The organism is Stappia sp. WLB 29 (genome assembly GCF_023507705.1).
GTDB lineage: Bacteria > Pseudomonadota > Alphaproteobacteria > Rhizobiales > Stappiaceae > Stappia.
The window spans coordinates 280,252-368,004 of the sequence record NZ_JALBGD010000005.1; the positions used below are offsets into that span (position 1 = coordinate 280,252).

Genomic DNA, 87,753 nt, shown 5'->3' on the forward strand with positions numbered 1-87,753 from the left:
CACCTCGGCCGAGGCGCTCACCCGCTCGATCTGCCCTCCGCGCCGGAACTCGACGCCGGTGGCGCGCAACCCGTCGAACAGCACGCGGGTGACGGTGACGCCCGTGAACAGGTGGATGTTGGGCCGCTTCAGCGCCGGGCGCAGATAGGCGTTGGCAGCGGACCAGCGCCGGCCCCGCCACACGGTCATCTCCATGTCGCCGAAGCCTTCCTGCTTCAGACCGTTATAGTCGGGCGTCGTCTCGTAGCCGGCCTGACGCCCGGCCTCGACGAAGGCGGCGTAGAGCGGATTCCATTTGGTACCGCGGGTGACATGCAGGGGACCGGATGTGCCGCGCACGCCGGCCTCGCCGCCATGGCTCGTCTCCATCCGCTCGAAATAGGGAGCGACGTCGGCATAGGACCAGCCGCGCGCGCCCATCTCCTCCCAGGTGTCGAAGTCGCGCGCATGGCCGCGCACATAGACCATGCCGTTGATCGAGGAGGAGCCGCCGATGACGCGTCCGCGTGGCGTCGCCAGCCGGCGCCCGCCCAAATGCGGCTCCGGCTCGCTCCGGTAGCCCCAGTCGTAGCGGGACATGTTCATCGGATAGCTGAGCGCGGCCGGCATCTGGATGAAGGGGCCGATATCCGTTCCGCCGGCCTCCAGCACCAGCACCTTGTTGGCCGGGTCTTCCGACAGGCGATAGGCGAGGGCGGCGCCGGCCGAGCCGGAGCCGACGACGATATGGGTCGCGTCCTGCATGGGTCTATCCGTTCCCCTTGTGTCCGGTGTCCGTGGCGGCCGGGCAGGGCGCGCCGAGCTGGCGCTCGACATAGTCCTCGACCCGGCGGATGGCGGTGCGCGGTTGCGGCGGGCCGTCGGCGAAGATGCGCTGCAGCCACAGCCCGTCGATCATCGCCGCCGTGCCCTCGGCCGCATGGCGCGCCCGCTCACCGGGAATGAGCGCGGCGAAGGCATGGGCGAGGTTGGAGACGAGCCGACGGTGGTAGATGCGCAGCAGGCGGCGCGTTTCCGCGTCGGTGCGCGCCTGCAGGTAGAAGGCGAGCCAGGCCGAGATCAGCGCCGGCTGGAACTGGGTCGGCGCGAAGCTGGCCGAAATCATCGCCGAGATGCGCGCGCGGGGCCCCCCCGCCCCGGCCATCCGCTCGCGGGTCTCGCGCGACAGGTCGGTCAGCAGGAAGCGCATGGTGGCGTTGAGCAGCCCGGCCTTGGAGCCGAAATAGTGATGCGCCAGCCCGCCCGAGACGCCCGCGCGCCGGGCGATCTCCGCCATCGTCGCATCGCCGAAGCCGCGCTCGTGGATCGTCGCGACGGTCGCGTCGATCAAGGCCTTGCGGCGATGGGTTTCCATTCCGATTCGCGGCATTTCCGCTCCGTTTCCAGCCCGCCCCGTTCGTCCTGAAGGTCGCGATCCGCTCCGCCCGAAGCCGGGCGGCATGTGCGGTCCTGTCCCTGGGATGCGCCGCCGTCCGAGGGGGTAGGCCGCAGGCGGCGGCCGCTGCATTGGTCCCCGGCGGCAGCCCGTCCAGCAGCCCGTCCATAAGGGCGTGCTGGGCGGTGGATGCGCTTTCCGGTCGGTGTCGGCCGGCGCGCCTTGCTCTTCAAGGAATAATTTTGATTGGCCGTTCAATCAATGAAAAAACGAAAAACGTGCGGGGAATTGCCTATTGCGTTCAAAAATGTTTTGATGCGCATCGAAACGGGCAGGGAGGTCCGGTTCGTTCGTGCCGGGCCCAGGCTGCCCGGCCGCAGCATCCGGCGAGCGCGTGCCGCGCCCCGATTGCTGCACCCCTGGCGATCCGTCGCCTCTGGCCACCGGCCCTTGCTGCCGGTGTGCGGGACCTCCCGCCCCGCCCTTCGAACCCCTGCGCGCCGCGCTTGCCGCGGATCGCGCGTCGGGACCTCGTGCCGCCGCGACCCTTGCGGCCGGCCCACCATCGGCGCATGCGGCCGTGCCGCAGCGCTGCAACCCCGCATGCGGGCCGGCTTCCGGCCGTCCCGCCCGTCAGGAGGACACAAGCTGATGAACACCCTTGCCCTGCGCTTCGGCGCCGCAGCCCTTGCCCTGGGCCTTGCCGCCCCCGCCGCGATGGCGGCCGAAGCCGAAGCTTGCAAGACCGTCCGCTTCTCCGATGTCGGCTGGACCGACATCACCGCCACCACCGCCACCGCCTCGGTGGTGCTGGGCGCGCTGGGCTACGAGCCCGACGTCAAGATCCTCTCGGTGCCGGTGACCTATGCCTCGCTGAAGAACAAGGACATCGACGTTTTCCTCGGCAACTGGATGCCGACCATGGAGGGCGACATCAAGGCCTATCGCGAGGACGGCTCGGTGGAGACCGTGCGCGCCAACCTGGAAGGCGCCAAGTACACGCTCGCCGTGCCGCAATACACCTACGACAAGGGCCTGAAGACCTTCGCCGACATCGCCAAGTTCAAGGACGATCTCGACGGCAAGATCTACGGCATCGAGGCCGGCAACGACGGCAACCGCCTGATCATCGACATGATCGAGAAGGACATGTTCGGACTGAAGGGCTTCGACATCGTCGAGAGCTCGGAGGCCGGCATGCTGTCGCAGGTCTCGCGCGCCGTGCCGCGCAAGCAGGACGTGGTCTTCCTCGGCTGGGAGCCGCATCCGATGAACGCCAATATCGACATGGCCTATCTTGAGGGCGGCGACGAGGTGTTCGGCCCCAACCTCGGCGGTGCGACGATCTACACCAACGTGCGCGCCGGCTATCTGGAAGAGTGCCCGAATGTCGGCAAGTTCCTCCAGAACCTGGAGTTCTCGCTCCAGATGGAGAATGAGATCATGGGCGCGATCCTCAATGACGGCACCGAGCCGAACGCGGCCGCGACCGCCTGGCTGAAGGCCAATCCGGGCGTTGCCGATGCCTGGCTCGAGGGTGTGACCACCTTCGACGGCGGCGAGGCCAAGGCGGCCCTGAACGGCGCCCTCGGCCTCTGACCCAAGCCGGACGCCCGCGCGCAAGCCTTGAGGGCCTCGCGCGCGGGCGGACCGCATTCGCCTTGCGGGCAGGACGGAACACGCCCGCACCAACGACAAGAACAGGACGGCGAGGCTGCGCGTGGACTGGCTCACCCAACACAAGATCCCCATCGGCCCCTGGGCGAAGGCCCTGGTCGACTGGCTCACCGCCAATGCCTACTGGGTGTTCGACGGCATCTCGGCGGTGCTCGAAACCCTGATCGACGGCATTCTCTGGCTGCTTCAGGCTCCCGGCCCGCTTGCGATCGTGGTCATCGCGACGGTGCTGGCCTATGTCGTGCAGCGGCGCGTCTCCTTCGCCCTGTTCGTCGCCGCCAGCCTGCTGCTGATCATCAACCAGGGCTACTGGACGCAAACGACGGAGACCCTGTCGCTGGTGATTGCCGCCTCCGCCGTGTGCATGACGATCGGCGTGCCGCTCGGCGTTGCCGCCGCGCACCGGCCGAAGCTCTATGCCGCGATGCGCCCGGTCCTCGACCTGATGCAGACGATCCCGACCTTCGTCTATCTGATCCCGGCGCTGATCCTGTTCGGCCTCGGCATGGTGCCGGGCCTGATCGCCACGGTGATCTTCTCGATTCCCGCGCCCATCCGCCTGACCCAGCTCGGCGTCTCCTCCACCCCGCGGCAGCTGATCGAGGCAGGCGAGGCCTTCGGCGCCACCGGCTGGCAGCTCTTGTGGAAGGTGGAACTGCCTTACGCGCTGCCGCAGATCATGGCCGGCCTGACCCAGACCATCATGCTGTCGCTGTCGATGGTGGTGATCGCCGCCCTTGTCGGCGCCGACGGGCTCGGCGTGCCGACCTTGCGCGCGCTCAACACCGTCAACATCGCGCAGGGTTTCGAGGTCGGCATCGCCATCGTGCTGGTGGCGATCGTGCTCGACCGCTTCTTCCGCAACCGCAACGAAGGGGAGGGCAGCCGATGACCGCCGCCGTTTCGTTCCGCAATGTCGACATCGTCTTCGGCAAGCGTCCGCACTCCGCGCTGCCGCTGATCGATGCCGGCCGCAGCCGCGCCGAGATCCAAGAGGAGACGGGCCAGATCCTCGGTGTCGCCGGTGCCAGCTTCGACATCGAGGAGGGCGAGCTGATCGTGCTGATGGGCCTGTCGGGCTCCGGCAAGTCGACGCTGCTGCGCGCCGTCAACGGGCTGAACCGCATCACCCGCGGCGAGGTGCTGGTGCACAATGGCGCGGCTTCCGTGAACCCGTCCGCCTGCGCGCCGCAGGAGCTGCGCGCGCTGCGCCGCGGCCGCATCGCCATGGTGTTCCAGCAGTTCGCGCTGCTGCCCTGGCGCACGGTGCGCGAGAATGTCGGCTTCGGCCTGGAGCTCGCCGGGATGGCCGGGCGCGAGCGCCGGCAGAAGGTCGACGCGCAGCTGGAGCTGGTCGGCCTTGCCCAGTGGGGCGACAAGTATGTGCACGAGCTGTCCGGCGGCATGCAGCAGCGCGTCGGGCTGGCCCGCGCCTTTGCCACCGATGCGCCGATCCTGCTGATGGACGAGCCGTTCTCGGCGCTGGACCCGCTGATCCGCGGCCACCTGCAGGACGAGTTGCTGGCGCTGCAGGACAAGCTCAACAAGACCATCGTTTTCGTCAGCCACGATCTCGACGAGGCGGCCAAGATCGGCAACCGCATCGCCATCATGGAAGGCGGGCGGGTGATCCAGCTCGGCACGCCGCAGCAGATCGTGCGCAAGCCGGCGAACGACTATGTGGCCGACTTCGTGGCGCATATGAACCCGCTCGGGGTGCTGCGCGCCCGCGACATCATGCGGGCGCTGGACGAGGGCGAGGCGGGCGGGCTGGGTGGCGCGGCGCGCTGCGCGCCGAAGACGCCGGTGCGCGAGGTGATCGCCCTGACACGGTCTGGCGAAGGGCCGGTGCTGGTCTGCGACGGCGACACGCCGCTGGGGCTGGTCGGCGAGGGCGAGATCCTCGACTGCCTGCGGTGAGATCGGTTGCTAGGGTCAGGACCCATTAATATGACAACAATGGCGTTCGATAGACCAAGAGCTGCGAGGAGAAGCCCGCAGTAACGGGCCGCCCCCCGGTCAACGGCTTCGACGCGGCAGGTCGACGGTCTATCGGACGTCCTGCGGACCGTCCGGACTTGCACGGGCTACTTTGTCGCAAGTCCTTGAAAGACTTGAGGTCTTCCTGCGGTCTTGCTTCGCGTATCCGCAGACGTCAGGACGACCATTGCGGCCATATTAATGGGTCCTGACCCTAGGCGGGGTGCGCGGGAAAGGTCTCCCGCGCGCGCCGGCCGGTGATCGCCAGCAGCGAGAAGCCGCGCGCGGCGAGGAATATGGTGAAAGCAAGCCACAGGCCGTGATTGCCGAGCAGGGGGAAGGCAACGGCGTAGGCGGCGAAATAGAGCGCCAGCGACAGCAGCATCATGTTGCGCATGTCGCGCGACCAGGTGGCGCCGATGAACACCCCGTCCATCTGGAAAGCGAGGACGCCGAACAGCGGCGTGGCCGCCGCCCAGCCTAAGTAGGCGACCGCCGTCTGGCGTACGTCCTCCGCCGTCGTCATCGCATGGATGAGCAGGGGACCTGCGGCGAGCAAGACCAGCGAGATCAGCCCGGCGAGCACATAGCCCCACATGAGGCTGAGCTTCAGCGAACGGTCGAAGGCCGGGCGGTAACGCGCCCCGACCGCGCGGCCCGCGAGCTGCTCGGCCGCCGTCGCCAGGCCGTCGAGGAAGAAGCTCGCCACCATGAAGAACTTCTCCAGGATGGCATTGGCCGCCAGCACCGTGTCGCCCTGCACGGCCGAGCGCGACATGAAGAAGGCGAAGGCGGTGATCAGCGCGAAGGAGCGGATCAGGATGTCGCCGTTGAGCGCCATCATCCGCTTGAAGCGCACCTTGTCGAAGACCTGCGCGCGGGTCGGCAGCGGGCGGCCCGAAAGCGCGCGGGCGGCAAGCACCGTACCGGCCAGCGCGGTCAGCGCCTCGGCGGCGACGGTGGCGGCGGCAACGCCGGCGACGCCCCACTCGAAATACAGCACGAACAGCACGGACAGGGCGATGTTGATGCCGTTCAGCCAGGTCTGCAGGCCGAGCGCGGTCATCGCCCGGCCGCGGCCGATGAACCAGCCGAGAAAGGCGTAGTTGGCCAGCGCCAGCGGCGCGGAGAGGGCGCGGATCGCGAAATAGCTGGCGGTGGCGGCCTGCACCTCGGCGCTGCCGCCCATCAGCCACAGACCGGCGGTGAGCGCCGGCTGCTGCAGCACGATCACCGTCGCGCCGAGCGCCAGCGCCAGCAGCACGGCGCGGAACAGGACCGCGCGCTCCTCCTCGCCGTCGCCCGCGCCGCTCGCCTGCGCGGTGAGGCCCGTGGTGCCGGCGCGCAGGAAGTTGAAGCTGGTGAAGACGATGTCGAACAGAACGCCGCCGAGCGCGATGCCGCCGAGCAGCGCTGCATCGCCGAGCTGGCCGATCACCGCGGTGTCGACCAGACCGAGCAGCGGCGTCGACAGATAGGCGAGCGTCATCGGCACGGCGATGGCGAGCACGCTGCGGCTGGTCACGTCGAACGGGCGCACGGCGCCGTAGGGCTGGCTCGTCATCTGACTTGGCTCGAAATGCGGGCGCGAAAACGGCGGCGCGGACGCGGGGCGGGAGAGTCGTTCTGGCGGACGCTAGCGAACAAAGATGGAACGGTCAAACGGGATGTGACGCAGGCACGGGCGGCGCGCTGCCTCAGCTTTCCCCCGCATGCTCCAGGATGTTGAGCAGTCGCCCGTTCGGGTCGCGCAGGAACAGGCGGCGCACGCCCCAGGGCTCAATGGCCGGCCCGTATTCGGGGCGAATGCCGGCGCGCTCGATGCGGACGATCACCGTATCGAGGTCGTCCACCTCGATGGAGAGGTCCGGCACCGGCGTGCCCGAGCTGCCTTCAGTGGCGATGCCGATCTGCGGCCGCGCCGGACTGGCGCTGGCGGCGGCAAGGGTGACGAACCAGCCGTGGTCCATCGCCGGCTCGAGATCGAGAATGTCGCGGTAGAAGGCGGTGGACGGCCCGGTGTCGGTGACGGCGATATTCGCGACGATGCGCCTGACGGTCATGCGGTGCTCCCGTGATTGCTGCGGGAGAGGGTAGGCGATGGCGCGGCCCGTGCCTTGAAGAAATGTCGGCGGGGCGGGGCAGCGCAGGGAGCCGTCCCGCCCGCTTGCCTCAGATGGAGGCGGCGATGCGGGCGATCTCGGCCAGGGTGGCGTCGCGCGTCTTGGCCTCGGCCTGCAGCATCTCGCAATAGGCGGTGACGATCAGCGCGCCGCGGCTGCTCGGCCAGGCGACGCCGATGTCGTTGGCGTGGCCCTTGCCGCTGGTGCCGGTCTTGTCGCCGACCAACCAGTCGGCGGGAAAGCCGGCGCGCAGCCGCGCGTCGCCGGTCCGGTTGGTGACCAGCCAGGCGGTCAGCCGGTCGCGCGAGCGGCGCGACAGGGCATCGCCGAACAACAGCTTGCGCAAAGTCTCCGCCATTGCCGCTGGCGTCGTCGTATCGCGCTCGTCGCCGGGCCCGTCATGCGCGTTGAGCTCCGGCTCCATGCGGTCGTGACGGGTGACCTCGTCGCCGAGCGAGCGGGCGAAGTCCGTCAGCGCGGCCGGACCGCCGAAGCTCTTGAGCAGCAGGTTGGCGGCGGTGTTGTCGCTCATCGTCACCGTCGCCTCGCACAGCTCCGCGACCGTCAGGCCGGGGCCGCCGGCATGCTTTTCCGTGCCCGGCGACCAGGAGACGAGATCGCGCTTGGTGAAGGGGATACGCCGGTCGAGCTGTTCTTCCTCCCGGTCGACGCGGGCAAGCACGAAGGCGGCGAGCGTCAGCTTGAAGGTGCTGGCCATCAGGAAGCGCTCGTCTGCCCGGTTGCCGAAGGTCTGCCCGCTGGCCACATCGTGGATGGCGATGCCGAGACGCCCGCCCTGCTTGCGTTCCAGCGCGGCGAGGCGCCCCTCGATATCGGCGGCATCGGCCATGCCGGCACGGGCGGGCATGGTCACGAGAGCGGTGCCGGTGGCCAGCGCCGGGGCGAGCAGAAGCGAGCCGGCAAGTGCCTGCCGGCGAGACAGTTTGAACATGGATTTCATCTCCGTCGTGAAAGCGTACGGCCTGCGCCGGTTGGTGCGGCGGCAGGGCGCTGGATGGCCTCCCAGCCTGCGGGAGCGATCATGCGCAAACATAAGACCCTCGCCAAACGAGCAATTATGGGATTAGACATGAGAAAATCTTGGCCTTGGAGAAGAGCCCCATGGATGTCTCGCACCTGCCGCTCAATGCGCTGCGCGCCTTCGAGGCCTCGGCCCGGCTCGGCAGCTTCACCCGCGCCGGGCTGGAGCTGCGGGTGACGCAGACCGCGATCAGCCATCAGGTGAAGGCGCTGGAGGAGACGCTCGGCCTGACCCTGTTCAAGCGCCTGCCGCGGGGCCTGGCGCTCACCGACGAGGCGCAGGCGCTGCTGCCCGTGCTGACCGATGCCTTCCGCCGGATGAGCGCGACGCTGAGCCAGTTCGAACAGGGCAATTTCCGCGAGATCCTGACCATCGGCGTCGTCGGCACCTTCGCCATCGGCTGGCTGCTGCCGCGCCTCTCGCGCTTTCGCGAGGCCCATCCCCATGTCGACCTGCGGCTGAAGACCAACAACAACCGGGCCGACATGCTGCTCGACGGGCTCGACCTGTTCATCCGCTTCGGCGACGGCGCTTGGCACGCGACGGACGCGGTGCGGCTGATGGAGGCGCCGTTCTCGCCCGTGTGCGCGCCGCAGATCGCAGCGCGGCTCACGCATCCGCGCGATCTTGGCGGCGAGGACCTGCTGCGCTCCTACCGGCAGGACGAATGGGCGGCCTGGTTCCGCATGGCGGGCCTCGAGCCGTTGCCGGCGCGCGGCTTCATGTTCGATTCCTCAAGGGCCCTGGTCGAGGCGGCAGCGCTGGGGGCCGGCGTCGCCCTGGTGCCGGTGGCGATGTTCGCGCGCGAGATCGAGGAGGGGCGCGTCGTCCGGCCCTTCGCGGTGGAGGCTCCGCTCGGCGCCTACTGGCTGACCTCGTTGAAGTCGCGCCGGCAGACGCCGGCCATGCGCGCCTTTCACCAGTGGATCGCGGACGAGGTCGGCTGAAGGGGAGGGCAAGGCCGTAGCGGCCCGGGCTCAGGTGGGCTGCGGTGCTGGCTGGACCTCGACCGTGATGTGGGAAAGGGCCGCAATCCGGGCGAGCCTTGCCTTGTAATGCGCCGGGTCCCTCGGCGCGCGCGAGACGAGGGAGACGATGGCCGCGTGGTGGCCGGGGCCGACTTGCCAGACATGCAGGTCGCAGATGCGGTCGCCGCCGGTCTCGACGGCCTTGCGGATCTCCTCCGGCAGGCGCTTGTCGTCGGGCGTGCGGTCCAGCAGCACCGCGCCGGTCTCGCGGATCAGGCCCCACGACCAGCGCGCGATGATCAGCGCGCCGACGACCCCCATCAGCGGGTCGGCCCAGAGCCAACCCTGGCTGCGTCCAAGCAGCAATGCGGCAATCGCGAGGAGGGACGTGAGCGCGTCGGCCAGCACATGTAGATAAGCGGCGCGCAGGTTGTTGTCGCGCGCGGGGCCGTGGCCGGGATGCTCATGCGTGTCGTCGTGGGCGTGATCATGGTGATGATGACCGTGATGGTGGCCGCGATGATGGTGGCCATGATCGTCCCTGAGCAGCCAGGCGCAGGCCAGGTTCACCACCAGCCCGATGACGGCGACGGCAATCGCCTGCTCGAAGCTGATCGCCACCGGGCTGGCGAGGCGCAGCAGGCTTTCCCATCCGATCAGCAGCGCGACGAGCGCCAGCACGATGGCACTGGCGAAGCCGCCGAGATCGCCGAGCTTTCCGGTGCCGAAGCTGAAGCGCGGATCGTTGCGGTAACGGCGCGCAAAGAGATAGGCCAGGGCGGTGATGAGCAGGGCGGCCGCATGGGTGGACATGTGCCAGCCGTCGGCCAGCAGCGCCATAGAGCCGAAGAGCGTGCCGGCGGCGATCTCGACGACCATCATCGTCGCCGTCAGGGCAATGACCAGCCAGACCCGCCGCTCGTTGCGCCGATGCTGCGAGCCGAGAAAGTCGTGTCCGTGCGTGTAGGTGGAGATTGTCTCGGGTGCCATTGCACTCTCCCGTCGCCGGCTGCCCGGCCTATTTCATGCCAGCAGCCTATTTCATGTAGGTGCGGATGACCTCGAGCAGCTCCTCGCTGCCCTGCCGGCGCTCGGCCTCGGTCTGCGCATGAAGGACATGCTCGTGAAGGTGGCCTTCCATCACTTCCGCGGTGAGGCCGCTCAGGGCGCCTCTCGCGGAGGCGAGCTGACGCAGGATTTCGGCGCAGGGCTTTTGGGCCTCCAGCGCGCGCTCGATGCCTTCGAGCTGCCCCTTGAGACGGCGAACCCGGGCAATCAGCTTCTGCCCGTCGCGAACGGTATGGGACATCGTGCCTGTCCGTGCTTTCCCTGTATAGTATAGGGGACTATATTATGTGTGCGGCGAAATGGGAAGTCCGGCTGCGCCTCTCGGCGGCTGAAACTTTCAGCCGAGCATCGGACAAGGTGGGAGAGACCGGCTTTCGGGCGCCGTGCCGCCGGACGCCACGGTGGTTTGAGTGCCGGATTCTCCTGCTTGAATCGATCATCTCTTGAAGTACGTGATTGCTCACGTATATAGACTGCAACGATCACGCAAAAGGAAGGCGTTACGCCATGAATGCGCTTGTCTTCACCCTTCTCGACATTGCCGGCCTCATCGAGAAGCGGCTCGACCGCCCGCTGGCCGGCGCCCGCGGCGTCAGCTTCCGCGAGTACCGCCTGCTGAAAAGCCTGTCGGAGTTTCCCGGCAGCCGCGCCATGCGGGTGGAACTGGCCCAGTCCGTCGGCCTGACGCCCTCTGCCGTGACCCGCGCGCTGAAGCCGCTGGAAAAGCTCGGCTATGTGGTGACCGAAAAAGGCGAGCGCGATGCCCGCCAGAGCCTGGCGCGGCTGACGCAGGCCGGCGAGATCCTGCTTGCAGATGCCGATGCCGTCGTCGCCGACGTGGTGGCCGGACTGCCGGCCATGTCGATCAGCGAGGGCCAACTCGCCGAGCTGCATCGCGGTCTGGCCGGTCCGCCGGCAAGCCGGACGGTGCCCTTGAGGGCCGCCATCGTCTGACCCGCCAAGAGGTGCGGGGGGCGTTCCGTTGCGGGACGCCCCCCGCACTGGTCTCCCGCGCCAAGCGGAGCGTATAAGGTCTGTTCCTGCTTGGCCTTGCAACCGGGTCCCGAGTTCCGCATGTCGCTTGCCATCGTCCACCACCCGGCCTTTTGCGCCGACATTCCTGCCGCTCACCGCTTTCCGATGAACAAGTTCCGCCGCGTGGCGGAGGTGCTCATCGAGGACGGGCTGGTCGCGGAGGGCGGCTTCCACCGGCCGGTGCCCGCACCGGCGGAGTGGATCGCGCTCGCCCATGACCGGGCCTATGTCGACCAGGTCTTCGCCGCAGATGTGCCGGCGCCCATCGCCCGCGAGATCGGCCTGCCGATGAGCGAGAGCGTCGGCTTCCGTGCCCGCTGCGCCACGGCCGGCACGGTTCTGGCCGCCTTGCTGGCGCTCGACCGGGGGATTGCCTGCAACACCGCCGGCGGCAGCCATCACGCCAGGGGCTCGCAAGGGGCGGGATTCTGCGTCTTCAACGATGTGGCGGTCGCGATCCGCCTGCTGATGGCGGACCGGGCGATCCGCCGTGCCATGGTCGTCGATCTCGACGTGCACCAGGGCGACGGCACCGCGCAGATCTTCGCCGGCGACGAGGCGGTGTTCACCCTGTCGGTGCATGCTGGCCGGAACTATCCCGTCCGCAAGGTGCCCTCGAGCCTCGATGTGCCGCTGGACGACGGGGTGGGGGATGCGGCCTATCTGGCAGCGCTGGCCGATGTGCTGCCGGCGGCGCTCGCGAGCTTTCGCCCCGACATCGTCTTCTACAATGCAGGCGTCGACCCGCACGAGGAGGACAGGCTGGGCCGCCTGTCGCTGAGCGACGAGGGGATCGCCGCCCGCGACCGCTATGTCGTTCAGCAGGTGCGCAAGGCGGGTATCCCGCTCGCCGGGGTCATCGGCGGCGGCTATCTGGAGGATATCGACAGGCTGGCGCGCCGCCACACGATCCTGCACCGGGCGGCGGCGGAATTCGCTTGATCGTATGAGGCCTGCGGCTCAGCTGCGGCGGCCGAAGCTCATCAGCCGCAGCACCACCCAGACCGGAATCACCACCACGGCGCCGAGCACGAAATAACCGCCGAGCTGGCCGAGCGCCTCGAAGCCGAGGTCCCACAGACGGCGGATGAAGGAAACGATCCCGTCGAACACATCGAGCGGGTGCAGGTCGAGCGCCGACAGCAGCACGCCGACGACGAAGGACAGGAACAGCAGCTTGAGGATCACCCGGCCGGGCGAGTCTCCGAGGAAGCGGCTGATCGGGCTGTTGGACATGCGCTTGTTCCTGCAAGGGCTGACGAGCGGACGCAAGGCCTGCGCCCCGTCCCGTGTCCCTGAGATGTAGGCGGGCCGGTGCACCGGATCAAACGCAAAATGGTCTTGTTCGTTTCGCGGGCGCCCATGTCATCGCGCCTATGTCATATTGCCAATATGATGCCACATTGGAGCGTGACATCTCTTGTCGTGGGATGCAGGCGAATCACACGGCGTTTGGCCGGATCGCCAGGGCTCGGGAGGCGGCGGGCCGGCAGACATCCCCAGCGCCGGCACTCTTTTTCGGAGCGCCGGACATGGCTCCGGAACCGGTCGCACGGAGCCGGGAAGCGAACCGACCTAAGCCGAAGGCCCGTGTCGCTGCGGCGGGGGGGCCGTCAAGCCAGGAATGCCTGTCGTCATGTCTCTTCAGACCCTTGCCGCCTTGCGAAAGATCGCCGTCCTTGCGCTCGCTGCCGCGCCGCTGGTCGGCCTTGCCTCCCATCCCTCGGCGGCGGAGGCGCAGGACCTTTCCGTCACCGGTACCTGGCGGATCGAGGCGCTGGCCGCCCCCGGCGGTGCGCTGGTCGATGTCGACCAGGGCCTCTCCAGCCGTACGGAAGTGACCATCGACCGGCACGGCATGTGGCTCGCTTCGGCCGGCTGCAACCGCCTGCGCGGCACGCTGCAGCAGATGGGGCACGCGCTCGCGGTCTCGACCCGGGTGATGGCGACGGAAATGGCCTGCGAGGGGCCGTCCGGAGACATCGAGCGCCGGTTCCTGCACTTCTTCCCGGCGGTGAAGCAGATCGACGGCATGCCCGGCCGCGTGCTGCTGCGCGACCAGTCCGGCGCTGCCGTGGTGCTGCTGGTCAACAAGTAGGATTGGCTTTTTGCGGCTTTGCCCGGGCTTTTTACATTCCGGGAGTATGAAGCTGCTGCCGTGCGTTCCCCGCTGGCGCTCTGGGAACGAATAGGCCCCGACGCGCGCTGCGCTTGGCTGGGGTGACGGCAGAGAGGAGGCGAGGGCGGCCGAGGCCGCCCTTCGCATTTGTGATGATCCTGAATAAAGCGGCGGCCTATGCCGCCTCGCGCGCGCCGGCGTCCGGCCCCTTCTCGGGAGCGAAGCGCTCGTAGAAGCGGGCGTCGGACTTGGCCATCTCCTTGAGCAGGCGGTTCGGCTTGAAGCGCGGGCCCCACTTCCTGGTGAACTTGCGGCACAACTCGGTGAAGGCGGCCGTGCCCATGCCGTCGATATAGGACAGCGTGCCGCCGGTGAACGGGGCGAAGCCGAAGCCGAGGATCGAGCCGACATCCGCCTCGCGCACATCCGTGAGGCAGTTTTCCTCGAAGATCCGCGCCGTTTCCAGCGCCTGCATGACGAGGAAACGCTGCTTCAGCTCCTCGACATGGAAGGCCTCCGCCGGCTTCGGCTTGCCGACCACCTCGGGAATGCCCGGCCACAGTTTCTTGTCGCGGCCCTGGTAGTCGTAGAAGCCCTTGCCGTTCTTGCGCCCGAACCGCTCGCGCTTGACCACCATCTCTTCCAGGATGTTGTCGAGCGGGCCCTCCACATACTTGACGCCGAGGTCCTTGCGCGTCGCCGAGACGATCTTCCAGGCAAGGTCCAGCGCCACCTCGTCGCCGAGCGACAGCGGGCCGACCGGCATGCCGGCCATGCGGCCGCAATTCTCGATCATCGCCGCCGGCACCCCGTCGGCCAGCATCATCAGCCCTTCGCGGACATAGGTCATGACCACGCGCGAGGTGTAGAAGCCGCGCGAGTCGTTGACCACGATCGGCGTCTTCTTGATCGCCTTGATGTAGTCGAGCGCCATGGCCAGCGCCTTGTCGCCGGTCTTCTTGCCGAGGATCACCTCGACCAGCATCATCTTGTCGACCGGCGAGAAGAAGTGGATGCCGATGAAGTTCTTCGGCCGCTTCGAGGCCTCGGCGAGCGAGGTGATCGGCAGTGTCGAGGTGTTGGAGGCGTAGATCGCCTTCGATTTCAGCACCGCCTCGGCCTTCTCGGTGACGGTGCGCTTGACCTCGCGGTCCTCGAACACCGCCTCGATGACGAGGTCGCAGTCCGCCAGCGCCTCGTAGTCGGGCGTCGCGGTGATGCGCGACAGCAGCGCCACCTTGTCGGCCTCGCCGGCCCGGCCGCGCTTCATCGCCTTGGAGATCAACTCGTCGGAATGGGCCTTGCCCTTGTCGGCGGCGGCCTGGTCGCGGTCGATCAGCACCACGTCGATGCCGGCTTTGGCCGTGACATAGGCAATGCCTGCGCCCATGAAGCCGGCGCCGAGAATGCCCACCTTGCGGATGCGGTTCGGCTTGACCGAGGCCGGCCGCCGCGCGCCCTTGTTCAGCTCCTGCATGGAGACGAACAGCGAGCGGATCATGTTCGCCGCTTCCGGCGTCTGAAGCACATGGGCGAAGTAGCGGCTTTCCACCGTCAGCGCCTGATCCATCGGCAGCAGCAGGCCCTCGTAGACCGCCTGCAGCAAGGCCCGGGCCCCGGGATAGTTGTCATGGGTCTCGCGCCGGTAGATGGCGTTGGCCGCCGGCCAGAACTGGAAGCCGGCCGGCGAATAGATGCCTCCGCCCGGCAGGCGGAAGCCCTTCTGGTCCCATGGCTTGACCGGATCGACGCCCGCTTTCAGCATCTTCACGGCCGCCGCCGCCAGCTTCTTGGCCGGGGCGGTCTCGTCGATCAGCTTCATCGCCTTCGCCTGGGCGGTGTTCAGCGTCTTGCCCTGCAGCAGGAACTGCAGGCCCTGCTGGCTGTCGGCCATGCGCATGACGCGCTGGGTGCCGCCGGCGCCGGGGAAGAGGCCGACCTTGACCTCCGGCAGGGCCATCTTGAAGGCATCGTCCTCTGCCGCCACCCGTGCATGGCAGGCGAGCGCCAGCTCCGTCGCCCCGCCCATGCAGGTGCCGTTGAGCGCCGCGACGAAAGGCTTGCCGCAGGTCTCCAGCTTGCGGAAGATCTGCGATAGGCGCCGGGAGCCGTCGAACAGCATCCGCGCCGCCCCTTCCGGATCCTTCGCCCGCTTGCCATGGAAGTCGCGCAGCAGCCCTTCCAGCATGGTGAGGTCGGCGCCGCCGGAAAAGGCGGCCTTGCCCGAGGTGATGACGGCGCCCTTGGCGGTGGCGTCGGCGACGACCGCGTCGATGATCGCGTCGAGCTCGTCCATCACCGACATGTCGATGACGTTCATGCTCTTGCCCGGCATGTCCCAGACGATATGGGCGATGCCGGCGTCGGTGGTCAGGGTGAAGTTGGTGTAGGTCATGGTCGGTCCTCCGCCTGCTCGCCTTAGATCCGCTCGATGATCGTCGCGGTGCCCATGCCGGCTCCGATGCACAGCGTCACCAAGGCGGTGTTGAGGTCGCGCCGCTCCAACTCGTCGAGCACGGTGCCGAGGATCATCGCGCCGGTCGCGCCGAGCGGATGGCCCATGGCGATGGCCCCGCCATTGACGTTGACGATGGCCGGGTCGAGGTCGAAGGCCTGCCGGTAGCGCAGAACCACGGAGGCGAAGGCCTCGTTGATCTCGAACAGGTCGATGTCCTTCAGCGACATCTTCGCGCTGGCCAGCAGCTTCTCGGTCACGTCCACCGGTCCGGTCAGCATCAGGGCCGGCTCCGAGCCGATATTGGCGAAGGCGCGGATGCGCGCACGCGGCGTCAGCCCGGCCTTGCGCCCGGCCTTGCGGTTGCCGATGAGAACAGCGGCGGCCCCATCTACAATACCCGACGAATTGCCCGCATGGTGGACATGGGTGATCGAGGCGAGTTCCGGATGGGCCTGGATCGCCACCGCGTCGAAGCCGCCCATCTGGCCCATCATCTCGAAGGACGGGTTCAGTGCGGCCAGCGACTGCATGTCGGTCTCGGGCCGCATGTGCTCGTCGCGGTCGAGGATCGTCAAGCCGTTGAGGTCGCGCACCGGCACGACGGAGCGGGAGAAGTAGCCCTTGTCCCATGCCTTGGCTGCGCGCTTCTGGCTTTCCACCGCATAGCCGTCGACATCGTCGCGGGAGAAGCCGTACTTGCTGGCGATGAGATCCGCCGACACGCCCTGCGGCATGAAGTAGGAGGGCAGGGCGACCTGAGGGTCGACCGGCCAGGCGCCGCCCGAGGCGCCGATGCCGATGCGGCTCATGGATTCCGCGCCGCCCGCGATGACGAGGTCGTGCTGGCCGGCCATCACCTGCGCCGCGCCGAAGTTCACGGCATCGAGGCCGGAGGCGCAGAACCGGTTGAGCTGGACGCCCGGCACCGCGTGGCCGTAGCCGGCGGCAAAGACCGCGGCGCGGGCAATGTCGCCGCCGGCCTCGCCGACAGGATCGACACAGCCGAGGATCACGTCGTCGACGAGCGCCGTGTCGAGGCCGTTGCGCTCGCGCAGCGCCTTGAGCGGCTCGGCCGCCAACCGCACCGCCGGCACCTCGTAAAGCGCGCCGTCCTTCTTGCCGCGCCCGCGCGGCGTGCGCACATGGTCGAAAATCAATGCGTCGGCCATCGATGTCTCCTTGGCTGTCTCGCCGTTGCGCCCCGGGGCGCGTGCCGAAGTCCGCGACCTAGAGGCTGCGGGCGATCAGCACCTTCATGATCTCGTTGGTCCCGGCATAGATCCGCTGCACGCGGGCATCCGCGTAGAGCCGGGAGATCGGATACTCGTTCATGTAGCCATAGCCGCCGAAGAACTGCAGGCACTGGTCCGTGACCTTGGACTGCAGGTCGGTGGTCCAGTATTTCGCCATCGAGGCGGTGGTTCCGTCGAGCTCGCCGGCCACATGCCGGGCGATGCAGTCGTTGACGAAGACCTGGCCGATGGTCGCCTCGGTCTTCAGCTCCGCCAGCTTGAACTGGGTGTTCTGGAAGTCGAGGATGCGCTTGCCGAAAGCCTGCCGCTCCTTGACGTAGTCGAGGGTGAGCGTCAGCGCGCGCTCGATCGCCGCCATCGCCTGCACCGCCACCAGAAGCCGTTCCTGCGGCAATTGTTCCATCAACTGGTAGAAGCCGCGCCCCTCTTCCGGGCCGAGAAGGGCGTCGGCCGGCACGCGCACGTCGTCGAAGAACAGTTCCGACGTGTCGTTGCCTTTGAAGCCGAGCTTGTCGAGGTTGCGGCCCCGCCGGAAGCCTTCCGTCCCGTCGGTCTCCAGCACGAAGAGCGACACGCCCTTGGACCCGGCCGCCGGATCGGTCTTGGCGACGACGATGATCAGGTTGGCCAGCTGGCCGTTGGTGATGAAGGTCTTGGCGCCGGAAATCCGGTAGTGGTTGCCGTCGCGCACCGCGCTGGTGCGGATCGCCTGCAGGTCGGAGCCCGCGCCCGGCTCGGTCATGGCGATGGCGCCGATCATCTCGCCGGAGGCGAGCTTCGGCAGCCAGCGTTCCTTCTGCTCCTGCGACCCGTAATGCTTGATGTAGGGCGCGACGATGGCCGAATGCAGCGCGATGCCGAAATGGTCGAACCCGGCAAGGCCGAGACGGCGGATGATGACGGATTCATGGGCGAACGTGCCGCCGGCCGCGCCATATTCCTCCGGCATGCCGGAGCACAGGAAACCGCCCGCGCCGGTCTTTTCCCACGCCTCGCGCGTGACGCAGCCGGCCTCCACCCAGGCCTCGTAGTCCGGGGCGATCTCCCGCTCGAGAAAACGCGCGAAGGCGTCGTCGAGCATCGTCAGTTCATCGTTCATCCATGCCGGCGTTCCGGCGTTCAGCACGTTCAAGCCGCTCTCCTCCCTGCGACGTTTCTTGTCTTTTCGCGGTTTCGCGATCCTGGGCTCAGAAGGCGGCCGCGTCGAGGCCCATCATCGTGTCCGCACCGGCCGCGACCCGGGCGAGGCGCAGCGACGTCTCCGGCATGTGCCGCTCCATGAAGTAGCGGGCGAGCGTCAGCTTGGTCTCGTAGAACGCCTTGTCGCCGTCCGCTCCCGAGCTGAGGGCGGCCTGCGCGCTCTTCGCCATGCGCGCCCACATGTAGCCGAGCGCCACGATGCCGAAGAGGTGCATGTAGTCGGTCGAGCCGGCCCCGGCATTGTCGGGCTTGGCCAGGGCATTGTTCATGAACCACATGGTCGCCTTCTGCAGGTCGTCGAGGCCCGCCTTGAGCGGCCCGGCGAGCGGGGCGAGGGCCTCGTCGCCGGAGATCTCCTTCAGGAAGGTGCCGACCTCGTTGAAGAAGGCCATCACCGCCCGGCCGCCGTCGCGCGGCAGCTTGCGCCCGACGAGATCCAGCGCCTGGATGCCGTTGGCGCCCTCGTAGATCATGGTGATGCGGGCATCGCGCACGAACTGCGACATGCCCCATTCCTCGATATAGCCGTGGCCGCCCAGCATCTGCTGCGCCGCCACTGCGTTCTCGAAGCCCTTGTCCGTGAGCACGCCCTTGATGACCGGGGTCATCAGGCCCATGTGGTCGTCCGCCGCCTGGGCCTCGCCCTTGTCGGACGAGCGGTGCGAGACGTCGGACTGGAGCGCCGTCCACAGGACCAGTGCGCGGGCCGCCTCGTTGAAGGCGCGGATCGACAGCAGCGTGCGGCGCACGTCCGGATGCACGATGATCGGGTCGGCCTTGCCGTCCGGGTTCTTCGGCCCGGTCAGCGATCGGCCCTGCAGCCGCTCGCGGGCATAGGCGAGGGCGTTCTGATAGGCGACCTCCGATTGGGCGAGGCCCTGCACCCCGACGGCAAGGCGCGCCTCGTTCATCATCACGAACATCGCGTTGAGGCCGCGGTTCTCCTCGCCGATGAGCCAGCCGGTCGCCCCGTCGTAGTTCATGACGCAGGTGGCGTTGCCGTGGATGCCCATCTTCTCTTCCAGCGAGCCGCAGGACACGGCATTGCGGGCGCCGGGCTTGCCGTCGCCATCGGGCAGGAATTTCGGCACGATAAACAGCGAGATGCCCTTGGTGCCTTCCGGTGCGCCCTCGATGCGGGCCAGCACCAGATGCACGATGTTCTCCGTCAGGTCGTGTTCGCCGGCGGAGATGAAGATCTTCTGGCCCGAAATGCGGTAGGTGCCGTCGCCCTGCGGCACGGCCTTCGACTTGATGAGGCCGAGATCGGTGCCGCAATGCGGCTCGGTCAGGTTCATGGTGCCCGACCACTCGCCGGAGGCGAGCTTCGGCAGGTAGAGCGCCTTCTGATCAGGGCTGCCATGCACCTGGATCGCGGCGGCCGCACCCTGCGACAGGCCGGGATACATGCCCCAGGCAAGGTTGGCGCCGGAAATGAATTCCTGCATCACCGAGTTGAGCGTCGTCGGCAGGCCCTGGCCGCCATACTCCTCCGGCATCGACAGGGCGATCCAGCCGTTCTCCCGGTAGGTGTCGTAGGCGTCGCGAAAGCCCTTGGGGGTGGTCACGCTGCCGTCGTCGTGACGGGTGCAGCCCTCGCGGTCGCCGGTGGCGTTGAGCGGAGCGAGCTCTTCCTGGCAGAAGCGCGCGCCCTCGTTCAGGATCGCCTCGAGAAGATCGGGCGTCGCATCGGCAAAGCCCGGCATATTGCCGTGGCGGTCGAAGCCCAGCACCTCGTTCAGCAGGAACATCACATCCCGGACGGGGGCGGTGTAGCTCGGCATGGTCGTCCTCCCGGTAGGTCGGCCCGGCTGTGGCGCCGGTTGCGACGGGCAGTCTGCATCATGGACCTGACGTTTCCGTAAACGTCACCTTGAGCTCGTTATATGGCTGCCGTTCGGGCCTCGCAAGGGATGTCCCTACGGCAGGGGCTGAAAATTCTCCCGTGAGCATCAATCTCGACGCCGTTCAGGGCGAAATCACGGAGATTCGGCGCGAAAGGTCGCGCGAATGCAGCAAAATCGGCGGCAGCCACGAAAAACCCCGCGCCGCGGCGTGCGGCACGGGGTTGGGCAATGCGAGCGAGGGCAAGACGGGAGGGATCGATGTCGCCCGGTGCCGCAATCGGGAGTGCGACTCAGTCGCTCTCCTTCTCCTTCAGCATGCCGGAGACGATTTCCACCGTCCGACCGAGTTCCTCGATGGCCTGGTCGATGTCGCGGCGCTGCTTCACCAGCACGTCGATCTGCCCCTGGAAGCGTGACAGCGCCACCTTGAGTTGGGTCACCTGACCGTCGCGCAGGTCGTACAGGTCGAGCATGTCGAGGATCTCGGCGAGCGAGAAGCCGACCCGCTTGCCCATCAGCACCAGCTTCAGCCGGGCCCGGTCGCGCCGTGTGTAGATGCGGGTCATGCCGTCGCGGCGCGGGTTGAGAAGGCCCTTGTCCTCGTAGAAGCGAAGGGTGCGCAAGGTGACGTCGAATTCCTTGGCAAGATCGCCGATGGTGAAGAGCGTCTTCTTCGTCGTCTCGTCCTTGGCGGCGACCGCCTCGACGATATCGTTGTTGACCGAGAGCGCTTCGCTCATGGCTTTTTCCTTGAATTTATCGGGAGACGGAAGGCGGGAGCGGGCGTCGCTCCGCACGAGTCTCGCGGGTGTATGGGAGCGTGACACTACGTCACCTGCGTTCGGGATACATTCCGTGGACGTAAGCGTCAAGCTTCCTGCGGATGCGGCCGTGCGGCCGTGCGGCCGGCTTGCGATCCGCAAGCTGCGTTTACCTGTCGTTAACCATGTAGATCCGGGACTTAACCGCCTGTTTACCATAAGCGGCGACAGTTTACGGCAAGCTCGTCCGGGTCCTGTGTAGCCGTGTTCCGACCTGGGCGAAGAAGAATGCTGGCGCGGCCCGCGCCCCCAACATGGGTTTGAGAGGCAGTTCATGTCCTGGAACGCGCGACATCGCAGTGAACGCGGCCTTCCGCAGGAAGACGGCTACGGGCGCGAGGCGCATGGCGAGCCGGAAAGCTGGTACGAGCCGCGCCGCCGGGCGCCGGCCGCAGACCCGCAGCGCGGCGAGCGGGCGAGGGCGCGCGAGCAGCTCAACGATGTCGCCGACGCTCTCGGCCGTCTCATGGATACGCCGCAGCCTGCGCCTGCTCCTGCCGGCAATCGCCAGGCGCGCCGCGCTGCTGCCGCCCGCGCCCGCACCGAGCGTTCTGCCGCGCCTGCAGCCCCGGCATCGGCCGTCGCCGGTTCGCGGAGCGGCCGCATCGAGGCGGTGCTGAGTGCGCTCGACCGGTTGGATCGCCGCGTGGAGGATCTCTCCCATGAAGCGGAGGCCGAGCAGCGGACCATGCGTCCGGCGCGTGCAGCCGCTGCCCCGGCGTCCGCCCGTTCCCCCGCTCGTGCCTCGCGCCGTGGCGCGCCGCCGCCGGCCCGCGACGAGTGGGCCGAGGAGTGGCGGGACGAAAGCTACGACGCCCCGTACGACGCGCGCCGCGATACCGGTTACGACACCCGCCACGTCGATGCCTACGACGACGGCGAGGCGGGCTATGCCGACATGCCCGACGGCGAGTATGCCGCCGCCCGCGGAACGCGTGCTGCGCCGCGCGGCGACTGGCGCGAGGATGGCTATCGCCGGCCGGCGAGTTGGCGCGAGGAGGGAGCTGAGGAGGATCTGCGTCCGCTGATCCACGATCTTGTCCACCGGGTCGACCGGGCCACCGGCGCCCGCGACGACCAGCTGGGCGTGCTGCGCCGCGAGATCGCCGATCTGCGTGGCTTCTTGACCCAGAGCCTGCGCGCCGAGCGCGAGCGGGCCGCTTCCCGCGACGGCAGCGAGATGCGCCGCCTGTCGGACGCGGTGGAGCGGCTGCGCGCCGACCGGGGCGACATGCGCCTGGTGCGCGAGGTCCGTGCCGAGATCTCCGACCTGCGCTCGATGATCGGCCAGTCCAACGTCGAGGGCATGCTGCAGACGTTGGAAAGCGGTTATGCGCATCTGGTCCAGCGCCTCGACGAGATGTCCCGCGAACGGCTGGAGCCCCGGCTCGTGGCCGATCTCGGTCGCCGTCTCGCCGATATCGAGGATGCGTTCCGCGTCGTGCCGCGCGGCGACCAGCTTGCCGCGCTCGACGACCGGGTCGCCGAGATCGGTCACCGGGTGGAGGAGCTCGTGCGCCGCAGCGGCGGTGCCGATCTCGACCTGCTGCGCGGCGAAATCCGCGCGGTGCGCGACCTCGTCGAGCGCTTCGATGTCGGCGACCTGCTCGCCGGCATCGACGAGCGGATGAGCGCGCTGGCCCAGCGGTTCGACACGATCGACCGGCTGGTCGAGGAGCAGCGGCATCTCGCCGAGCGCATGGGTGCCATCGAGCATCGGCTGCCCACGTCGGGCGCCGTCGACCGGCTGCAGGATCGCCTGGAAGAGATCGCCGGCATGCTGGCCGACGACCGCAACAGCCGCACCGACCCGCAGATCGACGAGAAGCTGGGCGAGATCGCCGGCCGGCTGAAGCGGATCGAGAGCGCGCGGCAGATGCCGCCGAGCTACGACGCGGCCTTCACGCTGCTGGAAAAGCGGCTCGCCGCCATCGACGGCAAGATCAATGCCCTCGACCGGCCGGACCGGGTGACGCTGGTTGCCGAGGGCCAGCAGGGCAGCATCGAGGCCGACCTGATCGCACGGCTCGAGGCCGGTATCGCCAATCTGAATGAGCGCTTCGAGGCCGGCCGGGCGTCGGTGGGCGGCGAGGAGTTCGAGAGCCTGCGCCGCGAGATCGCCTCACTGCGCGACAGCGTGTCCCAGCCGGTCTCCATGGTCGAACTGGAAGCGCAGCTGCGCGACCTGGCCGAGGCCGTCAATCGCGGTGGAGCCAGCGACGACGCGGCGGTGCTGTCGCAGGTCGAGGACAAGATCGCCGCGCTTGCTGCCAAGCTCGATGCGGCCGACAGCGGTTTTGCCCGTCTCGGCGAGATCCAGAGCGCGCTGCAGTCCGGCGGCGCGGGGGGCGATGTCGCCCAGGCCCTGCGCGGCGACCTGCACCGGCTGATGGAAGCCGCGACGAGCTCCGAGCGCCGTGCGCGCGAGTCCATGGACAGCGTCCAGGACGTGCTCGCTTCGATCAGCAATCGGCTGATGGCGCTGGAGCAAGATGCCCGGATCGCCGCGATGCCGGCCCCCGCTCCCGAAGACGACCGTCCGCTGGAGCCGGGCTCCGGCAAGCCGCGCGTGCGCCAGCAAGGGCCGCCGCGGATGGACGCGCCGGTCATGCCGCGCGCCGAGATGCCGGCGGCCGCCGCGGCTGCCGAGGGTACGCTGCCGCCGCAGCGTCCGGCCGCCCGCCCGGCCGGGGCACGCCCTTCTGCATCGATGGGGACCGGTCGTGGTGCAGCCGCGCCGCAGGACGGGCGCGACCGCAAGGCCGACTTCATCGCCGCCGCCCGCCGCGCCGCCCAGGCGGCGACCGAGGAGGCCAACGCCTCCGGTTCGGGCCTGTCCTTTGCCGGCCTGACCGCGTCCTCGTCCGACGACAAGCCGCGCGCCAGCGCCGCCGGCTGGCTGCGCTCCAAGCTCGGCCGCGGCAAGGCCAAGGACAAGGATGCGCCGGAGGCCGCTGTCGCCGAGGCGGTGGAGCCGCGGCCGCTAGCCGGCGACCGCCGCGACGGTCCGCGTTCGGATGCCGCGCGCGCCCGCCGCGAGGAGCTGGCCGAGGAACTGCGTGCCGACATGCGCGCGGCTGCTCCCGTTGAAGCGCAAGAGGCCGAGACGGAAGACAAGGGTGGTCGCAGGCTGTTCTCCGCAGGCGGCCGCCGCGCCGTGATGCTGGCGGCCGCTGCCGTCATCATCGCCGTCGGCGCCCTGCAGATCTTCAAGCTGGTCTCGCCGGGCGAGCGCGATGTCGCATCGCTCGAGACTCCGCCGACCATCGAGGCAACGACCAATATTGCCGCCGTAGCAAGCGCCGACGCGGGCCCGGCCGACACTGGCGCCAAGGCTGGCGTGCCCGAGGCAAGGGAGCTTGCGAGCGGGGTCCCGCCCGAGCCGGTCTCCTCGCCGCCGCCAGCACGCTCCACGGCGGATGCAGGCGCGAACGGCATCGACATGCCGGATCTGGTACAGGACGGCCCGGCAATGGGCAGGAGCGATGTGCCGCCGGCAGGGCCGGAGAACTCGCCTGTGTCCGAGCCGGGGGCGGATCTTGCCTTCGCCCCGCCGGCCGTATCCGGCAATGGCTTCTCGACCGCGCCGGGCGCCATGCCCGGCATGCTCCCCGATGCGCAGTTCCAGACCCCTGGCGGCACTGCGGGCAGCGCGCCGGCCTCCCTCGACCTTGCCACCCGCACGCCGGCAATGGCACCGGCCGGCCCCGCCGCAGGCGCGGCCATCGGCGGCATTCCGGCCGAAGCCGGTCCCGTAGCCCTGCGCCAGGCGGCCGCCGGCGGCGATCCTGCCGCGCTGTTCGCGATCGCGGTCAACTACACCGAGGGCACGGGCGTCCAGCCGGACCTGAAGCAGGCTGCCAGCTACTACCGCAAGGCCGCCGATGCCGGTCTTGCGCCCGCCCAGTACCGCCTCGGCAGCCTCTACGAAAAGGGCCGCGGCGTGGAGAAGAACCTGGAGACGGCGCGCGACTGGTATCGCCGGGCCGCCGAGCAGGGCAACGCCAAGGCCGCGCACAATCTCGCGGTGCTCTACGCGGAAGGCTTGTCCGGCACGCCGGAATTCAACGATGCTTCCTACTGGTTCAAGAAGGCTGCCAATTTCGGCCTCGCCGACAGCCAGTACAATCTCGGCATCCTTTACGCCCGCGGGCTCGGCCTCGAGAAGAATCTGGTCGAGAGCTACAAGTGGTTCGCTCTTGCTGCTCGCCAGGGCGACCGGGATGCCGGCAACAAGCGCGACGAACTCGCCAACATGCTCTCGCGCGAGCAACTGGCCGAGGCTCGTATCGCGGTGGAGACCTGGAAGGAGGCGCCGCGCACGCTTGCCGCCAACCAGGTGGAGTTCAATCCGGCCTGGACCATTCCGGCCGAGATCGAAGCGCCGCGCGCCAGCGTGTCGGCGGATCCGCGCGAACTGGTGATGAACGCCCAGAAGCTGCTGGCTCAGAGGGGCTTCGATCCGGGAACGCCGGACGGCCAGATCGGGCCGCGTACCCGCGAGGCGGTGCGAGCATTCCAGCAGGCCAACGGCCTGCCGGTGACGGGCGCGATCTCGCGGGATCTGGTGAAGGCGCTGGCCGGGGAGGACATCTGATCCGGTCTTGCGCAAGGTCCCGGGCGGATCCGTTCGGGCAAAGGAGCGGGCGCAGCCACGAATGCGCCCGTTTCACGTTGACATAAGGGAAGCTGGCAGGCTTTATCCTTAGGAAAAGCATGGGCTTCCGGGGACTGCGAGCCTCAATCGCCACAGGCGGGGACCGCAGCAGGCCATTTCATCAATCTCCACGCCGCCCGTCGGGGACGAGCGGCCAATCCGCCGGTGTGCCGTGCAAGTTTACCTGCCCATCGCCGAACTGCCGATCAACATGTTCATGGTGTTCGGGATGGGTGGTGCCGTGGGCTTCCTGTCGGGCCTGTTCGGCATCGGCGGCGGGTTCCTCTTGACGCCGCTGCTGATCTTCTCCGGCATCCCGCCGGCCATCTCCGTCGCCACCGTCACCACCCAGGTCGTCGCCTCCTCGACCTCTGGCGTCGTCGCCTACTGGCGGCGCAAGATGATCGACTTCAAACTCGCCTGGATGTTGCTGGTCGGCGGCGTCGTCGGCTCGGCCGTGGGCGTCTGGCTGTTCGGCATCCTGCAGACGCTCGGCCAGCTCGATCTCGTCATCTCGCTGTCCTACGTCACCTTCCTCAGCGCCATCGGCGGCCTGATGCTGTTCGAGTCCTTGCGCGCCATGGCGCGGCGACGCTCCGGCGCCAAGGTGACGGCGCGCCGGCCGGGACAGCACAACTGGGTGCACGGCCTGCCGCTGAAGATGCGGTTCTACCGCTCGCGGCTTTACGTCAGCATCATCCCGATCATCGGGCTGGGTGCGATCATCGGCTTCCTGGGCACGATCCTGGGCATCGGCGGCGGCTTCATGATGGTGCCTGCGCTGATCTACCTTTTGCGGGTGCCTACCAACATCGTCATCGGCACCTCGTTGCTGCAGATCCTGGTGACCATGGCCGCAGCCACCGTGCTGCATGCCATGTCGACGCAGTCGGTCGACATCGTGCTGGCCATGCTCTTGATGGTGGGCGGCGTCATCGGCGCCCAGTTCGGGGCGCGCATGGGCCAAAAGCTGCGCGGCGACCAGCTGCGCCTGCTGCTGGCGCTGCTGGTGCTCGGCGTCGGCGTTCGCTTCGCGGTGAACCTGCTGATGCAGCCGGACGAGCTCTACGCGGTCGATCCCGCTCCGATCCTGGAGCAGGCGAAATGAGCGGCCGCCGCATCCTGCTGCCGATCCTCGGCCTGCTTGCCGTCCTGTTGGCGCAAGCCGGTGCGCCGGTGCGGGCGGAAGGCCTGGTCGCGGCCCTGTCGGCCGATGTGGTGAGGATCGAGTCCAACTACACCGGCACCAACATCGTCGTCTTCGGCGAGATCACCCGCGATGCCGGCACGGTCGGTCGGCCCGACCCGTACGATATTGCGGTGGTCGTCTCGGGCCCGGAGAGCAACATCACCACCCGTCGCAAGGGACGGTTCCTCGGCATCTGGGTGAACCGGGACGCGGAGGTCTTCGCCGACGTGCCGAGCTTCCTTGCGGTGCATACGACCCGGCCCCCGCACGAGCTGTCCTCGCGCGCCATCCTGGAAGAGCACCGGATCGGGCTGAACTTCCTCAACCTGCGGATCGCGCGGGCGTCCGATGTGCCGATCAGCGACCGCGACAATTTCCGAGCCGCCTTCCTGCGTCTGCGCCTTGCCGGCGGGCTCTACTCCGAGCGCCACGACGTCATCGACTTCTTGAGCAACTCGCTGTTCCGCACATCGGTGCCGTTGCCGGCCAACATTCCCGTCGGCGACTACAAGGTGACGGCCTACCTGCTGCAGGGAGGCACGCTGCTGGCCGAAACGCAGATGCCGCTGCGCGTCGCCAAGACCGGCTTCGAGCAATATACCTATTGGTTCGCGCACCAGTATTCGGCGGCCTACGGTCTGCTGGCGGTGCTGCTGGCGGTGTTCACGGGCTGGCTTGCCGGAGTGATCTTCCGCCGCGACTGACACGTATTCGCGCAAAAGCCTTTTACGGGCAGTGCAGGAGCGCGGAGGTGCACGTGGCAGCGGCCAAACCCGATCTCACCCGTTTCGCGGCCCAGCCGGGGCCGGCTGTCGCCGTACGGCTCGGTTATGCCGGGCTGCTGCCCTTCGTCTTCACAGCGGTCTATCTCGGGTTTGCGGCCATGCCGGGCGCGGATCTGCCGTTCGTCGAAACGCTCGCCCATGCCACGGCGGTCTATGGCGCCGTCATCCTGTCGTTTCTCGGCGGCGTGCGCTGGGGCATCGCCATGGCCGGGCGCCAGCGTGGAATGCGCGAGTTCGTACTGTCGGTGCTGCCCTCGCTGCTGGGCTGGGGCGCAGCGCTGTTGCCGCCGGTCGCGGCAATGGGGGTGCTGGCAGGCGGCTTCCTGATGCAGGCGGGCTGGGATCAAAGGGCCGCGATCAAGGGCTCCTTGCCGCTGTGGTACGCGACACTGCGCCGACGGCTCAGCATGGTGGTCACGGTGGCGCTGCTGGTGGCTGCGTCCGGCTTGCTGTTGGGCCGTGTCGCCTGAGATTTCAGTCGGAAACGAGACGGGTGGCGGTAAAGGGATAGAGCCGGCCATCGCCGAGCATGAAAACGGAAAACTCGCGCGCGGGAAAATACGGGCCCCAGGCGCCGTCCAACACGTTGAGCCCGCCGGTGAACACCCCGAAGGCGGGCAGCACCAGCCGGGTCCCGTCGGTGGCGAAGCACGGACGGCGCACGCTGCGCCCATAGCGGCGGATGCGGGCCGCGGGGTGCAGGTGTCCGGCGATTTCGCCGACGGCACCCTCGTGCGGCTCGTGGCGGAAGACGAGCCCTCCAAGGGCCACTTCGTCCACGGTCTCGCCGCACAGGCCGACGGGCGCGATGGGGTCGTGATTGCCGGTTACCCAGATCCACTCGCGGCCGAGCTGCAGCGTCGTCAGCATCGCCCGGTAGGAGGCGGGCAGGCGGTCGGAGCCTTCGCCGTCATGGAAACTGTCGCCGAGCGCGATCACGCGGGTCGGCTGGAACGCGTCGATCGCCTCGGCCAGCTTTTCCAGCGTCGCTGCCGTGTCGTAGGGCGGCAGCATCAGGCCCTTGCGGGCGAAGGACGAGCCTTTCTCGAAGTGCAGGTCGGCGACGACGAGCGTGTTCTCGTCCGGCCACCACATGGCGCCGCTGTCGTGAAGGCCGACGATTTCGCCCGCGATGGAAATGTCATGGCAAACGGGCGCGAAGCGTCGCACCTCTTTGCGGGCAAGAAACGGCCTCACTCCATAGCCTCCTTGACCAGATCGCCTGCGGCCCCTGCGAGAAGCGCTTCCTGCGCCTCGCCGAACACGGGCTCCTTGCCGATTTCCAACATCACCGGAACAGCAAGTGGCGAAACCCGCGCGAGGGGAGTATGCGCGATTCGCCCCCGAATTCGGGCAAGAAGTTCGCCCAATCTGGAGATATCCAGAAGTCCTGTCGCCGCATCCGCGAAAGTCGCCTGCAGCAGAATGTGATCCGGCTCGTGCCGGCGCAGAACGTCATAGATCAGATCGGCGGAGACCGTAACCTGCCGGCCGCTTTTTTCCTGCCCCGGGTGCCGGCGCTCGATCAGTCCGGCGATCACGGCGCAGGTCCGGAACGTGCGTTTCATCAGGCTCGATTCGGCCAGCCAGGCGTCGAGATCGTCGCCGAGCATGTCCTCGTCGAAGAGCTCTTCGAGCGACAATTGGCCGCGTGCAATCAGTGCGTCGAGGTCACCCAATCCCCATACCGCAAGCGCGTAGTCGTTGGCGACGAAACCCATCGGATGGGCGCCGAGCCGCTCCAACCGCCGGGTCAGCAGCATGCCGAGGGTCTGGTGGGCAAGGCGTCCTTCGAAGGGATAGCAGACGAGATAGTGCTTGTCCGAGCGCGGGAAGGTCTCGACCAGCAGGCCGTCGGGTTGCGGCAGGGCCGAGCGCAGCTTCTGGATCTCCAGCCACTCGCGCACCTGGTGGGGCAGGGCTTGCCAGCTTGCCGGATCGGCGAGCATCGCCCGCACGCCGGCGGCAAGATATGTCGAGAGGGGGAACTTGCCGCCCTGGTAGGACGGGATCTTCGGCGCCTCGGCGCGGGCGCGCGAGACATAGGCCTCGTTTTCCCGCAGGCCCTCGAACCGCAGGATCTCACCGGCGAACAGGAACGTGTCGCCGAGGGCGAGTTGCTCGACGAACCATTCCTCCATCTCGCCGAGCATGCGTCCGCCGCGGCCGATCGGCGTGCGCCGGCCTTCCGACTTCGAGCGCACCAGTCGCACCTTCAGCATCGGCGCCTCGACGATGGTGCCGACATTCAGCCGGTATTGCTGGGCGATCCTGGGATGCGACAGGCGGAAGCATCCGTCGGGCTGCCGCTTCAGCCGCGCATAGCGGTCATAGGTCCGCAGCGCATAGCCGCCGGTCGCGACGAAATCGACCACCTGCTCGAACCGCTCCCACGCAAGGTCGCGATAGGATTCGGCCGAACGGACCTCGTCGAACAGCTCCAGCGGATCGAACGGACCGGCGCAGGCGCAGCCGAGCACGTGCTGGGCAAGGACGTCGAGCGCGCCCTTGCGCAGCGGCGGCGTGTCCTGCCGGCCGGCGCGCGAGGCGTCGAGCGCGGCCTTGCACTCCAGCACCTCGAAGCGGTTGGCCGGCACCAGGATCGCGCGCGAAGGCTCGTCCATGCGGTGGTTGGCGCGGCCGATGCGCTGGGCGAGGCGGCTTGCGCCTTTCGGCGCGCCGACATTGATCACGAGATCCACATCGCCCCAGTCGATGCCGAGGTCGAGCGAGGAGGTGCAGACGATGGCACGCAGGGAGCCGGAGGCCATCGCCGCCTCGACCTTGCGCCGCTGGCCGACATCGAGCGAGCCGTGATGCAAGGCGATGGGCAGGTTGTCCTCGTTGGCGTGCCACAGGGCCTGGAACAGCATCTCGGCTTGCGAGCGCGTGTTGACGAAGACCAGCGAGGTCCGGTGCTGCGAGATGATCCGGTAGATGTCGGGCACCGCGTGGCGCGCCGAATGCCCGGACCAGGGCAGCCGCTCGTCGCTGTCGAGGATGGTGATGTCCGGCTCCGCACCGCCAGCGACCGTGACGACGTCGGCGAGCGCGCGGGCGGCACCCTCGCTCTGCGGTACCAGCCAGGCGCGCAAGTCGTCCGGCTCGGCGACGGTCGCCGACAGGCCGATGGTGCGCAGAGAAGGCGCGATCCGGCGCAGCGCCGCAAGGCCGAGCGCGAGCAGGTCGCCGCGCTTGGAGGTCACCAGCGCATGCAACTCGTCGAGGATCACCGTGTCCACGCCGGCCAGCATCTCGCGCCCCTGCGCATCCGACAAGAGCAGGGCGATCTGCTCCGGCGTCGTCAGCAGGATGTCCGGCGGGACTTGTTTCTGCCGCTGCCGCTTGTGCGCCGGGGTGTCGCCGGTGCGGGTCTCGATGCGGATGTCGAGGCCGATCCCGGCGACCGGGGCCTCCAGGTTGCGGGCGATGTCCACCGCCAGCGCCTTCAGCGGCGAAATATACAGCGTGTGGACGCCCCGCTGCGAACCGGCGGCCCCCGGCTTGCGGCGCGGGCGCTCGGACAAGGCGACGAGGCTGGGCAGGAAGCCGGCCAGCGTCTTGCCCGCGCCCGTCGGGGCGATCAGGAGCACCGAGCGGCGCGAGCGGGCCGTTTCCAGCAGCTCGAGCTGATGCGCGCGCGGGCTCCAGCCCCGGCTTTCGAACCAGCGGGAGAAGCGTTCCGGCAGAAGGGGCGGGGCCGCGGCATCCATCGGCTTCAGAGATAGTTGTTCCTTGTCTGTTCGTCGAGCCGGGATGCATTTCCAATCCTCCCGAACACTCCTACATAGGAAGGATGATGCGTGAGGCCTCCCCTTCTGCCGGAACGACCGGCGGCGATGTGCTGACCCTGACGGCAGCAGGGCTCTATTGTCCGGCCGGCGGATTTCATATCGATCCTGTTCGCCCCGTCGAACGGGCCCTGGTGACCCATGGCCATGCCGACCATGCGCGTCCCGGCAACGGCGCGGTCATGGCCTCGCGTGAGACGCTCGACATCATGGCGATCCGCTACGGCGAGGATTTCGCCGGCGCCCGGCAAGAGGCAGTGCCGGGCGAGGCGGTCCGGATCGGCGACGTCTCCGTCTCCTTTCATCCGGCCGGCCATGTGCTCGGCTCCATGCAGGTGAAGATCGAGACGGCTCGGGGTGCGCGCGTCGTCGTCTCCGGCGACTACAAGCGGCAGCCGGACCCGACCTGCGCCCCCTTCGAGCCGCTGGACTGCGAGGTGTTCGTCACCGAGGCGACGTTCGGCCTGCCGGTGTTCCGTCATCCGCCGGTCGCCGAGGAGATCGGCAAGCTGCTCAAGAGCCTGTCGCTGTTCCAGGGGCGCACGCATCTCGTCGGCGCCTATTCGCTCGGCAAGGCGCAGCGGGTGATCGCGGAACTGCGCGCCGCCGGGTACGAGCGCACGATCTACCTGCACGGGGCGCTGGAGCGGCTTTGCAGCTATTATCGGGCGCAAGGGATTGCACTCGGGAGCCTCGAACCTGTCGGCCAAAGGGCGAAGGAGCTTGCCGGAGAGATCGTGCTGTGCCCGCCCGGCCAACTCGCCGACCGCTGGGCCCGGCGCTTCGGCGATCCGGTGACGGCGGTCGCCAGCGGCTGGGTGCGGGTGCGGGCGCGCGCCCGCCAGCGCGGTGCCGAACTGCCGCTGGTGATCTCCGACCATGCCGACTGGGATGGCTTGCGGGAAACCGTGGCGGAGACCGGGGCGGGCGAGATATGGGTTACGCATGGCGCCGAGGAGGCCCTCGTCCATTGGTGCCGGCAACAGGGGCTGGCCGCCCGTCCGCTCAACCTCATCGGCTATGGCGACGAGGGCGACGCGGCCGAGCCGGCAGGCAGAGTCGAGGCGGCGGAAACGACCGCAGGAATCGGGAGCACGACATGAGCGAAGAGCATCGGGAACCGGACGGCCTGGCGGAGCCGGACGAGGGCTATGACGAGGAACTGCTCGACCTGTTCGATGATTACCGGGAGTCCTTCGAGGATTACGACGCGGAAGCCGTGGCCGATTGCTTCGCCTATCCGGCGGTGATCTGGCAGTTCGGCAAGGGCAACGTCTTCCAGGACGACGAGGAACTGCTCGAGAACATCGAGACGCTGTTCGCTGCGCTGGAAAAGGAAGGGGTGGTGACCTCGGCCTTCGACATCCTCTCCGCCCATGTGGAGGGGGATGCCGCCATGGCGACGCTCGCCTGGACCCAGTCGGACGCCGGTGGCGAACCGGTGATCGAGTTCACCTGCCATTACCATCTGATCTACGACGGCGATGCCTGGCGGATCGCCATGATCGTCAACGAGCCCTGAGGGATTCTTAGAAGGGACGATGCAGCGTTTCGCCGCCCTGCTGGACAGGCTGTCCTTCGAACCGCGCCGGTCCGCCAAGCTCGCGCTGATGACGGATTACTTCCGCAGCGAGAGCGATCCGGCGCGGGGGCTGGCGCTTGCCGCGCTGACCGGCGGTCTCAGTTTCCGCCATGCCAAGCCGGCGATGTTGCGGGCGCTGGTCGCCGAGCGGGTCGATCCGCACCTCTTCGAGCTCTCCTACGACTTCGTCGGCGACCTGTCCGAGACCATCGCGCTGATCTGGCCGGCGGCGGGCGGTGGGGAGATCGCACCGCCGGATCTGCCCGAAGTGGTGCAGCGGCTGCAGCAGGCAGGGCGCAGCGAGGCGCCTGGCATGATCGCCGAGTGGCTTGATGCGCTCGACGAGACCGGCCGCTGGGCCCTGCTGAAACTGGTGACCGGCGGTTTGCGCGTCGGCGTCTCCGCGCGCCTTGCCAAGACCGCCGTCGCCGCGCTCGGCCCATTGCAGGCGGACGATATCGAGCAGGTCTGGCACGGGATGTCGCCGCCCTATGACGGGCTGTTCGCCTGGGCGCTGGGCGAGGGCGAACCGCCGCAGACCGACGATCCTGTGCCGTTCCGCCCAGCCATGCTGGCGCATCCGCTGGAGCCGCGCGACATGGAGGTGTTGGACACCGCCGACTTCGCCGCCGAATGGAAATGGGACGGCATCCGCGTCCAGGCCGCCGTCTCGGCAGGGCGCGACGGGCGGCTGTGCCGGCGGCTCTACAGCCGGACGGGCGACGACATTTCGGGTGCCTTTCCCGACCTGGTGGAGACGCTCGACTTCGACGCCGCGTTGGACGGCGAGTTGCTGGTGGTGATCGACGGCAAGGTGCAGAGCTTCAACGCCCTGCAGCAGCGCCTCAACCGCAAGACCGTCTCGGCGAAGATGATGCGCGAGTTGCCGGCGGCGATCCGGGCCTACGACCTGCTGGCGCTCGGCGGCGAAGATCTGCGCGAGCGGCCCTTTCGCGAGCGCCGGGCGATGCTGGAGCAGTTTCTCAGGCAGCTCGACCATCCGCGCATCGACCTGTCGCCGCTGGTGCCCTCGCCGGACTGGGACGCGCTGGCCAAAGCCCGCGAGGCGCCCGCCGACCATCACGAGGGTGAGGATGCCGCAGCCATCGAGGGCCTGATGCTGAAGCGTTGGGACGCGCCCTATGTGCCGGGCCGGCCCAAGGGCCAGTGGTACAAGTGGAAGCGCGATCCCTTCCGTGTGGATGCGGTTCTGATGTACGCGCAGCGCGGTCACGGCAAGCGCTCGTCTTATTACTCCGACTACACGTTCGGCGTCTGGCGGGAGAGCGGGGAGGGGGCCGAGCTCGTGCCCGTCGGCAAGGCCTATTTCGGCTTCACCGACGAGGAATTGCTGGAGATCGACCGCTTCGTGCGCCAGAACACGATCAACCGCTTCGGCCCTGTGCGCGAGGTGCGCCACGAGCCGCAAGTCGGACTGGTGATCGAGGTCGCCTTCGAGGGACTCAACCGCTCCACCCGGCACAAGTCGGGGGTCGCCATGCGCTTTCCCCGTGTGGCGCGGCTGCGCTGGGACAAGCCGCCGGCGGAGGCGGACCGGATCGAGGCGCTGCTGGCCCTGCTGCCGCAGGACGAGGCCGCGGCGATACGTTGATATTGCCGTGTGGTTGCCCGAGGTCACTTGATTGCCGGGCCGTCCCGTCGCAGGGTGCCTCGCGACGATTACCGAGCGAGGTCCGCACCGTATGCAACGTGTCATCGACTACTATTACACCCACGCGTCCCCCTGGGCCTATCTGGGCCATGCCGCCTTCCTGGAGATGGCGGACAAGCAGGGCTATGCCGTGCGCTTCCGTCCGGTGTCGCTGGCGGCCGTGTTTCCCGAAACCGGCGGCCTTCCGCTGGCCCGCCGCCATCCGGTGCGCCAGGCCTATCGCCTCATCGAGCTGCAGCGCTGGCGCGAGCATCGCAAGGTACCGCTGACGCTCCAGCCCGCCTATTTCCCGGTCAATCCGGATCTTGCCGACAGGATCGCCCTGGCGTTGGCCATCGATGGCGGCCCGGTCGCAGCCTATACGCAGGCGGTGTTCGAGGCCCTATGGGTGAACGAGAAGGACATCGCCGACGAGGCCGTGCATGTCGCGATCCTGACCGGGCTCGGGCTGGACCCGGCAGCGGTGATCGCCCATGCCGGCGAGAAGACGATCGTCGATCGCTACGAGGAACATCAGTCGGAGGCGATTGCCGCCGGCGTGTTCGGCTCGCCGAGCTATGTGCTCAACGGCGAGGTGTTCTGGGGCCAGGACCGGCTTGCGCTGCTGGAAGAGGCCCTTGTGAGCGGTCGCCCGCCCTACGAGCAGCCGTAAGCGGCAGGGGTTCGGCGCAGCGGCTAGCTGCCGTGCTTTTGCCACGCCGGAGCGCCATGATGGCACACGTCCCAGACTGCGGAGAGCGAGATGAAGCGGATAGCGATTTGCCTTGTCCTGATCGGCGCCATGGCGCCGGCTTCCGCGCTGGCCCAGTCGGCGGCCGGGTCGGGCGAGCGTCCCGATGCGGATCCGGACCGCTATATCCTCTCGCCTGCCGGGGAGAGCTTCCTGCGGCTCGACCGTCAGACCGGCCGCATCGCCCAGTGCGTGCAACGCGACGAGGCCTGGCGCTGTGTTCTCGTGCCGGATGTCCAGATCGTGCTGGAAGAGGAAATCGCGCGGCTGTCCGAGGAAGTGGCGAGCCTGCGCGCGGAAAACCGCCGGCTGGCGGAAAAGGCCGGCGAGCCGGCGGCGCCTGAAGGTCGTACGCCTGCGGCCCCCGAGCGTCACAGCCTGACGCCGGAGGAGGAAAAGGACATCGACCGCGCGATGGACTTCACCGAGAAAGCGATGCGCCGCTTCTTCGGTATGATGAAGACGTTCCGCCAGGAGTTCGAAGGCCTCGCCCAGTAGGGGCGTCCCCGATTCCGGGCGTACCCGGGAACGGTATCGCAGCCTCAGTGCTTCATTGCCGCCTTGATGATGGCGCCCCGCACAGCGTCTTCCAGCTTTGCCGCCTTGCGGGTCTTCAGGTTCATCGCCAACGCCACCACGTCGCAGACCGCCGCCAACCGCAGGGTACGTGCCTCGAACAGGTAGTGACGGAACGAGAAGGTGGAGGTGGACGCGCCGGTCAGCCCGCTCATCGTCACGGCCGGCTCCCCCATTTTCAGCGGACTGGCCCAGACCAGCTTCATTTCGACGGCGACCCGTCCGTAGTCGCGCGCCTCCAGCCAGGCCTCGGTCATCGGCGTGCGGTTCCACAGATGCGGTGCCGCCTCGCTGAAACAGCCGACGGCGAAGCTGTCCTCCGCCCGTCCGTCCGGTCCGGCATGGCGCGGCAGGACGGTCGCCCGGTGGGTGATGGCGGCGCCGGCCGCCTCGATCTGGCGCGCGGTGAGCGACAGGGTTTCGGGCGTTGTCGGCAGGCTGCGCGGCAGGGCGGCATCCGGCATGGGCGCTGCGGCGTCCTCGAAGCGGCGGCGGAGATCGCGTGCCACCTGGTCCGACGGGGCATAGCCGTCCACCGCGGTAGCGGCGATAGCTCCGTCGATGGTGCGCCGCAGCTGGTGCACGACCGTCAGCATGTAGGGACCGTCGAAGGCGATATGGCTGGTCATCACCAGCGTGTCGCCGGAATAAAGCTCCGCATGATAGCGCACATGGCGGGCGCGGCGGACGCCGGCGACCGCATCGCTCAAGCCTGTGAGCAGGCGGAATTGGCGGTCGGCTTCGTCGAAGCGCGACAGGTAGAACTGGACGTTGAGATGGTCGTTCTCATCGCATTCCCAGCAATTGACGAAAGAGAGCAATGTCTCGAAGGCGGGCATGGTCGGCGTCTCGGTGGCTCTAGGATGGGGGATGGGGCCGGACAGGAAAGGCGGTCAGGCGGCGGCCAGGCTGCGGTTCAGGAAGGCGTCGATGGCCCGGTTGCTGGCCCGGGCGATCTCCAGATCGAAATGCTGGAAGACGTGGCATCCTCCCGGATGGACGGCGATTTCGGCGGTATTGCCGGCCGCGACCCAGCGGGCATGCATGAACAGCGTGTCGTCGAGCAGCGGGTCCGCACTGCCGACGACGAAATGCGCCGGCACCAGCCCGTGCAGATCGGCAAGCAGCGGCGAGATGTCCGGATCCGCCGCATCATGTCCGTGCGAGAGATAGTGGCGCACGAACATCTTGAGGTCGCGGGTGTTGAGCACCAGCTTGCCGGTGCCCCAGTTTCGGGCGCTCGGGGTCAGCCGCAGATCGAAGCAGCCGCAGGTGAAGACGGCGGCGCCGAAGCGCGCGGGAAGGTCGGTGCGCCCGCGCAGTCGCAGCAGCACCGCGGCCGCGAGATTGGCGCCCGCCGATTCGCCGCCTATGGCGAAGCGGTTGCCGCCGAACAGCTTTTCGCCCTCGCTCAGCAGCCAAGCCGCCGCCGTCTCGCAATCGTCGGGCCCTTGCGGATAGGGGTGCTCGGGCGCCAGCCGGTAGTCGCAGGAGATGGCGGTGAGGCCGGTGTCTTCCGCGAGTTCCGCCAGGCGGGGGTCCTGTTCGTCCGCCGCGCCCAGGGTCCACCCACCGCCATGCAGGTGCAGGTAGGCGCCGGTGGACGGGCGCGTCTTCGGTGCGAGAATGCGCAGGCGCACTTCGCCATGGGGCCCTGGCACGGCAATCTCCCGTGCGTCGGGGGAGCGGGGGGCGATCGGGAAGGGGCCGAGCCCTTGCGCGCGCCTTTCGCGCACCACGGCAGGCGGATAGGACCACTGGTCCGGCAGCAGGGTCAGGCGCCGCAGCAGGTCCTTGTTGAAGGCCTGCGTTTCTGCGGATGCCGCACCGAAGGGCGTGCGGGAAGCTTCGTCTTCGACCATGTCGCCGGGCGCCTCGTCTGCCAGTCGTGCCTGAAGGGAAGGTACTCCCGATAAGGCTAGTCGTATGACATCCTCCTGCCAAGCCCCAACCCGTTAAACCGATTGATCTATCGGCATAAAGTGGTCCTGTGCCGGACTATCGGCAGGTTGCGCGCCTTGCGTGCAGGGCCGGCCGGCGGCATACTTCGTCGCCGTGGCGAGGCGGACGGAACCATGCGGCAGAGTTATCGCACCCCGATCTTCGAGACCTGGACCTTCGAGGACGACGGCCTGGACCTGCGCCAGCGCATGGGCCGGTTGATGGTCGCGACGTCCGGCCAGCGCTTCTACGGCATCGGCCGCAGCCTCGGTGCCTGGCTTACCGAACAAAATGCCCGCGACGGCGAGCTATCTGTCTTCCTCCGGCACACGTCGGCGTCGCTCACCATCCAGGAAAATGCCGATCCGGATGTGCAGGCGGACCTGCTCGATGCGCTCGCGCGGCTCGCTCCTGAGGATGCCGGCTGGCGCCACCGCTCGGAAGGCCCGGACGACATGCCCGCGCATGTGAAGACGATGCTGACCGGCGTCAGCCTGCGGGTGCCGGTGGTGGCCGGACGGCTCGATCTCGGCACCTGGCAGGAGGTTTACCTGGTGGAGCACCGGCGTGACGCCCAGCAGCGCAGCCTGACGCTGCGCTATCTCGGCACCTAGGCGTCAGCTTGCTGCGTCCTGCTGCTCCGCGAACCTGCGGCAGGCCTCGACCAGGGCCGCGACAATGCCCGGCTCGCTGGCCGCGTGGCCCGCATCCTCGATGATCCTCAGCTCCGCTTCCGGCCAAGCTTGCGCAAGGTCGACGGCATTCTTGGCCGGTGTCACCACATCGTGCCGGCCGTGCACGATCACCGCCGGAATGTGGCGAATCCGTCCGACATTGCGCAGCAACTCGTCGTCATGGGTGAAGAAGCCGCCATTGACGAAATAGTGCGTCTCGATCCGCGCGAAGGCATGGGCGTAGTGCGGGTCAGAGAACGAGGCCTCGCGCGCCGGATCGCGCAGGACCGAGAGGGTGGAGCCCTCCCACCGGGCCCAGCGCGTTGCCGCCTCGAACTGCATCGCCTCGTCCGGACCGGTCAGGCGCCGGTGATAGGCGGAGATCATGTCGTTGCGCTCGTCTTCCGGGATCAGGTCGCGGAACGGTGCGAAGAGATCGGGATAAAGCCAGCTGGCTCCTTCCTGGTAGAACCACAGCAGCTCGGCCCGCCGCAGCAGGAAGATGCCGCGCAGCATGAGCGAGGTGACCCGCTCGGGATGGGTCTGCGCATAGGCGAGGGCCAGCGTCGAGCCCCAGGAGCCGCCGAACACCTGCCAGCGGTCGATGCCCAGATGTTCGCGCAGCTGCTCGATATCGCCGACCAGATCCCAGGTGGTGTTTTCGCGCAGCTCCGAATGCGGCGTGGACCGGCCGCAGCCGCGCTGATCGAACAGCACGATCCGGTAGCGCTTGGGATCGTGGAAGCGGCGCATGATCTCGCCGGCGCCCCCGCCCGGTCCGCCATGCAGCATCACCACCGGGATACCCTGCGGATTTCCGCATTCCTCGAAATAGATCGTGTGCAGCTCGCTGACGGCCAACTGGCCGGTGCGGTAGGGCTCGATCAGCGGGAAAAGCGCGTCTGTCATGGTCGGATCCGTCTGTGCGGGAGCACGTGTCGGCAAAACGGTAGCCCGAAGCGCTGCGCCTGTCGCCTGTGCGTATCGGTGGGACTGCGGTTCTCCCCGTGAAGTCGGCCAAGCCGGCGGGTCAGGATGCGCCGTCGACCATCACCGGCGTGCCGGCGGGCTTGCGGATCTCCTCCACCATCGCCTGCACATGGCGAGAGGGCGCAGGCGTGACCAGGCTGACGAGGATGGCGACGGCAAAGCCCACCGGCACGCCGAAGATCGCGGCCGACGTGTTGCGGATGCCGTACCATTCGGCCATGCCGCCATACTGCGTCATCACCAGATAGGCGAGCGTCAGACCGAAGCCGGCGATCATGCCGCAGACCGCCCCCGCCGTCGTGCAGCGCTTCCACCAGATGCCGAGCACCAGGGCCGGAAAGAAGCCGGAGGCGGCGAGCGAGAAGGCCCAGGCGACCATCGAGAGGATGTCGGACGGGCGGCTCGTCGCAACGATGGCCGCGACGGCCGCGGTCGCAAGCAGGAAGAGCCGGGCAACGAGAAGGCGCCGGCTCGCGGGGGCGCGGCTGTCGAGCGTGCGGTAATAGACGTCGTGTCCCAAGGCGTTGGAGATGGCCAGCATCAGGCCATTGGCGGTGGACAGAGTTGCCGCGAGGCCGCCGGCGGCCACCAGACCGGCGAGGACGTAAGGCAGGCCCGCCATCTCCGGCAGGGCCAGCACGATGACGTCGCGGTCGATGGACAGATCCCCGAGCCGAAGCACGCCGGCATTGTCCGGCACGGCGGTGCAGGCCTCGCGCACCGCATCGGCGGAACTTGCCGCCGTGCCGCAGATCTCGACCAGCCCGAGCCGGCCGTAGGTGTAGATCCAGCCGGGCAGGGCTTCCAGGCTGGCGCCGACGACGTTCTGGTAGATTTCCAGCTTGGCGAAGGCGGCATAGGCCGGAACGGTGGCATAAAGCAGCAGGACGAAGAACAGGGTCCAGCCGGCGGAGCGGCGCGCATCGCGCACGCTCGACGTGGTCAGGAACCGCATCAGAAGGTGCGGGAGCGACGCGGTGCCGATGATCAGGCAGACGACCAGGGCGGTGAAGTTCAGCGGATCGAGCGCTTCCCCCGGAACGAGATGACGAACAAGCGTGTCGGGATCCGCAAGGCCGGAGGCGAGCATCTGCTGTTCCAGCGCGGCGATCTGCTCCAGCGCCTCGCCATAGGCGAGCTGGGCGAGCGGCATGCCGAAATGCTGCGCCGACAGGATCGTCACGGGCAGCATGAAGGCGACGATCAGCACCAGATATTGCGCGACCTGGGTCCAGGTGATGGAGCGCATGCCGCCGAGCAGAGAGCAGACCAGCACCGTGCCGAGACCGACATAGACCGCGGCCTCGAAGGAAATGCCGAGGAAACGCGAGGCGATCAGGCCGGCGGCATAGAGCTGCGCCACCACATAGGTGAAGGAGCAGACGAACAGCACGATCACGCCAGTCAACCGGGCGGCATGGCCGCCGAACCGCGCGGCCAGGAAATCGGGAAGGGTGAAGGCTCCGAATTTGCGCAGATACGGTGCGATCAGCACGGCAACCAGCACGAAGCCGCCGGTCCAGCCCAGCAGATAGGCGAGTCCGTCGAAGCCGAGCATGTAGAGCGTGCCCGCAAGGCCGATGAAGGATGCGCCGCTGAGCCAGTCGGCCGCCGTCGCCATGCCGTTGAAGACGCCCGGCACCTGTCGTCCCGCAACGTAATAGTCGGTGACGTGGACCGTGCGGCTGGCAATGCCGATGCCGGCATAGAGCACGAGCGTTGCTGCCACGAACAGGTAGCCGAGGATTTGCTGCGGCACGCCGATCTGCTCGAGGACGACGAGGCCGGCGATGAAAGCGGCAAGGAGGCCGGCGACAGTGCCGTAGAGCTGGCCGGCGCGGCCGGCGACCTTGTCTTTTCTCATCAAAGCTCCTCCCCGGCATCGAGCGGTTCGGGTTCGGCGACGCCGGCCTCGCGGTCGAGGCGCTCCTGGCGGAAGATGAACCAGACGGTGAGCAGCAGGAATGCGACCAGCGACCCTTGCGCGGCCATGTAGTAGCCGAGCGGAAAACCTGCGACGCGGGTTGCGTTGAGCGGTTCGGCGAAGAACGGGACGACGAGGGCGAAGACGGCCAGAATGGCGAGCGTGACGAGGGCAAGAGCGATCGTGCGTCGCCAGCGGCGGCGCTGGGGGGACATGCCCGGCTTTCCGTCAAAGGTCATCCAAGTCCTCCGGCATCCCCGAGCGGTGCCCACTATTCTGGATATGCGATTCGCTCAGCTTCCAGTATGCCCGTGTGGCCGGCTTGCACGAGCCGGCGCCGCCACCGTAAGAGCTGGCGGGTCGTCGCCGCAAGCCACGGCTTGATGCTGAGCGGGCCAGTGGCGATAATGCCGCGTATTGCCGGTTTGCCCGAGAGGGCGCCGGCTGGGGGGGAGCGAAGCCGCGATCTCGCTGGAGAAGAGGCGACGTCCGTCCGGGTTCTGGGAGGGGCCCGTGCGGAAAGCGCGTTTGATCGCGGTCAGCGTCTATGGAGGACACCGGCGTGCCGGACAGCGCTACGTATCATTTCGTGGTTGCGGATGATCATCCCTTGTTTCGCGGCGCCTTGCGTCAGACGATCGAGCGCCTCTATCCGGGGGCGGGCATCGTCGAGGTGGGGACGCTCGAGGATGCCGCCGCCGAACTCGAGCGCCACGGCGAGGTCGACCTGCTCTTGCTGGACCTGTCGATGCCCGGCATGCGCGGGTTTTCCGGATTGATGTACCTGCGCGCCCAGTACCAGAGCGTGCCTGTGGTGATCGTCTCGGCCAGCGAGGATACCGGGACGATCCGGCGTTGCATGGAACTCGGCGCCTCGGGCTTCATCCCCAAGTCGCTCGGCATCGAGGTCATTCGCGAGGCGGTGTCGCAGGTGATGGCCGGCGGCAGCTGGACCCCGCCCGACATCGATCTGGGCGAGGCCGACGGCGAGGCGAGCGCCATGGCGCAGCGCCTGTCCACGCTCACGCCGCAACAGGTGCGAGTGCTGATGATGTTGTCGGAAGGCCTGCTCAACAAGCAGATCGCCTATGAGCTCAGTGTTTCCGAGGCGACCGTGAAGGCGCATGTCTCGGCGATCCTGCAGAAGCTCGGCGTCGAAAGCCGGACGCAGGCGGTCATTGCCGCTGCCAAGATCGAGCAGGGCCAGTGGCTGGCCGCGGAGGCCCGCTGACGGGCCGTTCCACGTGCTCTGCGAAAGGAGTTGTCAGCGCGCAAGGCGCGCCTCGGCCGGCGGATAGCCGAGGCCGCCGCGCTGGCCGAGCTGGCCTTGGTGGCAGGTGCCGCAGGACGAGATCACGTCCATCACCATGGGTGAGCCGTTGGGCGCGACAGCCATGTAGAACCAGTCGTCGGTCTGCGGCGAGCGGCCCGGCTCGACCTTTTCCATGAGGAACAGCGGTCCCGGCTGGGCGCGTCCCCGCTCGTCGACGGAAAAGGACTCGGCCGCGATCAGCGAGCCGACGGGCATTTGCACCTTGCCCTCGCTGAAACGCAGGTAGTCCTGCGCGCCGACCTGATTGACATAGGTAACCAGGTGCCGGCCACCATGGGCTGGCGAGAATGCCGGATAGCGGCTGGCCGGCGCCCACGAGCGGTAATCCTCGACATAATCCGCCGGGATCCAGCGCTTGTCGCCCTGTCGATAGCCCTCCCGCAGGATGTCCTGCAGGCAGTCGTAGACGGCGCTTGCCTCATCCGCGGCAAGCTCGGTGTTCGGCCTTGCGGCGATGCAGCCGGAGGCCTGTCCCTCGGGGGCGGCCAGGAGCAGGGCGAGCATCGCGCCGGCCGGCAGCAGCAGTCTTGTCATGTTCGTCTCTCTGGCACGTCCGTGCGGCTCGATCCGGTCGCCGGCGCCTTGCGACCACGACGATCCGAACCCCGCAAACGGGGCGGCTTGATGGCGATCCAAGGCTTTACACGGATGTCTGAACGCGGGACGTGATGCCGATCACTCGGCGGCGGCCGTCGCTCCTGCACTGCGCACGCGGGAAAGATAGGCCCTGAGCGCCGCCGGCTTCACCGGCTTGTTAAGGATCTCGATGTCCTTGGCGGAGGCTTCCGCGCGTACGCCCTGGCTGCGGTCGGCGGTGACCAGCAGGGCGGGGATCTCGATGCCGAAGCGCCAGCGCAGCTGCACCACGGCCTCTACGCCCGTTCCCTCGTCGAGATGGTAGTCGGCGATCAGCACATCGGGCCGTTCGCCCGCCTCGAACGTTTTGCGGGCCGCCTCGCGCGGATCCAGCGCTGTCGTTACTCGGCAGCCCCAGCCCGTCAGCAGCACACGCATGCCGTCGAGGATCTGGGGCTCGTTGTCGATGGCCAGCACATGCAGGCCCTTGAGCGGGGCATCGTGCGGCGCCGGCGGCGGAGGCGTGGCAAGGGCAGGGACGGAGGCGGCCATCGGCAGCTCGATGCAAAAGCGCGAGCCGAGCCCGGTACGCGACTCCAGCGTCACCGGATGGTCGAGTACCCGCGCGATGCGCTCGACGATCGACAGGCCGAGCCCAAGGCCGCGCGCCTCGCGGGCGCCGTCGTCCAGCCGGTGAAACTCCATGAAGATCAGCTTCTGCTTGGACTGAGGAATGCCGATACCGGTGTCGAACACCTCCATCAGCACCTTGCCGCGGCGGCGCCTGACGCCGACCAGCACCCGGCCGCTGCGCGTGTACTTGATCGCGTTGGAGATGAGGTTCTGCAGCAGCCGGCGGAGCAGCCGGCGGTCCGAGCGCACGCTGAGGCTCGTCGGCAGAATGGCGAGGCGCAGGTTCTTTTCCTCGGCCACCGGCTCGAATTCGGTTCGCAGCGGATTGAGGATCTCCTCCAGCCGGAAGACGGTGATCTCGGGCTTTAGCGCGCCGGTATCCAGGCGGGAAATGTCCAGCACCGCACCGATGATTTCCTCCACCGATTCCAGCGAGGCGCCGACATTCTGCACCAGGTGCTTGAGCTCTCCTTCGGTGAAGCGCTCGGTCAGGCTGGAGGCGTAGAGTCGCGCGGCGTTGAGCGGCTGCAGGATGTCGTGGCCGGCGGCGGCAAGGAAGCGGGTCTTGCCGATATTGGCCTCCTCCGCCAGCGCCTTGGCATCGGTCAGCTCCTCGTTGACGCGGGTCAGTTCGAGCGTGCGCTCGCGCACCCGCCGCTCCAGCGTCTCGTTGGCCCGCGCCAGTGCCTCCTCGCCGAGCACCCGCTCGGTGATGTCTGTATAGGTCGTGACGATGCCGCCGTCCGGCATCGGGCTGGTGCGCACCTCCAGAACGAGGCCGCTGCCGCTCATGTGTTCCTGGAAGGTCTCGTGGCGCACCACCAGCTTGTCCAGCCGGTCGCCGACGATCACTTCCACCGGGTCGGCGCCCAGTTCCCCGCGCTTGGCGTTGAAGCGGATGATGGCATCGAGCGGCGTGCCGACCTGGCCGTATTCCGCAGGCAGGCCGAGCAGCTCACGGAACTGCCGGTTCCAGCAGATCAGTCTGAGGTCGCGGTCGAAGACGGAGATGCCCTGGCGCACCTGGTCTAGCGCGGTCTGCAGCAGGTCGCGATTGTACTGGATAGCGACCGTGGCGTCGTCGAGCAGCTTCAGGGCGCCCTTGCCGCTGGGATCGCGGCGCTTGACCAGCAGCGACAGCACCAGCCGCGAGGAGGCGGCGCCGATGGCGCTGGCCAGCAGCTGCTCGGAAAAGCGCAGGATCTGCGCATCCGCCGTGGCGCTGGGGTCGAAGTCGCGGCCGCGCTCGCGGGCGAAGCTCTGGAACGAGCGCTCGGTGCGCTCCTCGCCGAGATAACGGGCGATGGTCGACTTGAGGTCGCCGGCGGTCACCGAGGTGCGCCACAGGCGCAGCCCCGGCGTCGGCGACAGTTCGGACGGCACGAAGATGTTGGCCTGCAGCCGCTCCACAGGCTCCGGCGTGCGCGACAGCGAGAACATGATGTAAGCGCTGATATTGGTCGCAAGGCTCCAGAAGACGCCATGGGTGAGCGGATCGAAGGCAAGCGAGAACAGCGCCTGCGGCCGCAGGAGCCAGATGCCGAAGGGGCCGTTCTCGATCAAAGTCACCGGGATCAGGCCGGATTGCGCGAAGGTCGGCAGCAGCAGGGTGTAGACCCAGATGGCGAAGCCCACCAGCATGCCGGCAATGGCCCCGCGCGCCGTACCCCGCCGCCAGACGAGGCCGCCGAAGAAGGCGGGGGCGAACTGTGCGATGGCGGCGAAGGACAACAGGCCGATGGAGGTCAGCGCCGCCGTGTCGCCGGCTGCCCGGTAATAGGCATAGGCGAGCAGCAGCGTGACGAAGATCGCCGCGCGCCGCGTCAGCAGCAGGATCCGGCTCATGTCCTCGCCATGGGAGGCGATGATCGCGTCCTCGCTGGAGCGACGCAGCACCAGCGGCATCACCAGATCGTTGGAGATCATGATGGCAAGGGCAACGCTGGCGACGATCACCATGGCGGTGGCCGCCGACAGGCCGCCGATGAATGCGAACAGGGCGAGCCACGGGTGATTGGCGGCCAACGGCAGGGCGAGCACGTAGGAATCCGGGTTGGTTGCTGGGTCCAGCATGATCATGCCGGCCGCCGCGATCGGTACGACGAAAAGGTTGATCGCAACCAGATAGAGCGGGAACAGCCAGGTCGCCCGCCGCAGCTCGGCGCCTGAGTTGTTTTCCGTCACCGTGACGTGGAACTGGCGCGGCAGCAGGATGACGGCGATGGCCGAAAGCAGCGTCATCACCACCCAGTTGCCGCCCGACAGTTCGCCCGACATCGCCCCCACAACCTTGGGGTCTGCGGCCATGGCGGCGAAGAGGTCGCCGGGTCCGTCATACAGCGAATAGGTGACCCAGATGCCGACGGCGAGGAAGGCGACGAGCTTGACCACCGCCTCGGCGGCGATGGCCAGCATCAGCCCCTCCTGGTGCTCCGTCGCATCGATGTGGCGGGTGCCGAAGGCCCAAGCGAAGATCACCATGCCAATCGCGATCATCAAGGTGATGTCGTCGAAGAAGGGCAGGCCGGTCTCGCCGGTCTTCAGGTTGAGATGCGAGATCAGCGTCGTGACGGATAGCGACACCGCCTTCAGTTGCAGCGCGATATAGGGGACGATGCCGACGACGGCGATGATCGCGACGACGGCGGCCACCGGCTGGCTCTTGCCGTAGCGCGCGCCGATGAAGTCGGCGACCGAGGTGATGCGCTCGCTCTTGGCCAGGCGAATGATCCGCCGCAGCAGGGGATAGCCGAGGGCGAAGACCAGGATCGGCCCGATATAGATGGTCAGGAACTCCAGCCCGCTGCGGGTTGCCGTACCCACGGAGCCGAAGAAGGTCCAGGACGTGCAGTAGACCGAAATCGACAATGCATAGATCAGCGGCCGGCCGTTGCCGGACGTGGTGAAGCGCGCCTTGCGGTCGCCATAGCTGGCAACGGCGAACAGCAGAAGCACGTAGCCGAGCGCCGCGACGACGACGACCCACCCTTCGACCATGCGTTGCGTTCCTCCCCAAGCTTGTTCCCGGATCGGACCATGTTTGCCGGCGTCTGTCCATTCGACGCTTGGCGGTAAAGCTCCGGTGCGAAAGCGAAAACAGGGAGATTCCCGGATGGATAAGCCCGTGCTAAACCGGAAGCTGCAACCGGACATGGCCGGCCGCCGCTTTTTGGGCGGATGCCGGCAGCCATAGGAGGGAGCCAGCATGCTGAAGGAATTCAAGGAGTTTGCCGTCAAGGGCAACATGATCGACATGGCGGTCGGCATCGTCATCGGCGCGGCCTTCGGCGCCATCGTCTCCTCGCTCGTCGACGACGTGATCATGCCTCCCATCGGCCTGCTGATCGGCGGTGTCGATTTTTCTCAGCTCTTTCTGGTCCTGAGTGAAGGCACGGCGCCCGGACCCTATCTCACCGTCGAGGCGGCGACGGCCGCCGGCGCAGTGACCTGGAACATCGGCCTGTTCATCAACGCGGTGATCAAATTCCTGATCATTGCCTTCGCGCTGTTCATGGTGGTCAAGGTGGTCAACCGCCTGCGCAAGGAAGAGCCGGCCGCCCCTCCCGCGCCGCCTGCTCCCAGCCGCGAGGAAGTGCTGCTGACCGAGATCCGCGATCTTCTGAAGACGCGCTGAGGCGCGGCTCGCCCGCATCGACGACAGGCAGGACACATCCGAGAAGAGTTTCACCCGGGCGGGTCCTGCCACTCCCCCTCCCTTTCTCAATCAAAGACAGCTTGTTCCCATGGTCGATATGATGTCCGCGCTGCGGCCGGAGGCGCGTCAGGCGCCCGAGAGCGGTATTGTCGAGGTCGTGAACTTCGCGCGCGAGCGCGACGACCTGATTCCCCTGTGGGTCGGGGAGGGCGACCTGCCGACGCCGGACTTCATCCGTGCAGCCGCCGAGGCATCGCTGGAAAAGGGCGAGACCTTCTACACTTATCAGCGCGGCATTCCGGCGCTGCGCGAGGCGCTGGCGCGCTATCACCTCAAGCATTTCGGCCGCGACTGGGGCGCGGAGCGCTATTTCGTCACCGGCTCGGGCATGCAGGCGATCCAGCTTGCTGTCCAGGCGATTGCCGGTGCGGGAGACGAGGTGATCTATCCTTCGCCGGCCTGGCCGAACTTCCCGGCCGCCATCGGCATCATGGGCGCCAGGGCGATCCCCGTGCCGCTCGATTTCTCGCCCAACGGCTGGACGCTGGATCTCGATCGCCTATTCGCCGCCGTGACCCCGCGCACCCGCGCAATCTATCTGAATTCGCCGTCGAACCCGACCGGCTGGATGGCCGACAAGGAGACGCTGGCCGCGATCCTGGATGAAGCCCGCCGCCGGGGCCTGTGGATCGTCGCCGACGAGGTCTACAGCCGCTTCGTCGAAGGGGATGCCACCCGCGCGCCCTCCTTCATGGACGTGGCCGAGCCGGACGACCTGATCCTGTACGTCAACACCTTCTCCAAGAACTGGGCGATGACCGGTTGGCGCATCGGCTGGCTCTCCGCCCCGCCGGCTCTCGGCCAGGTGGTGGAGAACCTGATCCAGTATTCGACCTCGGGCGTCGCCCAGTTCATGCAGCGCGCCGCCGTGGCCGCACTCGACGAGGGCGAAGAGTTCATGGCGCTGCAGCGCAGACGTGCGACCGCCGGGCGCGCCATCGTCGAGGGGCGCTTGGCGGCCACCGGGCGGCTCCGCTACGCGCCGCCGCAAGGGGCCTTTTACCTGTTCTTCGGCGTAGAGGGCTTTTCCGATAGCCGGGAACTGGCCAAGCGGATCGTCGCCGAGACGGGCGTCGGCCTTGCGCCCGGCAGTGCCTTCGGCGAGGCGGGAGAGGGGTTCCTGCGCCTGTGTTTCGCCCGTTCGGCAGACCATCTGGAGGCGGGGGCGGAGCGCCTCGCCGACTGGATGGCGCGTTGACGAAGCACGCGACTCTGCGTTACGGATTTTTGCTTAGTAGATTGGAAGCGATAATTTTTCGATCGTTTCTCGGCGTCCGGGGCGGACCTCGCATCGTATCGGGCTTAGAATGCGCGAAAAGCAAACTCGCAGCGTTTCAGCGTTGCCCAGCGTGTCGGAAGCGCGCCTCGAGAGCGTGCTCGGCACTGCGGTCGACGGGATCGTCGTGATGGACGACAAGGCGCGCATCCTGCTTTTCAACAAGGCCTGCGAGACCCTGTTCGGCTACACGACCGAGGAGGTCCGGGGGCGGAACGTCAAGGTGCTGATGCCGGCCGAGTATGCCCACGCGCATGACGGCTATCTGAACAACTATCTGGAAACCGGCGAGAAGCGCATCATCGGCATCGGCCGCGAGGTGCGCGGCATGCATCGCGACGGCACCGAATTCCCGATCGAGCTGTCGGTCGGCGAGGCGGCGACGCCGGAGGGGCGCCAGTTCATCGGCATCATCCGCGACCTGCGCCAGCGCAAAGCGGTCGAGAGGCGTCTGGCGGAGGCGCAGGCGCAGCTCGTCAGCGTCACCCGCATCAGCGCGCTGGACGAAATGGGCGCGGCCATTGCGCACGAGCTGAACCAGCCACTGACGGCCATTATGCTTTATCTGCAGGCGGCCAAGCGCAAGGTCGGTGACGACCATCGCGACGAGAAGCTGGTCGAGATCGTCGACAAGGGCGTGCGCGAGGCCGAGCGTGCCAGCCAGATCATCCAGCGGATGCGGCGTTTCGTGGAAAAGCGCGACCCCGAGCGTCGTTCGGTCAATGTTGCGCGTCTTGTCGGCGAGTGTCTCGACCTCGTGACGATGGGCACGGACTGCCGCGATATCGAAATCGCCAACGACGTCCTCGACGGTTTGCCGGACATTGCCGTCGATCCTGTGCAGATCCAGCAGATCCTGATCAATCTGATCCGCAATGCGCTCGACGCGGTGCGTCAGGCTCCGGTAAAGCGTGTCGGACTGTCGGCTGCGGTGAGCGGCGGCGATATGCTGATCCGTGTCAGCGATTCAGGTGGCGGAGTGCCGCCGGAAGTCGTACCGACGTTGTTCAGAGCATTTTCCGGCGCGAAGAAGGGCGGTCTTGGCCTCGGCCTGACGATCTCCCGTTCTATCGCACAGAATCATGGCGGCGATCTCGCCGTCGAACCCAACGGTGGGGAAGGGGGAGCTGCCTTCGTGCTGCGCCTGCCGGTCGACACGCCCGAGCGTGGCGATCAGGTGGCTGCGCCCCCTGGCAGAAAAGGACCGACGGCATGAGCGCGACTGCGCATATGATCCACATCGTCGATGACGATCCGGCAATTCGTGATGCCCTGACCGTTGTTTTCGAACTGGAAGGCTACGATGTCGCCTCGTTCGAGACCGGAGAAGCGTTTCTGGAGCGGGCCGCGCGCCCGGACAACACGCCGGGTTGCGTCATTCTCGATGTGCACATGCCGGGCCAGTCCGGTATCGAGATTCTGCGCCGTCTGCATGCGGATCGGTTCGCCGCCCCGGTCTTCGTCATTTCGGGTCAGGGCGATATTCCGATGGCCGTGGAGGCGATCAAGCAGGGCGCCCACGACTTCATCGAAAAACCCTTCGATGCCGAGACGGTGGTCACGCGGGTGCGCGAGGCCATCGAGGCGACCGAGCGCAAGCAGGTCGAGAGCACCACGCCTCCGGTCCGCAGTTTTCCGGGCAGCGAGACGCTGACCCCGCGCGAGCGGGAAGTGCTCGAGGAGATCACTGCCGGTGCCTCCAACAAGGAGGCCGGACGAACCCTTGGCATCAGCCCGCGGACCATCGAGGTGCATCGCGCCCGCATCATGGAAAAGCTCGGCGCGCGCAACGCCGCCGACCTGGTGCGCATCGTCCTGTCGCACGAATGACTGCAAGCTCCGGCGGACGGCGCTTCCGTATTCCGCCGGAGTTTCGCCCCCGCCTCGAGGGTCTATAGTCGCCGGTCTGCGACCCGATCAGGGTCGTGTTCAAAGGCTGCCAGGGCGGCGGGAATGAGACGGTGACTATCCATATCGTCGAGGACGATCCGGGAGTGGGCGATTCGTTGGCGTTGCTGCTCGGGGAAATCGGGCATCAGGTCGAGGTGTATCCCGACGCCGAGAGCTTCTTCGAGCATGTGCCTCCGGGCCCTCAGGATACTGTGATTGTTGACCTCGGCCTGCCGGGGGTGAGCGGGGTGCAGCTGATCCGCTGGGTCGCCCGTCTCTCGACGCCGCCGCGTGTCATCGCCATCACGGGCCAATCGCGCCGAGCCATAACAGAGCTTTTCGGTGACGATTTGCCACCTGTACTTTTGCGTAAGCCGCTTACCGAAGAAGCTCTCATCGCGCTTCTGTAAAGTTCACGGGCGGCTTTTTTTGCCCGTTCGGATGCGTTGTTTTGCCACGCTAGGTAATAGGTCGTACGAAGACCACCGAATTTCGCCTCTCCGGCTTCGCTTCTAGACTTTCCCACGTTGACGGAGAGTCGTGTCGGACGGGACGCGGCTCCGGCTCGCCGGGCTTTCGAACCCGCGTGCCGAATTGCATCCGCCAATGCCGAGCTGGCAGGAGGAGGGGGCGATGGCCTACCTGGAACGGACTTCCGAAACGATGGGGCATGGAGTGGTTGCGGCGCGCAGCGTGCGCGAGATTGCCGACACCCCGCAGGCGCGTACCCAGCGCCATGGCCAGCATCACGTGGTTTTCTACGAGGGCGACGCGGCCGAGCGGATCTACGAGCTGCAGGACGGCATCGTCATGCTCTACAAGCTGCTGCCCGACGGGCGCCGCCAGGTGGTGGAGATCCTGACCCGCGGCATGATCTTCGGCACCGCCGGCGGCCCGCGCTACGACGTTTCCGCCGAAACCCTGACCCCGGTGCGCCTCGCGGTCCACGAGCGGCGCGAGGTCGACGCTTCGGCCGTGCTGCAGAGCCACGTGGCCAAGTGCCTGATGGCCCAGATGGAAGGCCTGCACGAGCACGCCATGCTGCTTGGCCGCAAGTCGGCGATGGAGCGTGTCGCCAGCTATTTCATGCGCATGGTGCCCAATCGCGGCGGCGAAGGATGCGCAGGGCCCGTTTCCGAAGCCTGCGACCCGCATGACCTGGTGCTCAACATGACGCGCCAGGAGATCGCGGACTATCTCGGCCTGACCATCGAGACCGTCAGCCGGGTGATTTCCGAACTGAAGCGGCGCGGCGTGATCCGCCTCGAGCGTCAGGACCGTATTCATGTGACGCGTGTGTGCGGCCTGTGCCAGCTGACGGGCATTCATTGAACCGCACGCGAGTGAGAACTGCACACACCTGAGGGTCGGCGGCTCCTGCCGGCTCGCGTCCGCCGGTCCTGCCAATGGGCTTCGGATCTTTCAGCCCCGGGTTTTCGACCCGGGGCTCTTTTTTGCCGGAAAGGGCAGTGGCTCACACCGCCACGGAATGACGGGCGAGGCCGCGCTGCAGGTAGATGTCGAAGGCTGCCGCTGCGATACGCGCATAGGGCGCTCCGCGCGGGGTGACCTCGATCCGGCTGCCCTCAACGATCACGAGCCCGTCGGCGATCATCTCTGCAAGGTCCGCGATGCTGGCGGAAAAATGCGCCAGCGGCAGAGCGTGCGCGGCGGCGATTTCGCCGATATCGGCGGCATGCTCGGTCATCAACTGTTCGATGATTGCCGCTCGCGCCCGGTCGTCCGCATCGAGCGCGATACCGCGGGCGACCGGCAGCGACCCGTCGGCGATGGCGCGGCTCCAGCCGCCCGTGTCGGGCATGTTTTGCACATAGCCCTGCGGCAGCTTGCCGATGGAGGACGCTCCGAACCCGATCAGCGTGTCAGCCGTGTCGGTCGTGTAGCCCTGGAAGTTGCGGCGTAGCCGTCCGGCATCGAGCGCCACCGCCATGTCGTCGTCCGGCATGGCGAAATGGTCGAGGCCGATGGCTCGGTATCCGGCATCCAGCAGCGTCTCCCGGGCATGGTCCGCCATTGCGATGCGCCCCGCCGCATCGGGCAGCCGGCTTTCGTCGATCAGCCGCTGGTGCTTCTTCATCCAGGGCACATGGGCATAGCCGAACAGGGCGATGCGCCCGGGCGTCAGCTCCCGCGTCAGGCGGATCGTCTCGGTGACCGTCTCCAGCGTCTGGAAAGGCAGGCCGTACATCAGATCGAAATTGAGCGCGTCGATGCCTACGGCACGCAGCCGCTCCACCGCCTGCGCCACCTGCTCGAATGGCTGGATCCGGCCGATCGCCTTCTGCACGACAGGGTCGAAGTCCTGCACGCCAAGGCTCACCCGGGTGATCCCGGCTTCGCGCAACGTGTCGGCAAGCTCCGGCGTCACCGTGCGCGGGTCCAGCTCGATGGCGTGTTCATGTGGTTCGGCAAAGGCGAAATGCCGGTGCAGCCGCTCGACCACGGACAGAAACTGCGGCCGCGGCAGAAGGCTCGGCGTGCCGCCGCCCCAGTGCACATGGACAGTCTGCATGCGTCCCGGCAGCCGTGCAGCGACCAGGTCGATCTCCGCAAGCAGCGCGTCCGTGTAGTCGAGCAGCGGCTCGTCGCGGCGCGCTGCCTTGGTGTGGCAGCCGCAATAGTTGCAGATCACCCGGCAATAGGGGACGTGCAGGTAGAGGGAGAGCGGCATGTCGGCAGGCAGTCCCGCCAGCCAACTGCCATAGGTCGCCCCGGTGACGCCGGCATGGAAGTGCGGCGCGGTCGGGTAGCTGGTGTAGCGCGGCACGGAGCGTGTCGCATAGCGTTGGTCGAGATCGGTCATGAGGCGACCATGCCTGCTTCGCGCAGAGCGGACCTTGATCCTGCTCAACCTTCGAGAAATCTCGCGCTGCATGGCAGCTGCGCACAAAATGCATGGCAGGTGCCTGCTTTTCTTGGTCTATTGCCTTGGCGGCCCACCTCTTTCCGGCCCCTTGGGGGCTCCGGCGGATTTTCATGCTCTCACTCAGGCAAGCTCTTTTGACGCTGGCGATCGACGCCCTCGGCGGCGGCGCGTTCCAGTTCGCCGGCTTGCCCGCGGCCTGGCTGGCCGGAGCGATGGTCGCAACCGCCATCGCGGTCCTGTCCGGCGTGCGCTGTGCGATTCCCGACCGTTTGCGCGACATGCTGTTCGTCGTGCTCGGCTTGACCATGGGTGCCGGCGTGACGCCGGAAACGGTCGAGCGGATCGGCGAATGGCCGGTGACGATGCTGCTGGTCCTGGTCTCGGTCGCGGCCGTGCTCGGCGCCACCTTCCTGTTCCAGCGCAAGGTCGCCGGCTGGGACCGCGACACCGCCTATTTCGCGGCGATACCCGGCGCCTTGTCCTACGTGATGATCCTGTCGCTCTCCTATCCGCGCGCCGATACGATGCGGGTCGCGGTGGCGCAGACGCTGCGGGTGTTCATCCTGGTGTCCCTGCTGCCGCCGATCATCGTCGGCAGCGAGCCGGATGTTGCAGCCGGGGTTCCCGCCCTTCCCGTGGAACTCCTGCCGTTGGCCCTTGTCGCCATGGCTGCACTGGTCTCCGGCTACCTGTTCCAGCGCGCCGGTGTTCCCGCCGGCTGGCTCACGGGGCCGTTCTTTGTCAGTGCCGCGCTCAACGCCAGCGGCATCGTCGCGGTGCATCTGCCCGAATGGCTGACGATCCCTGCGCTCGTCGGGCTCGGCTGCATCATCGGCTGCCGGTTCACCAGCATCTCGCTGCGCGACCTGCTGCGGCTGCTTCTGGTCAGTCTCGGGGCCTTTGCCGTTGGCATGAGCATCGCCGTGGCGATTTCGTTGTTCGCCTCCAGCCTTCTGGGCCTCCCCCTGGGACAGCTGCTGCTGGCCTACGCGCCGGGCGGGTTGGAGGCGATGACGCTGCTCGCCTACCTGCTCGATCTCGACCCGGCCTTCGTAGCGGCCCACCAACTGGCCCGCTATTTCGGAATGGTGCTGCTGCTTCCCTTCGCCACCCGCCGCATCCTGGGTCCGCCCCAACGGGTCGTGTGACCCGGCCAGTCGACGCTGACTGACTTGCGGGAAACGGCGAGGCGGCCCCGGGTTTCGGCTCGTTTTTTCTGCTGAGAATCCAAAAACAAATCGTCGCAGCCGTGCTTTTGCGGATGTTCCTGACTGCGCTTTACCGCAAGCTGTCTTGACCTGGATCAAGGCAGCAATCGGCCGATCGGCCATACCTGCGCCTTGACCCTGCGGGGTTTGGATCACCAAGAGACTCGGGGCGCCCACCAATGGCTCAAGCTCAAGCCAAGTACATTACGATGGAGGAAGGCTTCTTCGCCGCGTTCCTCGTCGTGATCGCCTTTGCCTGCCTGATCATCGCCGGAAAGACGTATGATCAGGTCATGGCCTTCCACACCGCTATCGGCTCGCTCGCCGCGGCTGCCGGCGCCTTCATCATCTTCCGGAACTATTTCGAGGACCGTGTCCCGGCGCCGCAGGAAATCGGCGGCAAGCCGAACTACAACCTCGGTCCGATCAAGTTCGGCGCCTGGGCGGCCGTGTTCTGGGGTGTCGCCGGCTTCACCGTCGGCCTGATCATCGCCCTCCAGCTTGCCTATCCGGTGCTGAACTTCGACCTGCCCTGGACGAGTTTCGGCCGGCTGCGCCCGCTGCACACCTCGGCCGTGATCTTCGCCTTCGGCGGCAACGTGCTGATCGCCACGTCCTTCTACGTGGTCCAGCGCACCAGCCGCGCGCGCATGCCGGGCTCGATCGCTCCCTGGTTCGTGATCCTGGGCTACAACCTCTTCATCGTCATCGCCGGCACGGGCTACCTGCTGGGCGCGACGCAGTCGAAGGAATATGCCGAGCCGGAGTGGTATGCCGACCTGTGGCTGACCATCGTCTGGGTGGCTTACCTGCTCGTCTTCCTCGGCACGCTGTGGAAGCGCAAGGAGCCGCACATCTATGTGGCGAACTGGTTCTACCTCGCCTTCATCATCACCATCGCGATGCTGCACATCATCAACAACCTGACGGTGCCGGTGTCGGTGTTCGGAACGAAGTCCTACATCCTGTGGGCGGGCGTCCAGGACGCGATGGTGCAGTGGTGGTACGGCCATAACGCGGTCGGCTTCTTCCTGACCGCCGGCTTCCTGGCCATCATGTACTATTTCGTGCCCAAGCGCGCCGAGCGGCCGGTCTACTCCTACCGCCTGTCGATCGTGCACTTCTGGGCGCTGATCTTCCTGTACATCTGGGCCGGCCCCCACCACCTCCACTATACGGCTCTGCCGCAGTGGGCCTCGACGCTGGGCGCCACCTTCTCGATCATCCTGTGGATGCCCTCCTGGGGCGGCATGATCAACGGCCTGATGACCCTGTCGGGTGCCTGGGACAAGCTGCGGACCGACCCGGTGCTGCGCATGATGGTCGTCTCCATCGCCTTCTACGGCATGTCGACCTTCGAAGGCCCGTTGATGAGCCTGCGCTCCGTCAACTCGCTGTCGCACTACACGGACTGGACCATCGGTCACGTCCACTCGGGTGCGCTCGGCTGGGTCGGCTACATCTCCTTCGGCGCCCTCTATTGCCTGATCCCCTGGCTGTGGAACAAGAAGGAGGTCTATTCGCTGAAGCTGGTGAACTGGCACTTCTGGATCTCGACCATCGGCATCGTGCTCTACATCTGCGCGATGTGGGTCTCGGGCATCATGCAGGGCCTGATGTGGCGCGCCTACGATGCCATGGGCTTCCTCGAGTACTCGTTCATCGAGACCGTCGAAGCGATGCATCCCTTCTACGTCATCCGCGCCCTTGGCGGTGCCCTGTTCGTCGCAGGCTCGCTGATCATGGCCTACAACCTCTGGATGACCGTGCGGCACGGCGAGGCTGAAGAAGCCGAAGCCCTTCCCGCCGGCGCCATGGCTCCGGCCGAGTAAGGGGAGAGCAAGATGTCCATTTGGAAAAAACACGAAATCTTCGAGAAGCACTCCCTGGTTCTCGTCATCGGCATCCTGATCGTGGTCTCCATCGGCGGGCTCGTCGAGATCGCCCCTCTGTTCTACCTGAAGAGCACCATCGAGAAGGTGGAGGGCATGCGTCCCTACACCCCGCTCGAGCTGGCGGGCCGCAACATCTACATCCGCGAGGGATGCTATCTCTGCCATTCGCAGATGGTTCGCCCGATGCGCGACGAACTGGAGCGGTACGGCCACTTCAGCCTTGCGGCCGAGAGCATGTACGACCACCCCTTCCAGTGGGGGTCCAAGCGCACGGGTCCGGACCTTGCCCGCGTCGGCGGCAAGTATTCCGACGAGTGGCACCGCGATCACCTTGCCGATCCGCGTTCGGTGGTGCCGGAATCGATCATGCCCGGCTACCCGTTCCTGCTCGAGGCGAAGGTCGAGACCCGCGGCATCGCGGACCACCTGAAGGCCAACGTGGCCGTCGGTGTTCCCTATGACGAGGCTCAGGTCTCGGAGGCCGCCAGCGACATGCTCGCGCAGGCCTCGCCCGACAGCGCCGCCGTGGATGGGTTCCTGGAGCGCTATCCGAACGCGATCGTCCGCGATTTCGACGGCAATCCGAGCAAGGTGACGGAGATGGACGCGCTGGTCGCCTATCTCCAGATGCTCGGCACGCTGGTCGACTTCTCGATCTACGACAACAAGGCCAACCTGCGCTGAGGAGGCGGTGATGAACGAGAGTTACGAGACCGTCGCCAGCTTCGCCCAGACATGGGGACTGGTCTACTTCGTGGTGCTTTTCGCAGGCGTGGTCGCCTATGCGCTGTGGCCGAGAAACGCCAAGCGCTTCGACGACGCGGCACAGATCCCCTTGCGGGAGGATTGAGACATGGCTGACGGGTACAAGAAAGAGGTCGACCACATCTCCGGCGTCGAGACGACCGGACACGAGTGGGACGGCCTGAAGGAACTGAACAATCCGCTGCCGAAGTGGTGGCTCTACATCTTCTACGCCACAATCGTGTGGGCGATCGGCTACTGGGTGGTCTATCCGTCCTGGCCGCTGGTCTCCAGCTACACGGCCGGCGTTCTCGGCGACAGCCAGCGCGCCAATGCTCTGGCCGCGTTCGAGGCCGGCATGGCGGAGCGGGCGCAGATCGGCGAGACCTTGGTCAATGCCTCGCTGGAGGAGATCGAGTCCACCCAGTCGCTGCTGGAGTTCGCCATGGCCAACGGCCGGGCGGCCTTCGGCGACAACTGCGCTGCCTGCCACGGCACCGGCGCGCTGGGCGCGACCGGTTATCCGAACCTGCAGGACGACAACTGGATCTGGGGCGGCTCTCTCGAGGAGATCCACCAGACGCTGCAATACGGCATCCGCTCCGGCCACGACGAGGCGCGCTTCGGCGAAATGCCGTCCTTCGGCGCCGACGGCATGCTCGACAAGGAGCAGATCATCCAGGTGGCGAACTTCGTCGGCAGCCGTGCGGGCATCGAGCCGGAAGCGGGCATCGACCTTGCCGCCGGCGAGCAGGTCTATGCCGAGAACTGCGCTGCCTGCCACGGCGACGACCTGAAGGGGATGAAGGAGGTCGGTGCGCCTGACCTGACCGCCAACAGCTACCTCTATGGCAAGTCGATCGATGCGATCCGGGCGCAGGTCACCAATGCCCGCAACGGCGTCATGCCGGCCTGGGCCCCGCGCCTCGATCCGGCGACGGTGAAGTCGCTTGCGGTCTATGTCCATGCGCTTGGCGGCGGCGAATGATCCGCTGACGACAGCAAACCTTTCGAAGGCGCCCCTCTGGGGCGCCTTTTTGTTTCAGGCGACACGAAACGTTAGGCCTGTTGCCGGCGCAACTGCGACGGAGAGCGGCCCGCCAGCCGCCGGAAAGCGCGGGAAAATGCCCCCTGATCATCGTAGCCGAGCCGCCAGGCGATTTCCCCGATCGGCAGCCGCGTGCGCAGCAAGGCCCACATCGCGTAGTCGAGCCGCGCATCGTCGGTCATCGCCCGAAAGCTCGGCCCGTCTGTATCCAGCAGACGGCGCAGGCTGCGCCCCGACATGCCGAGATCTGCTGCAATGTCGGTTTGCGAGAACGGGCCCTGTCCGACGCGCCGGCGGATCGCCTCGCCGATGCGCTGCCGGGGATCTCCGCCCCGGTGTACCTGCTGCAGGTGATCGGGCGTTGGCCTGACGGAGGGAGCGGCATCGGTCTTGATGGCAAGGTCGAGCAGGCGGGCCGGGAAGGCCAGCATGTTGAGCCTCTGGCCGTAGAGCGGCACGCAGCCGGCCTGCCGGGCCAGCGCCGCGCGGCAGCCGTCCTGCTCGTGTTCCAGAGCCAGTTCCACCATCGGCACGGTGCCGGCGAACCTTTCGATCACCGCATGCAGGAAGCCGAGCGTGAATTCGGCATCGCGCGAGCGCGGCCAGATGCGCGGATCGTGGATGCGATAGGCAAGGGTGCAGGTGTCGCCCTCGACCTGCCGCTCGAAGGTCGTGCCCTCCTGCAGGGCCTGCAGGTCGGCGAGCAGCCGGGCAAGGAGACCGCCGAGCCGCGTCTCCCCGAGACCTGAGGGAAACAGCGTCGCCAGTGCGGGCGCCACGATCTGCCGGCCGCAGGTCCACAGGCAGGCCTGGGTGCCGGCCTGGCGTCCAGCGTTTTCCAGCAGGGTCGTGAAACGGTCGAGCGGGATCGTGTGCGAAGGGGCGAGCGTGACGCTGAGTCCGGTCTCGGCAAAGGCGCGGGGCGCGTCGAGCCCGGCGCCGGCGAGCACGTCGCTGATCAGCGGCAGCGCTGCAGCGGAGATGGTCACCCGGCAAGCAGGCGAGGCGGGGCTCAAGGGACGTTGCGAGGCATGCATGGCCGGCTCCGGATCCGTCGCCCGATGGTGGGCGGCGGATCCGGGACTGTCAATCGCGGCGCGCGGCCGTTTGCATCACTCCGGCAAGCGGATGGTGAGCGCCGGATTGTAGGGGAAGAAATTGAAGGGTCGCAGCGTGAAGCCCTTCCACATGGTCGACATCACCGGCCAGTCTTCCGTGTGCGGCACGTGGTGGAAGCCCATCGTGTACCAGGTGACGATGTCGGTGTTGCCGATGGGCCGGTCCTGCTGCGTCCAGGCCGCCAGCGTGTCCGAGCCGTCGCTCTGGAAGGCGAAGCGCCCGCCCGCATAGCGCTCGTTTGCGCTGTAAGGCGTGTTCCACAGCGTGTATTCCACATAGGCGTTGCGCTTCATCGGCATGTCGCCGGAATAGTCGAACGGCGAATAGGCGACGCTGTTGCCCGGCACGATCATGTAGCCCGGATGATGGCCGAGCGGTCCTTCCGCGCCCATGTTCATCACATGATACATGGCCGGCGTGTCCGGGTTGATCTTGTAGCGCCCGCCGAGTTCGCTCATCGCCATCTTCGTCTCGGTCACCCAGAACGAGCGGCGCGGCGCCCCGTCCTCCACCTTGCCCGGCACCAGCCCCGTGCGCATGAAGCTGTTGGCCTGGCCGTCGATGTCGAAGTCGAGGCGGAAGTTGAAGTAGTGGTCGTGGTTGGGCGCGATCAGGTTCGGTGCGATCAAGGTGCCGTGGCGGGTTTCCTCCGCCGCTCCTTCGTCGCGCATCGACTTGATGACCGCTCCCTTGACCGCGTCGAGGCCGGTGGAGCCGACCATCACGTCGAGCCGGCCGTCCTGATGGAAGACGTAGTCGACGAGGTAGTCGTAGTTGCCGACCTCGGAGGCCGAGCGCACCACCAACTGGGTCGCGGGGCGTCCTTCCGCCGGCACCTGCTCTGTTTCGCTCTGCGCGAAAATCTCGAAGTGCCGCCAGGCCGGGTCGCCGATATTGCGCTCGAAGATGCAGATCGCATCGGGAATGGAGAGCGGCGCGCCCTCGTCGGTATGCACCACCGCCGGCAGGAAGGTGGCGTGGGCCGGGCAGTCGACACCGGCCCTGAGCGGGGAGAGGAATATGCCGAAGCCGTACTCGCCGCTGTCCATATAGGTGCGCCAGTACCAGCCCTCGTCCGGATCCATGTACGGCACGAAGACCTCGGACAGATGCGCCTGGTAGAGCACGGAGCGCCAGCGCTCGCCGTCGCGTGCCTCGATGTTGGACAGAACGACGCCGGGACGTTTGTCGACCCGCGCGCGGAACCGCCAGATGTCCCAGGAGATCAGGCCGTTCTCGATGGTGACGTTGGTGCCGCCCGGCTGCGACAGGGTGACCGGATTGCCGCGCGGGCGCAGCGTGCCGGTGCGCGCCTCCACTTCGGCTTCCGTGTAGCCCCAGCCGTCCTCCGGCACGGGCCGCACGCCGGTGTCGAACACCTCGACCACCGACCCGGCATTGAGGTCGACCACCGCATAGAGCCCTTCCACGGGCTTGGCGTAGAAGTTGGAGCCCTCCGGCAGCACGTAGCACGGCACCTTCATCAGCCGCCGCCCGTCTTCTTCCGGCAGGCCGAAGCGACCGGCGGTCAGCGGCAGGCAGAACACCTGCTCGGACGTGAGCCCGCGCTTGGCCAGACCCTCGATGAACTGTGGACTGGAGGTCGCAAGCTCCATGGCGGTCATGAACTCGGCGACGAGGAGCATGGTCTCGGCTGGCGCGGGTTCGACCGAGACCACACGGTCGCCCGCAAGGTCCACCTCTGCGACATAGGTGCCCTCGGTCGTCTTGAAATGCACCTCGACGGCGCGCGGCTCCGGGTTGCCCTCACGCCAGCCGAGAACCACGGATTTTTCCGGTTCTTTCAGCGAGATATAAGGATAGAGCGTGCCGTCTCCGGCATGGCCGGCCTGGGTCAGCAGCGCCACTGCCTCGGTGATTTCCGCCTCGGTCAAGGCGTCGAGCGGATGGCCCGCGGCCGGCAGGGCTGTGGACGCGAGCAGTCCCGCAGCCATGCAGGCGGCTGCGAAGCGATGAATATGCGGCATGGAATATGCCCCTCCTGAAAGACTTCCCGTCTGGACAGGCGGCGCCGGATCTGGCGTCCGGTCGTGACCGCCCTCGCGCCACGATAGGCCGCGGGAGAAGGAGCAGTTGTGCAATTGTGGCCAGAGGAGCAGGATTGTCGCGGATCTCCGATGCCGCCGGCCCCTGTCCGCCTTGATGCCGATCAAGGCGGACAGGGGCCGGCAACGCTAATCATATGCAAAGGACCGGAAAGGGCGGACGGCGGGGCCGGAAATCGGCGGCGGATTGTCGCGGAGTTGACGTGTCGCAATCCTGCCGCGTGCGACCGGCGCTAGTGTCGCCCTGATCGGGCGAACCGCCGCTCCCCAGGGCATCCCGGCACGGGACAGCGGAGCCCAGCGATATGGACGGAACAATGCGCGCAGAATCGGACCCCTCCGGCGCCGGTGGCCAGCCGGACGAATGGTTTGCCTCGGCCAAGAAGATCTACCCCATGGCGGTGCACGGCACCTTCCGGAAGATCAAGTGGGCCGTGCTCTTCGCCACGCTCGGCATATACTATTTCCTGCCCTTCGTGCGCTGGGATCGCGGTCCCGACGCGCCGGACCAGGCCGTTCTCATCGACCTTGCCGGCCGGCGCGCCTATTTCTTCTTCATCGAGATCTGGCCGCAGGAGGTCTACTACCTCACCGGCCTGCTGATCCTTGCCGCGATGGCTCTGTTCCTGATGAACGCCGTCGCCGGCCGCATCTGGTGCGGCTATCTGTGCCCGCAGACCGTGTGGACCGACCTGTTCCTGTGGGTCGAGCGCCAGATCGAGGGCGACCGGCGCGAGCGCATGCTGCTCGACGCCGAGCCCTGGAGCGTCGCCAAGGTTCTGCAGAAGCTCTCCAAGCATACTCTGTGGCTGATGATCGCCTGGTGGACGGGCGGCGCCTGGGTGCTCTATTTCGCCGATGCGCCGACCCTGGTGAAGTCGCTGGCTACCGGCGAGGCGCCGTTCTCCGCCTATCTGTGGATCGGCATTCTCACCTTCACCACCTACGCGCTTGCCGGCCACATGCGCGAGCAGGTCTGCATCTTTCTTTGCCCCTGGCCGCGTATCCAGGCCGCGCTCACCGACGAGGACGCGCTCAACGTCACCTATCGCTACGACCGCGGCGAGCCGCGCGGCTCGCTCAAGCAAAACCGCAAGCGCGTGGACGAGGGGCTGCCCGCCGGCGACTGCATCGACTGTTATCAGTGCGTCCACGCCTGCCCGACCGGCGTCGACATCCGCAACGGGACGCAACTCGGCTGTATCCAGTGCGGGCTGTGCATCGACGCCTGCGACACGGTTATGGACAAGGTCGGCAAGCCGCACGGACTGATCGCCTACGACACCGACGAGAACATCAAGCGCCGGATGGAAGGGCGCGAGACCGTCGTGCGGATGGTCCGTCCGCGGACCATCATCTATGCCGGGATCATCGTGCTGGTCGGGGCGATCATGGCCTATGCGCTGGTCACGCGTCAGCACGAGGGTATGAGCGTCCTGCACGACCGCAACCCGATCTATGTCGAGTTGTCCGACGGCGGCGTGCGCAACGGCTACACCATCCGGATGCTCAACAAACGGCTGACGGCACGCGAGTTCGCCCTGACGGTGGAAGGCATGCCCGAAGGCACCCGCATCGAGGCGGTCGGCATCAGCGAACATGTGGACGGCGCTCCGCTCGTCACCGTCGGGGTCGACACCACGCGCGAACTCCGCGTGCTGGTCTTCTCGCCGGCGGCTGCGCAACTCGACAAGTCGACGCCGATCACCTTCCGCCTGCGCGATACGGCAAGCGGCGACACGGCGACGGCGAGCGACTTCTTCAAGGCGCCCTAAGCCGCGGACGGCACGTACTAATCCCGACCGGAGGTCTGCGGCTGTCGCAGGCCTCCTCGTTCCGGTAGGATCGCCCGCATGGAAACTGCATTGGATCAGAGGCACGACATGACCGCTTCCCACGCCGCAACGACCCGCCCCACCGAGCGCAAGGTGACCGGGTGGACAGTGCTGATCTGGCTCGGCAGCTTCTTCTTGGTGATGCTCGTCGCCAACATCTTCTTCGTCTATTTCGCCCTGTCCTCCTTCCCCGGCGTTGTGACCGACCGCGCCTACGAGGCAGGACAGGCCTATAATGGCGAGATCGCGGCTTCCCGCGCGCAAGGCGAGCTGAACTGGAACGTCAGCGGTAATGTCACGCGCGACGATGACGGCATCGCCCGGATCGAGGTTTCCGCGCTCGATGCTGCCGGCAACCCGCTGACCGGCCTGTCGGTCGAGGCGACGCTGCAGCGCCCGGCAAGCCCGGAGCCGGCCCGCAAGCTGGTGCTGCACGAAGGCGAGCTCGGCCGCTATGCGGCGCAGGCCGAGGACGTCGCGCCTGGCCGGTGGATCCTGCAGCTCGACGCCAGTTCGGGCACTAAGGGCGAGACCTTCCGGTCGCAGAACCGGGTCTTCTTTTCCGAATAGGCGGCGGGTAGGCCGGCAAGGGCAGGCGAGATGACCGTGCATGAGCGCGACTGGGACGCATTCGTCACGCTGAAGGACGACGGCAAGGCCCATATGGACCTCGCCGTCGAAGGGGTGACCTGTGCCGCCTGCATGGCCGAGATCGAGCATGGCCTCGCGCTCGTGCCCGGCGTCGAGAAGGCCCGCCTCAACCTGACCAGCCACCGGCTTGCCGTCGACTGGCGGCAGGAGGAGACGGACGCCGAGCGGATCATCGACGTCCTGTCGCGGCTCGGCTACCGGGCCCATCCCTTCGACCCGGCGGATGTGCGCGAGCGCTCGGATGCGGCTGGGCGCGAGTTGCTGCGCGCGCTGGCCGTCTCCGGCTTTGCCATGATGAACATCATGTTGCTGTCGGTCTCGGTCTGGTCGGGCAATGCCAGCGGCATCGAACCGGAAACGCGCGACTTCTTTCATTGGGTCTCGGCGCTGATCGCGCTGCCCGCGGCCGTCTATGCCGGCCGGCCGTTCCTGCGCTCGGCCTTTGCAGCGCTTGCCGCGCGCCGGCTCAACATGGACGTGCCGATCGTCATCGGCGTCAGTCTGGCGCTGTTCCTGTCGGTCATGCAGACCGTCCAGTCCGCCCATCACGCCTACTTCGAATCCGCCGTGATGCTCCTGTTCTTCCTGCTGATCGGCCGCTATCTCGATCATACGATGCGCCGTCGCACCCGCGCCTTCGCCGAGAACATCGCCGCGCTCAAGGCCGAAACGGCGGTTCTGCAACGGCCCGACGGCTCGTTGCGCGAGGTGCCTCTGTCGCGGGTCGAGCCGGGCGCGCTGATCCATGTGCGTGCCGGCGAACGGGTACCGCTGGATGGGCGCATCATTAGCGGCCAGTCCGAGATCGACCAGAGCCTGGTGACCGGCGAGACGGCGCTGGCCTCCGTCGGGCCGGGCGATGCGGTCTATGCCGGCACCACCAACGCCTCCGCCAGCCTTTCCGTGAAGGTGACGGTCGCCTCCGGCGCGACCCTGCTCGATGAGGTGACGCGCCTGCTGGAAACCGCCGCGCAGGCTCGCTCGCGCTATGTGCAGCTCGCCGACCGGGTGGCGCGCCTCTATTCGCCGGTCGTGCATCTGGCCGCGCTCCTCACCTTCGTCGGCTGGTATCTGGTCGGCGGCGATTGGCAGCATGCCCTGGTCATCGCGATTTCCGTGCTGATCATCACCTGTCCCTGCGCGCTCGGCCTTGCGGTTCCCGCGGTACAGGTGGTCACGTCCGGGCTCCTGTTCCGCGCCGGCGTGCTGCTGCATGCGGGCGATGCCATCGAGCGCCTGGCCGAGGCCGACACCATCGTCTTCGACAAGACCGGCACGCTGACGTTGCCGCTGCCGGCCGTCTCGGGTGCGGGCGACATCGACCCGAAGGTGTTGCAACTGGCCGGCCGCCTGGCCCTGGCGAGCCGCCATCCGCTTGCCGGCGCGCTGGCGCGGGCTTCAGGTACCGCGATCCCGCTGGAGAACGTCCGCGAAACGCCGGGCGAGGGGATTGGGGCCACGTTCGAGGGGCGGGAGCTCCGGCTCGGCAGCGCCCGGTTCTGCGGCATGGACGAGGCCACGGTGGCAGAGTTCGTCCGCCGACATCCGGGCAGCTCGCTGATCGCCTTCCGTGACGGGGATGCCCCAGCGGTGCCCTTCGCCGTCGGTCAGCGGCTCCGCCCGGACGCGGAGGAGACCGTGGCGCGCCTGCGCCGCGAGGGTTACCGGATGGCGATCCTGTCCGGCGACCGCTCGGCCCCGGTGGAAGAAGTGGCGCGTGAACTCGGCATCGACGACTGGGCCGGCGAACTCACCCCCACCGCCAAGATCGCCCGTCTGGAACAGCTTGCCGGCGAAGGGCGCAAGGTGCTGATGGCCGGCGACGGGCTCAACGATGCTCCGGCGCTTGCCGCCGCCCATGTCTCGATCTCGCCGGTGACGGCGGTGCATGTGGCACAGGCCGCGGCCGATGCCGTGTTCCTCGGAGACAAGCTGGCGCCGGTTGCCGATGCGCTCACGCATGCCCGGCGGGCACACCGGGCGATGGTGCAGAACCTGCGGTTCTCCGTGCTCTACAATTTCGTCGCCGTGCCCTTCGCGGTGGCCGGCTTCGTCACGCCGCTCTGGGCCGCGCTCGCCATGTCCTCCTCCTCGCTGGTGGTGACGCTGAACGCCCTGCGGCTGCGCCTGTCGCGCCAGCCGGACGCCTCTGCGGTTCCAGCGGTGACACCGGCTGCCGAGGCGTCTTCCGCGGGTCTTGAAGGGAAGGCCGCCTGATGGACGTGCTGATCTATCTCATTCCCGCCGCCCTGGTGCTCGGCCTTCTCGGCCTTGCTGGCTTCCTGTGGTCGCTCAAGTCCGGCCAGTACGAGGATCTGGAGGGGGCCAAGTACCGGATCCTGCAAGACGACGACCTGCCGGAGGGAGACGGTAAAAACGACGAGCGGGGCTAACCGTTATTTCAGATTTCCCGTGCCATATGGTCTGGCATCGGAGGTTGAACGTGTCGCTTGATCTGGCATCCCTGACCTTTCTTCTCGTCGAAGACAGCGCTTACATGCGCACGATCCTGCGCACCATGCTGCAGGGATTCGGCGCGCGGCGGATCGTCGAGGCGGAAGATGGCGCGTCCGGCCTGGAGGCCATGGAGCGCGCCAATCCGGACATCCTGATTCTCGATTGGGTGATGCCGATCCTCGACGGCGCCGACATGGTGCGCATGATCCGCAACCCGCACAATCCCTTTGCCTATATCCCGATCATCATGGTCACGGGCCATACCGAGCGCAGCCGCATCATCGAGGCGCGGCGGCTCGGCGTGCACGAGTTGCTGTCCAAGCCGATCTCGGCCAAGGCGCTCTACCAGCGCGTCAACAGCGTCATCATGCAGCCGCGGGATTTCGTGAAGACGCCGAGCTATTTCGGTCCCGCTCCCCGGGAGATCCGCAACCGGCAGAAGATCTGGCAGGGTATGGAAAACGGCGAGGACGGGCAGGCGGCCTAAACGTCTTTGCCTGCAGCGATTGTCGACAGACCTGCAAAGGCATCGGCGGCGAGAACAGGTCGTTATCTACGTCTCGTCCTGCCGGGAGCCGTCCGTATCCCGCTGCCCGGCCGCCTTGCGCCGGCGAAGATTGGCGCGCAGCGCTGCGGCGAGACGGGCTTCGCGAGCTTCGTCCCGGCCGCCCGGCTTGCGGCCTATGGGCTTTCCGCCGCCGTCGGCCTTCGCCTTGTCGGTTGTCTGTCGGGTGCGGTCTGTCACGCGAGCGTCTCGCATCGTTCGTTCGAGTGTCCTGAGCCTTGACGATATGCCGGAAAAGCCGGCCTTCTGGCAAGGCCGGGCGGCGATGCAGCGGGGTGTTCGGCAGGCTTTGCGCTGGACGGACGGATGGGGCGTGGATTGCGGTGCCAAAAGCCGTGAACCCCTCTTGACCATGCCGGAATTTGCGCATACACCCGCGCTCATCGCTGCCGTAGCTCAGGGGTAGAGCACTCCCTTGGTAAGGGAGAGGTCGAGAGTTCAAATCTCTCCGGCAGCACCATTCTCCTCCCCGAAATCGTTATTTCTCCTGCTTGTCAGCCGCTTGCATACATGCTGCGCCTACAAAGACGCATACAAACGAGCATGTCATGGCAGGCAGGATCAGGTCTCGCACAGTCGAGTCTACGCGAAAGTGAGCGTCCCGGCTGAATTGCGCGACGCCCTGGTGCCAGGGCACAATTCAGACGGGCTGATGTCAACCACGTTGTTGGCCTTTCCATCGGTTGCAACTTCATGACACTATGCAACGTATTTCAACCAAGCTCTTGGAGGAAGAGGCTTGGAACTCATCATATTCTTGGGCGGCGCATTTCTCATGTTCTTCCTTTTCAGGCGGTCACAGGCCGGCAAAACGGTAATGCCTGCGTCGCCGGATCGTTCTTCAGGTATCCGGGCGCAGCATCTTTCCGGCGACCAGGGATGGCGCAAGCATAGCGAGCCAGCGCGCTGGGTGGCTCCCGGTGAGAGGGTCGAGATCGCCGGGATCGAGATTTCGGACGGCAACTTCTATCTCGGAGGCTCTTTGCCCTCCAGAGCCACGCGGCGCCCGGAAAACTGTCTGGTCAATCCCGGCCTCGTCGTCGACTCCGGAAACGACCTGCCCGGCCAGACCATGTCGTACTGGCCGTCCTACAGCGAACTGCATCCGAATGCGCGTCGGTCCTATCTCGTCTGGCTCTCTTCGGGGAGAGACAACTCAGACACTTACATTGGGTATGTGTTTCTCTATTTTTATGGCCTGGAGCGGCGGTTCTTCATAGATGAAGCGGCGAGAGATAAAGAAAAGGTTATTGAAGAGGTCGGCCGTCTCCTATCGATTTACGGCGGGAATGGATCGTTCAGAAACTACGCGACGCAGTTCCTCGAATTTGCAGGGCTGGTCGCCACCACTTCAAGCACAAGACCTGCAATCGAGGCGCGTACCGGCTACGGTTTCGACTTTTCTGTTTCCGCCCGTTTGTATCTCGGCGCCCGACTTGCCGAAGGCGATCCGCTCGATGCGGAGGATTGTCTGCTCTGGTTGACGTCCTCGCCAGAAACACGCCTGCGAACCCCTGCCACGCGGTGTTTCTCTTTGTTCCGCATGCTTTGGAAAATCCACTTTGACGCTCGCCATCCAAGTGGGCTCAAAGTACGAACTCCCAAACGCAGGCTCGGAAATATCAGCTATCGCGCCGCGAGCGGCACGTTCAGCGCGGAACTCACAGGGGCGGATAACATCCCCGACATTGCATCCCTGAGCAGCCCGTTGAAGGGACTTGCTGCCATCGCAGAGCAGTGCACCAACGAGTTGGAAAGCTACAGTCGCTTCATCGGCAAGCGGCCGGAGGACGCGGACAGCACTGAGGCTGCGGTTCTTCTTCCGAAGGCGTTGTTGACATGCGGCGACGAGAATCCGCTGCAGGCGCTGTCGAGAAGAATTTCGCAAGCGTCTGCCGGCCGGCCAACAGGCAAGATTGCGCTCGGCGAACTTTGCAAAAGGATCGGCTTGGAAGCACCGACGGAGGGCAAAGTTTCAGCCTCGCTTTTCACCAAGCTCGGTGCTGCGCTCGACCGGCTCGATATCGGCTATGAACCTGATCGTCGCTACGGTGCTGTTCCCCCTCCGGGCGATGGCACCGTGGTCTTCTTCCGCGCTCCCGACGCGGCAACGGTCGACCACGAACGCATGGAGTTCCAGGCAGCGCGAACAATCGTGGAGATCAATGCACTTGCGGCGCAGGCCGACGGGGTCGTCGATCCAAGCGAGCTTGCCGCCCTGCAACAGGCGATTGGTGCGGTGCCCGGACTCGCGGCTGTGGAGCGCGTTCGCCTCTTGGCCTATGCCAGTGCTCTGCTGAGCGGCCCTGCCAATGCCCGCATGCTGATGAAACGACTTGCGAAGTTGGACGATGACGGTCGTCAACGTGTCGCTCAGGCCGCTGTTGCCGTGGTGCTGGCTGATGGGCATGTCTCGCATTCGGAGGTCGTCTTCATCGAGAAGCTCTGGAAAGCGCTCGGGCTTCCGAAGGACGACCTTTACAGCGCGCTGCACAGCGGGGCCATCGTGGCCGACGGGCCGGTCACCGTGATGGCGGAAACTGTTGAGCCCGGCCACGCTATCCCTGTCCCGCAGGCAGCCTCGAAGCCGCAGCTATAGATCGACCAGAACCGGCTGGCCCGGATCATAAGCGAGACCAGCGCCGTCTCCAGTCTTCTTTCTGAGATCTTCCTCGAAGAGGAAAGCGCAACGGTCGTTACCCGCCCCCACTCACGATCCGGCCCCCGGCCTTTCGACGGACTCGACACCGAACATGGCGAATTATTGCTGTTTCTTCTCGAGGAACGACAGGTCGAGCGTGCGGTTTTCGAGGAGCGTGCGAAGCTGCTTCGTGTATTGCCAGACGGCGCAATCGAGACGATCAACGAATGGGGCTTTGAAATATACGACGAGCCTCTTGTAGAGGATGAAGATATGCTGGAAGTGGCCGAGCATTTACGGCCATTTCTGCGCGAAATGCATCGGGAGATCAGGGAGGCGCGCTCATGAATACACAAAAGCCCATCCGCGGCAAGGACAGGGACACGATCCTTCAAGCGCTGGCTGCAGGCGTCGTGCCGCGCACCGGCTTGCAGCATATTCAGGTCGGACGTGCGGGAGAGGTGTCCGCGCTGGTGCGCGACATCGACCGTATTGCCGACGGCGGTGCCGCCTTGCGTTTCATTATCGGCGAATACGGTGCCGGCAAAACTTTCTTTCTCAACCTCATTCGTCTTGTCGCGTTGGAACGCAAGCTGGTGACGGTCCATGCCGACCTCGCGCCGGATCGCCGACTTCACGCGACTGGCGGACAGGCTCGCGGTCTCTATGCCGAAGCGGTTCGCAACATGGCGACCCGCACCAGGCAGGATGGCGGAGCACTCGCGAGCGTGGTGGAGAAATTCGTCACAGAGTGCGCGCGCGAAAGTGAAAGAAACGGCACGGCGGTTGAGCGTGTTATCGACGAGCGCCTCGCGCACATGCAGGAGCTAGTTGGCGGCTATGATTTCGCGACAGTGCTCAAGGCCTATTGGCGCGGCAGCGAGAACGACGACGAGATCCTGAAAGGGGCGGCATTGCGCTGGCTGCGCGGGGAATACTCCACCAGGACCGAAGCGCGGCAGGCTCTCGGAGTGCGCGCGATCATAGACGATGCCGACGTTTATGATGGCCTCAAGCTTCTGGCAGCCTTTGTGCGTCAGGCGGGGTATTCCGGGTTGCTCGTCGTCTTCGACGAAATGGTCAATCTCTACAAGCTGCAAAGCGCTCAGGCACGAAACCAGAATTTCGAGCAGATCCTTGCCATCCTCAACGACGTGCTTCAGGGAAACGTTTCGGGCCTAGGCTTCCTGTTCGGAGGTACGCCGGAATTCCTGATGGATACGCGCCGTGGCCTCTACAGCTATCCGGCATTGCAGTCGCGGTTGGCCGAGAATGCCTTTGCCCGGGACGGCTTGGTCGATTTCACCGGTCCCGTCATCCGCCTCCAGAGCCTGACGCCGGAAGAATTGCTCGTGCTGCTCGGCAACGTCCGCAATGTCTTTGCACTTGCAGATCCCGAGCGACACCTGGTGCCGGACGAGGCGCTGACCGCCTTCATGACCCATTGCAGCCAGCGCATCGGGGAGGCGTATTTCCGTACGCCGCGCTCCACCATAAAGGCTTTTGTGCAGTTGCTGGCCGTTCTGGACCAGAATCCGGGAACGGACTGGCGATCGCTTTTGGGCGACATCGAACTCGCGTCAGATGCCGACGACGGCTACGGCGATGAAGGCAATTCAGGCGCCGGGACAGATGACGAGCTCTCCTCACTCCGCCTCTGACGGTATGGCTTTCGACCTGCTGCACCCAGAGATCCGTCGCTGGATCTGGGAACAGAACTGGTCGGAACTGCGCGACGTACAGGACAAAACGATCCGTGCAGTGCTGGAGGGAACCGGCGATACTCTGGTCGCCGCAGCAACGGCTGCAGGTAAGACGGAAGCTGCCTTTCTTCCGGTCCTGACCCGGATTGCGGAACACGAGGGCGGCGGCCTTTCGGCACTCTACGTCGGCCCGTTGAAGGCACTCATCAACGATCAGTTTCGTCGGTTGGAGCCGTTGTGCGAGCGCCTTGAGATACCCGTTGTGCGCTGGCACGGGGATGCGCCAACAGGTGCCAAGGCGAAGGTACTGCGCGATCCTTCAGGCATTGCACTGATCACACCCGAATCGATCGAGGCGCTGCTGGTGCGCAAACCCGACGCCGCTCGACGTCTTTTCGGCTCCCTTGAGTTTATCGTCATCGACGAATTGCATGCCTTCCTGCATGGGCCACGCGGGTTACATCTCGCGAGCTTGCTGCGTCGCATCGATAGGCTCTCGGCCAAGTCCGCTCGCCGAGTCGGCCTGTCCGCCACGATCGGTGATCTTGCGATCGCCGCCCGCTGGCTGAATTGGCAGTGTGCCGAGGGCGTCCAGATCATCGAGGCGAAGTCGGACTCTCCAGAGCTGAAGCTCCAGATACGCGGCTACGAAGAGCCGGCTGACGTCGATTTCTTCGACATTGTGGAGACGGATGAACCGCCGGTGCGTGCCTTGGATGAAATCGCCAGCCATATGTTTGAGTCGCTGCGCGGCAGCAACAATCTCGTGTTCGGTGGTTCGCGCAAGATGGTTGAGGCTGTTACTGACCGGCTTCAGCGGCGGTCCGAGCAACACGGCATTCCCAACGAGTTTTTCGCACATCACGGCAGCCTTTCTCGCCATGCGCGCCACGAGGTCGAAGCCCGGCTGAAACAGGGCGAGTTGCCCACCACTGCGGTCGCCACGACCACGCTGGAACTTGGGATCGATCTCGGCTCTGTCGTCTCGGTTGCCCAGGTGGGGGCGTCCCGGTCGCTCGCCTCCCTTCGCCAAAGGCTCGGCCGCAGCGGCCGGCGCAGAGGAATGCCGGCGATCTTGCGCATCTATTGCCGTGCACCTTATCTCCTTCCTGAGAGCGGTCTGCTCGACCGGCTGCGGCTCGATCTCGTACAGGCGGTGGCCTCGATCCGGCTCCTCGTGGAGCGTTTCGTCGAGCCGCCTGAAGCCGACCCGGCACTGGTGACGGTGGCACTGCACCAGACGCTTTCGATCATCGCGGCGCAAGGCGGCGCCTATGCCGAAACGCTCTACGAGGCGGTGTGTGGCGGCGGCCCGCTGTCTGCTCTGTCTCGCAGTGACTACGTGGAACTGCTGCGCGCGATGGCCGCGCATGACCCAGCGCTCCTGGAGCAGGCGCCGGATCGCACCATCCTTCTGGGGCCTGAAGGCGAGCGGTTGACGACGTCGAGGGACTTCTACGCGATATTTCCGACCGACCAGGAATGGCGCCTCGTGGCCGGAGACCGCTTCCTGGGCACGATTCCCCTGTTCAATCAGGTCGGCCCCGGTTCGATCCTGCTGTTTGCTGGTCGCCGCTGGCGCGTCGAGACGGTAGATGATCCCGGCAAAGTGCTCCAGGTCGTGCAGCATCGGAAAGGCAAGGTACCGCTTTTTGCGGATCAGGCTGCCGAGCCTGTGCATGACCGCCTTGCCGCCGAGATGCGAAACGTTCTGCTGGATGATGCGCTTCCGGCGTATCTCGACGCTGAGGCGCGCCGGATGCTCGTCGAGGCACGAAAGGCATTCCGGGAATCGGGGCTTGAAGGCTGCCATCTCGTCTCAGAAGGTGACGATGTTCATGTCCTCACCTGGTGTGGGAGCAAGATGAATGCGCTACTGGCCCTCGCTTTCCTGAGTGCCGGAGTAAAGGCTTGGTCGCATGATGTCGGCATCACATTGGATGACATCAGCCTGGAGGAGGCCCGCTCACTTCTGAAGCACATCGCAACCAGTCCGCCTGTCACGTCTCAGGCTCTTGCAGATTTCGTTGAGAGCTTCGAAGTCGCGAAGTACGACACCTATGCCCCGATCTCATTGTTGCGACGCCTTTGGGCGAGAGAGAATGACGTTTCAGTGCAGTCACTTCCCGAAATGGCGAGGTTGTTGGCTGAATAAGTCGCGCGATAGATTCTTCCCGCTTCGGTGTCATCCATCATACGAACAACGTCGAAGGTGAAGACGATCCAGTAGGAGCGTATCGAGTACGCCTGAGCGGAAGCGGGTTATGGCAGATTTCTAAAGATTGATGGACACGTTTTGACCTGCTCCCCGATTTTCGGATCGTTTTGAGTTGGAATTTTCCACTTATGATCCCGGTGACGGGAGAAGGAGAGTTCCATGAAGACGTCGAAGTTCTCGGAGGCGCAGATTGCCTTCATCCTGCGTCAAGTGGATGAAGGGCCACCTGTCGCGCAAGACCGGCATCAGTGAAGCGGATGCGCCAGCTCGAGGATGGGAACCGCCGGCTGAAGAAGATCGTCGCCGATCTGACACTCGACAAGGCGATGCTGCAGGATGTCCTGTCAAAAAAGCTCTGAAGCCCGTTCGCAGTCGCCTTCTTTTGGAGGAAGTTCGAGAGAACTGGAAGGTGTCGATCCGTCGTGCCTGCGTCAGCCTGCGGATCGATACCTCGTTGCATCACTACAAGTCGAAGCGTGGCGAGCAGGCGGCTCTGAAGGTCGGGATCAAGGAGATTGCAGCGAGACGCGTGCGCTATGGCTACCGGCAAAATTTACCTTTTCCAACGACCCGCCTTTGACTGAAGTCAAAAGGTTGTGCACACGGTTGACCTAAACGTGCAGTATGCAAAGCATGATCGGCGCCGAGCAGCTGCAGGCCGACACTGCGCCACGCGTTTTCTGTTTGCGAGGGACTTTTTGATGAAGTGGAAACAGGTCATCGCCGTGACGGCTTTGGTTGCGGTTGTCGCAGGCGGGTTCTATCTGTGGCGCACGATGAACACCGATAAGCTGCCCGACGGCATCGCCTCTTCGAACGGCAGGATCGAAGCGGAGCGCATCGACGTCGCCACGAAGATGGCCGGGCGCGTGACGGAGGTCCTGGTCAACGAGGGCGAGATGGTCGAGGCCGGGCAGCTCGTTGCACGCATGGATGTGTCGGAACTCAACGCCCGGATCGCCCAGGCGCGCGCCACGGTCGCGCAGGCCGAGCAGGGTCTGCGCCAGTCCGAAGCGCAGGTCGCCTTGTACGAAGCCAAGCGCGACCTCGCCGAAAAGGAGCACCAGCGCACCGTCGCGCTGGTCGAGCGGCAGGTGAGCTCGCAGGAGCTGGCCGACCAGCGGCGCACCGCGCTCGACACCGCCGTGGCAGGAGTGGAAGCGGCCAAGGCCGGCGTCGAACTTGCCAAGGCCACCATCGAGTCGGCCAAGGCTGCGGTCGCCCAGCTCGAAGCCATTCTCGACGATACCCAACTGCGAGCGCCCCGCGGCGGCCGGGTCCAGTACCTTTTGGCCCGCGAAGGCGAGGTGCTGGGCGCCGGCGGCAAGGTGCTCACGCTCACCGATCTGACCGATATCTACATGACCATTTTCCTGCCGGCACGCGATGCCGGTCTGCTCCAGGTCGGCAGCGAAGCGCGCCTGATCCTCGACCCGATTCCCGATTACGTCATTCCGGCCAGCGTCACCTTCGTCGCCAGCAATGCCCAGTTCACACCGAAGTCGGTGGAAACGTCCGACGAGCGCGAGAACCTGATGTTTCGGGTGAAGCTGTCCATCCCGAGGGATCTTCTGGTCAGGTATCAGGACCGCGCCAAGGCCGGAGTCGCAGGCATTGGCTATGTGCGGACCGACCCCGCCGTCGCCTGGCCGGGCTTCCTGGAGGTCAAGCTGCCGCAATGACGGGAGAACCGGCCGCTAGGCTGCAGGGCGTAACGCATCGTTACGGCGAGATCGCAGCCCTCTCCGATGTCACGCTCGACATTCCGGCCGGCTGCATGGCCGGTCTTATCGGCCCGGACGGCGTCGGCAAGTCGACCCTGCTGGCGATCGTGTCCGGTGTCCGCCGCATCCAGTCGGGTTCCGTGACGGTGTTCGGCGGCGATATGGCCAGCACGGCCCATCGCCGGGCCTGCAGCCGGCGCGTCGCCTATATGCCGCAGGGGCTCGGCCGCAATCTCTATCCGACCCTGTCGGTTCGCGAAAACCTCGATTTCTTCGGGCGGCTCTTCGCACAGTCGGAGGCGGAGCGCGCAGAGCGGATCCATGCGCTGCTGGAAGCCACCGGCCTTGCGCCGTTTCCCGATCGCCCGGCCGGCAAGCTTTCCGGCGGCATGAAGCAGAAACTGTCGCTCTGCTCCGCTCTCATCCACGATCCGGATCTTCTGATTCTCGATGAACCCACCACCGGCATCGATCCGCTCTCGCGCGAGCAGTTCTGGGAGCTGATCGCAAGCATCCGGCTCGACCGCCCGCACATGAGCGTTATCGTCGCCACCGCCTATATGGAAGAGGCCGAACGCTTCGACTGGCTGGCCGCCATGATGGATGGGCGGATCATCGCTGAGGGCACGCCCGAGGCGCTGCGGCAGGCTGCCGGCGCCTCGACGCTGGAGGCTGCGTTCGTTGCCATGCTGCCGGAAGCCGAGCGGCGCGGGCACCGCACCGTCGAGGTGCCGCCGCGCGTGCCGATGGAGGGGCCGCCGGCGATCGAGGCGCACGGCCTGACCTGCCGCTTCGGCGACTTTACCGCCGTCGACCATGTGAGTTTCGAGATCGAGCGCGGCGAAATCTTCGGCTTTCTGGGATCGAATGGCTGCGGCAAGTCGACTACGATGAAGATGCTGACCGGGCTTTTGCCGGCAACCGAGGGCGATGCGCTGCTGTTCGGCGAGACGCTGAACGCCAACGACATGGCCACCCGGCGCCGCGTCGGCTACATGTCGCAGTCCTTCTCGCTCTATTCCGAGCTGACGGTGCGCCAGAACCTGGAACTGCACGCGGCCCTCTACCGTCTCGCCCCCGAAACGCGTGATGCCCGCATCGAGGAAATGCTGAGCACCTTCGACCTGCGGCGCGAGGCGGACATGCGGCCGAACGGACTGCCGCTCGGCATCAAGCAGCGCCTGCAGCTTGCCGTGGCGCTGATCCACAAGCCTGAAGTCCTCATCCTCGATGAGCCCACCTCCGGCGTCGATCCGGTCGCACGGGACATTTTCTGGCAGTACCTGATCGACCTGTCGCGCAATCAGGGCGTGACGATCTTCATCTCGACCCATTTCATGAACGAGGCGGAGCGGTGCGACCGCATCTCGCTGATGCATGCCGGCAAGGTGCTGGCCGTCGGCGCGCCGGACGAGCTGACCCGCAACAAGGGCGCCGCCAGCCTGAACGACGCCTTCATCGACATTCTGCGCGAAGCGTCCGGTCAGGACGTCTCGCCGGAACCGGTCAAGGCAACTCCGGTATCCGGACCCGAAATTGCGGCCCTGCGGCCGGCTCCGACGCCCATCGCGGACGCAGGTGGATTTTTCAGCCCGTCGCGCCTTTGGGCGTTTGCCCGCCGCGAAACGATGGAATTGCTGCGCGATCCCATGCGGCTGGTCTTTGCCTTTTTCGGACCGGTCATCCTCATGCTGACCTTCGGTTACGGCATTTCGCTGGACGTCCAGAACCTGCCCTACGCAGTGCTGGACCGTGACCAGTCCATGGAGAGCAGGACGTTGCTGGAGAGCTTCTCCGGCTCGCGCTATTTCGAGGAACACGCACCGGCGACCGGCAGGCGGGATCTGCAACAGCGCATGGTCGACGGCGAAATAAGCATCGGCATCGAGATCCCGCCCGAGTTCGGGCGCAAGCTTCTGCGCGGCGATACACCCGAGATCGACGTGCTGATCGACGGAGCGATGCCGTTCCGTGCCGAGACGGCGCGCGGCTATCTGCAGGGGCTGGCCCTTGGCTACTACGCCGACCAGATCGAACGGCAGTTCGGCGAGGTGATTTCGCCCTATGCCACCGAGGTGGTCACCCGCTTCCGCTACAATCAGTCCTTCAAGAGCGTGTTCGCCATCGTCCCCTCGGTGATGATGCTCATGCTCGTTCTCATCCCCGCCATCATGACGGCAATGGGCGTTGTGCGCGAAAAGGAAACCGGTTCGATCGCCAATTTTCGCTCGACGCCGGTAACGCGCAGCGAATTCCTGCTCGGCAAGCAGCTTCCCTATGTCGTCATCGCCTCCATCAGCTTCGTCAGCCTCGTCGCCATCGGTTATGCGGTTTTCGGCGTTCCGCTGAAGGGCTCTGCTACGGCGCTCATGGTCGGAACCCTGTTCTACATCCTGGCCACAACGGCCTTCGGCCTGCTGGTGTCGACCTTCACCAGGACGCAGGTGGCCGCCACCTTCGCCGCCGCGATCATCGCCATCATTCCCGCCGTCAACTTTTCCGGCCTGGTCGTGCCGGTCTCCTCGCTGTCGGGGAGCGGTCGCCTGCTTGGCCTGGCCTTTCCGTCCTCCTGGTATCAGCAGGTCAGCGTGGGCACCTTCACCAAGGGGCTGGGCTTCGCCGAGCTTTGGCACAATCACCTGGCACTGGCCGGTTTCGCGCTTTTCTTCACCGTCCTTTCGATCGCCATTTTGGACAAGCAGGAGGCATAGAGTGTTTCTGTGGTTGGCCAATGTCTATCGCCTGGGCGTCAAGGAACTCAGAAGCCTCGTCTTCGATCCCGTCCTGCTGCTGCTGATCGTCTATGTCTTCACGCTGGCCATCTACGCCGTGGCGACGGGCGCGAAGCTGGAGGTGCAGAACGCGTCCGTCGCCTATGTCGACGAGGACCGTTCCGCCCTTTCCGGACGCATCGTCCGCGCCATTCTGCCGCCGGAATTCGATACCCCGGTCGAGATCTCCGCCGACCGGATCGATGCGAGCATGGACAGCGGCGCCTTTGTTTTCGTGCTGCGCTTTCCGCCGGATTTCGAAGCCGATCTGCTGGCCGGGCGCAAGCCCGAGATCCAGCTCAATGTCGATGCGACCGCCATGGCCCAGGCGGGCAACGGTACGGTGTTCCTGCAGTCGATCATCCAGGCCGAGGCCGCGAAGTTCCTGAGCGGCAACGAAGACGCCGCGGCGCTGCCGATGGACCTCGTCGTCCGCGCCATGTTCAACCCGAACCTCGACTCGAGCTGGTTCAACGCGGTGATGCAGGTGATCAACAACGTCACCATCCTGTCGGTTCTTCTGACCGGGGCTGCGTTGATCCGCGAGCGCGAGCACGGCACCATCGAACATCTTCTGGTGATGCCGGTGAAACCGTCCGAGATCATGGTGGCGAAGATCTGGGCGAACGGGCTGGCCATCGTTGTGGCCGCCGTTCTGTCGCTGGTCTTCGTGGTGCAGCTTCTGTTGGGCGTGCCGATCCACGGATCGATTGCCCTGTTCGTCTTCGGTGCCCTGATCTACATGATCTCGGTGACGGGGCTCGGTATCCTGATCGCCACCTTCACGACCTCGATGCCGCAGTTCGGCCTTCTCGCACTGCCGGTTCTGGTCATCATGAACCTGCTTTCCGGCAGCACCACGCCCATGGAAAGCATGCCCGAATGGCTCCAGGCGATCATGCAGGCATCGCCCTCGACCCATTTCGTTGCCTTTGCCCAGGCCATTCTCTACCGCGGAGCAGGGCTGACAACCGTGTGGCCGTCAATCGTCGCCATGTCGGTCCTGAGTGTGGTTTTCTTCGTCATTGCCCTGTCGCGCTTCCGCACGACCATGGCCGGTGCACGCTGACGCCTGTAGTCTTCATCGGCGGGCTATCGGTTTTCGTGCCGTGCGATGTGCCGCTCCGCCGTGTCGCGCAGGTGCGCGCAAAGGTCGGCTGCGGCTGATGTGGCGGTCTCCGCGCTGAGCAGCCTCACCTCGATCGGCGGCAGGTTCGGCAAGCCATGTTCGCGATGGCCCAGTTCTCGCAAGCCCGCCGGGATGCGGTGCCGCGTCCGTGCCGTGATGCCGTGGCCGGTGCGGATCGCGGCCCACAGTCCGGGAAGGCTCGGCGTCGTCAGCGCCAGCCGCCAGGCTCGCCCCGTCTGATCGAGACCGCGCAGTGCCGTCTGGCGAAACAGGCAGGGATGGTCGAACAGCACGAGCGGCAGCGGAGTTTCCGCCGCCTGGCGGCCCTTCGCGCCGATCCAGACCAGCGGCAGCGTGGCGATCCGCTCGCCGTGACCGTCGGATCCTTGCGGAAAGAAGGCGAGAGCGGCATCGAGCCGCCCGGCGCGTACCTCCTGCGCCAGCGCGTGGTTGCGGCCGGCGCGCACCTCTACATGGGTGCCGGGATGGCGCTCGGCGAAGGCCTGCAGCGCATCCGGCATCACGTCCTCGAAGAAGTCCTGGGGCAGTCCGAGCCGGATCGCGGCCGGCTGCGCCGCAGCGCCCAGCCGGTCGAGCGCCGCGTCGTTCAGTGCCAGAATCCGCCGCGCCTGGGCGAGCAGCATCTCGCCGGCCTCCGTCGGCACCAGGCCGCGGCCGCTGCGGCGGAACAGGACCTGGCCGGTCTGCTGTTCCAGCTTCTTCAGGTGCATGCTGATCGCCGATTGCGAGCGACCCAGCGCAGTGGCGGCCCGTGCGAAGCTGCCGAGCTCTACCCCTGCGACCAGGCTGCGCAGCGCGTCCATGTCGAGATTGGTCCTGATCATCCCGAAATCCTGAAGAGTGGATCCAGCATTATCTGATATTCTGAATTTGTATCCAGAGCTAGCCTTCGCGCATGTCCGGCAGAGGAGGGTGTGGGAATGCGTATCGGGTTCATCGGGCTTGGCGTGATGGGGCAGCCGATGGCGCTCAATCTGGCGAAGGCCGGCGCCGATCTGCTGGTGTGGAACCGCACGATTGAGCGCTGCGAGCCCTTGCGCGAGGCCGGCGCGAGCGTGGCGGCAAGCGCTGCCGAAGTGTTTCGCGGTGCGGACGTGATCATCCTGATGATGGCGAACGCTGCGGCGACCGATGCGGTGCTCGGCCGGGGTACCCAAGACTTTGCCGAGAACGTCGCCGGGCGGCTGATCGTGTCGATGGGCACCAGCGCGCCGGACTGGTCGCGAACGCTGGACGCCGATATCCGCGCGGCCGGAGGGCGCTATGTCGAGGCGCCGGTTTCCGGCTCCCGCGTGCCGGCGGAGGAGGGGCAGCTCGTCGGCATGCTGGCGGGCGACGCCGACGATGTCGCGATGCTGCGCGAGCTGCTGCACCCCGTCTGCCGCGAGACGGTTGCCTGCGGCGCGGTTCCGGGCGCGCTGACCATGAAGCTGTCGGTCAACCTGTTCCTGGTCACCATGGTCGCCGGCCTTGCCGAAGCCTTCCATTTCGCCGAGCGGCAGGGCGCGGATCTCCAACGATTCCAGGCGGTTCTCGATGCCGGGCCGATGGCCAGCGCCGTCTCCCGGATCAAGCTCGCCAAGCTGTGCGCCGGCGACTTCTCGGTGCAGGCGGCGATCTCCGACGTGAAGATGAACAGCGGGCTGATCGCCGAGGCCGCACGCGGGGCCGGGATCGCCGCGCCGCTGCTCGATGCGGCCGACGCGCTGTTCGGCGAGGCGGAGGGCTTGGGCTTCGGGAAACAGGACATGGCCGCCGTGGTGAAGGCGATCGCGGCCCGCACCGACGGCGGGCCGCACGGCGCCTGATCAGGTACCGGAATAGACCGGCACCCGCCGCTCGGCCCAGGCGCTGAGGCCTTCGTGGATGTCGTTCGTCGCGACCATCCGGGCGAACTGTTCGCCCTCCGCGACCAGCCCTTCGGCGATGGTCATGTTGAGGCCGCGGGTGACGGCGGAGATGATGCCGGCGGCCGCCAGCGGCGAGTGGCGCAGGATCCGGCGGGCGAGGGCGCGGGCGCGGTCCATCACTTCGCGGGGCGGCACGACGGCGTTGACGAGGCCCATCTCCAGCGCCCGCTCGGGCGTGAAGGGATCGCCGGTCAGGAGCAGCTCCAAAGCGCGTTTCCGCCCGGAAAGCCTGGGCAAACGCTGGGTTCCGCCGAAGGTCGGCGGGATGCCGATGGCGATTTCCGGCTTGGCGAAACGGGCCTCGCTGCTGGCGACGGCCAGGTGCGCGGCCTCGGTGATCTCGCAGCCGCCGCCATAGGCGAGGCCGTTGACCGCGACGATCACGGGCTTCGGGAAAGCCTCGAGCCGCGCGGTCATCGCCTGGCCGCGGCGGACGAAATCGCGCACGGCGCGGGCCGGGCCGAGCTTGACGCTCTCGTGAAACTGCGGAATGTCGCCGCCGGCCGAAAAGGCGCGCTCGCCGGCGCCGGTCAGGATCACCGCGCCGACGCGCGGGTCGAGCTCGATCTCCTCCAGCCGTTCGAGCAGCCGGTCGGCCATTTCGTAGTTGATCGCGTTGAGCTTGTCCGGGCGGTTCAGGGTCAAGGTGGCGATGCCGCCGTCGATTTCGCACAGCACAGTGTCGGACATGGGGGTCTCCTCGTCGGTCCAGTCGGGCCATGCTGGCCCGATGGCCTGCCCGACACAAACGAGGAAACCTCGTCTCAAGTGAGAAAAATTCATGTCATGAAAGGCGCGGCCTCGCCCTTCAGCCAGCGCAGGAAGGCGGCGATCTCGCGGCGCGGCTCGTGGCCGGAGGGCAGCAGGGCCCAATAGCCGGTGCGCACCGGCACGGGCGGGCAGCCGGCCAGCGGCGAGAGGACGGGGGAGGCAGGAGAAGACGGGGCGGGAGCGGCAGGAGCAGGAGAAGGGGGCGCGGGCGCCGAAAGCGCGTCGGCGCAAAGCGGCAGGCGGGCAAGGGCGACGCCGAGCCCCTGCGCGGCCGCTTCCAGCGCTAGGTCGACCGTGTCGACATGCAGTCCCCGGCCGGGCGGCGGCAGAGCCTCGCCTGTCGCCGAGGCTGCGGCCGCGAACCACGCCGCCCAGTCGTTCTCGACCGTCGCCACATGAATGAGCGGCGCGCGCGCCCAGTCGATCCGCCCCTCGCGCCGGGACAGGCGGGCGGCCAGGTCGGGATGCGCCACGGGCTGCAACGCCTCGCGGAACAGCAGCTCGGAGCGCGCCGAGGGCCAGGGCGCCGGCCCCATGCGGATGGCGAGGTCGACGCCGTCCAGCGGAAAGACCGCCTGCCGGTGGCTGGTGTCGACATGCAGGTCGATCTCGGGATGGCGGCCGCGAAACCGGCCGAGCCGCGGCACCAGCCAGCGGCGGGCGAAGGTCGGGGCGACGCTGACGCGGATGCGGCGGGCGCCGAGCAGCGGCGACACCCGGTGCGCGCCGGTGGCGATCATCGACAGGCCCTCGCTGACATAAGGCAGCAGGTCCTCGCCCGCGGCGGTCAGCGTCACCGCCCGCCCCGAGCGGTCGAACAGCGGCGCGCCGAGCCAGGTCTCCAGCGTGTCGATGCCGTGGCTGACGGCCGACGGGGTGAGGCCGAGCTCCTCGGCCGCCTGCTTGAAACTGGCGTGGCGTGCAGCGGCCTCGAACAGGCGGAGCGAAGCGAGCGGCGGCAGGCGCAGGCTCATGGATGTCTCCCGGAGAAATGAGTTTTGCTCATTTAAACGCGGGAAGCGAGCGCCGGGCAAAGGAAAATCGGCGAGGCCGGTCCGCTGCGCCGGCCGGGTCCTCCGGCGGCCTTGTCCCCGCTTGCGAGACTTGCGACGGATTTTGCGAAATCCCGTCTCAATTTCCGCGAAAATTGACGCAAGGCCGCGCAATTTCACGAAATCGACGAAACGCCGGGGACCGAGCCCGATCCGCCGGCCGAGCCGTCTCGCTCTGACGGTTTATCGTCAAAAATACCAGGTACACGTCGCGGGGCGGAGGCTCCGCCGCCGCGCCGGCGCCAAGGTGCGCCGGGCGGATCTCGCGAAAACGGGGATAAGGTTTTTTTGGGAGAGGCTTCTGCGCTGTCCGACGATCCGGCAGGCAGGAAAGCCGTTCGTCCGCACGGCTGATCGCCCCACAATCCTCGACCGTCGATCTACGTCTACGATCCTGCCGGCAACGATCCGGTTCGCGAAAGGTGGGCGCCTTTCGCGAACCGCAATGGCGGGGTCAGGCGCAGCAGCCGCCCGTCGTCCGTGCCTCGGCCGACGGCGTGCAGCAGGCTGCCGCGACCACGTGTGCCTCCGGCACGGCGGCGGCAGTGCCGCAGCAGGCCGCCTGCGCGCCCGTTGCCCGTGCCGCGGCCCTGCGTTCGGCCGGCTTGCAGACCGCCCGCGTCTCGTTGAGGCGCAGAACCAGGCGGCCGTCCTCGGCCTGCGGGGCATCGGGCAGCATCAGGCGCAGGCCCCGGTTTCCGTGTGCGAACTCCACGACCACCGGTGCCTCCGCCAGCGCGGGCAGCGCCTTGAGGCTCCTTTCGAGAATGCCGGCGAACTTGCCGGCCGGCATGTGCGTGCGGCCCGCCCCGTCGAGCAGTTGCAGGCGCACCTCGGGCCAGGCCTCGATGGTGCCGCCGCAATCGATGCCGGTCGAGGCGGAATGGCGCAGTTCGGTGACGTGATATCCAGGGCCGATGTCGCCGGCCTCGCTGGCGAAGACCAGCGGGGTCTCCTGGGGGTGGTCGCGCAGCAGGGCGATGAGCTCGGGAAGGGTGATCATGGCTTGGCCTTTCATTTCAAGTTACGTTGAAATAATATCTGCCACAGCGACTCTGACATTTCAAGAGGAATTGAATTGTGAACGAGCAGGAAGCTGCCGCCCTTTTCGGGGCCTTGTCGAACGACGACCGGTTGCGGGTGATCAGGGCCTTGGTGCGGGCGGGGCCGGACGGTTTGGCGGCCGGAGAGATCGCCGAGGCGATCGGTGCGAGCCCATCGCGCGCCTCGTTCCATCTCTCGACCTTGTCGGAAGCCGGCTTCGTCCATGCCGAGCGGCAGGCGCGCAGCCTGCGCTACCGGGTCGATTTCGACCGGATCGGCGCGCTGATGCGCTTCCTTCTGGAGGAGTGCTGCGCCGGCCACCCGGATCTGAGGTCGTGCTGCGGCTCGTGATCGGGCGGCGGCAGCCCATCGCGGCTGACCTAATCCTCATCCTCGCGGCCGAGACCGAATTCGCGGACGAGGAACTCGACAGTCTTCTCGTCGTAGATCTTGCAGGCAATGTTCTGGTTGGCGAAGATGCCGGAATAGGTCTTGGCGTTCGTCCGGTCGACGGTCTTCTTCCAGTCGATGCCGATCACATAGGCCCGCTTTTCCGGGTCCTCGCCGAACTCAGTGAAATAGTCGCGCGGCACGGCCTCGACGAGGCGCCGGCCATCCGCGAGGAGGAAGTCGTCGGCGGGTTGCATCTCGGAGCGCACCACGCCATGCCCGAGATAGCCGGTGTTCTTCTGGTAGAAGAACACCCGGTCACCGACCGAAAGCCGGGCCAGCCCGTCCGAATACCACTTGCCGCCCGAGGCGACCACATAGCCATGGCGGCGCAGGTCCTCCCAGGGCACGTCGCTTTCGGCGCCGGCGGTGAGGTACCAGTAGCCGCTCCAGGGCGCGCGGGTGCTGCGGGTGGCGCGCTCGGCGACCTCCTCCTGCTCCAGCAGCGTGTCGGTCGACAGCCACTGGACGCCCTGGTCCTCGAAGACGTTGAAGAAGGCGACGTTGATGCCGACGCCGTGCACCTCCGACAGGTATTCGATAATCCGCGTGGTCGTCTCGTCCATGCTGCCGGCGACGATCATCATCTGGTGCGAGGCGTTGAGCGTGTCGGGGGGCGGCGCCGAGAAACGCTCGCGATAGACCTCGTCGAGGGTGCGGCCGGTCTTTTCCAGGCAGAGCGCGTGCACGTCGCGGGTCGACAGGGACACCACCCAGGACGCGTAGTCGAGCACCTGGGCGACGATCTCGCGCGGGGTGCGGTCGCGCTTCAGCTCGATGATGATGAGCGAGCCGTCCTTGTCCATCGCCAGCAGGTCGATGCGGCCGCGATTGGCGATGGTCACCTCGCGGCCGATCACGACGCCATGGATCCCGACAAGGCCGAGATTGTCGCGCACCCAGTCCTGGATCATCGCCTCGTTGGCGAGCCTGGAGCGCGCGGCGCGCACCAAGGCGCCATTCTCGATCCGGAAAAGTTCGCTCATGTTCCCCTAAAAGCCCCTTGTCGCAAATGCCTGATCTCAAATCGCCCCGACGCCGGAAACAGGCGGCGCGGAGCCTTCGTCAGGTTGCGCAAGGGACGCGCGGAACACAAGCCTTTCCCGCCTCTCACGCCCCCTTGCGGATGACGACAGCGTCTTCCCAGTCGGGGTCGACGCGCGGGTAGAGCGTGACGACGTCGGGGTCGTGGCCGGGCAGGATCTCGCAGCCGGCCTCGATCAGCTCGTGCAGCACGCGGTAGCCCTCGACCGTGCGGAAATAGTCGGCGAAGACCGGAAAGATCTGGCCGTCGGTCAGGTAGCGGCGCAGGTGCAGCGCATCGGAGGCGATGACCAGCGGCGTCTCGCCGTCGACGACCAGGATCTGCAGCCCCTTCGAGTGGCCGCCGACGAGGCGGGCGGTCAGACCCGGCAGCAGCGTGTAATCCCCCTCGTGGAAGCGCACACGGTCCCGGTAGACCATCTCCACCGCCGTCTTGACGTCCTCGACCGCGAAGGGCTTGCGCATGCGGGCGTGGCACATGCAGCGCCCGGTCGCATAGGCCATCTCCGCGTCCTGCAGGTGGATGGTCGCGTTGGGAAAATGGCGCAGGTTTCCTGCATGGTCGTAATGCAGGTGGGTGATGAAGACGTCGGTGACGTCCTCCGGCTCGACGCCGATGCGCTTCAAGGCCTCGACCGGATGGGTCAGCAGGATCCGCTGGCGCGCCGCGCCTTCCTCCGCGTCGAAGCCGGTGTCCACCAGCACGGTCCTGTCCCCGTTGCGGCACAGCCAGATATAATAGTCGAGACGAGCCTCGCCCTCGTGCGGGTCCGGGTCGAGGACGGCATGGCTTCCCGGCATGTCCTTGGTGGCATAGCGCAGCGCGATCACTTCCCATGGGTTTGCGGGCCAGGGCCTGGCCGGGCCCTTGAGGGACTCCGCGCGGCCGGGCGCGGGAAAACCGGGGATCTTGCTGGTCGTGGTCCGGGTTTTTGTCACGGGAACCTCCCTCCCTTGTCTGCCCGCCGGCCGGTGCCGCAACAGGGTGCGGCAAACGGAATCGGACAGGTTGTCTGACAATCTGTCATTTTCGGTCTATACTTGCCGGCGAGCCAGATGTCTAACATCGAGCGCAGCCGCATTCGGATATGCTATGGAACGCGGAACAACCGGTGCGCGACAGGCCGGACGGAAGAAAGTGGAATCGATGGAACAGGCGAGACTGAGAATCTCGAAACAGCGCGCGACGATTCGGCATCTGGTAGAGGAAAAGATGCGCGAGCTGATCGCCACCGGTCATTTCAAGCCGGGCGACCGTCTCATCGAACGCGAACTCTGCGAAACGCTCGACGTCGGCCGCACATCGGTGCGAGAGGCACTGCGTCAGCTGGAAGCGGAAGGCCTGATCCGCACCGAGCCGCATCGCGGTCCCATCGTCACCAAGGTCTCCTTCGCGGAGGCGCAGCAGCTCTACCAGCTGCGCGCGCTGCTGGAAGGGTTTTGCGGCGCCGAATTCGCCGCCAAGGGCACCGACGAGGAGCACAAGCGGCTGTTTGCGGCCTGCGAGGCCTTCGCCGCGGCGGCGGAAGGCAAGGCGCCGACGGAGCAGCTGGTCGCGCGCAAGGCGGAGTTCTACCGCTGCCTGATCGCGGGCGCGCGCAACATCTATGTCGAGGACATGCTGACCTCGCTGCACAACCGCGTCTCCATGCTGCGCGCAACGACGATGACCCAGCCGCACCGTCTGCCGAAAAGCGTCGAGGAAATCCGCGACATCACCAGGGCGATCTGCGCCCGCGATGCCGAGTGGGCGCGCCGGGCGAGCATCACCCACGTGGAGGAGAGCAGCAAGATCGCCCTGCAGCTGCTCAGCGATGCGGAAGTCGCCTGAGGCTTCGTTCGAGAGGACGCGGGGAGGGGCGGCGTGTCCTCCCTGCCGCTCTGGAAGCCAATAGGCCCC

Annotated in this window: 77 protein-coding genes and 1 tRNA gene (1 of these 78 only partly in view); 46 read left to right on the forward strand and 32 right to left on the reverse strand. The window is 66.7% G+C overall.

Annotation, left to right across the window (positions count from 1 at the left end; all coding sequences use genetic code 11):
* Together betA and betI are read right to left on the reverse strand one after the other, a co-directional pair.
* Positions 1-744, reverse strand: partial view of a choline dehydrogenase gene (betA, locus tag MNI96_RS12350; RefSeq protein WP_249693526.1) — the 5' end (the start) only. The gene continues 912 nt to the left of window position 1, outside the view; 744 of the gene's 1,656 nt are visible here — the first part of the coding sequence; the start codon lies at positions 742-744; its stop codon lies beyond the left edge, outside the window.
* A gap of 4 nt (positions 745-748) precedes the next feature.
* Positions 749-1,369, reverse strand: coding sequence for a transcriptional regulator BetI (gene betI, locus MNI96_RS12355; RefSeq protein WP_249693528.1), 621 nt, complete (start codon positions 1,367-1,369; stop codon positions 749-751).
* A gap of 657 nt (positions 1,370-2,026) precedes the next feature.
* Here betI and MNI96_RS12360 point away from each other — a divergent pair.
* The 3 genes from MNI96_RS12360 to choV all read left to right on the forward strand — a co-directional run bounded on the left by MNI96_RS12360 (position 2,027) and on the right by choV (position 4,972).
* Positions 2,027-2,974, forward strand: a complete 948-nt coding sequence (locus MNI96_RS12360) for a choline ABC transporter substrate-binding protein (protein WP_249693529.1) — start codon at positions 2,027-2,029, stop codon at positions 2,972-2,974.
* Between the two features lie 121 nt (positions 2,975-3,095).
* A complete protein-coding gene (gene choW, locus MNI96_RS12365) occupies positions 3,096-3,944 on the forward strand; it encodes a choline ABC transporter permease subunit (protein ID WP_249693531.1) in 849 nt (282 codons plus the stop codon).
* A complete protein-coding gene (gene choV, locus MNI96_RS12370; RefSeq protein ID WP_249693533.1) occupies positions 3,941-4,972 on the forward strand; it encodes a choline ABC transporter ATP-binding protein in 1,032 nt (343 codons plus the stop codon). Before choW ends, choV begins: the two co-directional genes overlap by 4 nt.
* A 274-nt stretch (positions 4,973-5,246) precedes the next feature.
* Here the strand turns inward: choV and MNI96_RS12375 are convergent, their stop codons facing one another.
* From MNI96_RS12375 to bla, 3 genes are all read right to left on the reverse strand, one after another.
* Positions 5,247-6,596, reverse strand: coding sequence for an MATE family efflux transporter (locus MNI96_RS12375; RefSeq protein WP_249693535.1), 1,350 nt, complete (start codon positions 6,594-6,596; stop codon positions 5,247-5,249).
* Positions 6,597-6,729: 133 nt separating this feature from the next.
* Positions 6,730-7,095 (reverse strand): VOC family protein, encoded by a 366-nt coding sequence (locus MNI96_RS12380; RefSeq protein WP_249693540.1) that lies wholly within the window; start codon positions 7,093-7,095, stop codon positions 6,730-6,732.
* A 109-nt stretch (positions 7,096-7,204) separates the two neighbouring features.
* Positions 7,205-8,107: a class A beta-lactamase gene (bla, locus tag MNI96_RS12385; protein ID WP_249693541.1), complete on the reverse strand. Its 903-nt coding sequence runs from the start codon at positions 8,105-8,107 to the stop codon at positions 7,205-7,207.
* A 170-nt stretch (positions 8,108-8,277) separates the two neighbouring features.
* Here bla and MNI96_RS12390 point away from each other — a divergent pair, with 170 nt between their 5' ends.
* Positions 8,278-9,144: a LysR family transcriptional regulator gene (locus MNI96_RS12390; protein WP_249693542.1), complete on the forward strand. Its 867-nt coding sequence runs from the start codon at positions 8,278-8,280 to the stop codon at positions 9,142-9,144.
* 30 nt (positions 9,145-9,174) lie between these two features.
* Here the strand turns inward: MNI96_RS12390 and dmeF are convergent, their stop codons facing one another.
* Both dmeF and MNI96_RS12400 read right to left on the reverse strand, forming a co-directional pair.
* A complete protein-coding gene (gene dmeF, locus MNI96_RS12395; protein ID WP_249693546.1) occupies positions 9,175-10,155 on the reverse strand; it encodes a CDF family Co(II)/Ni(II) efflux transporter DmeF in 981 nt (326 codons plus the stop codon).
* Between the two features lie 46 nt (positions 10,156-10,201).
* The gene (locus MNI96_RS12400) at positions 10,202-10,474 is read right to left on the reverse strand and encodes a metal/formaldehyde-sensitive transcriptional repressor (protein ID WP_120268823.1); all 273 of its coding nucleotides are present in this window, start codon (positions 10,472-10,474) and stop codon (positions 10,202-10,204) included.
* A 266-nt stretch (positions 10,475-10,740) separates the two neighbouring features.
* Between MNI96_RS12400 and MNI96_RS12405 the strand changes: the two genes are divergently transcribed.
* Both MNI96_RS12405 and MNI96_RS12410 read left to right on the forward strand, forming a co-directional pair.
* Entirely contained in the window at positions 10,741-11,187 is a 447-nt protein-coding gene (locus MNI96_RS12405) for a MarR family winged helix-turn-helix transcriptional regulator (RefSeq protein WP_249693548.1), read from the forward strand.
* 120 nt (positions 11,188-11,307) lie between these two features.
* The gene (locus MNI96_RS12410; RefSeq protein ID WP_249693550.1) at positions 11,308-12,210 is read left to right on the forward strand and encodes a histone deacetylase family protein; all 903 of its coding nucleotides are present in this window, start codon (positions 11,308-11,310) and stop codon (positions 12,208-12,210) included.
* Positions 12,211-12,228: 18 nt separating this feature from the next.
* Here MNI96_RS12410 and MNI96_RS12415 read toward each other — a convergent pair whose 3' ends face one another.
* Entirely contained in the window at positions 12,229-12,504 is a 276-nt protein-coding gene (locus tag MNI96_RS12415) for a DUF6460 domain-containing protein (RefSeq protein ID WP_249693552.1), read from the reverse strand.
* 400 nt (positions 12,505-12,904) lie between these two features.
* Here MNI96_RS12415 and MNI96_RS12420 point away from each other — a divergent pair, with 400 nt between their 5' ends.
* Positions 12,905-13,366 (forward strand): META domain-containing protein, encoded by a 462-nt coding sequence (locus MNI96_RS12420; protein WP_249693554.1) that lies wholly within the window; start codon positions 12,905-12,907, stop codon positions 13,364-13,366.
* A 196-nt stretch (positions 13,367-13,562) separates the two neighbouring features.
* Here MNI96_RS12420 and MNI96_RS12425 read toward each other — a convergent pair whose 3' ends face one another.
* The 5 genes from MNI96_RS12425 to MNI96_RS12445 all read right to left on the reverse strand — a co-directional run bounded on the left by MNI96_RS12425 (position 13,563) and on the right by MNI96_RS12445 (position 20,885).
* Entirely contained in the window at positions 13,563-15,782 is a 2,220-nt protein-coding gene (locus MNI96_RS12425) for a 3-hydroxyacyl-CoA dehydrogenase NAD-binding domain-containing protein (RefSeq protein WP_249693556.1), read from the reverse strand.
* A 23-nt stretch (positions 15,783-15,805) separates the two neighbouring features.
* A complete protein-coding gene (locus tag MNI96_RS12430) occupies positions 15,806-17,014 on the reverse strand; it encodes an acetyl-CoA C-acetyltransferase (RefSeq protein ID WP_249693558.1) in 1,209 nt (402 codons plus the stop codon).
* Positions 17,015-17,072: 58 nt separating this feature from the next.
* A complete protein-coding gene (locus MNI96_RS12435; RefSeq protein ID WP_249693676.1) occupies positions 17,073-18,197 on the reverse strand; it encodes an acyl-CoA dehydrogenase family protein in 1,125 nt (374 codons plus the stop codon).
* A gap of 88 nt (positions 18,198-18,285) precedes the next feature.
* The gene (locus MNI96_RS12440) at positions 18,286-20,082 is read right to left on the reverse strand and encodes an acyl-CoA dehydrogenase C-terminal domain-containing protein (protein WP_249693560.1); all 1,797 of its coding nucleotides are present in this window, start codon (positions 20,080-20,082) and stop codon (positions 18,286-18,288) included.
* Positions 20,083-20,435: 353 nt separating this feature from the next.
* Complete coding sequence (locus MNI96_RS12445; RefSeq protein WP_067221086.1) at positions 20,436-20,885, reverse strand: MerR family transcriptional regulator; 450 nt, start codon at positions 20,883-20,885, stop codon at positions 20,436-20,438.
* A 355-nt stretch (positions 20,886-21,240) separates the two neighbouring features.
* Here MNI96_RS12445 and MNI96_RS12450 point away from each other — a divergent pair, with 355 nt between their 5' ends.
* From MNI96_RS12450 to MNI96_RS12465, 4 genes are all read left to right on the forward strand, one after another.
* Positions 21,241-25,563: a peptidoglycan-binding protein gene (locus MNI96_RS12450; protein ID WP_249693562.1), complete on the forward strand. Its 4,323-nt coding sequence runs from the start codon at positions 21,241-21,243 to the stop codon at positions 25,561-25,563.
* Between the two features lie 232 nt (positions 25,564-25,795).
* Complete coding sequence (locus MNI96_RS12455) at positions 25,796-26,731, forward strand: sulfite exporter TauE/SafE family protein (RefSeq protein ID WP_249693564.1); 936 nt, start codon at positions 25,796-25,798, stop codon at positions 26,729-26,731.
* Positions 26,728-27,516 carry a TIGR02186 family protein gene (locus tag MNI96_RS12460; protein WP_249693566.1) on the forward strand — a complete coding sequence of 263 codons (789 nt, stop codon included), beginning with the start codon at positions 26,728-26,730 and terminating at the stop codon, positions 27,514-27,516. Before MNI96_RS12455 ends, MNI96_RS12460 begins: the two co-directional genes overlap by 4 nt.
* Positions 27,517-27,569: 53 nt before the next feature.
* Positions 27,570-28,067, forward strand: a complete 498-nt coding sequence (locus MNI96_RS12465) for a DUF3429 domain-containing protein (RefSeq protein WP_249693568.1) — start codon at positions 27,570-27,572, stop codon at positions 28,065-28,067.
* Positions 28,068-28,071: 4 nt separating this feature from the next.
* On the opposite strand, the gene pdeM is transcribed toward MNI96_RS12465, so the two are convergent.
* Together pdeM and MNI96_RS12475 are read right to left on the reverse strand one after the other, a co-directional pair.
* Entirely contained in the window at positions 28,072-28,794 is a 723-nt protein-coding gene (gene pdeM, locus MNI96_RS12470; RefSeq protein ID WP_502960333.1) for a ligase-associated DNA damage response endonuclease PdeM, read from the reverse strand.
* Positions 28,791-31,310 carry a ligase-associated DNA damage response DEXH box helicase gene (locus MNI96_RS12475; RefSeq protein ID WP_249693570.1) on the reverse strand — a complete coding sequence of 840 codons (2,520 nt, stop codon included), beginning with the start codon at positions 31,308-31,310 and terminating at the stop codon, positions 28,791-28,793. The genes pdeM and MNI96_RS12475 overlap by 4 nt, the downstream gene beginning before the upstream one ends.
* A gap of 86 nt (positions 31,311-31,396) precedes the next feature.
* On the opposite strand from MNI96_RS12475, the gene MNI96_RS12480 reads away from it, so the two are divergent.
* The 5 genes from MNI96_RS12480 to MNI96_RS12500 all read left to right on the forward strand — a co-directional run bounded on the left by MNI96_RS12480 (position 31,397) and on the right by MNI96_RS12500 (position 35,870).
* Entirely contained in the window at positions 31,397-32,491 is a 1,095-nt protein-coding gene (locus MNI96_RS12480; protein WP_249693572.1) for a ligase-associated DNA damage response exonuclease, read from the forward strand.
* Positions 32,488-32,910, forward strand: coding sequence for a DUF6841 family protein (locus MNI96_RS12485; RefSeq protein ID WP_249693574.1), 423 nt, complete (start codon positions 32,488-32,490; stop codon positions 32,908-32,910). Before MNI96_RS12480 ends, MNI96_RS12485 begins: the two co-directional genes overlap by 4 nt.
* 19 nt (positions 32,911-32,929) lie before the next feature.
* On the forward strand, positions 32,930-34,582 hold the full coding sequence (locus tag MNI96_RS12490) for a cisplatin damage response ATP-dependent DNA ligase (protein ID WP_249693576.1): 1,653 nt from the start codon (positions 32,930-32,932) through the stop codon (positions 34,580-34,582).
* Between the two features lie 91 nt (positions 34,583-34,673).
* The gene (locus tag MNI96_RS12495; protein WP_249693578.1) at positions 34,674-35,294 is read left to right on the forward strand and encodes a 2-hydroxychromene-2-carboxylate isomerase; all 621 of its coding nucleotides are present in this window, start codon (positions 34,674-34,676) and stop codon (positions 35,292-35,294) included.
* A 90-nt stretch (positions 35,295-35,384) separates the two neighbouring features.
* Complete coding sequence (locus tag MNI96_RS12500; RefSeq protein WP_249693580.1) at positions 35,385-35,870, forward strand: hypothetical protein; 486 nt, start codon at positions 35,385-35,387, stop codon at positions 35,868-35,870.
* Positions 35,871-35,914: 44 nt separating this feature from the next.
* Here MNI96_RS12500 and MNI96_RS12505 read toward each other — a convergent pair whose 3' ends face one another.
* Together MNI96_RS12505 and MNI96_RS12510 are read right to left on the reverse strand one after the other, a co-directional pair.
* Positions 35,915-36,787 carry an acyl-CoA thioesterase gene (locus MNI96_RS12505; protein ID WP_249693582.1) on the reverse strand — a complete coding sequence of 291 codons (873 nt, stop codon included), beginning with the start codon at positions 36,785-36,787 and terminating at the stop codon, positions 35,915-35,917.
* A gap of 54 nt (positions 36,788-36,841) precedes the next feature.
* Positions 36,842-37,810 carry an alpha/beta hydrolase gene (locus tag MNI96_RS12510; protein ID WP_249693584.1) on the reverse strand — a complete coding sequence of 323 codons (969 nt, stop codon included), beginning with the start codon at positions 37,808-37,810 and terminating at the stop codon, positions 36,842-36,844.
* Between the two features lie 213 nt (positions 37,811-38,023).
* On the opposite strand from MNI96_RS12510, the gene MNI96_RS12515 reads away from it, so the two are divergent.
* Complete coding sequence (locus tag MNI96_RS12515; protein ID WP_249693586.1) at positions 38,024-38,503, forward strand: secondary thiamine-phosphate synthase enzyme YjbQ; 480 nt, start codon at positions 38,024-38,026, stop codon at positions 38,501-38,503.
* Between the two features lie 3 nt (positions 38,504-38,506).
* Here MNI96_RS12515 and pip read toward each other — a convergent pair whose 3' ends face one another.
* The 3 genes from pip to MNI96_RS12530 all read right to left on the reverse strand — a co-directional run bounded on the left by pip (position 38,507) and on the right by MNI96_RS12530 (position 41,716).
* The gene (pip, locus tag MNI96_RS12520; protein ID WP_249693588.1) at positions 38,507-39,472 is read right to left on the reverse strand and encodes a prolyl aminopeptidase; all 966 of its coding nucleotides are present in this window, start codon (positions 39,470-39,472) and stop codon (positions 38,507-38,509) included.
* Positions 39,473-39,593: 121 nt separating this feature from the next.
* Positions 39,594-41,417, reverse strand: coding sequence for a sodium:solute symporter family protein (locus MNI96_RS12525; protein ID WP_249693590.1), 1,824 nt, complete (start codon positions 41,415-41,417; stop codon positions 39,594-39,596).
* On the reverse strand, positions 41,417-41,716 hold the full coding sequence (locus MNI96_RS12530; RefSeq protein ID WP_249693592.1) for a DUF4212 domain-containing protein: 300 nt from the start codon (positions 41,714-41,716) through the stop codon (positions 41,417-41,419). Before MNI96_RS12530 ends, MNI96_RS12525 begins: the two co-directional genes overlap by 1 nt.
* A 323-nt stretch (positions 41,717-42,039) precedes the next feature.
* On the opposite strand from MNI96_RS12530, the gene MNI96_RS12535 reads away from it, so the two are divergent.
* Positions 42,040-42,708, forward strand: coding sequence for a response regulator (locus MNI96_RS12535; protein ID WP_249693597.1), 669 nt, complete (start codon positions 42,040-42,042; stop codon positions 42,706-42,708).
* Between the two features lie 33 nt (positions 42,709-42,741).
* On the opposite strand, the gene MNI96_RS12540 is transcribed toward MNI96_RS12535, so the two are convergent.
* Both MNI96_RS12540 and MNI96_RS12545 read right to left on the reverse strand, forming a co-directional pair.
* On the reverse strand, positions 42,742-43,344 hold the full coding sequence (locus tag MNI96_RS12540) for a hypothetical protein (protein WP_249693599.1): 603 nt from the start codon (positions 43,342-43,344) through the stop codon (positions 42,742-42,744).
* Between the two features lie 141 nt (positions 43,345-43,485).
* Positions 43,486-47,016: a PAS domain-containing hybrid sensor histidine kinase/response regulator gene (locus tag MNI96_RS12545; protein WP_249693601.1), complete on the reverse strand. Its 3,531-nt coding sequence runs from the start codon at positions 47,014-47,016 to the stop codon at positions 43,486-43,488.
* Between the two features lie 208 nt (positions 47,017-47,224).
* Between MNI96_RS12545 and mscL the strand changes: the two genes are divergently transcribed.
* The 6 genes from mscL (at position 47,225) to MNI96_RS12575 (ending at position 52,232) form a co-directional block, all read left to right on the forward strand.
* Complete coding sequence (gene mscL / locus MNI96_RS12550; RefSeq protein WP_249693603.1) at positions 47,225-47,653, forward strand: large-conductance mechanosensitive channel protein MscL; 429 nt, start codon at positions 47,225-47,227, stop codon at positions 47,651-47,653.
* A 109-nt stretch (positions 47,654-47,762) separates the two neighbouring features.
* On the forward strand, positions 47,763-48,932 hold the full coding sequence (locus tag MNI96_RS12555) for a pyridoxal phosphate-dependent aminotransferase (protein WP_249693606.1): 1,170 nt from the start codon (positions 47,763-47,765) through the stop codon (positions 48,930-48,932).
* A 151-nt stretch (positions 48,933-49,083) separates the two neighbouring features.
* Positions 49,084-50,226, forward strand: a complete 1,143-nt coding sequence (locus tag MNI96_RS12560; RefSeq protein ID WP_349629164.1) for a PAS domain-containing sensor histidine kinase — start codon at positions 49,084-49,086, stop codon at positions 50,224-50,226.
* Complete coding sequence (locus tag MNI96_RS12565; protein ID WP_249693610.1) at positions 50,223-50,840, forward strand: response regulator transcription factor; 618 nt, start codon at positions 50,223-50,225, stop codon at positions 50,838-50,840. The genes MNI96_RS12560 and MNI96_RS12565 overlap by 4 nt, the downstream gene beginning before the upstream one ends.
* A 131-nt stretch (positions 50,841-50,971) precedes the next feature.
* On the forward strand, positions 50,972-51,310 hold the full coding sequence (locus tag MNI96_RS12570) for a response regulator (protein ID WP_249693612.1): 339 nt from the start codon (positions 50,972-50,974) through the stop codon (positions 51,308-51,310).
* A 223-nt stretch (positions 51,311-51,533) separates the two neighbouring features.
* Entirely contained in the window at positions 51,534-52,232 is a 699-nt protein-coding gene (locus MNI96_RS12575) for a Crp/Fnr family transcriptional regulator (RefSeq protein WP_249693614.1), read from the forward strand.
* A gap of 142 nt (positions 52,233-52,374) precedes the next feature.
* On the opposite strand, the gene hemN is transcribed toward MNI96_RS12575, so the two are convergent.
* A complete protein-coding gene (gene hemN, locus MNI96_RS12580) occupies positions 52,375-53,724 on the reverse strand; it encodes an oxygen-independent coproporphyrinogen III oxidase (protein ID WP_249693616.1) in 1,350 nt (449 codons plus the stop codon).
* Positions 53,725-53,897: 173 nt separating this feature from the next.
* On the opposite strand from hemN, the gene MNI96_RS12585 reads away from it, so the two are divergent.
* From MNI96_RS12585 to ccoP, 5 genes are all read left to right on the forward strand, one after another.
* The gene (locus tag MNI96_RS12585; RefSeq protein WP_249693618.1) at positions 53,898-54,935 is read left to right on the forward strand and encodes an AbrB family transcriptional regulator; all 1,038 of its coding nucleotides are present in this window, start codon (positions 53,898-53,900) and stop codon (positions 54,933-54,935) included.
* Positions 54,936-55,174: 239 nt separating this feature from the next.
* Positions 55,175-56,827 carry a cytochrome-c oxidase, cbb3-type subunit I gene (ccoN, locus tag MNI96_RS12590; protein WP_249693620.1) on the forward strand — a complete coding sequence of 551 codons (1,653 nt, stop codon included), beginning with the start codon at positions 55,175-55,177 and terminating at the stop codon, positions 56,825-56,827.
* A gap of 12 nt (positions 56,828-56,839) precedes the next feature.
* Positions 56,840-57,574 (forward strand): cytochrome-c oxidase, cbb3-type subunit II, encoded by a 735-nt coding sequence (gene ccoO, locus MNI96_RS12595; RefSeq protein WP_249693621.1) that lies wholly within the window; start codon positions 56,840-56,842, stop codon positions 57,572-57,574.
* A 10-nt stretch (positions 57,575-57,584) separates the two neighbouring features.
* Entirely contained in the window at positions 57,585-57,740 is a 156-nt protein-coding gene (locus tag MNI96_RS12600) for a cbb3-type cytochrome c oxidase subunit 3 (protein ID WP_249693623.1), read from the forward strand.
* A gap of 3 nt (positions 57,741-57,743) precedes the next feature.
* Positions 57,744-58,622 (forward strand): cytochrome-c oxidase, cbb3-type subunit III, encoded by an 879-nt coding sequence (gene ccoP, locus MNI96_RS12605; RefSeq protein WP_249693625.1) that lies wholly within the window; start codon positions 57,744-57,746, stop codon positions 58,620-58,622.
* A gap of 71 nt (positions 58,623-58,693) precedes the next feature.
* Here ccoP and qhpR read toward each other — a convergent pair whose 3' ends face one another.
* On the reverse strand, positions 58,694-59,719 hold the full coding sequence (gene qhpR, locus MNI96_RS12610) for an AraC-like transcriptional regulator QhpR (protein WP_249693626.1): 1,026 nt from the start codon (positions 59,717-59,719) through the stop codon (positions 58,694-58,696).
* A 75-nt stretch (positions 59,720-59,794) separates the two neighbouring features.
* Positions 59,795-61,789, reverse strand: a complete 1,995-nt coding sequence (locus tag MNI96_RS12615; protein WP_249693627.1) for a copper amine oxidase — start codon at positions 61,787-61,789, stop codon at positions 59,795-59,797.
* A 395-nt stretch (positions 61,790-62,184) separates the two neighbouring features.
* Here MNI96_RS12615 and ccoG point away from each other — a divergent pair, with 395 nt between their 5' ends.
* From ccoG to MNI96_RS12640, 5 genes are all read left to right on the forward strand, one after another.
* Positions 62,185-63,642: a cytochrome c oxidase accessory protein CcoG gene (gene ccoG / locus MNI96_RS12620; RefSeq protein WP_249693628.1), complete on the forward strand. Its 1,458-nt coding sequence runs from the start codon at positions 62,185-62,187 to the stop codon at positions 63,640-63,642.
* A 108-nt stretch (positions 63,643-63,750) separates the two neighbouring features.
* The gene (locus tag MNI96_RS12625; protein WP_249693629.1) at positions 63,751-64,272 is read left to right on the forward strand and encodes a FixH family protein; all 522 of its coding nucleotides are present in this window, start codon (positions 63,751-63,753) and stop codon (positions 64,270-64,272) included.
* A 30-nt stretch (positions 64,273-64,302) separates the two neighbouring features.
* On the forward strand, positions 64,303-66,570 hold the full coding sequence (locus MNI96_RS12630) for a heavy metal translocating P-type ATPase (protein WP_249693630.1): 2,268 nt from the start codon (positions 64,303-64,305) through the stop codon (positions 66,568-66,570).
* Positions 66,570-66,746: a cbb3-type cytochrome oxidase assembly protein CcoS gene (gene ccoS / locus MNI96_RS12635; RefSeq protein ID WP_249693631.1), complete on the forward strand. Its 177-nt coding sequence runs from the start codon at positions 66,570-66,572 to the stop codon at positions 66,744-66,746. The genes MNI96_RS12630 and ccoS overlap by 1 nt, the downstream gene beginning before the upstream one ends.
* A gap of 26 nt (positions 66,747-66,772) precedes the next feature.
* Positions 66,773-67,297, forward strand: coding sequence for a response regulator (locus MNI96_RS12640; RefSeq protein ID WP_067221173.1), 525 nt, complete (start codon positions 66,773-66,775; stop codon positions 67,295-67,297).
* A 66-nt stretch (positions 67,298-67,363) separates the two neighbouring features.
* Here MNI96_RS12640 and MNI96_RS12645 read toward each other — a convergent pair whose 3' ends face one another.
* Positions 67,364-67,555, reverse strand: coding sequence for a hypothetical protein (locus MNI96_RS12645; protein WP_249693632.1), 192 nt, complete (start codon positions 67,553-67,555; stop codon positions 67,364-67,366).
* A gap of 205 nt (positions 67,556-67,760) precedes the next feature.
* On the opposite strand from MNI96_RS12645, the gene MNI96_RS12650 reads away from it, so the two are divergent.
* From MNI96_RS12650 to MNI96_RS12690, 9 genes are all read left to right on the forward strand, one after another.
* Positions 67,761-67,835, forward strand: a tRNA-Thr gene (locus tag MNI96_RS12650).
* 279 nt (positions 67,836-68,114) lie between these two features.
* Complete coding sequence (locus MNI96_RS12655) at positions 68,115-69,974, forward strand: tellurite resistance TerB family protein (RefSeq protein ID WP_249693633.1); 1,860 nt, start codon at positions 68,115-68,117, stop codon at positions 69,972-69,974.
* Positions 69,975-70,364: a tellurite resistance TerB C-terminal domain-containing protein gene (locus tag MNI96_RS12660; RefSeq protein WP_349629167.1), complete on the forward strand. Its 390-nt coding sequence runs from the start codon at positions 69,975-69,977 to the stop codon at positions 70,362-70,364.
* Complete coding sequence (locus MNI96_RS12665) at positions 70,361-71,677, forward strand: ATP-binding protein (RefSeq protein WP_249693635.1); 1,317 nt, start codon at positions 70,361-70,363, stop codon at positions 71,675-71,677. Before MNI96_RS12660 ends, MNI96_RS12665 begins: the two co-directional genes overlap by 4 nt.
* The gene (locus tag MNI96_RS12670; protein ID WP_249693637.1) at positions 71,622-73,874 is read left to right on the forward strand and encodes a DEAD/DEAH box helicase; all 2,253 of its coding nucleotides are present in this window, start codon (positions 71,622-71,624) and stop codon (positions 73,872-73,874) included. Before MNI96_RS12665 ends, MNI96_RS12670 begins: the two co-directional genes overlap by 56 nt.
* A 277-nt stretch (positions 73,875-74,151) precedes the next feature.
* Positions 74,152-74,517 (forward strand): hypothetical protein, encoded by a 366-nt coding sequence (locus MNI96_RS12675; protein ID WP_249693639.1) that lies wholly within the window; start codon positions 74,152-74,154, stop codon positions 74,515-74,517.
* A 121-nt stretch (positions 74,518-74,638) separates the two neighbouring features.
* Entirely contained in the window at positions 74,639-75,619 is a 981-nt protein-coding gene (locus tag MNI96_RS12680; RefSeq protein WP_249693641.1) for an HlyD family secretion protein, read from the forward strand.
* A complete protein-coding gene (gene rbbA, locus MNI96_RS12685) occupies positions 75,616-78,372 on the forward strand; it encodes a ribosome-associated ATPase/putative transporter RbbA (protein WP_249693643.1) in 2,757 nt (918 codons plus the stop codon). The genes MNI96_RS12680 and rbbA overlap by 4 nt, the downstream gene beginning before the upstream one ends.
* Positions 78,373-78,379: 7 nt before the next feature.
* The gene (locus MNI96_RS12690; RefSeq protein WP_283776475.1) at positions 78,380-79,501 is read left to right on the forward strand and encodes an ABC transporter permease; all 1,122 of its coding nucleotides are present in this window, start codon (positions 78,380-78,382) and stop codon (positions 79,499-79,501) included.
* Between the two features lie 23 nt (positions 79,502-79,524).
* On the opposite strand, the gene MNI96_RS12695 is transcribed toward MNI96_RS12690, so the two are convergent.
* Positions 79,525-80,406, reverse strand: a complete 882-nt coding sequence (locus MNI96_RS12695; RefSeq protein ID WP_249693648.1) for a LysR substrate-binding domain-containing protein — start codon at positions 80,404-80,406, stop codon at positions 79,525-79,527.
* 90 nt (positions 80,407-80,496) lie between these two features.
* Between MNI96_RS12695 and MNI96_RS21995 the strand changes: the two genes are divergently transcribed.
* Entirely contained in the window at positions 80,497-81,390 is an 894-nt protein-coding gene (locus MNI96_RS21995) for an NAD(P)-dependent oxidoreductase (RefSeq protein ID WP_349629166.1), read from the forward strand.
* On the opposite strand, the gene MNI96_RS12705 is transcribed toward MNI96_RS21995, so the two are convergent.
* From MNI96_RS12705 to MNI96_RS12715, 3 genes are all read right to left on the reverse strand, one after another.
* Entirely contained in the window at positions 81,391-82,182 is a 792-nt protein-coding gene (locus tag MNI96_RS12705; RefSeq protein WP_249693653.1) for a crotonase/enoyl-CoA hydratase family protein, read from the reverse strand. It lies immediately after the preceding gene.
* Between the two features lie 89 nt (positions 82,183-82,271).
* Positions 82,272-83,237 (reverse strand): LysR substrate-binding domain-containing protein, encoded by a 966-nt coding sequence (locus MNI96_RS12710; protein ID WP_249693655.1) that lies wholly within the window; start codon positions 83,235-83,237, stop codon positions 82,272-82,274.
* A gap of 532 nt (positions 83,238-83,769) precedes the next feature.
* Positions 83,770-84,318, reverse strand: coding sequence for a DUF6428 family protein (locus MNI96_RS12715; RefSeq protein ID WP_249693657.1), 549 nt, complete (start codon positions 84,316-84,318; stop codon positions 83,770-83,772).
* A 77-nt stretch (positions 84,319-84,395) separates the two neighbouring features.
* Here MNI96_RS12715 and MNI96_RS12720 point away from each other — a divergent pair, with 77 nt between their 5' ends.
* Positions 84,396-84,710 (forward strand): ArsR/SmtB family transcription factor, encoded by a 315-nt coding sequence (locus MNI96_RS12720; protein ID WP_249693658.1) that lies wholly within the window; start codon positions 84,396-84,398, stop codon positions 84,708-84,710.
* A gap of 29 nt (positions 84,711-84,739) precedes the next feature.
* Here the strand turns inward: MNI96_RS12720 and MNI96_RS12725 are convergent, their stop codons facing one another.
* Entirely contained in the window at positions 84,740-85,795 is a 1,056-nt protein-coding gene (locus tag MNI96_RS12725; RefSeq protein WP_249693661.1) for an endonuclease NucS domain-containing protein, read from the reverse strand.
* Positions 85,796-85,919: 124 nt separating this feature from the next.
* Positions 85,920-86,792, reverse strand: coding sequence for an N-acyl homoserine lactonase family protein (locus MNI96_RS12730; protein WP_249693662.1), 873 nt, complete (start codon positions 86,790-86,792; stop codon positions 85,920-85,922).
* A 274-nt stretch (positions 86,793-87,066) separates the two neighbouring features.
* Between MNI96_RS12730 and MNI96_RS12735 the strand changes: the two genes are divergently transcribed.
* Entirely contained in the window at positions 87,067-87,684 is a 618-nt protein-coding gene (locus tag MNI96_RS12735; RefSeq protein WP_249693664.1) for a GntR family transcriptional regulator, read from the forward strand.
* Positions 87,685-87,753: the final 69 nt, after the last annotated feature.

Coding starts and splice junctions, on each gene's coding strand:
- ccoP (WP_249693625.1), top strand. CDS start 57,744: ATGGCTGACGGGTACAAGAAAGAGGTCGACCACATCTCCGGCGTCGAG.
- MNI96_RS12545 (WP_249693601.1), bottom strand. CDS start 47,016: ATGGTCGAAGGGTGGGTCGTCGTCGTCGCGGCGCTCGGCTACGTGCTT.
- MNI96_RS12630 (WP_249693630.1), top strand. CDS start 64,303: ATGACCGTGCATGAGCGCGACTGGGACGCATTCGTCACGCTGAAGGAC.
- MNI96_RS12710 (WP_249693655.1), bottom strand. CDS start 83,237: ATGAGCCTGCGCCTGCCGCCGCTCGCTTCGCTCCGCCTGTTCGAGGCC.
- MNI96_RS12540 (WP_249693599.1), bottom strand. CDS start 43,344: ATGACAAGACTGCTGCTGCCGGCCGGCGCGATGCTCGCCCTGCTCCTG.
- MNI96_RS12615 (WP_249693627.1), bottom strand. CDS start 61,789: ATGCCGCATATTCATCGCTTCGCAGCCGCCTGCATGGCTGCGGGACTG.
- MNI96_RS12600 (WP_249693623.1), top strand. CDS start 57,585: ATGAACGAGAGTTACGAGACCGTCGCCAGCTTCGCCCAGACATGGGGA.
- MNI96_RS12490 (WP_249693576.1), top strand. CDS start 32,930: ATGCAGCGTTTCGCCGCCCTGCTGGACAGGCTGTCCTTCGAACCGCGC.
- pip (WP_249693588.1), bottom strand. CDS start 39,472: ATGACAGACGCGCTTTTCCCGCTGATCGAGCCCTACCGCACCGGCCAG.
- MNI96_RS12680 (WP_249693641.1), top strand. CDS start 74,639: ATGAAGTGGAAACAGGTCATCGCCGTGACGGCTTTGGTTGCGGTTGTC.
- MNI96_RS12485 (WP_249693574.1), top strand. CDS start 32,488: ATGAGCGAAGAGCATCGGGAACCGGACGGCCTGGCGGAGCCGGACGAG.
- MNI96_RS12410 (WP_249693550.1), top strand. CDS start 11,308: ATGTCGCTTGCCATCGTCCACCACCCGGCCTTTTGCGCCGACATTCCT.
- MNI96_RS12670 (WP_249693637.1), top strand. CDS start 71,622: ATGAAGGCAATTCAGGCGCCGGGACAGATGACGAGCTCTCCTCACTCC.
- MNI96_RS12375 (WP_249693535.1), bottom strand. CDS start 6,596: ATGACGAGCCAGCCCTACGGCGCCGTGCGCCCGTTCGACGTGACCAGC.
- MNI96_RS12505 (WP_249693582.1), bottom strand. CDS start 36,787: ATGCCCGCCTTCGAGACATTGCTCTCTTTCGTCAATTGCTGGGAATGC.
- MNI96_RS12675 (WP_249693639.1), top strand. CDS start 74,152: ATGAAGGGCCACCTGTCGCGCAAGACCGGCATCAGTGAAGCGGATGCG.
- MNI96_RS12640 (WP_067221173.1), top strand. CDS start 66,773: ATGGTCTGGCATCGGAGGTTGAACGTGTCGCTTGATCTGGCATCCCTG.
- MNI96_RS12460 (WP_249693566.1), top strand. CDS start 26,728: ATGAGCGGCCGCCGCATCCTGCTGCCGATCCTCGGCCTGCTTGCCGTC.
- ccoG (WP_249693628.1), top strand. CDS start 62,185: ATGCGCGCAGAATCGGACCCCTCCGGCGCCGGTGGCCAGCCGGACGAA.
- MNI96_RS12400 (WP_120268823.1), bottom strand. CDS start 10,474: ATGTCCCATACCGTTCGCGACGGGCAGAAGCTGATTGCCCGGGTTCGC.
- MNI96_RS12510 (WP_249693584.1), bottom strand. CDS start 37,810: ATGGTCGAAGACGAAGCTTCCCGCACGCCCTTCGGTGCGGCATCCGCA.
- rbbA (WP_249693643.1), top strand. CDS start 75,616: ATGACGGGAGAACCGGCCGCTAGGCTGCAGGGCGTAACGCATCGTTAC.
- MNI96_RS12380 (WP_249693540.1), bottom strand. CDS start 7,095: ATGACCGTCAGGCGCATCGTCGCGAATATCGCCGTCACCGACACCGGG.
- MNI96_RS12420 (WP_249693554.1), top strand. CDS start 12,905: ATGTCTCTTCAGACCCTTGCCGCCTTGCGAAAGATCGCCGTCCTTGCG.
- MNI96_RS12555 (WP_249693606.1), top strand. CDS start 47,763: ATGGTCGATATGATGTCCGCGCTGCGGCCGGAGGCGCGTCAGGCGCCC.
- MNI96_RS12665 (WP_249693635.1), top strand. CDS start 70,361: ATGAATACACAAAAGCCCATCCGCGGCAAGGACAGGGACACGATCCTT.
- bla (WP_249693541.1), bottom strand. CDS start 8,107: ATGTTCAAACTGTCTCGCCGGCAGGCACTTGCCGGCTCGCTTCTGCTC.
- MNI96_RS12715 (WP_249693657.1), bottom strand. CDS start 84,318: ATGATCACCCTTCCCGAGCTCATCGCCCTGCTGCGCGACCACCCCCAG.
- qhpR (WP_249693626.1), bottom strand. CDS start 59,719: ATGCATGCCTCGCAACGTCCCTTGAGCCCCGCCTCGCCTGCTTGCCGG.
- MNI96_RS12390 (WP_249693542.1), top strand. CDS start 8,278: ATGGATGTCTCGCACCTGCCGCTCAATGCGCTGCGCGCCTTCGAGGCC.
- MNI96_RS12565 (WP_249693610.1), top strand. CDS start 50,223: ATGAGCGCGACTGCGCATATGATCCACATCGTCGATGACGATCCGGCA.
- ccoO (WP_249693621.1), top strand. CDS start 56,840: ATGTCCATTTGGAAAAAACACGAAATCTTCGAGAAGCACTCCCTGGTT.
- MNI96_RS12500 (WP_249693580.1), top strand. CDS start 35,385: ATGAAGCGGATAGCGATTTGCCTTGTCCTGATCGGCGCCATGGCGCCG.
- MNI96_RS12705 (WP_249693653.1), bottom strand. CDS start 82,182: ATGTCCGACACTGTGCTGTGCGAAATCGACGGCGGCATCGCCACCTTG.
- MNI96_RS12440 (WP_249693560.1), bottom strand. CDS start 20,082: ATGCCGAGCTACACCGCCCCCGTCCGGGATGTGATGTTCCTGCTGAAC.
- MNI96_RS12575 (WP_249693614.1), top strand. CDS start 51,534: ATGGCCTACCTGGAACGGACTTCCGAAACGATGGGGCATGGAGTGGTT.
- MNI96_RS12425 (WP_249693556.1), bottom strand. CDS start 15,782: ATGACCTACACCAACTTCACCCTGACCACCGACGCCGGCATCGCCCAT.
- MNI96_RS12360 (WP_249693529.1), top strand. CDS start 2,027: ATGAACACCCTTGCCCTGCGCTTCGGCGCCGCAGCCCTTGCCCTGGGC.
- MNI96_RS12695 (WP_249693648.1), bottom strand. CDS start 80,406: ATGATCAGGACCAATCTCGACATGGACGCGCTGCGCAGCCTGGTCGCA.
- MNI96_RS12525 (WP_249693590.1), bottom strand. CDS start 41,417: ATGAGAAAAGACAAGGTCGCCGGCCGCGCCGGCCAGCTCTACGGCACT.
- MNI96_RS12495 (WP_249693578.1), top strand. CDS start 34,674: ATGCAACGTGTCATCGACTACTATTACACCCACGCGTCCCCCTGGGCC.
- MNI96_RS12415 (WP_249693552.1), bottom strand. CDS start 12,504: ATGTCCAACAGCCCGATCAGCCGCTTCCTCGGAGACTCGCCCGGCCGG.
- dmeF (WP_249693546.1), bottom strand. CDS start 10,155: ATGGCACCCGAGACAATCTCCACCTACACGCACGGACACGACTTTCTC.
- ccoN (WP_249693620.1), top strand. CDS start 55,175: ATGGCTCAAGCTCAAGCCAAGTACATTACGATGGAGGAAGGCTTCTTC.
- MNI96_RS12585 (WP_249693618.1), top strand. CDS start 53,898: ATGCTCTCACTCAGGCAAGCTCTTTTGACGCTGGCGATCGACGCCCTC.
- MNI96_RS12435 (WP_249693676.1), bottom strand. CDS start 18,197: ATGAACGATGAACTGACGATGCTCGACGACGCCTTCGCGCGTTTTCTC.
- MNI96_RS12515 (WP_249693586.1), top strand. CDS start 38,024: ATGCGGCAGAGTTATCGCACCCCGATCTTCGAGACCTGGACCTTCGAG.
- MNI96_RS12725 (WP_249693661.1), bottom strand. CDS start 85,795: ATGAGCGAACTTTTCCGGATCGAGAATGGCGCCTTGGTGCGCGCCGCG.
- MNI96_RS12530 (WP_249693592.1), bottom strand. CDS start 41,716: ATGACCTTTGACGGAAAGCCGGGCATGTCCCCCCAGCGCCGCCGCTGG.
- MNI96_RS12405 (WP_249693548.1), top strand. CDS start 10,741: ATGAATGCGCTTGTCTTCACCCTTCTCGACATTGCCGGCCTCATCGAG.
- hemN (WP_249693616.1), bottom strand. CDS start 53,724: ATGACCGATCTCGACCAACGCTATGCGACACGCTCCGTGCCGCGCTAC.
- MNI96_RS12480 (WP_249693572.1), top strand. CDS start 31,397: ATGCGTGAGGCCTCCCCTTCTGCCGGAACGACCGGCGGCGATGTGCTG.
- MNI96_RS12475 (WP_249693570.1), bottom strand. CDS start 31,310: ATGGATGCCGCGGCCCCGCCCCTTCTGCCGGAACGCTTCTCCCGCTGG.
- MNI96_RS12450 (WP_249693562.1), top strand. CDS start 21,241: ATGTCCTGGAACGCGCGACATCGCAGTGAACGCGGCCTTCCGCAGGAA.
- ccoS (WP_249693631.1), top strand. CDS start 66,570: ATGGACGTGCTGATCTATCTCATTCCCGCCGCCCTGGTGCTCGGCCTT.
- betI (WP_249693528.1), bottom strand. CDS start 1,369: ATGCCGCGAATCGGAATGGAAACCCATCGCCGCAAGGCCTTGATCGAC.
- choV (WP_249693533.1), top strand. CDS start 3,941: ATGACCGCCGCCGTTTCGTTCCGCAATGTCGACATCGTCTTCGGCAAG.
- mscL (WP_249693603.1), top strand. CDS start 47,225: ATGCTGAAGGAATTCAAGGAGTTTGCCGTCAAGGGCAACATGATCGAC.
- MNI96_RS12735 (WP_249693664.1), top strand. CDS start 87,067: ATGCGCGAGCTGATCGCCACCGGTCATTTCAAGCCGGGCGACCGTCTC.
- MNI96_RS12625 (WP_249693629.1), top strand. CDS start 63,751: ATGACCGCTTCCCACGCCGCAACGACCCGCCCCACCGAGCGCAAGGTG.
- MNI96_RS12445 (WP_067221086.1), bottom strand. CDS start 20,885: ATGAGCGAAGCGCTCTCGGTCAACAACGATATCGTCGAGGCGGTCGCC.
- MNI96_RS12430 (WP_249693558.1), bottom strand. CDS start 17,014: ATGGCCGACGCATTGATTTTCGACCATGTGCGCACGCCGCGCGGGCGC.